This window comes from Azospirillum rugosum, assembly GCF_017876155.1.
Classification (GTDB): domain Bacteria; phylum Pseudomonadota; class Alphaproteobacteria; order Azospirillales; family Azospirillaceae; genus Azospirillum; species Azospirillum rugosum.
The window spans coordinates 57,672-173,014 of sequence record NZ_JAGINP010000015.1; the positions used below are offsets into that span (position 1 = coordinate 57,672).

Annotated in this window: 96 protein-coding genes and 1 tRNA gene (2 of these 97 cut by a window edge); 49 read left to right on the top strand and 48 right to left on the bottom strand. The window is 67.8% G+C overall.

Features of this window, described 5'->3' with window-relative positions; all coding sequences use genetic code 11:
- The 5 genes from J2851_RS20155 to J2851_RS20175 all read right to left on the bottom strand — a co-directional run.
- Positions 1 to 495 carry the 5' end (the start) of an SGNH/GDSL hydrolase family protein gene (locus J2851_RS20155; protein WP_209768422.1) on the bottom strand. Its footprint begins 765 nt before the window's first position, so only the first 495 of its 1,260 coding nucleotides appear in the window; it begins with the start codon at positions 493 to 495; the stop codon falls past the left edge of the window.
- Positions 496 to 511: 16 nt separating this feature from the next.
- Entirely contained in the window at positions 512 to 1,168 is a 657-nt protein-coding gene (locus J2851_RS20160; RefSeq protein ID WP_209768425.1) for a class I SAM-dependent methyltransferase, read from the bottom strand.
- Positions 1,161 to 2,051, bottom strand: coding sequence for an NAD-dependent epimerase/dehydratase family protein (locus J2851_RS20165; protein ID WP_209768428.1), 891 nt, complete (start codon positions 2,049 to 2,051; stop codon positions 1,161 to 1,163). The genes J2851_RS20160 and J2851_RS20165 overlap by 8 nt, the downstream gene beginning before the upstream one ends.
- On the bottom strand, positions 2,044 to 3,339 hold the full coding sequence (locus J2851_RS20170) for a nucleotide sugar dehydrogenase (RefSeq protein ID WP_209768431.1): 1,296 nt from the start codon (positions 3,337 to 3,339) through the stop codon (positions 2,044 to 2,046). Before J2851_RS20170 ends, J2851_RS20165 begins: the two co-directional genes overlap by 8 nt.
- A 184-nt stretch (positions 3,340 to 3,523) precedes the next feature.
- The gene (locus J2851_RS20175) at positions 3,524 to 4,726 is read right to left on the bottom strand and encodes a class I SAM-dependent methyltransferase (RefSeq protein ID WP_209768435.1); all 1,203 of its coding nucleotides are present in this window, start codon (positions 4,724 to 4,726) and stop codon (positions 3,524 to 3,526) included.
- A gap of 217 nt (positions 4,727 to 4,943) precedes the next feature.
- Between J2851_RS20175 and J2851_RS20180 the strand changes: the two genes are divergently transcribed.
- Genes J2851_RS20180 through J2851_RS20195 form a run of 4 tightly spaced genes read left to right on the top strand, consistent with a single transcriptional unit; the run spans position 4,944 to position 9,222 of the window.
- A complete protein-coding gene (locus J2851_RS20180; protein WP_209768436.1) occupies positions 4,944 to 5,120 on the top strand; it encodes a hypothetical protein in 177 nt (58 codons plus the stop codon).
- 17 nt (positions 5,121 to 5,137) lie between these two features.
- The gene (locus J2851_RS20185; RefSeq protein ID WP_209768438.1) at positions 5,138 to 6,973 is read left to right on the top strand and encodes a carbamoyltransferase family protein; all 1,836 of its coding nucleotides are present in this window, start codon (positions 5,138 to 5,140) and stop codon (positions 6,971 to 6,973) included.
- Positions 6,974 to 7,033: 60 nt separating this feature from the next.
- On the top strand, positions 7,034 to 8,116 hold the full coding sequence (locus tag J2851_RS20190) for an NAD-dependent epimerase/dehydratase family protein (protein WP_209768440.1): 1,083 nt from the start codon (positions 7,034 to 7,036) through the stop codon (positions 8,114 to 8,116).
- A gap of 11 nt (positions 8,117 to 8,127) precedes the next feature.
- Positions 8,128 to 9,222: an NAD-dependent epimerase/dehydratase family protein gene (locus J2851_RS20195; RefSeq protein WP_209768442.1), complete on the top strand. Its 1,095-nt coding sequence runs from the start codon at positions 8,128 to 8,130 to the stop codon at positions 9,220 to 9,222.
- A gap of 4 nt (positions 9,223 to 9,226) precedes the next feature.
- Here J2851_RS20195 and J2851_RS20200 read toward each other — a convergent pair whose 3' ends face one another.
- The 11 genes from J2851_RS20200 to J2851_RS20250 all read right to left on the bottom strand — a co-directional run bounded on the left by J2851_RS20200 (position 9,227) and on the right by J2851_RS20250 (position 21,486).
- On the bottom strand, positions 9,227 to 10,075 hold the full coding sequence (locus tag J2851_RS20200) for a hypothetical protein (protein ID WP_209768444.1): 849 nt from the start codon (positions 10,073 to 10,075) through the stop codon (positions 9,227 to 9,229).
- A gap of 49 nt (positions 10,076 to 10,124) precedes the next feature.
- Positions 10,125 to 11,246 (bottom strand): radical SAM protein, encoded by a 1,122-nt coding sequence (locus tag J2851_RS20205; protein ID WP_209768446.1) that lies wholly within the window; start codon positions 11,244 to 11,246, stop codon positions 10,125 to 10,127.
- Positions 11,243 to 12,178 (bottom strand): Gfo/Idh/MocA family protein, encoded by a 936-nt coding sequence (locus tag J2851_RS20210; RefSeq protein ID WP_209768448.1) that lies wholly within the window; start codon positions 12,176 to 12,178, stop codon positions 11,243 to 11,245. The genes J2851_RS20205 and J2851_RS20210 overlap by 4 nt, the downstream gene beginning before the upstream one ends.
- Positions 12,179 to 12,199: 21 nt before the next feature.
- Positions 12,200 to 13,744 (bottom strand): PfkB family carbohydrate kinase, encoded by a 1,545-nt coding sequence (locus tag J2851_RS20215; protein WP_209768450.1) that lies wholly within the window; start codon positions 13,742 to 13,744, stop codon positions 12,200 to 12,202.
- A complete protein-coding gene (locus J2851_RS20220; RefSeq protein ID WP_209768452.1) occupies positions 13,737 to 14,753 on the bottom strand; it encodes a GDP-mannose 4,6-dehydratase in 1,017 nt (338 codons plus the stop codon). The genes J2851_RS20215 and J2851_RS20220 overlap by 8 nt, the downstream gene beginning before the upstream one ends.
- On the bottom strand, positions 14,750 to 15,751 hold the full coding sequence (locus J2851_RS20225; RefSeq protein ID WP_209768454.1) for an NAD-dependent epimerase/dehydratase family protein: 1,002 nt from the start codon (positions 15,749 to 15,751) through the stop codon (positions 14,750 to 14,752). Before J2851_RS20225 ends, J2851_RS20220 begins: the two co-directional genes overlap by 4 nt.
- A 95-nt stretch (positions 15,752 to 15,846) precedes the next feature.
- Complete coding sequence (locus tag J2851_RS20230) at positions 15,847 to 16,569, bottom strand: transaldolase (RefSeq protein WP_209768455.1); 723 nt, start codon at positions 16,567 to 16,569, stop codon at positions 15,847 to 15,849.
- A 167-nt stretch (positions 16,570 to 16,736) separates the two neighbouring features.
- Entirely contained in the window at positions 16,737 to 17,888 is a 1,152-nt protein-coding gene (locus J2851_RS20235; protein ID WP_209768457.1) for an FAD-dependent oxidoreductase, read from the bottom strand.
- Between the two features lie 157 nt (positions 17,889 to 18,045).
- Positions 18,046 to 19,440, bottom strand: a complete 1,395-nt coding sequence (locus J2851_RS20240; protein WP_209768459.1) for a fasciclin domain-containing protein — start codon at positions 19,438 to 19,440, stop codon at positions 18,046 to 18,048.
- Between the two features lie 15 nt (positions 19,441 to 19,455).
- Positions 19,456 to 20,265, bottom strand: a complete 810-nt coding sequence (locus J2851_RS20245) for a tetratricopeptide repeat protein (RefSeq protein ID WP_209768460.1) — start codon at positions 20,263 to 20,265, stop codon at positions 19,456 to 19,458.
- A gap of 93 nt (positions 20,266 to 20,358) precedes the next feature.
- The gene (locus J2851_RS20250; RefSeq protein ID WP_209768461.1) at positions 20,359 to 21,486 is read right to left on the bottom strand and encodes an SGNH/GDSL hydrolase family protein; all 1,128 of its coding nucleotides are present in this window, start codon (positions 21,484 to 21,486) and stop codon (positions 20,359 to 20,361) included.
- Between the two features lie 211 nt (positions 21,487 to 21,697).
- Between J2851_RS20250 and J2851_RS20255 the strand changes: the two genes are divergently transcribed.
- The 7 genes from J2851_RS20255 (at position 21,698) to J2851_RS20285 (ending at position 29,448) form a co-directional block, all read left to right on the top strand.
- Positions 21,698 to 22,597, top strand: coding sequence for an NAD-dependent epimerase/dehydratase family protein (locus J2851_RS20255; protein ID WP_209768462.1), 900 nt, complete (start codon positions 21,698 to 21,700; stop codon positions 22,595 to 22,597).
- Complete coding sequence (locus J2851_RS20260; RefSeq protein ID WP_209768463.1) at positions 22,588 to 23,202, top strand: D-glycero-alpha-D-manno-heptose-1,7-bisphosphate 7-phosphatase; 615 nt, start codon at positions 22,588 to 22,590, stop codon at positions 23,200 to 23,202. Before J2851_RS20255 ends, J2851_RS20260 begins: the two co-directional genes overlap by 10 nt.
- Positions 23,203 to 23,333: 131 nt before the next feature.
- Entirely contained in the window at positions 23,334 to 25,097 is a 1,764-nt protein-coding gene (locus tag J2851_RS20265; protein WP_209768464.1) for a B12-binding domain-containing radical SAM protein, read from the top strand.
- 101 nt (positions 25,098 to 25,198) lie between these two features.
- Positions 25,199 to 26,989 carry a carbamoyltransferase family protein gene (locus J2851_RS20270; RefSeq protein WP_209768465.1) on the top strand — a complete coding sequence of 597 codons (1,791 nt, stop codon included), beginning with the start codon at positions 25,199 to 25,201 and terminating at the stop codon, positions 26,987 to 26,989.
- On the top strand, positions 26,986 to 28,362 hold the full coding sequence (locus J2851_RS20275) for an SGNH/GDSL hydrolase family protein (protein WP_209768466.1): 1,377 nt from the start codon (positions 26,986 to 26,988) through the stop codon (positions 28,360 to 28,362). The genes J2851_RS20270 and J2851_RS20275 overlap by 4 nt, the downstream gene beginning before the upstream one ends.
- Positions 28,359 to 28,589: a hypothetical protein gene (locus tag J2851_RS20280; RefSeq protein WP_209768467.1), complete on the top strand. Its 231-nt coding sequence runs from the start codon at positions 28,359 to 28,361 to the stop codon at positions 28,587 to 28,589. The genes J2851_RS20275 and J2851_RS20280 overlap by 4 nt, the downstream gene beginning before the upstream one ends.
- Positions 28,590 to 28,605: 16 nt before the next feature.
- Complete coding sequence (locus tag J2851_RS20285) at positions 28,606 to 29,448, top strand: class I SAM-dependent methyltransferase (protein ID WP_209768468.1); 843 nt, start codon at positions 28,606 to 28,608, stop codon at positions 29,446 to 29,448.
- An 81-nt stretch (positions 29,449 to 29,529) separates the two neighbouring features.
- Here J2851_RS20285 and J2851_RS20290 read toward each other — a convergent pair whose 3' ends face one another.
- The 7 genes from J2851_RS20290 to J2851_RS20320 all read right to left on the bottom strand — a co-directional run bounded on the left by J2851_RS20290 (position 29,530) and on the right by J2851_RS20320 (position 37,259).
- The gene (locus J2851_RS20290; protein ID WP_209768469.1) at positions 29,530 to 29,964 is read right to left on the bottom strand and encodes a hypothetical protein; all 435 of its coding nucleotides are present in this window, start codon (positions 29,962 to 29,964) and stop codon (positions 29,530 to 29,532) included.
- Between the two features lie 27 nt (positions 29,965 to 29,991).
- The gene (locus tag J2851_RS20295) at positions 29,992 to 31,962 is read right to left on the bottom strand and encodes a tetratricopeptide repeat protein (protein ID WP_209768470.1); all 1,971 of its coding nucleotides are present in this window, start codon (positions 31,960 to 31,962) and stop codon (positions 29,992 to 29,994) included.
- A 329-nt stretch (positions 31,963 to 32,291) separates the two neighbouring features.
- Complete coding sequence (locus J2851_RS20300; RefSeq protein WP_209768471.1) at positions 32,292 to 32,705, bottom strand: hypothetical protein; 414 nt, start codon at positions 32,703 to 32,705, stop codon at positions 32,292 to 32,294.
- Positions 32,706 to 32,717: 12 nt separating this feature from the next.
- On the bottom strand, positions 32,718 to 33,914 hold the full coding sequence (locus J2851_RS20305; protein WP_209768472.1) for a glycosyltransferase family protein: 1,197 nt from the start codon (positions 33,912 to 33,914) through the stop codon (positions 32,718 to 32,720).
- Between the two features lie 28 nt (positions 33,915 to 33,942).
- The gene (locus J2851_RS20310) at positions 33,943 to 35,157 is read right to left on the bottom strand and encodes a tetratricopeptide repeat protein (protein ID WP_209768474.1); all 1,215 of its coding nucleotides are present in this window, start codon (positions 35,155 to 35,157) and stop codon (positions 33,943 to 33,945) included.
- A gap of 53 nt (positions 35,158 to 35,210) precedes the next feature.
- Positions 35,211 to 36,245, bottom strand: a complete 1,035-nt coding sequence (locus J2851_RS20315) for an alpha-ketoacid dehydrogenase subunit beta (protein ID WP_209768476.1) — start codon at positions 36,243 to 36,245, stop codon at positions 35,211 to 35,213.
- A gap of 36 nt (positions 36,246 to 36,281) precedes the next feature.
- On the bottom strand, positions 36,282 to 37,259 hold the full coding sequence (locus J2851_RS20320; protein ID WP_209768478.1) for a thiamine pyrophosphate-dependent dehydrogenase E1 component subunit alpha: 978 nt from the start codon (positions 37,257 to 37,259) through the stop codon (positions 36,282 to 36,284).
- Between the two features lie 308 nt (positions 37,260 to 37,567).
- Here J2851_RS20320 and J2851_RS20325 point away from each other — a divergent pair, with 308 nt between their 5' ends.
- From J2851_RS20325 to J2851_RS20340, 4 genes are all read left to right on the top strand, one after another.
- Positions 37,568 to 38,935, top strand: coding sequence for a fasciclin domain-containing protein (locus J2851_RS20325; protein ID WP_209768479.1), 1,368 nt, complete (start codon positions 37,568 to 37,570; stop codon positions 38,933 to 38,935).
- Positions 38,936 to 38,954: 19 nt separating this feature from the next.
- Entirely contained in the window at positions 38,955 to 39,980 is a 1,026-nt protein-coding gene (locus J2851_RS20330) for a hypothetical protein (protein WP_209768480.1), read from the top strand.
- A 124-nt stretch (positions 39,981 to 40,104) separates the two neighbouring features.
- Entirely contained in the window at positions 40,105 to 41,781 is a 1,677-nt protein-coding gene (locus J2851_RS20335; protein ID WP_209768481.1) for an SGNH/GDSL hydrolase family protein, read from the top strand.
- Complete coding sequence (locus J2851_RS20340; RefSeq protein ID WP_209768482.1) at positions 41,778 to 43,463, top strand: hypothetical protein; 1,686 nt, start codon at positions 41,778 to 41,780, stop codon at positions 43,461 to 43,463. The genes J2851_RS20335 and J2851_RS20340 overlap by 4 nt, the downstream gene beginning before the upstream one ends.
- Positions 43,464 to 43,524: 61 nt before the next feature.
- Here the strand turns inward: J2851_RS20340 and J2851_RS20345 are convergent, their stop codons facing one another.
- Positions 43,525 to 45,927 (bottom strand): glycosyltransferase family 4 protein, encoded by a 2,403-nt coding sequence (locus J2851_RS20345; RefSeq protein WP_209768483.1) that lies wholly within the window; start codon positions 45,925 to 45,927, stop codon positions 43,525 to 43,527.
- 291 nt (positions 45,928 to 46,218) lie between these two features.
- Between J2851_RS20345 and J2851_RS36360 the strand changes: the two genes are divergently transcribed.
- A complete protein-coding gene (locus J2851_RS36360) occupies positions 46,219 to 49,536 on the top strand; it encodes a carbohydrate-binding domain-containing protein (RefSeq protein ID WP_281416062.1) in 3,318 nt (1,105 codons plus the stop codon).
- A gap of 96 nt (positions 49,537 to 49,632) precedes the next feature.
- Here the strand turns inward: J2851_RS36360 and J2851_RS20355 are convergent, their stop codons facing one another.
- The 3 genes from J2851_RS20355 to J2851_RS20365 all read right to left on the bottom strand — a co-directional run bounded on the left by J2851_RS20355 (position 49,633) and on the right by J2851_RS20365 (position 52,208).
- Positions 49,633 to 49,989, bottom strand: a complete 357-nt coding sequence (locus J2851_RS20355) for a hypothetical protein (RefSeq protein ID WP_209768484.1) — start codon at positions 49,987 to 49,989, stop codon at positions 49,633 to 49,635.
- Positions 49,990 to 50,253: 264 nt separating this feature from the next.
- Positions 50,254 to 51,489 carry a glycosyltransferase family 4 protein gene (locus J2851_RS20360; RefSeq protein WP_209768485.1) on the bottom strand — a complete coding sequence of 412 codons (1,236 nt, stop codon included), beginning with the start codon at positions 51,487 to 51,489 and terminating at the stop codon, positions 50,254 to 50,256.
- Positions 51,490 to 51,515: 26 nt separating this feature from the next.
- Positions 51,516 to 52,208: a TVP38/TMEM64 family protein gene (locus J2851_RS20365; protein WP_209768486.1), complete on the bottom strand. Its 693-nt coding sequence runs from the start codon at positions 52,206 to 52,208 to the stop codon at positions 51,516 to 51,518.
- A 1,077-nt stretch (positions 52,209 to 53,285) separates the two neighbouring features.
- Here J2851_RS20365 and J2851_RS20370 point away from each other — a divergent pair.
- The 7 genes from J2851_RS20370 to pgmG all read left to right on the top strand — a co-directional run bounded on the left by J2851_RS20370 (position 53,286) and on the right by pgmG (position 59,896).
- Positions 53,286 to 53,360 (top strand) — tRNA-Gly (locus J2851_RS20370).
- Positions 53,361 to 53,488: 128 nt separating this feature from the next.
- Complete coding sequence (locus J2851_RS20375) at positions 53,489 to 54,619, top strand: NAD(P)/FAD-dependent oxidoreductase (protein WP_209768488.1); 1,131 nt, start codon at positions 53,489 to 53,491, stop codon at positions 54,617 to 54,619.
- A gap of 100 nt (positions 54,620 to 54,719) precedes the next feature.
- On the top strand, positions 54,720 to 55,769 hold the full coding sequence (pseB, locus tag J2851_RS20380; RefSeq protein ID WP_209768583.1) for a UDP-N-acetylglucosamine 4,6-dehydratase (inverting): 1,050 nt from the start codon (positions 54,720 to 54,722) through the stop codon (positions 55,767 to 55,769).
- 10 nt (positions 55,770 to 55,779) lie between these two features.
- Positions 55,780 to 57,000: a UDP-4-amino-4,6-dideoxy-N-acetyl-beta-L-altrosamine transaminase gene (gene pseC, locus J2851_RS20385; protein WP_209768490.1), complete on the top strand. Its 1,221-nt coding sequence runs from the start codon at positions 55,780 to 55,782 to the stop codon at positions 56,998 to 57,000.
- A 119-nt stretch (positions 57,001 to 57,119) separates the two neighbouring features.
- Positions 57,120 to 57,416, top strand: coding sequence for a hypothetical protein (locus J2851_RS20390; RefSeq protein ID WP_209768491.1), 297 nt, complete (start codon positions 57,120 to 57,122; stop codon positions 57,414 to 57,416).
- A gap of 101 nt (positions 57,417 to 57,517) precedes the next feature.
- Positions 57,518 to 58,387, top strand: a complete 870-nt coding sequence (gene galU, locus J2851_RS20395) for a UTP--glucose-1-phosphate uridylyltransferase GalU (protein ID WP_209768492.1) — start codon at positions 57,518 to 57,520, stop codon at positions 58,385 to 58,387.
- 105 nt (positions 58,388 to 58,492) lie between these two features.
- Positions 58,493 to 59,896 carry a phosphoglucomutase/phosphomannomutase PgmG gene (pgmG, locus tag J2851_RS20400; protein ID WP_209768493.1) on the top strand — a complete coding sequence of 468 codons (1,404 nt, stop codon included), beginning with the start codon at positions 58,493 to 58,495 and terminating at the stop codon, positions 59,894 to 59,896.
- A gap of 146 nt (positions 59,897 to 60,042) precedes the next feature.
- Here pgmG and J2851_RS20405 read toward each other — a convergent pair whose 3' ends face one another.
- From J2851_RS20405 to J2851_RS20415, 3 genes are all read right to left on the bottom strand, one after another.
- The gene (locus J2851_RS20405) at positions 60,043 to 60,921 is read right to left on the bottom strand and encodes a ParB/RepB/Spo0J family partition protein (protein ID WP_209768494.1); all 879 of its coding nucleotides are present in this window, start codon (positions 60,919 to 60,921) and stop codon (positions 60,043 to 60,045) included.
- Complete coding sequence (locus J2851_RS20410) at positions 60,911 to 61,903, bottom strand: AAA family ATPase (RefSeq protein ID WP_209768495.1); 993 nt, start codon at positions 61,901 to 61,903, stop codon at positions 60,911 to 60,913. Before J2851_RS20410 ends, J2851_RS20405 begins: the two co-directional genes overlap by 11 nt.
- Before the next feature lie 232 nt (positions 61,904 to 62,135).
- On the bottom strand, positions 62,136 to 64,460 hold the full coding sequence (locus J2851_RS20415; RefSeq protein ID WP_246500802.1) for a DUF4347 domain-containing protein: 2,325 nt from the start codon (positions 64,458 to 64,460) through the stop codon (positions 62,136 to 62,138).
- A gap of 679 nt (positions 64,461 to 65,139) precedes the next feature.
- Between J2851_RS20415 and J2851_RS20420 the strand changes: the two genes are divergently transcribed.
- The 3 genes from J2851_RS20420 to J2851_RS20430 all read left to right on the top strand — a co-directional run bounded on the left by J2851_RS20420 (position 65,140) and on the right by J2851_RS20430 (position 69,152).
- Complete coding sequence (locus J2851_RS20420; protein ID WP_209768499.1) at positions 65,140 to 66,219, top strand: hypothetical protein; 1,080 nt, start codon at positions 65,140 to 65,142, stop codon at positions 66,217 to 66,219.
- 659 nt (positions 66,220 to 66,878) lie between these two features.
- Positions 66,879 to 67,823, top strand: coding sequence for a recombinase family protein (locus tag J2851_RS20425; protein WP_209768501.1), 945 nt, complete (start codon positions 66,879 to 66,881; stop codon positions 67,821 to 67,823).
- 642 nt (positions 67,824 to 68,465) lie between these two features.
- Positions 68,466 to 69,152: a carbonic anhydrase gene (locus J2851_RS20430; RefSeq protein WP_246500803.1), complete on the top strand. Its 687-nt coding sequence runs from the start codon at positions 68,466 to 68,468 to the stop codon at positions 69,150 to 69,152.
- Positions 69,153 to 69,221: 69 nt separating this feature from the next.
- On the opposite strand, the gene J2851_RS20435 is transcribed toward J2851_RS20430, so the two are convergent.
- Positions 69,222 to 71,429 (bottom strand): amylo-alpha-1,6-glucosidase, encoded by a 2,208-nt coding sequence (locus J2851_RS20435; RefSeq protein WP_209768503.1) that lies wholly within the window; start codon positions 71,427 to 71,429, stop codon positions 69,222 to 69,224.
- Between the two features lie 57 nt (positions 71,430 to 71,486).
- Positions 71,487 to 72,581 (bottom strand): glycosyltransferase family 4 protein, encoded by a 1,095-nt coding sequence (locus tag J2851_RS20440; RefSeq protein WP_209768504.1) that lies wholly within the window; start codon positions 72,579 to 72,581, stop codon positions 71,487 to 71,489.
- Positions 72,582 to 73,075: 494 nt separating this feature from the next.
- On the opposite strand from J2851_RS20440, the gene J2851_RS20445 reads away from it, so the two are divergent.
- The 4 genes from J2851_RS20445 to J2851_RS20460 all read left to right on the top strand — a co-directional run bounded on the left by J2851_RS20445 (position 73,076) and on the right by J2851_RS20460 (position 76,277).
- Positions 73,076 to 73,579, top strand: coding sequence for a hypothetical protein (locus tag J2851_RS20445; protein ID WP_209768505.1), 504 nt, complete (start codon positions 73,076 to 73,078; stop codon positions 73,577 to 73,579).
- 101 nt (positions 73,580 to 73,680) lie between these two features.
- Complete coding sequence (locus tag J2851_RS20450) at positions 73,681 to 73,929, top strand: DUF2934 domain-containing protein (protein ID WP_209768506.1); 249 nt, start codon at positions 73,681 to 73,683, stop codon at positions 73,927 to 73,929.
- A gap of 334 nt (positions 73,930 to 74,263) precedes the next feature.
- Positions 74,264 to 75,964 carry an ATP-binding response regulator gene (locus J2851_RS20455; RefSeq protein WP_246500804.1) on the top strand — a complete coding sequence of 567 codons (1,701 nt, stop codon included), beginning with the start codon at positions 74,264 to 74,266 and terminating at the stop codon, positions 75,962 to 75,964.
- A gap of 88 nt (positions 75,965 to 76,052) precedes the next feature.
- Positions 76,053 to 76,277, top strand: coding sequence for a hypothetical protein (locus tag J2851_RS20460; RefSeq protein WP_209768509.1), 225 nt, complete (start codon positions 76,053 to 76,055; stop codon positions 76,275 to 76,277).
- A 65-nt stretch (positions 76,278 to 76,342) separates the two neighbouring features.
- On the opposite strand, the gene groL is transcribed toward J2851_RS20460, so the two are convergent.
- The 12 genes from groL to J2851_RS20520 all read right to left on the bottom strand — a co-directional run bounded on the left by groL (position 76,343) and on the right by J2851_RS20520 (position 88,615).
- Positions 76,343 to 77,977 (bottom strand): chaperonin GroEL, encoded by a 1,635-nt coding sequence (gene groL, locus J2851_RS20465; RefSeq protein WP_209768510.1) that lies wholly within the window; start codon positions 77,975 to 77,977, stop codon positions 76,343 to 76,345.
- A gap of 39 nt (positions 77,978 to 78,016) precedes the next feature.
- Positions 78,017 to 78,307, bottom strand: a complete 291-nt coding sequence (gene groES / locus J2851_RS20470) for a co-chaperone GroES (protein ID WP_209768512.1) — start codon at positions 78,305 to 78,307, stop codon at positions 78,017 to 78,019.
- Between the two features lie 25 nt (positions 78,308 to 78,332).
- Entirely contained in the window at positions 78,333 to 79,406 is a 1,074-nt protein-coding gene (locus tag J2851_RS20475; protein ID WP_209768514.1) for a Do family serine endopeptidase, read from the bottom strand.
- 86 nt (positions 79,407 to 79,492) lie between these two features.
- Positions 79,493 to 79,867, bottom strand: coding sequence for an SPW repeat protein (locus J2851_RS20480; RefSeq protein WP_209768515.1), 375 nt, complete (start codon positions 79,865 to 79,867; stop codon positions 79,493 to 79,495).
- A 55-nt stretch (positions 79,868 to 79,922) separates the two neighbouring features.
- A complete protein-coding gene (ftsH, locus tag J2851_RS20485) occupies positions 79,923 to 81,785 on the bottom strand; it encodes an ATP-dependent zinc metalloprotease FtsH (RefSeq protein WP_209768517.1) in 1,863 nt (620 codons plus the stop codon).
- A 22-nt stretch (positions 81,786 to 81,807) separates the two neighbouring features.
- Positions 81,808 to 82,164, bottom strand: a complete 357-nt coding sequence (locus J2851_RS20490; protein ID WP_209768518.1) for a hypothetical protein — start codon at positions 82,162 to 82,164, stop codon at positions 81,808 to 81,810.
- 12 nt (positions 82,165 to 82,176) lie between these two features.
- Positions 82,177 to 82,977 carry an NADH dehydrogenase ubiquinone Fe-S protein 4 gene (locus tag J2851_RS20495; protein ID WP_209768519.1) on the bottom strand — a complete coding sequence of 267 codons (801 nt, stop codon included), beginning with the start codon at positions 82,975 to 82,977 and terminating at the stop codon, positions 82,177 to 82,179.
- A gap of 80 nt (positions 82,978 to 83,057) precedes the next feature.
- Complete coding sequence (locus tag J2851_RS20500; RefSeq protein WP_209768520.1) at positions 83,058 to 83,576, bottom strand: Hsp20/alpha crystallin family protein; 519 nt, start codon at positions 83,574 to 83,576, stop codon at positions 83,058 to 83,060.
- A gap of 104 nt (positions 83,577 to 83,680) precedes the next feature.
- Positions 83,681 to 84,145, bottom strand: coding sequence for an Hsp20 family protein (locus J2851_RS20505; protein ID WP_425514313.1), 465 nt, complete (start codon positions 84,143 to 84,145; stop codon positions 83,681 to 83,683).
- 440 nt (positions 84,146 to 84,585) lie between these two features.
- Positions 84,586 to 86,043 carry a TniQ family protein gene (locus tag J2851_RS20510; protein WP_209768522.1) on the bottom strand — a complete coding sequence of 486 codons (1,458 nt, stop codon included), beginning with the start codon at positions 86,041 to 86,043 and terminating at the stop codon, positions 84,586 to 84,588.
- Entirely contained in the window at positions 86,040 to 86,945 is a 906-nt protein-coding gene (locus J2851_RS20515; RefSeq protein WP_209768523.1) for a TniB family NTP-binding protein, read from the bottom strand. The genes J2851_RS20510 and J2851_RS20515 overlap by 4 nt, the downstream gene beginning before the upstream one ends.
- Positions 86,942 to 88,615, bottom strand: coding sequence for a Mu transposase C-terminal domain-containing protein (locus tag J2851_RS20520; protein WP_209768525.1), 1,674 nt, complete (start codon positions 88,613 to 88,615; stop codon positions 86,942 to 86,944). Before J2851_RS20520 ends, J2851_RS20515 begins: the two co-directional genes overlap by 4 nt.
- A 601-nt stretch (positions 88,616 to 89,216) precedes the next feature.
- On the opposite strand from J2851_RS20520, the gene J2851_RS20525 reads away from it, so the two are divergent.
- The 7 genes from J2851_RS20525 to J2851_RS20555 all read left to right on the top strand — a co-directional run bounded on the left by J2851_RS20525 (position 89,217) and on the right by J2851_RS20555 (position 95,965).
- The gene (locus tag J2851_RS20525; RefSeq protein WP_209768526.1) at positions 89,217 to 90,116 is read left to right on the top strand and encodes a recombinase family protein; all 900 of its coding nucleotides are present in this window, start codon (positions 89,217 to 89,219) and stop codon (positions 90,114 to 90,116) included.
- Positions 90,117 to 90,431: 315 nt separating this feature from the next.
- On the top strand, positions 90,432 to 90,905 hold the full coding sequence (locus J2851_RS20530; protein ID WP_209768527.1) for a curli assembly protein CsgF: 474 nt from the start codon (positions 90,432 to 90,434) through the stop codon (positions 90,903 to 90,905).
- A 207-nt stretch (positions 90,906 to 91,112) separates the two neighbouring features.
- Positions 91,113 to 92,264 (top strand): CsgG/HfaB family protein, encoded by a 1,152-nt coding sequence (locus tag J2851_RS20535; RefSeq protein WP_209768528.1) that lies wholly within the window; start codon positions 91,113 to 91,115, stop codon positions 92,262 to 92,264.
- A gap of 154 nt (positions 92,265 to 92,418) precedes the next feature.
- Positions 92,419 to 93,756 (top strand): hypothetical protein, encoded by a 1,338-nt coding sequence (locus J2851_RS20540; RefSeq protein WP_209768529.1) that lies wholly within the window; start codon positions 92,419 to 92,421, stop codon positions 93,754 to 93,756.
- Positions 93,757 to 93,847: 91 nt separating this feature from the next.
- Positions 93,848 to 94,783, top strand: a complete 936-nt coding sequence (locus J2851_RS20545) for a hypothetical protein (RefSeq protein ID WP_209768530.1) — start codon at positions 93,848 to 93,850, stop codon at positions 94,781 to 94,783.
- A 129-nt stretch (positions 94,784 to 94,912) separates the two neighbouring features.
- Positions 94,913 to 95,470 (top strand): hypothetical protein, encoded by a 558-nt coding sequence (locus J2851_RS20550; protein WP_209768531.1) that lies wholly within the window; start codon positions 94,913 to 94,915, stop codon positions 95,468 to 95,470.
- 195 nt (positions 95,471 to 95,665) lie between these two features.
- Positions 95,666 to 95,965, top strand: a complete 300-nt coding sequence (locus J2851_RS20555; protein WP_209768532.1) for a hypothetical protein — start codon at positions 95,666 to 95,668, stop codon at positions 95,963 to 95,965.
- A 16-nt stretch (positions 95,966 to 95,981) separates the two neighbouring features.
- Here J2851_RS20555 and J2851_RS20560 read toward each other — a convergent pair whose 3' ends face one another.
- Positions 95,982 to 96,377, bottom strand: coding sequence for a hypothetical protein (locus J2851_RS20560; RefSeq protein WP_209768533.1), 396 nt, complete (start codon positions 96,375 to 96,377; stop codon positions 95,982 to 95,984).
- Positions 96,378 to 96,615: 238 nt separating this feature from the next.
- Between J2851_RS20560 and J2851_RS20565 the strand changes: the two genes are divergently transcribed.
- The 6 genes from J2851_RS20565 (at position 96,616) to J2851_RS20590 (ending at position 103,030) form a co-directional block, all read left to right on the top strand.
- Positions 96,616 to 97,053 (top strand): hypothetical protein, encoded by a 438-nt coding sequence (locus tag J2851_RS20565; RefSeq protein ID WP_209768534.1) that lies wholly within the window; start codon positions 96,616 to 96,618, stop codon positions 97,051 to 97,053.
- 63 nt (positions 97,054 to 97,116) lie between these two features.
- Positions 97,117 to 99,750, top strand: a complete 2,634-nt coding sequence (locus J2851_RS20570) for a glycosyltransferase family protein (RefSeq protein ID WP_209768535.1) — start codon at positions 97,117 to 97,119, stop codon at positions 99,748 to 99,750.
- The gene (locus tag J2851_RS20575) at positions 99,747 to 101,447 is read left to right on the top strand and encodes a class I SAM-dependent methyltransferase (protein ID WP_209768536.1); all 1,701 of its coding nucleotides are present in this window, start codon (positions 99,747 to 99,749) and stop codon (positions 101,445 to 101,447) included. The genes J2851_RS20570 and J2851_RS20575 overlap by 4 nt, the downstream gene beginning before the upstream one ends.
- Positions 101,448 to 101,577: 130 nt before the next feature.
- Complete coding sequence (locus tag J2851_RS20580) at positions 101,578 to 101,940, top strand: hypothetical protein (RefSeq protein WP_209768537.1); 363 nt, start codon at positions 101,578 to 101,580, stop codon at positions 101,938 to 101,940.
- A gap of 231 nt (positions 101,941 to 102,171) precedes the next feature.
- The gene (locus J2851_RS20585) at positions 102,172 to 102,576 is read left to right on the top strand and encodes a hypothetical protein (RefSeq protein ID WP_209768538.1); all 405 of its coding nucleotides are present in this window, start codon (positions 102,172 to 102,174) and stop codon (positions 102,574 to 102,576) included.
- An 85-nt stretch (positions 102,577 to 102,661) separates the two neighbouring features.
- On the top strand, positions 102,662 to 103,030 hold the full coding sequence (locus tag J2851_RS20590) for a hypothetical protein (protein WP_209768539.1): 369 nt from the start codon (positions 102,662 to 102,664) through the stop codon (positions 103,028 to 103,030).
- Positions 103,031 to 103,284: 254 nt separating this feature from the next.
- On the opposite strand, the gene J2851_RS20595 is transcribed toward J2851_RS20590, so the two are convergent.
- Positions 103,285 to 103,647, bottom strand: a complete 363-nt coding sequence (locus J2851_RS20595) for a hypothetical protein (protein ID WP_209768540.1) — start codon at positions 103,645 to 103,647, stop codon at positions 103,285 to 103,287.
- Positions 103,648 to 104,357: 710 nt separating this feature from the next.
- Here J2851_RS20595 and J2851_RS20600 point away from each other — a divergent pair.
- Positions 104,358 to 106,907, top strand: a complete 2,550-nt coding sequence (locus J2851_RS20600) for a hypothetical protein (protein ID WP_209768541.1) — start codon at positions 104,358 to 104,360, stop codon at positions 106,905 to 106,907.
- A 9-nt stretch (positions 106,908 to 106,916) separates the two neighbouring features.
- Here the strand turns inward: J2851_RS20600 and J2851_RS20605 are convergent, their stop codons facing one another.
- A complete protein-coding gene (locus J2851_RS20605; RefSeq protein WP_209768542.1) occupies positions 106,917 to 108,800 on the bottom strand; it encodes a DUF7657 domain-containing protein in 1,884 nt (627 codons plus the stop codon).
- A 301-nt stretch (positions 108,801 to 109,101) separates the two neighbouring features.
- Between J2851_RS20605 and J2851_RS20610 the strand changes: the two genes are divergently transcribed.
- The 5 genes from J2851_RS20610 to J2851_RS20630 are packed head-to-tail and all read left to right on the top strand — an operon-like array spanning position 109,102 to position 114,842.
- On the top strand, positions 109,102 to 110,043 hold the full coding sequence (locus J2851_RS20610; RefSeq protein WP_246500813.1) for a glycosyltransferase family 2 protein: 942 nt from the start codon (positions 109,102 to 109,104) through the stop codon (positions 110,041 to 110,043).
- Positions 110,040 to 110,984, top strand: a complete 945-nt coding sequence (locus J2851_RS36365) for a WxcM-like domain-containing protein (RefSeq protein WP_209768545.1) — start codon at positions 110,040 to 110,042, stop codon at positions 110,982 to 110,984. The genes J2851_RS20610 and J2851_RS36365 overlap by 4 nt, the downstream gene beginning before the upstream one ends.
- Positions 110,985 to 111,037: 53 nt before the next feature.
- Positions 111,038 to 112,183: a DegT/DnrJ/EryC1/StrS family aminotransferase gene (locus J2851_RS20620; protein WP_209768547.1), complete on the top strand. Its 1,146-nt coding sequence runs from the start codon at positions 111,038 to 111,040 to the stop codon at positions 112,181 to 112,183.
- A gap of 54 nt (positions 112,184 to 112,237) precedes the next feature.
- Positions 112,238 to 114,460, top strand: a complete 2,223-nt coding sequence (locus tag J2851_RS20625) for a glycosyltransferase family protein (RefSeq protein ID WP_209768549.1) — start codon at positions 112,238 to 112,240, stop codon at positions 114,458 to 114,460.
- A 49-nt stretch (positions 114,461 to 114,509) separates the two neighbouring features.
- Positions 114,510 to 114,842 (top strand): DMT family transporter, encoded by a 333-nt coding sequence (locus J2851_RS20630; RefSeq protein WP_209768551.1) that lies wholly within the window; start codon positions 114,510 to 114,512, stop codon positions 114,840 to 114,842.
- Between the two features lie 10 nt (positions 114,843 to 114,852).
- Here J2851_RS20630 and J2851_RS20635 read toward each other — a convergent pair whose 3' ends face one another.
- On the bottom strand, positions 114,853 to 115,343 hold the 3' end of the coding sequence (locus J2851_RS20635; RefSeq protein WP_209768554.1) for a hypothetical protein. It continues 994 nt past the right edge of the window; the window shows 491 of its 1,485 coding nt (coding positions 995-1,485); its start codon lies off the right edge, out of view; it ends in the stop codon at positions 114,853 to 114,855.

The window sequence follows — 115,343 nt, forward strand, 5'->3', positions numbered from 1 at the left end:
CCCGAAATTGTACACGCGCACCGGACGGTCTTGCTTGCCGTCCAGCGCATCCTGCAAGTAGCCGGGTATGCTCGTCCAATCCGGACCCTGGTTGAACGCCGTCGATCCGCCGAAAAAGAAGATGTTGAGGCATTGCTCGTCGGGCGGCCACTCCCCCTGGCTCGGGAGCTTGCGGTAGCCGTCAGGGGACATGTTGTAGTATTTCCCCGAATAAGCCGCGAGCTTGTGGCCCGTGAAGGCCTCGTGGCGGATCGTGGTGGCCCCGAAATGAAGGGTTTCCGCCACGAAGTCAGACCATTCCTCCTCGCGCAGCCCGTACCACTCCGCCCGGTAGGCGGCGAGTTCCCCGTCGTAGCGGGAAAAGAGGTCGATCTGCAGGCGCTCGTTTTCCGTCAGAAGCAGGGTCGGCCGGATGCGGAACACAAGCCATGCCAGGCCATTCAGCCCGAGAAAAACCCCGATAAGAACAAATAGGAAGACAACAACGCTGTACATGGCGGCGACCCGTCATCTATTCCATGATGGTCCAGTAATAATCTCCGGTGTACCCGGCCTCGGCAAAGATGGAACGCCACCCGTCGGGATAGTCGTGGGTCCGGGCCGTCAGGACCCAGTCGAGGAAAACCGCCCGCTGCATTTCGTTGAAGTACGAATCGACCTGCACATAAGCGCGCCCCGGGGCCACTCGCTCGATTTCACGCAAGGCTTCGACACAGTCCGTGCGGTCCAGGTTGTGAAGGGTGTTGATGGAAATCACCGCGGCGAAACAACCGTCGGGGAACGGAAGCCGGAGGGCGTCGCCGCGGCACAGCCGTCCCGCTGCCGCCGCTTCGGCGTGCGTCAGGGCGTATTCGGAAATGTCCAGGCCGAACACCTCCAGCCCCGGGCAGACGGTCATCAAGTCCCTGACCAGGAAGCCCTTGGCGCAACCGATGTCGAGCACCCGGTCGCCGGCCTTGAGGCCGAAATGCTCGACCATGTCCTCGGCTATGGGAATCCAGCGCCCGTCGTAACGGTACCCACCATACCCCTGCTCGCGCGGGCCATCGAAATAGGCCTGCCCGAACCGGCAGGCGATGCGAATGTTCTCTTCGGTCTGGCCGGCGTGCCGAGCCGCAAGGTTCCTCTTCGCTTTCGGATAGCGGCGCAGCAGGTCGACCTCAGCCATGACCACGCCCCACCATTTCACCGTGGACGCGGGCGATGCCCGAGGCGATGTCCATGCAGTGGAAATCCGGGAAAGCCTTGATGGCGTCGGTCACGTCGAAATGGCGGTGGGTGATCGGGTTGGCCCGTGGCGTCGGGACGATGTCCACCGGCCGCTCGAAGCCGGACACGACCAGTTCCGCCACCTCGCGGAAGGACACCGAACGGCCGGTGGCGATGTTGAGCAGGCCGGAACTGCGCCGGGCGAGCACGCGCCAGGTCAGTTCGGCCACATCATCGACATGGACATGGTCGCGCCGCTCCTCGCCTCCGCCGAACAGGGTGATGGGTTCACCCTTGGCGGCCTGCCGGCGGAAGCGATTGGGTCCATAGCCGTTGTGCGTGTCGTCGATGCCATAGAGGAGGCTCGGCCGCAGCAGCGCCAGAGGGGCTTTCACGCCGGTGCGGAGGATCAGCTCGCGCGCCAGATGCATCATGCCGTGAAAGCTCGACGGTTCGCAGCAGGACCGTTCGGTGACGGGGTTGGCATCGTCGCGGTAGACCGCGTCCGAGCTGATGTAGACGAGGTGGGCCGGCACGACCTTGCCCACAGCCGCTCCCACCGCCTCGGCCATGCGGAGGTTGGCGAGCATGGTGCCCGCGTCGCGGCCGCGGTCGGGTGTCAGCGCGCTGACGAACACCACGGAGTCCTGCGGCCGCAGCAGCGCCGCAAGACGGTCGGCCGCGTCCGGCGCCAGGAGGCTGAGATCGGCGGAGGACAAGCCGACCGCCTCGCTCCCCCCTTCGGTCGCGCGCCGCAGGATGGCGCGGCCGACGAAGCCGGACGCCCCGAGCACGACGACGCGTTCAGGCCGGCTGTCGGCGGAAAGATGGTGCTCAAGCATCGGCTTCGGCTCCGAGCATGGAAAGGGGCGCTCCCAGGCGTATGTGGATCAGGCCGGCGTCGCGGCACGCCGCGGGATCCAGCACGCCATAGGGATCGACCACCGTCCGGCCGGCCAGACGGCCGGCGATGAGGGTTGGGTCGAGGTCGCGGAATTGGCGCCATGGGGTCATTATGACCAGGGCGTCGGCACCGTCGCAGGCATCGAGCGGATCGGCCGCCCCCACGGCCCGGGGCGCGTTCGCCGCCGAGGCCGGAACCACCGGATCATAGAGGCGCAGGTCCGTCCCGTGCAGATGCGCGATGAGGGCCAGCGACGGCGAGTTCTTGATCGACGCCGTGTCTTCCTTGTACGCCAAGCCAAGCACCGCAATCACGGGGTTGCGGCGACGCGACAGAACCTCGGCGTGCAGGACGCGCAGGGCCCAGTCGCGGCGGTGACGGCTGTTGTCGAGAAAGGCCCGGATGACACCGGCATCGGTGCCCTCACGCTCCGCCAGCCCGATCACCGTGGCCAGATCCCGCTCCAGGTTGCCCCCGGCGATGCCGAGCCCCGGCGCCAGGTAGGAATACGGGCCGATCCGCCGGTCCAAGCGCAACGCCGGCACGATCTCCTGCCACACGGCACCGACCCGTTCGCACAGTTCGGCCAGGGTGTTGGCGACGCTGACCGAGGCGACCAGGCAGACGTTGATCGAGATCTTGGCCAGCTCGGCGCTTTCGAAGCGCATCGGCAGGATTGGGCAGCCGAACGCCTCCAGAAAGCTGCGGTAGGCCGGCGCCAGCGGCTGTGCGGCGTCGGCGCAGCCGACGATGAAGCGTTCGGGCTGGGTGGCCCGTTCCACGGCGCGTCCGAAGATCAGGGTCTCGACCTGATAGTAAAGGCTCCGCCCGGATCGCTGACGGCTCCGGGTGAAGCCGGGGGGCACCTGGCTGAGGATGACCAGGGACGCGTCCGCCGCCAGGGCCGGCTCGACCCGGTCGAGCAACGCCCGAATCGGACCAAGATCGCTGGCGCCGCTGTCATCGGTCGGGACGTCCGGAGCGATGTAGACGACTCCGCACCCGGCCAACGCACCCGCGTCGGCGGTGAAGCGCAGACGCTCGCGGTTTTCGGCGAGCAGTTCGGGCAGGCCCGGCTCCACGACCGGCAGGTCGCCCCGCTCCAGGGTGGCGATGCGCTCGGGATCCGGATCGAAACACACCACGTCGAAGCCTTTCGACGCTGCGGCAATGCCCGACACCAAGCCGAGGTGGGTCATGCCGAGATAGGCGATGGTCGGTTTCATGGCATTCGCGCCCGATTCCCTGGGATAAAGGCCTTGGCCGAATGGCCGCCGGCCGACTGTGGCAAGCCCCGCTTACCGTTCTCTTAACTTGTCCCTTCGGGAATCTCCACATGCGACATCCGGGCGCGAGCGCGACGCTCCGCCCCGTCATGGCGATCCACCGTCAAGGAACAGTCCCCGCGTCTCAAACCCGTTCGGCGGCGTACAGCCAGTCCAGGCCGATGTCGTTGTCGGGCACCGGAACGGTGCGTGTCGACAGGATCGTCCCCGCAAAACCACGGGAGCGCAGTCCGCGGGCGATCACCTCGTCGTGCAGATAGGCGGTGATGACCACCGCCTCCACGCCATCGAGCGCTTCGGCGGACGGCAGGGCGATGGGAATGCGGTGAAAGGGGTCGAACAGGGCGAAGCCGGCAAGGCCCGGCGTGTCGTCGAGGGCGACGCAGAAGCGACGGCACCCGGCGACGGCGTTGACGAAGGCCTGCGCCTGCGCGGTCGCGCCATAGACGGCAACGGCGCCGCCGATGGCGGCGAGCCGGTTGCGGGCCGCCGCGATCCGGTCCTGAAAGCGTTGGCCGAGTTCCGGCCCGGCTATTCCCGCTTCCGGCCGGCCCACCGGGGACTCCCGCGGTTCGTCCGTGGTGAACAGAACGCCGAAGTCGTGCCCGTCCTTGATCCACTGATGCTTCACCGGGCGCAGGCCGGCACGCGCCGCCAGATGGCAGAAGCCTTCGAGCGAGAAGTACTGCACATGCTGAAGATGGATGTCCATGAACGCGGCGGTCCGCTCGACCCAGGCGCCGTTGGGCACTTCGAGATAAGCCGAGCCGCCGTCGCGCAGGGTGGCCCGGATGGCGCGCATCAAGGCATAGGGAGAGGACACATGCTCCAGCACCTGCCGGCAGATCACGAAATCCGCCGTTCCGGGGCGGCCTTCGGGCGGCAGGGGGGCCTGCACCAGCGTGATGTTCGCTTCGGGCAGCATGTCCGGCCGAAGCGAGCGGTTGGGCTCGTACACCGTCACCATGCGCGACCGCGGCGCCAGGATGCGGGCGAGATGGCCGGCTCCACAGCCGACCTCGACGACGTCGCCGCCCGCCTCCTCCAATCCCAACCAGCCGATGAGATCCTGCAGGCGGCCGATCATCGAAGGGTGCACGGGGACGTTGGTGAGCGGTCCGTCCCCATACAATGCGTCGGCCAGGGCATCGTCGAACCCGGCGTTGAACAGGTGGCCGCACGCCGTGCAGGCGACAAGGCTGAGGTCGATGAAGCGGTCGCCGGATCGGCCCGTCGATGAGTCGGGCTGGACCTCGGGCTGGACGTCGGCCGGTTCCAGCCGCCTGACGGTGCGGAGAGGGACCTGGGCGCGATGGACGGGGTGCATCCGCGAGGATGTGCAGACGGGGCATTGCTCAAGCATGGGGGTATGATACGGCCTTTCGCCTCAACGCACCATCCACTCGGCAGCCGGGCCACTCGGAAATCGCCCACCCGGCAAACGGGAATTCACATCTCATTAAGAATGAAGAAAAGATAATGGAGAAAATATTTTAGCTACCGCATCAACGCCTCTTGTACGGACAGGACGATTGAAGAGTCTCTTGAACCGCCTGTGGACGGGTGTTCTGTTCGTCACCGTGGTGCTGACGGCCGCCCTGATTGCCAGGCTCCTGGGGTGGGATCCGTTGCGTCTGAAGCGCGCACCGGCGGCCGCAACCTACTGGATCGACCGATCTTCCTCCCGCACGGCCGCCGACACGATGGCACGGCTTCATTGAACGACCGGACCGGCTCCATGCGCATTCTCGGCATCTCGGCCTATTATCACGACAGCGCCGCCGCTCTGGTCGATGACGGCCGCATCGTCGCCGCGGCGCAGGAAGAACGGTTCTCGCGCATCAAGCACGACCAGCGCTTTCCCCGCCAAGCCATCGATTATTGCCTGGCGGAGGCGGGAATCGGGCTTGCGCAGGTCGATCGCGTGGTCTTTTACGACAAGCCGCTGCTGAAGTTCGGGCGGCTCGCCGCCACCTACCTCGGCGTCGCGCCGCGGGGCCTGCGCTCCTTCAGCGAGGCCGCTCCGGCGTGGCTCGGCGACAAGCTGTTCCAGCGCCGAACCGTGTGCCGGGAATTGGCGCGTCTGGCCCCGGGGCGGGACTGGAAGCGCGACCTGCTGTTCACCGAGCACCATCTTAGCCACGCGGCATCGGCCTTTTTCCCGTCTCCCTTCGCGGAGGCGGCGATCCTGACCCTGGACGGGGTCGGGGAATGGACGACGACGTCGCTTGGCATCGGGCGCGGCAACGACATCACCCTGCTGAAGGAAATCCGCTTTCCCCATTCCCTGGGCCTGCTTTATTCGGCCTTCACCTATTATCTCGGCTTCAAGGTGAACTCGGGCGAATACAAGGTCATGGGGCTGGCCCCCTATGGCGAGCCGCGCTACGCATCGGCAATTCTCGACCATCTGATCGACGTCAAGCCGGACGGCTCCTTCTGGCTGGATCAAAGCTACTTTGACTACTGTGCCGGCCTGCGGATGACGAACGATCGGTTCGACACGCTGTTCGGAGGGCCGCGGCGACGGCCTGAGGAGCCTCTGACGCAACGCCACATGGATCTCGCCGCATCCGTCCAGGCGGTCACCGAGGAAGTCGTGCTGCGCCTGACCCGCACAGCGGCGGCGGAGACCGGGATGGAGAATCTCTGCCTCGCCGGCGGCGTCGCCCTCAACTGCGTGGCGAACGGCAAGGTGCTGCGCGACGGACGCTTCAAGCGCCTGTGGATCCAGCCGGCCGCCGGTGATGCCGGCGGGGCGCTCGGCGCGGCGTTGGCCGCCAGCCACATGCTCCACGGCCTGCCGCGCCGTCCGGAGGAAGACGGCGATGCCATGTCCGGGGCTTACCTTGGGCCGGCCTTCTCCGACGAGGATGCGATGACCCGCCTGTCGGCGGTCGGGGCCCGATTCGTGCGGCTGGACGACGAAGCCCTGCTCGCCCGCGCCGTGGACGACCTGACCGCCGGCAAGGCCCTCGGCTGGTTCCAGGGGCGCATGGAGTTCGGTCCGCGTGCGCTCGGCGCCCGCTCGATCATCGGTGACCCCCGCTCCCCGACGATGCAGAAGCTGCTCAACCTCAAGGTAAAGTACCGGGAGAGCTTCCGGCCCTTCGCCCCCTCGGTGCTGCGCGAGGATACGGCGGCGTGGTTCGAGCTGGATGTGGACAGCCCCTATATGCTGCTGGTCGCCAACGTCCGGCCGGAGCATCGGCGGGCCATGACCGCCGACGAGCAGGCCCTGTTCGGCATCGACAAGCTGAACGTGGTGCGTTCCGACATCCCGGCGGTGACCCACGTTGATTATTCGGCGCGCGTGCAGACCGTCCACGCCGGCACCAACCCGCGCTATCATGAGCTCCTGCGCCGCTTCAAGGAGCGGACGGGCTGCCCCGTGCTGGTCAACACAAGCTTCAACGTGCGTGGCGAGCCGATCGTCTGCACGCCGGAGGATGCCTTCCGGTGCTTCATGGGCACCGACATCGAGGCGCTCGTTCTCGGCAATCTCTATCTTGCCAAGGGCGACCAGGACTCCTCGCTGAAGCACAGCACGAAGGACCAGTTCGAGCTGGATTGATCCGGCTTGGAAAGGCCTTTCGCACCGCTGTACGGACCTCTCCTGACATGGCTCCCCGACATGGCTGAAATCCCTCATTCCACCATCCTGGTCGCCGGCGGCGCCGGGTTCGTCGGATCCAGCCTGTGCCTTCGGCTGAAGCGCGACCGGCCGCACAGCCGCGTGATCGCGTTTGACAACCTGCGCCGGCGCGGTGGGGAACTGGCACTGGACCGCCTCAGGGCGGGAGGCGTGACCTTCCGGCACGGCGACGTGCGCAATCCCGAGGATCTGGCGGAGGTCGGCCCTTTCGACCTGCTGATCGACTGCTCGGCCGAGCCGTCGGTGCACGCCGGCTACGGCGGCAGCCCGGCCTATGTCATCAACACCAACCTGATGGGCACGGTCCATTGCCTGGAAGCGGCGCGCCGGCACGGGGCCGACGTGGTCTTCCTGTCGACCAGCCGCATCTATCCCATCGCCGGCCTCCGCGCCCTGCCGTTGCAGCGTCGCGGCGACCGCTTGGCCGTATCAACCGGCGAGGCCGGTTCGGGCTGGTCGGCCCAGGGCATCACCACCGATTTTCCTCTGACCGGCAACCGGTCCATCTACGGCGCGACCAAGCTCGCTTCCGAACTTCTCATCGAAGAGTACCGGGCCATGTACGGCCTGCGCACCGTGGTGAACCGCTGCGGCGTGCTGACCGGTCCCTGGCAGATGGGCCGGGTCGACCAGGGGTTCGTGGTCTTGTGGGCGGCACGCCACCTCTACGGTGGTGGCCTCGGCTACAGCGGGTTCGGCGGCGAAGGCATCCAGGTGCGCGACATCCTGCATGTCGCCGACCTCTATGACCTCCTGACACGGCAACTGGCCGAGTTGGATCGCCACAGCGGCTGCGTCTACAACGTCGGCGGCGGCCTGGAGACCAGCGTCTCGCTGGCCGAGCTGACCGAGCATTGCGCACGTCGGACCGGACGGCGTCTTGTGATGGAACGCGACCCCGAAACACGGCCCGCCGACATTCCCTGGTACGTCACCGACAACACCGCCGTCAGCGCGGCCACCGGGTGGCGGCCGCAGCGTTCGGTGGACGTCATTCTCGACGAAGTCTTCGACTGGCTCGGCACTGAACGTGCCACGCTGGAATCCATCCTGGCAGGGTAAGGAGTGTCCCCATGTCCGTCGTCATCGTGACCGGATCGGCCGGCCTGATCGGCGCCGAAGCCGTCGGTTTCTTCGCGGAGAAGGGGTTCGATGTGGTCGGCGTCGACAACGACATGCGCCGTCATTTCTTCGGCGACGATGCCTCGACGGCGTGGAGCCGCGAGCGGCTGGAGCGGCGCTGGAAGAACTCCTACCGCCACGTCGCGGCCGACATCCGCGACCGGGACGCCATGGACGGCCTGTTCGCCCGCTACGGAAAGGCCGTGGCACTGGTCATCCACACCGCCGCCCAGCCATCCCACGACTGGGCGGTGCGCGACCCCTTCACCGACTTCGCCGTCAACGCCAACGGCACCCTGAACCTGCTGGAAGCGACGCGGGCCCATGCGCCCGATGCCCCCTTCATCTTCACTTCGACCAACAAGGTCTACGGGGATGCCCCGAACCGGCTGCCGCTGGTCGAGACCGGCACGCGCTGGGAACTGGCGCCCGACCATCCCTTCCATGCGCACGGCATCGACGAGACGATGAGCGTGGACCGGACGCTCCATTCCCTGTTCGGCGTTTCGAAGCTGTCGGCCGACGCGATGGTGCAGGAATACGGGCGCTACTTCGGCCTGCGCACCGCCTGTTTCCGCGGCGGCTGCCTGACCGGGCCCGGCCATTCCGGCGCCCAGCTCCACGGCTTTCTCGCCTATCTCATGAAATGCGCCGTCACCGGCACGCCCTACACCGTGTTCGGCTACAAGGGCAAGCAGGTGCGCGACAACATCCATTCCTTCGACCTGGTCAACGCCTTCTGGCATTTCTTCCAGGCGCCGCGGGCGGGTGAAGTCTACAACATGGGCGGTGGCCGGGCCGCCAACTGTTCGATGCTGGAAGCCATTGCGCTCGCCGGGCGGCTCACCGGACGGGAGATGTCCTGGACCTACAGCGAGACCAACCGCGTCGGCGATCACATCTGGTGGATCAGCGACACCCGCCGCTTCCAGGCCCATTACCCGGACTGGTCGCTGACCTACGGCATCGACCGCATCCTGACCGAAATGCACGGGGAAATGGCCGAACGGTGGGGCCGCGGCGTTTGCGATGCGGGTTCCGCCTGACGGATCAGCAGGCCCCGTCGCCCGGAAGGTTGTCGATCAGAAGGCGGGTCGATTCCGGATCGAAAATCTCGCCCAACAGATCCTTCCGTGCGCCCAGGAAGCACTGATAGCCGCGCCGCTCGTAATCCTCGTCCAGATATTGCCCATGCCATGCGTTGGGAGCGTTGACAAAGGCGACCAGCGTGTTGGGGGCGAAGGGAATGCGCTTGGCTTCGACACAGGAAATCCCAAGCGCCGAGGCGTATTGGGCTCTGTAGGGAGTGGGCAGCTCGGATGGCATCTTCGGACGGCCGGCACCCTGTTGGGCATAAAGACGGGTGCCGAGATGCTGGTGGTCGGCGTCGGAAGGCATGTAGATCAGTATGGTGATCAGCCCCAGAAGATTGTCGATGTGCGGGGCAAGATGGTGCGGGCTCCGGCGCGCCACCAGTTCGTCCTCCACCACCTCGAAGTCGGACATGGAGAAGACGTGCTCGCTCTTCGGCTCGCGGCTGTATTGGCGGGCACTGTCCGTGACCGCGTCACCCAGGCGAAGGAACACCCAGGGGTAAAGGTACGACTGCACGAAGTCCCGGAAGAAACCCCAGAATTCCCGCTGCCCGTCCGGCAAGCGGGCAATCTGGCCGGTCGCGTCGGCCGCCAGGGGCACAAATGGCTTGAAATACATGCCAAGGCATTTGTCGCTGCCTATCGGCGCAAAATGTTCGCTTGGCCAGTTTTCAATCAGCAAATTGTAATAATCATACGGGAAGACATTATGAAGATACAGATGCGGCGCGGGAAACGGGGTGCAAAACGTCTGGCTGAATCGCTCGTCGGCATGCGCGCGTAACTTCCGAAGATCGTAGACCATGGAACACCTCCGTTTCCCAAGTCGAAGGACCGTGCCGACGATGTCCGCATCAGGGGTCCTTCTGGTAGCACCCCTGACAGGCTTGCGGAATGTTGCCGTCGAGATGGGCGGCGCGGAACCGGCGGTAACTTTCGCCGGTCCAGGTTCCCGTGAAGTCGTCCGCATCTCCCAGATCGAGCACTTCGGGCGTGGCGATGGTGCAGCACGGGACGACGCGCTGGTCCGAGGAGACATAGGCGCGCTCGAACGGCCAGGGGCACAGGGTCTCGCGGGACCGCGTGCTGTACTTGCTGGTGACGGTCCAGAACGACACGGTGATGCCGAGCGCCCGCCCCCGTTCCAGCAGCCGGAAGCAGGTCTGGGTGTCCACACGCCCATCGACCCCGATCTCGGCGTTGCGCCGGCCCCACTCGGCCTGTCCCCAGTCGGTCAGCGTCAAGGACAGGGCCAAATCCTTGAACCCCATCGTCGCCGCCAAATCGACGAAGGCGTCGAGCTGGTGGACGTTGCCCGCCTGCACGACCACCCACATCTTGGTCCGCGACACCCCGATCTGGTCGCAGTACGCGTTGATCAGGCGGCAATTCTCCACGACGCGTTCGAACACCGAGCCGCGGCGTATCCCTTCGAAAACCTCCTTGGTGGCCCCGTCGATGGAGATCTGCACCTCGTTCGGGTCGGCGTCGATCAGCCGGCGGTAATTGTCGTGCAGGTGCAGCAGCGAGGCGTTGGTCGTCGTCCGCACCCATATGTGCGAGCGCCGCGCGTGGCGGATCATCTCGAAATAGTCGTCGCGCTGCAGCAGCGGCTCGCCCATGCCCTGAAGCTTGATTTCGACCAGCCCGTACTGCTCGTCGACAAGTCGCTTGAAGGCGTCGAGCGGGAGGTCGGCGGCGCGCCGGCCCTTCGGCCAGTCGCTGACCTGGCACATCACGCAGCGGAAGTTGCAGCGGCTGACGTTCTCGATGTCCAGCTTGATCGGCAGGTAGTCGAGGTCGACCTCGCCGCGGCGAGCGCGCTGGTATTTCTCATAATTTTCCCGGCGACGCGGATCGTGGGCCAAAGCCAGCTCCAGCTCGCGCCGGTATGCGGCCAGCCCCATCGAGGGCTGGGGCGTGGGAAGGCTGCCCGGACCATTGCCGGCTGTCGGTTGAAGCGGGGTGCCGGTCACGGTGGGAAAGCCTCCAGAGCGTCGCGGCCCAGGCGGCCGAGGACGCTGTTGAGCCAGATGTCCGTCTCGATGTTGTGGCGACCTTCGGCGCACAGTTCCTTGAAATGCTCGTACTCGATCGCCCAGGTCGGATCGGGCTGCACCAGCGTGACCGTCTCCTCGGGCGGACGGCCGCTGGGCAGAACGCGCCGGCGCATCGTGAAGGAGCTGGGCCCCCACTTGCACAGCGATTCGATGTGGGCGCTGCCTTTCTCGGCGAAGACGTCGGCGACGAAATGGTTGCGCCAGCTCACCAGCGACATTTCGACCTGAATGGGCAAATCGCCATTGCGGGCCAGGACGATGTGGTCGAAGGAGCGGTTCTCGAAACGGTCGGCGGCGATGACCCGAAACCCGTCCTCGCCGGCGGCCCCGATGCGCTCGCCGAACCAGAACAGCAGGGTGTCGAGCAGATGCGAGCCCAGATCGGGCAGAACCCCGGCACCTTCGTCCCGCCACACGGAATTGTACACGTCGCGCACCGTCCCGTTCCCATAGAACAGGCGCACGTGGAAAATCCGGCCGAGAACACCGGAGTCGAGCACCTCCTTCATGCGCACGAAATGCGGCTCGAAGCGGTGGTTGTACGCCGTGTAGCAGCTGGTCCGGCGCGCCACCGCCAGGTCCGCCAAGGCCTGCAGTTCACCCTCGTCGGCGGTCAGCGGCTTTTCGACAAGGACGTGCTTGCCATGCTCCAGCAGGTACCGGAGGATCTCCATCTTGGGAGCATCGGGCGTGCACACCAGAGCCGCATCGTAGGACTCCGGCGGCACCTCCTCGACCCTGCGGAAGTCGGCCGGGGCCACCGGATCGACGGTGGCCACCACGTCCGTACCGGCAACGGCCCGGCGCTTGCGCCCCTGGATGCCGAGGCCGACGACAATCGTGCGCATTTTCGCCCTCCCTCCTCAGGTTCAGGAATAGGCCGCCTGCCGTTCGAGCTTGGCAAGCTTCTCCATCACCTGTTCCGGTCCGACCGGGATGTTGCCGTCATGCTCGCACTCCACCGCTGCCGCCAGGGCGCCCAACACCGTGGCGACGACCTCGTTGCGGGTGGTGATCATGGCCAGGGTGGCATAGGCGAGCAGGGCATCGCCGGCGCCGACGGCATCGACGACGGTGTCGGCATGGGAATCGACGGCAAAGAAGGAACGGACGTCATCCACCTGCGGCCGGGTGCGGTAGGTGATGACCCCACGGTCGCCGAGCTTGAGCATCAGCGTCCGGCTCTCCGACCGCTGGAACAGCTCGTAGGCAAGCAGGCGGACGGTCAGATCCTGGTCGCCCAGGGCGAAGCGGGCTTCACGCTCGTTCGGCGTGATCAGGTCGAAACCCTTGAAATCAAGGATGTTGCCCCAACGGCTGGCGACCTGGCTGTCGGCGACGCGATAGACGCCCGCCGGCAGCCCCTTGATCAGGCTGGGAATGGTGTGCCGGTTGAAGATGCCGTGGCGGAAATCGCTGAAGACCACCGCGTCGACCGGCGTTTCGGCCATCTGCGCCAGAAGCTGGTTCAGGATTTTTTCGGAGATGGCCCGGTTGTCCAGCGTGTCGACCTTGAGAAGGCGATAGCCGCCGGCAATGAAGGCGTTCTTGTTCGTGGTCGGCCGCGTGGGGTCGATGATCGCCTTGCAGCGCACACCGGCCTTGGCGAGATCGTCCAGGACGAAGTCCTTGAGGGAATCGTCACCCAGCACGGTGGAGAAGGTGACGTCGGCGCCGGCCGCGCGCAGGTGCTTGGCCACCACGGCGGCGCCGCCGGTGAAGTCGATCCGACGTTCGTGCCGCACGCTGAAGGTCGGCGTCTTGGTGTTGCCGCCGATGAGCGTCGTGTGCGTGTGCGAATCCACGATGGTGTCGCCGACCACATGCACCCGGACGCCGGACAGCGCGTCCAGGGCCCGCCGCAGGTCGTCGAACCCCAGCCCCTCCGCCTCCATGACGCTGATGAGCTTGTCCACGGCGATGCTGGGAGGCGCCATCTCGATGAGCGCCGACGAGGAATAGACGATGTCGCCGGGCGTGAAGATCAACTCCCCGCCATAGCTCTCCAGAACCTTCAACTCCTCGCGGGTCCGCGGATGCAGACCGCCGTCGACGTATTCGTAGCCCTTCGCGAAATAGTCCGGCTGGATGCGCTCCAGGTTGCGCAGGGGAGTCGGGTCGCGGTCGATGATCACGTAGTCGACCGGCTCAAGGGCGGCCAGGTTCATCGCGCGCAGCTCTTCCGGAACGTAGGGCCGGAAATTGGCTTTGGCGATGTGGTCGTCGCAGGTCAGGCTGGCGATCAGGATGTCGCCCTTGCCCCGCGCATACATCAGGTGCCGAACATGGCCGGGATGCACCACGTCGAAGGTGCCGTGGCACATGATCACCTTCTTCTCGCGGGGACGGGCGCCGATGATGGCGCACAGTTCCTCGACCGTCTTGATCTTGCGGCGGTAGGTCGCTTCAGGCATCGGAATCCCTCCGGGGTTCGTCCGACAGCATCGCGAACCAGGTTCTGGTGGCGTCGGCGATGCTTTCCGGAGTCCACAGCGGCGCGGTGCGCCAGTCATCGATCGATGCGACGATCGTCGCCACGCCCTCCTCGAACGGCACCTTGGGCTGCCAACCGAGTTCCGTGGTGATCCGGGTGGTGTCGGCCCAGGTGCAGTCGGGTTCTCCCGGCCGCTTGGGGATGTAGGTCACCTCGCCGCCGAGCAGTTCGACGAGCCGGTTGACCGATTGCGGCCGGCCGGCGCCCACATTGTAGATCCGGCCCTCGCGCTCCGTCTCGGCGGCGGCGAGGAACGCCGCCGCAACGTCGCTGGCGTAGATGAAGTCGCGGGTCTGGCGGCCGTCGCCGACGACCGTGTACGGCTTGCCCGCCAGCTTCTGCCGCAGGAACACGCCGAACACCGCGCCGTATGCCCCGGTCGTGCGCGACCGCGTGCCGTAGGCGTTGAAGATCCGGATGCTGTTGACCGGCAGACGGTACACCTTGTGCCAATGGAACGCCGCCTGCTCGCCCTGGAATTTGCTCAGGGCGTATGGATACTGGGGCGCGATCGGATGGTCTTCGCGGGTCGGGGTTTCGGCAAGCCCGTAGCAGGACGACGAAGCCGCGTAGACGAACTTCCCGACTCCGGCGGCACGCGCGCACTCCAGCATGTGCACCGTGCCCATGACGTTGGTGGACATATACTCCACCGGCCGGTCGATCGAGGGAACGATGTCGCCGATCCCCGCGAAGTGGAAGACGTAGCGGCTTCCCCGGAACAGGGCATCGTCCGGCTGGAAGGACCGGATATCGCGCCGCTCCAGAACGACGTCCGGATTGCTGGCGTGGTGGGCGAGATTGCGCTCATGGCCGCCGACAAGATTGTCGATCACCCGAACGCCGAAGCCGCGCTGCACCAGCAGGTCGACCATGTGGCTGCCGATGAAGCCGGCGCCGCCGGTGACGATGGCGATCGGTTTCGTCATGCGACTTGCTGAGCCTTCATCGTGCGGACGTTGAAATAGCGGTCGTCGGTCAGGCTGTCGGGCAGCTTGCCGGCCTTGAACGCCTGGCAAAGGTCGCGCACCGCGTCCTCGACGGTGTGGCGCGGACGGTAGCCCAGAACCCGTGTGATCTTATCGGAGTTGATGTGGTAGGAGCGCAGGTCGTCGCTCGGAGTCGTCACGATGGTGATCGGCGCACGGTCCGGGAACTCCGTCTCGACCACCTGCTTGGCGATTTCGGCGATTTCACGGATTTTCAGGTTCTGGTAACCGCAGTTGAAGATCTCGCCGGCGATCTTTTCGTCGGGCGCCTCCAACAGGGTTTCGTAGGCCGTGACCATGTCCTGGATGTGCAGGTTGGGGCGCATCTGCTCGCCGCCGAACACCGTGATCTTGCCGTTGTTGACCGCGTGGTTGGTCAAGATATTCACCGAAAGGTCCAGCCGGGTGCGCGGGCTGTATCCGCACACCGTGGCGGGCCGGATGGTCACGCAGGTGAAGCCGGGAGCCTGATGCCGGAACAGCAACGGCTCGCACATGCCCTTGTATTTGTTGTAGTCGGTCAGCGGGACGAGGGGATGCTCCTCGGTGACGTTGGGCTGCTCGCTGACGCCGTAGACCGAACTGGACGAACAATAGACGAAGCGCCGCACGCCCGCGGCCTTGGCCGCGACGACCATGGGTTCGAAGCAATCGAAATTGATCGACTTGCTGAGCGCAGGATCGAGATCGAAGCTGGGGTCGTTGGCGATGCAGGCCAAATGCAGGACGGCGTCGATGCCCGTCATGCACCCGGCCAGCTTTGCGGTGTCCCGCACATCGCCTTCGACGATTCGAAGGTTGGGGTGTGCCGGCAGGATGCCTTGCCCAAAGTAGAAGATGTCGTAGACGAGGACGTTGTAGCCCGCCGCCAGCAGACGCGGCACCAGCACATTGCCGACATAACCGGCACCGCCGGTGATCAGGACGTTCTTGAGCATGATTTCCCCCTCATACAACCCCTACGGCGTCATCCTCTGCCGTACCCGTTGCCGAATTGTAAATGCTTGCAGGTCAGCGCCGACATGCGGGACGGTCATGCGACCGTAAGAACGTCCTGTTCGACGAGGTTGTATCCCGCCTTGCGGGCATCCTCGTAAAACATCCGCACCGTCTCCAGCGAGAATTGCGTCAGGTCCTTCCCGAACAGGGACATCTTGGCCAGGATGTCGGGAGTCGCGGTGATGATGTGGCAACCGCAGTCCTGCGCCTGAAGGACGTTGAGCACCTCGCGCGGGCTCGCCCACAGCAGCTTGGCATTGGGCAGGGGCTTCAGGATTTCGGCGGCCCGGGTCATCACCGGAACCGGGTCGCATCCAGTGTCGGCGATGCGCCCGGCGAAGACGGACACGATGGTCGAAGCCTGCGGGTTCACCGCGGCCGCCACGGCCTCCACCTGATCAAGCGTAAGAATCGCCGTCACATTGAGCGAGAACCCTTCGGCCGAAAGACGCGCGATCAAGGGAATGGCCGATTCGCCGCGCGTGTTGGTGATGGGGATTTTGACATAGGTGTTGCCGCCCCAGCTCCGGATGATGCGCGCCTCGCGCTCCATGGTGGGGAAGTCATCGGAAAACACTTCGAAGGAAATCGGCAAATCGGGAATTGCTGCGATGGCGGCGCGCGCGAACGCGGCGTAATCGGTGATGCCGGCCTTGCGCATGAGCGTCGGATTGGTTGTGAAGCCCTGCACGTTGCCAGAGGCGTAGGCCCGCTTCATGGCCTCAAGCTCCGCGCCGTCCTGGTATAATTCAATCATGCAAAGCCTCTCCCCATCCAACCATGCAAAACGAAGCCGGAGCATTTCTTGAAACCGAGGCGCCAAGCTAGCGCCGCCATCATTAAGCGTTGCTTAATCAGGCGCTCCTTGCAACCGGGGCCCTCGGCCGCCAGACAGAGGGGAAGCGGCACGAGGCCGCTTCCGCATCAGCGCCACTTTTCCATGGGAACGGGGTAGTCGCGACCGCCTTCCTTGACCTGCTGGGCCATCTGCATGGCCTGCTCGATGCAATCGTCGATGTCCAGGCCATAGCGGTAGCTGCCGGCGCGCCCGATGGAATAGACCCCCTCCGGCATCAGCTCGTAATACTTCCGCGCCCTCTCGATTTCGGACATGTACGGCAACGGATAGTGACGACCGTTGAAGGATGGGATTTCCATGCCGATCAGCGTGGTCGGCGACTGGTGTCGCGTGAACTTCTTGTATTCGACGAGGCGCGTGAATTTCTCGTCATTCGCGTAGTAGAGGAAATAGACGTCGTCGGGGAACACGTGTTCGGTCGGAAGAACGATCTTATGAAGATCGCGCCCGATGAAACCCAGTTCCCCATAACACTGCTCAAACAAAAGATCCGGGGAGATCGTGCTGACGATAAGGTCGAAGTGCAGCTTCTCGCCCTTCAGGACCACAGACTTGTTGGGAATGTCGTAGGAATCGATCTTGGTGTCGAGCAGGACGGTGGCGCCGGCCGTGGCGATGTCGAAATAGGCGTTGTAGCCGTCCGGCGCGTGGGGATAGGCGGAAATCGCCGTGTCCCAGGCAGCCCGCGGCCCCTCCTTGATCGCCACGCCCTTCGGCGACCAGTTGAAGGTGTCGATCAGCCGGTTGTCGTCGACCAGCCACATCTTCTTGTTATAGTTCTCGATGTATTTCTCGTAGAGGGTGCGGCCCACGGAGCCGATCCAGTATTCCTCCAGATTCTTGGCGTTGGCCACGCCTTTGACCTGCGCCAGTTCCTGATGGATGAAGTCGCGATCGGGCATGCGCTCGATGTCGTCCATGTGGATCGGGAAACTGTAGAACGCATTGTCCCGCTCCACATAGGTCAGGAACTCGTGCTCGTTGCACCGCCGCAGGGGCACCAGGGCGTCCAGGTAGCGGAACACGGCCTCGTTCTGGGTGAGGAAGTGACGCGGCCCGAATGTGTAGGGGTGGCCGCCGAACCAGAAGGTGCGGACACCGGCTCCGAGATAGGGGCCGGCCTCGACCAGGGTGACCGACCATCCGCCCGCCGCCATCAGTTGGTGCGTGGCGGCACAACCGGCGAAGCCGCCGCCGATCACTAGAGCTTTCTTCATGGCAAATTCCGTTCAAGACATGAAAGGCTTTGTTCCATTCCGCTCCCGTCCGCCCGCCTGGGCGATGCGGACGGTTGCGATGCGGACGGTCGCCTGGAAACCGCATCCGCCGGGCTTCACTGTTGGAAATGATGGAAGGAACCATTTCCCGACCCCATCAGAAGGGCCGCAGCAATCCCTCCATAGGGTAAAGCAGGGTGCCGTCCACGTCGATCGGAGCGCCGAGGATGCCGCCTTCGGCCACCTGAAGCCGTCCGTCCGTCCGGCGCTCGACCGCCAGCGGCACGCCGTCCAGCGTGGCGAGACGGGTCGGCGCGGCGTCCGCGAGATCATGGCGGCCGGCCACGACATGGGCGCGCAGCCAGGAACCGAGCCGGGCTTCGCCTCCCGAGCGCAGCGCCGACCGCAAATCCTCCCCAACGATCGCGGCCAAGGCAGCGTCGGTGGGCACCAGAACGGTGCAGGCGCCGCGGGGACGGCGCAGGATGTCCGAAGGGGCGAGGGTGTGGAGGGCCAGGGCCAGCACTTGCTTCGCCCTGCGGCAGCCGAGCGTCTCCAGCGCCGACCAGACCCGGTGCAGCATCCAAGTGCGCGTCACCGCGTCGAAGGTTGCCGCCGCGGCGCGACGGGCCTCCCGCCAATCCTCGGAGCCGGCCTCCGCGCCGGGCAAGGCCAGACGGGTGGTGACCCGTTGCAACCAGGGAGCCGCAGCAAACAGGTTGTGCGGATGCGCCGCCCACTTGGCGAGTTCCAACACCGTCGTCGGCTCCTCGATCACGAAAGCCGCGAAGTCCTTGGCCAGCGGTGCAAGGCTGAGAAAAGCGATGTCGGCGGCGTCGCGGACGACGTGGACATCCTCCAGCGTCGCGGCGTCCGCCAGAAGAAACTTATCGGTCAGCGCGCAACGCCGGGGATCGTAAGCCAGAACCTCGCGCGCGGATTGCCGGACCAGCAGCCCCTGGCCGGCCACCGCCCAAAGATGCTCGATCGCCGGACGGCCGTGCGGCGCCCCCGCCGCGGCGGCCCCGGACAGGGGGTGCCAATGGCGAAACGCCAGGGCCATGAGTTCCGCCGAATCCAGAACGGCCCCGCCGCCACGCTCCTCCAGTTCGGCAACACAGGTTTCGCTGATCACCCGGAGGCTGGGCGGGCTGAGCACCGCCCGCTTGCCCGTGCCGAAGATGGCGCAGAGGTTGGTGATGGCGCCGTCCGCCCAGATCACGTCGGGGGGAATGTTCGCGGCCACGGCATGGCGGGCCGCGGCATCCGCGCTGCTTCGTTCCCACCACGCAAGATGGTCGGCCGATGCAGGCGCATCGTTGTCGGCGGCGATGACGATGTCCACCGGCAGCAGCGCCTTGAGCCGCCCGATCCAGGGCAGGGCATCGATCACGCCGACGTCCGAAGGCCGGGTGAAGATCCGGATCCGGATGTCATGGGCAGCGCAGGCCGCCGGCAGGTTCCCAGGCGACATCAGGGTCGGCAGCATCGCACGGTTCATCATGCCGATGTGCCAAGCGCCCCAGACAGAGATCACGAAATCGAAGCGCATCGCGAAGCACCGGCGTCAAGAGGCGGAAGCGGCTGGGGCGAACATGGAGCGGAAGGCCCCGGCGACATCCAGATCGGTCTGGCTCGGCGTGTCCACGATGAACTCCGGCGCGTAGTAATGCACGGGTTCAGCGGCACGGTCAAACTGCTCCAGCGCCTCCTCGACGGTGCCGTGCGCCCATAGGAACCGGGCGACGCGCGCGTGCAGTTCGCCGAAATGCGTGCCTTCGGCCAGGGCCGCGCGGTAGTGGTCGAGCGCGGCACCGGTCTGCCCGGCCGCCTCCCGAATGAAGGCGAGGCGGAGGTGGGCGTGCGGATGGAAGCGGGCGTTGAACTTGGCGGCTTGCTCGTAATGATCGGCGGCCGCGCCATCGCCGCGCGCGTCCAGCAGACGCGCGAGGTTGAAATGCGCTTGGCCCAGCCCGGGGGCCAGGTTGAGCGCCGAGCGGTAATAGGCCTCGGCCCGCGCGGCCGGAGTCTCGGCGGGTCCTTGGAGATCGAAGAACGGCTCGATGGCGAGGGCCCGCGGGTCAAGGCCGACCATGCGCCCGAAGTCCCGCGACGCCGTCTGGAGAATGGCCATCCGATGGTAGTCGACCCCCTGCGCCAGCAGGAAATGGGCGGCGGTGCGTCGGAAGAAGCGATTGAAGACGATGATCCGATTGAGAAAGTACTGCCCGTTCAAGGCCCCCAGGACATCGCCGGTCTCCTGGTGGACGGTCTCGGCAAAGGCCATGGCGAAACGGCGGTACGCCTCGACGAAGCCTGCAGGATCGTCCGGAACCGACGAGACGCTGTCTGTCACCGACGGCTGGTCTACTGGCATTGGAACTCCGATCGGAAAAGCTGTTCGGTCCTGCGTTCCGAAACGCCGGTTGCGTTCTTAGCACAGGCCCCCATCCGCAGAAACCCGGAACTCTTACGCCGGGATCGGGGATGCATCGCTACCCATCGCCCGGGCTGGCGCCGCGTCCTGGCGCCGCAAATGATCGGCGATCATATCGGCAACCACCCGGTTCCCTTCGATGGACATGTGACCGAACTCGCCGTCATGGAACTGGAAGAGCTTGATGAAGGGAACCATGCCCTGCTTGTAGGTCCCGTGCACCAGGGGCCAAGTATCGACGAACTCGATGCCATCGGCGCGCAGCGCGTCGAGAAAGCGCGTCACCCAGCTGTAAGGCTTCTCATGCCGGCCCACGATGTGGAAGGCGCCGTACTGCATGACGAAGACCGTCCGGAAGCCGTGGCGTTCTCCCAGCCGGCGCAACCGGCGCAGCAGAAGCCGGGTCACCTCCACCGGATCGCTGTCGGTGCGCCGGGTCTCCTTGGCGGGGCCGCTCCATCCGGCGACGCCCAGCCGCTGCATCAGCCGGACGACCAGGTAGGAATGGCCGAGCACCGCCCGCAGCGCGCCCAGTTCGCCGGCCTCCGCCGATGTCGGCGGCACCGGGTTGTTGTGATGGACCAGCCGCCCCTCTTCCACCAGGAAATACGGCTTCGGCACGCCGGCGTAGGTGGCTGCCCCGGTGTCCCGGACCGATTCCACGGAACAGGAAACGATGACGGTTTTCGGCTTGAAGACAGGAACAAGCGCTTCCGCCCGGAGCACCGCCTGATCGGCGGCCCAGCCGCCGCAGGCCGCGTTGATCACCGGCTCGCCCAACGCCTGTTCCAGTTGCGCCGGCCAGCTTTCATGGTCCAGGACGTCGGACCCGAAGGTGAAGGAATCGCCGACCGCCAGAATTCCGCCTTCGACGACGCCCAGACGGTCGGGAGACGAGGCGCGGATGCCATGGGCACCGATGAGATTGGGCATCGTCGCCCGCTCGGCCGCGGTGGGCTCGGCCAGGGACCAGCCGAGCAGCGGGTCGTAACGCAGGAGGGTGCTGCTCTCCATCAGCGTGCGGTGGTCGCGGATGAAGTTCCTGAGCAGGCCCAACGGCACGCCGCAGGCCAGCCGGACCGCAGCCTCGCACGCCAGCACGAAGGCCAGGAGGATGAGCCCAAGAAGAGTGGTGCTTGTCGGATCCCAGTCGAACGTCATGGCGGCATCCCGGCGGTCGCACGATCGCCTGCCATCGGCATGAGAGCATCACCGCCGGAATCGGCAGACGTGCCACTCTGGCGCGGTCCGGTGAACGGCTGGTTAAAATTGCAAGCGTCCGTTGAGCGCCGGCATTCCCGGATGATATGATGACGTATATCCATCGCGATGCATGGAATTTCTGGGGAATTTCTCGGAGGGAATGGTGCGTGTGCTGGTGACGGGAGCCGGCGGCGTCTGCGGCAGCCGCGTGGTCGCCAAGTTGCTGGAACTCGGCCACGACGTGACCGCCGTGGCCGGGCGGAGCGGACTTGGCCGGCTCCCGGCCGGAGGGGAACGGTTGACCACGCTTGTCGGAGACCTGTGCGCCGACGACCTTCCGCTGCCGACGGAAGCCCAGGCCGTCGTTCATGCGGCGGCGCAGCTTCCCGACCCCGGCGTCGACGTGTCCGGCCTTGTCCGCAGCAACGTCCTGGCGACGCAGCGGCTCGTCGAGCGGGCGGTTTCCATGGGCGCGCACACCTTCATCTATTTTTCGAGTCTCTCGGTCTACGGGCGGATCACCGGGCCGCAGGTCGACGAGACGACGCCGATCCTCGATCCGGAGCCTTACGGTTTGACCAAGCTGCTGGGCGAGCGTCTGGTGGCCGACCGGGCCGACCGCCTCCGCTCGATGGCGTTGCGCCTGCCCGGCGTGATCGGTCCCGGTTCGCGGCGGAACTGGCTGAGCCGGGTGATGGAGACCGCCCGGAGGGGGGACGAGATCACCCTTTTCCAGCCCGAGGCGCCGTTCAACAACGCGGCTCATGTGGACGATGTCGCCCGTTTCGTCGGCACCCTGCTGGACGGCGACTGGACGGGCGCGGATGCCGTCACGCTGGCCGCCGCGGGGATGACCTCCATCGAGGGGGCCGCCCGCGCCGTGGTCGAGGGACTGGGCAGCCGCTCCCCCATCGCGGTGCGCGCCCATGCGGGGTCGAGCTTCACCGTGTCGAGCGCCCGGGCCACGCAGCGCTACGGCTACGCGCCCATGCCCATCGAGGCGATGCTTGCCCGCTTTGCCCGTGAGAATGCCGCCGGAAGCACCCAGGGAGCCGGCAGATGCGGCTGACGGAGACCGGCGCGCCCGGCGGCGGCGCCCTGCGCCCGGCCGTTTTCCTCGATCGCGACGGAACGATCAACGCGAACGTCTTCTATGACTGTTCCGGAAAATGGGAGGCACCACGCACCGTCGACCGGTTCACCCTGCTCCCGGGTGCGCTGGACGCCCTGGCCGCGCTCCAGGCGGCCGGCTTCGGACTCGTGCTCGTCTCCAACCAGCCGAACCATGCCCTCGGCAAAGCGTCCCCGGAGGACATGGCCGCCATCCACCGCCGCCTGGTCGCCGAGCTCGCCAGGGCCGGCATCCGGCTGACCGATGCCTTCTACTGCTACCACCACCCGAACGGACGGACGCCCGGGCTGTCCGGCCCCTGCGTCTGCCGCAAGCCAAGCCCCTACTACCTGCTCCGCGCCCGTGACCGCCACGGCATCGACATGGGACGGTCCTGGATGGTGGGGGACCGCGCCAGCGACATCCAGTGTGGCCGCGCCGCCGGCGTGCGCACCATCCTCGTCACGTCCCCCGGCCATGCGCCGCCGGGGGCGGACGAGCCCGCTCCCGACCATTGCGCCGCCAGTCTGAACGCCGCCGCCGCGATCATTCTGGCCGCGTGAGGGCGGAACAACCCAGACGATTGCGACTCACACGATCGCTCCAGGATGCCGACGGGATTTCCTCCCGGATCGTGTATGATCGGCGCCGGAGCCAAGCCGACGACTGTGGGCCGGAAGGAAACGAGGCAGTAATGAAGGTTTTGTTCAGCAACCCGCCGTGGTGGGTCAAGCGCTTCTCCTTCGCCGGGGAAGAGGCCCCCGCATCGGCATGGCTCAGCGGGGTGCGCGCGGGTTCCCGCTGGCCGCACACCAATCCCGCCCATTCTTCCCCCGGCAACTTCGTCTTCGGCGAGTACCTGCCTTATCCCTTTTTCATGGGCTATGCCGCCAGCTACACGGCCCGGGCGACGGGGGCCAAGGTGGTGTTCCGGGATTCCATCGCCCTGCGGGAATCCTACGCCGCCTACTTCGCCCACCTCGCCGAGGAACGCTACGACTACATCGTCCTGGAGACGGCCACCCCCTGCTGGGAGCAGGACCAGGAGATCGTCCGGCAGATCAAGGCGCGCGCTCCCGAGACCCGCATCGTGCTGACCGGCGCCCTGTCGGTCAAAGGCGAGACGCTGCTGGAGGAACATCCGGTCCACGCCGTGATCCAGGGCGAATACGAAAAAGGGGTCCTGCGGGTGCTGAACGGCGCCTCCGGCGTCATCCCGTATGACCTGCTGACCGTCGAGGAGATGAACGCCGCGCCCTACCCCTATTGGGACGAGGTCATCGCCCATCGCTACTGGGATCCCAACCCGGTCGGGCAAAAGGCGCCACAGCTTCAGGTTTGGGCCAGCCGCGGCTGCCCCTACAAGTGCATCTTTTGCGTGTGGCCGGCGACGATGACCGGCAACGATCCCGACGGCACCGGAAAACGGACCGTGCGCTTCTACAGCCCGGATTACATCGAGGGGATGCTGCGCGACCTCGTCGGGCGATACGGCTACAAATCGATCTATTTCGACGACGACACCTTCAATCTCAGCGACCGGCATGTGCTCGGCATCTGCGAGGTGATGGGTCGCCTGAACCTGCCGTGGTCGGCCATGTGCCGGGCCGACACGGTGTCCATGGACACGTGGCGGGCCATGCGCGAGTCCGGCTGCTTCGGCGTCAAGCTCGGCTTCGAGAGCGGCAACCAATGGGTCAACGACAACATCGTCAACAAGCGCCTGGATCTGGAACGGGCCCACACGGTGGTGCATGAGCTCAAGCGCCTGGGGATGACGGTGCACGGCACCTTCACCTATGGGCTGCCGGGCGAAACGCCCGCGCAGATGATGGACACCAAGCGCTACATCGCCCGGCTGCCGCTCGACACCTACCAGGAGACCGGCTGCGGCGAGATCGATGGAACGCCCCTGGCAACGCTGCGCGAGAAGGGCCAACTCGACCGCTACCAGGGAGCGGCCCTCGACGACCGCTACCTGTTCGTTCCCGACGGCGGCGAGAAGATGCGCCGCTTGGCCGAGTCCTCCGAGCTTGCCATCGGCATGGACCAGCCCAAGGACACCTCCGAGGTCCTGCAACGGCAATGGAGCCGGCTGGGCCGGGCCATTGCCGGCGCGGCGGCGGCGGGTCCGGTCGGCGCGTGGGGGATTGGCACCGACTTTCAGGAAGCGCTGCGCCGCACCCCCGAACTGTCCGCTCTGGTCGCCGCCGGCCGCGTCCGGCTCTACGATGGCGCACGCGCCGGGGAAACGCTTGGCGGCATGACCATCCACAGCCCGTCCGCCCTGCCCGCGTCCCATGAAGCGGTTTTCCTCACCGCGCGCATGCTGGCTTCACGGAACAGCATGCAGCAGGAAGCAAGGCGCCTGGGCGTGGCTGCGGAGCGCCTGCGCGACGTCTATGACGAGGACGCCTGCGATGAGGATGGCGGGCCCTCCCCGCTTCCACAGGATTAAGGGTTTTTTAAATTGATTGGGAGGAGCATTCCACCACTCCCATCCTTTTTCCCCGGCCCGGCATGGCCGACCGCCTGTGGAGATCTCCACAAGACGGCCGCATGGCAACCCGCCGCACCGATGATGGCTTCATGAACATACTTGGCCTGTCCTTCGATTATCATGATGCCGCCGCGGCGTTGCTGTCCAATGGTCGAATCATCGCCGCGGTTCACGAGGAACGTTTTTCCCGCAAGAAGAACGACTCCGGCTTTCCCGGCCAGGCCGTCGCCTGCTGCCTGGAAAAGGCCGGACTGACGGCGGCGGATCTCGACTGGGTCGTGCATTACGAACGGCCCGCCCTGAAATTCGACCGCGTCCTGCGAACGGCCATGACGCAGCCCCGGCACGCCTTCGGCCGGCTTCGGGAAACTGCGGTCGACTGGCTGCGCGACGGCAAGTTCGAGGTGCGCGAGCGGATCTGCCGGTCGCTCGGCGTGGCCCGGGAGCGCGTCGTCTTCGCCGAGCATCACCGTGCCCATGCCGCCGCGGCCTTCTTCTGTTCGCCCTTCGAGGAGGCGGCCGTCGTCACCATCGACGGAGTCGGCGAATTCGCCACGGCCAGCATCGCCCACGGCCGGGGCCGGGACATCCGGCCGCTGATGTCGGTCCGCTACCCCCACTCGCTCGGTCTCTTCTACAGCGCCTTCACCGCCTATCTCGGGTTCGAGGTCAACGAGGGCGAGTACAAGGTGATGGGGATGGCAAGCTACGGCACGCCGCGCCTGGGGCGCGAAATGCTGGAGCTGTTCGACCTGCGCCCCGACGGCGGATTCCGGCTGCGCCAGGAGCTGTTCGACTTTCGCTGGCCGGAGGACATGCCCTTCACGCAACGTCTGATCGACTGGTTGGGACCGCCGCGGTCGCCGGAAAGCCCGTTCCGGCCCATCGGGGACGATGCCGATCCGGACGTCCGCCGCTCCCGGCATTACGCCGACGTGGCGGCCAGCGTGCAGTTCTGCACCGAGGAGGTGATCCTCCATATGGTGCGGCATGCCATGGAGCGTTGCGGCTGCCGGCAGGTCTGCCTCGCCGGCGGCGTGGCGCTCAACTCCGTGGCCAACGGGCGCATCCAGCGGGAATTGGGGTGCGACCTGTTCGTTCAGCCCGCCGCGGGGGATGCGGGATCGGCGCTCGGGGCGGCGCTGCTGCAATGGCACGCCACGCCGGGCCATCCGCGCACGCCCCCCCTGACCACCGCCCACCTCGGCGCCGAATTCGGCGAGGCTGACATCCTGGCGGCGATCGAAGAGGCCTTTCTCATCCCGGCCCGCATCTTCGACACGACGGAGGAGCTTTACGACGGCGTGGCGGAGCGCCTGGCCGAGGGGTCGGTCATCGGCTGGTTCCAGGGCCGGGCGGAATGGGGGCCCAGGGCGCTTGGCGCGCGGAGCATCCTCGCCGATCCCCGGCGGATCGACATGAAGACGATCGTCAACGAGAAGATCAAGTTCCGCGAGCCGTTCCGGCCCTTCGCCCCGTCGGTTCTGGCCGAGCGGGCGACGGAATATTTCGAGCTGGACCCCGGCGGCGGCCCGTCCTCCCCGGAGCGTTTCATGCTGTCGGTGTGCCGGGTGCGGCCGGACAAAGCCGCGGAGGTGCCGGCGATCACCCATGTCGACGGAACGGCGCGCGTGCATCTGGTCGAACGCGCGGCCAACCCCGCCTATTACGACCTCATCGCCGCCTTCGCCGCGCGGACCGGCACGCCGATGCTTCTCAACACCTCGTTCAACCTGCGCGGCGAACCGATCGTCAACGCCCCGGCCAACGCGATCCGCACTTTCCAGTGGAGCGGCATGGACGCCCTGGTGATGGGGCGGTGCCTGCTGGAAAAAGGAGAAGCCCTTTGAAGATCCTGATTCTTCCCGATCGGCAGTCCCTCGACCGCCCAGGGGCGGCGCGCATGGTCCAGGCGGTGCGCTCGCGGTTCGGGCAGGATGCGGAGCTGGTGTTCGGGACGACGCCGGAACAGGCCGCAGCCTTCCCCGACCTGCCGGCCACGCGTCTGCCGCGCGACACCGCGATCGGCGACTCCTCCTTCACGCACTGGGTGCTGGCGCTGAGCATCCTGCCGGTCTTCGAAGGCTGGGAGTCGGTCGATCTGCCGGGAGACGCCGCCACCCGCGAGGGCAAGGCCCTGTTCATGATGGAGCCCGACGGCTTCCTGCACCCCCTGTACTTCGATGCCTCCGGCCGGCCGTCCACCCCGATAACCGCGGCGGAAAACCCGCACATCGAACAGAACATCTTCATCAGGATGGCTCCGCGCACGGAACGCGGCTCAAGCTACTTCTTTCCGTACGCCACCTACTTCAGCCTGATGCCGTCCGCCTTCGGGCCGGTGAACGAATTCGGGCTGCGCCTGAACGTCGATCTCCGCAGCCTGGAAACGCGCGATCCGGACCACCGGGTCGTCGTCGTCCTGGGCGGCTCCTCGGCTTGGAGCCCGTGCTGCCTTCACGAGGAGATGTTCCCCTCCCTCCTGGAAGAGCGGCTGAACGCGCACAGCCGGGACCGCGGGCTCGGCACCCGCTTCACCGTGCTCAACATGGCGCTGCCAGGCAACACGGTGCTCAACCAGATCATCACCTACGTTCTGTTCTGCCACCGCCTGAACCCGGACATCGTCCTGACCTACGACGGGTTCAACGACTTGGCCAACGGGATCCAGACCGACCCGCATCTCCTCAACCAGCACGACATCACGTACCTTCCCGAATGGGAAAGCTGGGCCAAGGCCCTGATGGGCGCCAAGCACGTGTCGCCCCTGCAGCCCACGACGGCCGACGAACCGATCCGCGTGCTCAACGGACCGGAAGCGACGGTCCGCGCCTTTCTTGCCCGCAAGCGCCAGCTCATGCGGATGGTGCGCGATGCCGGGGCCGCCTTCGTCTGGGGCATCCAGCCGTCCTGGTTCGGCAAGGAGCCGTCCCCCCAGGAACACGCCATGTTCGAGCGAATCCGCAAGCTCTGGCCGCGGGCGCTGCCGCTGTATGCGGCCATGCCCAGGCTTTACGAACTCGTGCGCAAGCACCAGAATGTCCCGGATGACGGCAATCTCGTGGACGTGCACGCGCATTTCGGCGGCTATGGCGCCGACGCGACACTGTTCGTCGACCATGCCCACCTCACCCCCGCCGGCGACCGCATCGTTGCCGACCTCTTCTTCACCTGCATCGCCGAACGAATCCTGCCGAACCTCGGTCCACGGAGGGCCTCGTGACGACAGCCCCCACGACGGCCGGCAAGGAAGCCTCCGACCAGGACAAGCTGCGCGCCGAGCGCCGGCGCATCCTTGGCATCGCCTGGCGCATCCTGGTCGAGGAACGGCGGCCCCTCGTCGCGCTCTACCTTGTGCTCGACCTGCGCCAGCTGGCGCCGCTGGCCGTGGCGGCCCGCACCGAGCCGCCCAAGCGCGAGCGCTCCCCTTTCATCTACGACATGCGCTGACCGGAGCGGGGGCGCGATGACGCAACAGACCTGGGCCAATCCGGACGTCTTCGACTTCTACCGGGCCATGCCGTTCAACATGACCGCGGGGCCGGAGGCGATGGCCGACGAGCTGCGGCACCGCAACCCGGTCGAGGAATACCCCCCGCTCGGCAAGCTTCTCTTTCCTGGCCGGACCGTCCTGGAAGTCGGCTGCGGCACGGGATGGATGAGCAACGGCATCGCCGCCCACTGCCGCTGCGCCGTAACCGGCATCGACTTCAATCCGGTCGCCATCGACTTCGCGCGCCGTCTGGCCCAGGATCTGGGAACGTCCGCCCGCTTCGAAGCCGCGGACCTCTTCACCTATCGCCCGGCAGCGCCCGCCGACGTCGTGATCTCGCTCGGCGTGCTGCACCATACGGACAACTGCCACGAGGCTCTGCGACGGGTCTGCCGGGAGATGGTCCGTCCGGGCGGATTTCTGCTGGTCGGCCTTTATCATGCCGGGGGAAGAAGGCCATTCCTGGAACACTTCGCCGGCCTGCGCGCCGCCGGAGCCTCGGACGATGAGCTGTACGGCGAGTTCCGCACGCTTTTCGGGGCACAGAGGATCGACGAGGCTCACCTGCGCTCCTGGTTCCGCGACCAGGTCTGCCACCCCCACGAGACGCAGCACACGCTGGCCGACATCCTCCCGGTGCTGGAAGACAGCGGCATGACGCTCGCCGCGACCTCAGTCAACGACTACCGCCCGATCCGCGTGCTGGCCGATGTGATGGCGGCGGAAGCCACCCTGGAGGCGACCGCGCGTGAGCGCCTGGCACAACGCGCCTACTTCCCCGGCTTCTTCACGGTGCTGGCGCGCCGACGGTCCTGACCCCAATTCCGTCCGATCACGCCCATGGGCCTCCTCCACGAGGTCCGGCCGGCGCGGCGGTCGGGTCGGTCGCCGACCGCATCACCCCAGGGCGCGGACGATGCCGTAGGCGACCGCGCCCTGGAGCAGAACGGCTGTGGCCAGAAGGGCCATGCGCAGCCGCCGTATCCGCCGAGGCCCTTGCGTCCGGGCGCGCTCTTCGGCGGCCAGCACCCCTTCGATCCAGGGATAGGCGTTGATGACACGGGGAAACCGCGAGCGGTCCAGTGACCCGGCGATCTCCCGCCAGTGCTGGCTGGCGATGACCACCACCGCGCCTTCGGCGAGGGGCGTGGCGACCTGAGCGGGGTTGAGAATGGGCAGGCCGCCCACGGTGCCGGTCTTGTGACTGTCGAGGAAGGCCGCCACCCGTGCCCCGCTCCGGCCATCGAGAGCGTGCTTCAGGATGTGCCCGCCACGCCCGGCGCCGTAGATGTAAAGCGGAACGCCGACGGGCAGAGCGGTGGGCGTGTCCATGGTCTCCATCGCGGACCCCCGGTGTTTTCAGACGGCCGCGAGCGCCGCTCCGGCGACGCGCGGGCGAGAGACGGCGAGATCGGCCAAGGCGGCGGCGTAGTCGTCGAACCATGCGGCCCCGACCGGTGTGCGCAAACAGGCTGCGCAGAAGGTCCGGTGGGTGTCGAGAATTCGCACCATCCAGTCCTGCAGGGCGGCAATCCGGGCCTGCGCCCCGAGGCCGAGGGCGTCGTTGATGACCAGGCTGCCGGCCAGTGCCTCCACCGCTTCGGCGAAGCGAACGCCGTCGTAGAGCATCGACAGGCGACTGTGGCCCCCGAAACGGAAGCTTTCGCGCAGGTACCAGAAAATCGTCGTCTTGATCCGCGTGTGCACGATCGGCCCCTTGCCGAGCGTCGCGGCCAGGCTGTCCTCGATCGCGGCCAGCACCCGTTCCAGGCGGCTGCCGTCATCGCCGAACGCGCGCGGATCGGTTCGTTCCGGCACACGCCCGTGCGGGGCCAGGGCGCGCAGGTAATCTCCAGGAAACGGCAGGGACAGGTGTTCGTGCAGCCCGTCCAGAAGGCCCCGGCTGTCTCCCTGGACGATGTAGGGCAGAACGATGCGGAAAAGATAGATCTCGGGAATCCGTCCGACCTCGCGTGGCGTGTCGGGAACCCTGGCCTCCAGGTCGGCCGGGGAGGGAAACAGGGGATGCTCGAGCGCGCGGGCCAGGGTGCGGGCCAGCTCGATGCCTTCCCGATCCGCCTGCCCCTCGTCCACCCGGACACCATCCCGCAGCCGCGCACGCGCCATGGCGGCGATGTCGGCCGGAGGCGTGGGATGGCCGCCCAGGTTGAAATAGTCGATCAGCGGCCGGTCGTCGCCGAACGCATATTCCGGATTGAAGATCCGGTTGCGGATCCCGGCCGCGTCCGGGCCAGCCGGCAGATGGTCCCGCAGGGCACACCCCACCGCGGCAGCCAGACGCTGGTGGCCCGCCGCCGCCAGGTGGCAATGATCGATGAAGTCGTCATCCGTGGCGATGTCGGCAACGTCGATCAGGCCGATGCCGCGCCTTGCGGCGACATCGCTCACCGCTTCCCGGTAGGCGGCCTTGACCCGGTACATGGCGATGTCCAGTTCGGCCGAACGTTCAAGCGCCTCCTCGGCCTCGGCGGTGCGCCCGGCTTCCCGCAGCAGACGGGCGAGGTTGTACTGGACGATCTCAGGCCGGCATCGAGGTTCGGCGAGCAATTCGCGCAGCCGTTCGATTCCTTCCGTCGTGCGTCCGAGCCGGTGCAGCAGCAGGGCAATGTTGTGCCGCGCCACGAAGGCCAGTTCCGGATTGCGCGCGCTGGACGACGCAAGCAGCCGGTCGTAGATGACGAGCGCGTCTTCCAGGCGCCCTTCCTCTTCCTCCCGCATGGCGGCGACGAGGAGCGCCGGGGTGTCGGCGAGCTGTGCGGAGAAGGGCTCCCGAAACCCCAGAGTCCGGTAGAAGAGAAAGTTCCCCTTGCCCAACCCGGCCGGAAAGTCCTTGTGGGCGAGCGGGTTGATCATCATGACCCCGCTTCCCCGACGCTGCGCGTCCGCAGCGATCCGCTCGATGTTGTAGGCGAAATCCCTGGGGTTTTCCGGCTGCTCGCGCGACAGGTCGAAATCCCGGACGAAGGCCATCTGGCGCAGGCGGTTGCGCATCGCCGGCCGGCGGCGCCGCGCCTTCAGCGTATCGAGGGCGAAGCTTTTCCAGGGGGTGAAGCGCCCCTTGGGCAGTTCGGTCCCGCAGGCATCGCAATTGCCGAGGGACAGAATGACCAGGTCCGGCTGGCCGACCTCCTGCAGGAAGCGAAAATAGTACCGGCAGGCATCGGCGGCCGTGAAGCCGGCGATCGACGCGTTCCAAAAGATCGTTTCCGGCGGATAAGCGGGCACCGAGGCGACCAGAAAGGGCCACGCATGCCGTTCCAGGCCGATGGTGGTGCTTGTCGAATCGCCAAGGATCAGGACGGAAGGCACGGACTTACCACAGCGGATAGATGTCGTTTGGATTGCTGTTCTTAAGCCGTCGCGCCCGCCGCACGAAGTAGAACAGAGCCACGACCACCAAAGCCAGGACTGATGCAACGATCATGAGTGTCAAGGCAATACTCCCGCAGAGCTTTTGATTTGCGGCCTCTCCCGGCCTTCAGATAAAAATCCATGCTTTCGACCTCAGCCGAAGACAAAGTACCGGCATCTGCCCAAGGGCGTCAACGGTCATTGCTTGTTGTTTCGACTTGAATCAGGATTTTGATCTTGTATATATCCTTGCTGCAGGCTCACAAAGGAAATAAAGCCTGACTCCATCAATTTCGGCATGGCGTGTCCGGATCGCGGGCCGGCACCACCATCAAACGCCCGTCCTCCACCATGCCGAGAAGGCGATCCCGATGCGCCCCGAGATTCACCGCGAACGCCGCGGCGTTGAGGGCGCCGGTTATGCCGTGCGCACTCAGAAGCCGCGCGATATCCCAGACATAGGACGAGGTGACCACGACCTGATCGCCGGGCCGGCACCCGCACGCCGCGTAGTCCGCCAGCCGGTGAACCGGCAATCCGTCGACGTCCCCCGAAAGGCGGCTGTCGATGAAGGCCGAGGCCGGCCGCCCGACAATCTCGAGATAGCGCCGGAAGGCCTGACCGGCGCTGCCGCATCCGAACAGCACGACCCGGCAGCCGATCGGGATATCGTCAATGTGGCGGAAGGGCTTCAGAACCATGGAACAAGCGTCCTACAGGTCGTTCAGATCGCGCATGATCTGCTCGGCCCGATGCCGGCAGGTGTGCCGCGCCAGGATTTTGCGCTGCCCGGCCCGCCGCATCCGTTCGAGCGCCTGGCGGTCCCTCAGCATGCGCCGGGCGTCCTCGACGAAGGATTCCGGCGTGTAATCGACGAAGTCCACGCCGGCCTCGAACTCTTCATAGAAGAAACGCCGGGCTTCCGGATGATGGACCCGGTTGATCATGGCCGCCCCGCCGCACCCCAGGCAATCGATGACGCGGAAGTGCAGCGGCCAGATGCCGCTGTGCACGTTGAGGGCCGAGCCGCGATAGACGGCCGCCAGTTCCCGGGGCGTGTTGAGGAAGCCGTGGTAATACGGGGCAAGGCGCCGCCATTGGCTCCATCCCCCACTGCCGTACAGGCGCACGTCGGGGGAAACGGCCAGCATGCGCTCGGCAATCTGGATGCGCTCCTTGATCCGGATGAGGAACTCGTCGAACAGGTAACGCCGGTCGGCCGGAACGTCGGCAATGGCAAAATCGACACCGAAACGGCGGAAATAACTGCTGAGAAACGCGTGGAAGCTGGCCAGGCTGAAGTGTCCGGCCTCGAAGTCCGAAACCAAAAAGGCATCGATCAGTTCCGACAGACGTCCGCATTCGACGCCGCCGACCATCAGGGTGGCGGCCATGGCGGCATCGGGAGGCGGCGCGTACATATGGCCGATGAAGCTGAGCGCGCACAGCGGATCGCTGCCTGGCCCATCGCCGTCCGAGGCAGCGCCGCCCGGCATGGCGGCGCGGTCGCCGGTGGCCGTGTTGAAGCCGGGCCAGAGATGGCGCCATGCCGGCGACCGGCTGAGATCGACGCCGAACATGTCCGGCGGAACCATCAGGTACGTCAGCCCGCTGCCGCCCAGATCCGCCAGCAAGTCGTGGCCGCCGTATTGGAAATCCTGCAACCAGCACAGATGCAGGAAATCCTCGTCGCAGTCCTTGATGTGATCGCGGCTGCGGTTGATCTCCAGCACCGCGTCGGGACGGTAATTGGCAAGGAACGACGGCAGGACATTGCCGGGCAGCGGCGGCCAGCCGGCATGGACGTCCACCCCCAACTCCTCGAAGCCTGCCTTCAGGCCCATCACCGTGTTGACGAAGAGCGGCGACGGTTCGGCGAAGATGGCGATGCGGCGAAGCTTGGCGTGCATGACGGTGGATCCCCCGAGCGCTTGCCGGTCAGCCCGGCAGCGCCAGCCCGATCCGCTGGTAGGCCGCCTGGAACAGGGGTTTGGCCCACGGGCGCAGGGTCGCGTGATACCACAGCCAATCGACCTGCAAATCCACCGCCTTGCGGTGGGCGGCATCGGCGTCGTCCCGGCGGCCCGCCGCCTCCAGGGTCAAACCATAGGACGTGTGGTACCACGCGCCTTCCGCATCGAGCGCCAGAGCCTGGCGATGCGCCTCCAGTGCCTCCGCGATCCGTCCCCGGGAATGGTGAAGAAGGGCCAAACAACTCCACGCCCACGCGGAATCGGCCGTCGTGCCCGTGATCTTCTGGTAGATTTGCAGCGCCCGCTCGACCTCGCCCTGAGCCTCCCAGGCCAGCCCCAGGCCGATGGCGTGACGGACGTCCTTGGGATCGGCCGCCCTGGCCTGTTCCAGACACCCCAGTGCCTGGCCGGGATTCCCGCGGGCGATTTCGCTCATCCCGCGCCGCCAGTTGAGTTCGTGGGCGCTGTAGCCGAGGCGGGCGAGGCGATCGAGCGTCCGCAAGGCGTCGTCAAAGCGGCAGAGGCATTGCTGGACGTCGCTGACCAGCAGGTAATGCTTGGACTGATGAGGCTCCAAGGCGATGGCCCGCTCCATCGGCACCAGCGGCTGGTTCTGGATATGGCTCGGCAGGCGGCACAGGCTCCAGCTCAGATAATGGAACGCATCCGCCTCCAGATAACCGCGACGGATCGCCGTCCGGAAATGGTCCTTTGCCTTCTCCATCGCGGCCGATTGGAAATGGTAGAGGCAGTAGGCGTACTGGTAGTGCGCCTCGGCCAGTTCGGGCGCGCGCGCGACCGCTTCCTCGAACAGAGGCAGCGCGGCCTCGGTGTTCGACCGGTCGAGGTGTTCCAGCCCGATGTGCAGGAAGGCTTCGGCTTCGTACCGCGGATTCAGCGCCAACGCACGCTGGTGCAGGTCTTCGCTCGCCGTTTCATCACCGGCGGCCAGCAGCAGCTTGCGCAAGCGGAACACCGCCTCGGGGGAGGCGGGGTTCAACGCCAGGGCCTTCCGATAGCTCTCGATGGCTTGAGCCGGTTCGCCGGACCGGGCGAGGGCAACGCCCATGGAATAATGATAGTTGGCGAAGGTCTCCGTCCGAATACGCTGGCGCCATGCCTCGATGTCATCGGGGGTGAGCGCCGATCCCTTGTCCTGGACTGCGTACTGGCTCGACATACCCGTTCAGCTTTCCTTGGCTTTCCGGTGGGCATGGCCGCACCGGGGTTCGGTCAATAGGGGCCTTTGAAGTCATCGGCCGGATCGATGCCGCCGAGCGGGCCCGCGGTGCGCCTGAGCATGGACAGCACCGCCGTGGCGATGGTCGAGGCCTTGGGGTAGAAGGCGGCCTCCAACGGCGCCGACACCGGCGCCGGGCAATTGGCCAGGGCAAGACGGCGTACCGGCCCCTTCAGGTCGGCGAAGGCCCGCTCCGCGGCAAGGGCGGCGACTTCGCTCGACACCCCGTACAGCTCCCAACTCGTGTCCGCCACCAGAAGCCGCCCGGTCTTGCGCACCGACGCCAGGATCGTCGCCTCGTCGAGCGGACGGACGCTGCGGATGTCCACCACCTCCACCGACACCCCTTCCTTCTCCAGCTCGGCGGCCGCGCGCAACGCTTCGACGACCATCAGCGAGGCGGCGACCACGGTGACGTCCGTTCCCGCCCGGACCACGTTGGCAACGCCGAGCGGCGTGGGCACCGGCTCTTCCGGAACCGGGCCCGACAGTCCGAACAGGGAACGGTGCTCCAGGATCACCACCGGCCCGTCGTCCTGCAGAGCCGCCAGCGTCAGTCCCTTGGCGTCGGCGGGAAGGGCCGGCAGCACGACCTTCAGGCCGGGGAAATGGGCGAGGGTCGCGTGCAGGCTTTGCGAGTGGGTGGCGCCTTGCCCCCAGCCCTTGCCGACCACCGCGCGCACCACGACCGGCACCCGCCCGGCCCGGCCGCCGTACATGTAGCGCCATTTGGCGGCGAGGTTGATGAGCTGGTCGAACGCAAGGAACATGAAATCGTTGCGCGGATGCACGACGACCGGCCGCTTGCCCATGGCCGCAGCACCGATGGCGATGCCGGTCAGGGCGTTCTCCATGGCCGGCGCGTCGAACACCCGCGACGGCCCGAACCGCCGGAGCGCTTCCACCGTCGTGCCGAAAATACCCGAGGAATAGTCGACGGCGATGCCGGTGACGAAGATCGCCGGGTCCTGTTCCATCGCCTGGACCAGCCCCTCGGACAGGGCCTCCGCGTAAGTCAGATTGCGCATGGTTGATCCTCAGTCTTGGCGGGTCCGGAAGCCAGGTCAATACACGTTGTCGAAGAGGGATTCCGGTTCAGGCCAGGAGCCGGCCTTGGCCCGAGCGACCGCCTCCTCCACCTCGTGATCGACGTCCACCCGCCAAGCCTCGAGTTCGTCCCGGGTCGCCGCCCCTTGCGCCAGCAACGCGTCGCCGGCCCGGCGCAACGGGCATCGCTCCATCCACGCCTCCAGTTCCTCCCGGCTCCGATAGCTGCGGTTCATCTCATGATCGAAGCACGGCCCCACATGCTCGAGCCACCGGTAGGTCATGCATTCCAGAAAGGCCGGCCCCCGGCCCTGCCGCACGCCGTCGAGCAGCCTCGACGCAGCTTGGTGGACGGCGAAGACATCGTTGCCGTCCACCTGCTCGGCCCGCAGCTTGAAGGCGGCGGCCCGCTCGCACAGCTGCGTGCCGGAAGGCTGGCGCACCTGCAGCGGGCTCTCGGTGGAGTAGAGGTTGTTCTCGCACACCAGCAGCACCGGCAGGCCATGCGTCGCCGCGTAGTTCAGGCTCTCGTAGAAAATCCCTTCCTCGCAGGCGGCGTCGCCGAAAAAGGCCACCGCGACGCGCGGCACGCCGTCCATCTTGAAGGCAAGCGCGCTGCCCGTCGCAACGGCGATGGTCTGCCCGAGGATGGCGCTGCTGATCATGAAGCCATGATCCGGCCCCGTCAGATGGACCGAGCCGCCGCGACCGCGGGAACAGCCCTCGTCGCGCCCGTACAGTTCGGCGGCAAGCGCAAAGACGGACCCTCCACGCGCCAGATAGTGGTTGTGGCAACGATGATGGCTGTAGACGACGTCCTGCGCGTCGAGCGCCTCGCACACGCCGGCGGCCACCGCCTCCTGGCCGACGCCGAAATGGGTGGGCGTGCGCATTTCCTGGTCGCGGTAGAGCGCAGCCAGCCGCTCCTCGGTCCGCCGCAGCCGCAGAACGGATTGGTAAAGTCGGCGCCTCGTCTCGATTGTCGGGCTGTGCATACGAATTCTCCGGCCGCCGCGGTTCCTGAAGCAACGCGGCAAGATTTAGTTAAGGGGAGTTAATAACTTCATAATGCGCCGGGCCGGCTGCGATGCGGGGATCCCACACGGGGAACCCACACGGGGATCCGGGCCGCCACGCGACGATTGACGCCCGGCTTTGCAAGATCGTACTCCTTCCTGACGGACGCAGGCCCCGGATTCATGGCCTGAATCCAGGCGGAAGCAACGCAATGCCGGATATGGGTTGTTACCTTGTGACCGCGCTGTGGGGCGATTGGCACACGCGCGTCTTCACTGAAATGAACTTGCGGACGTTGCTGGCCGAACGCAACCTGCCCCTGTTCGCGCGGGAGGTCCGCTGCACGTACCTCGTCTACACCCGCGCAACGGACGCCGGGTGGATCGCTTCCAGTGCGGCTTGGCAAGCGTTGGCGCGGATCATGCCGGTCCACATCGAGGTGCTGCCGGACTCCGCCTTCACCAACCCCATCGACACCCATGTGGCGATCTGGCACGCCGGGGCCGACCGGGCGCGGAACGACGGGGCCTACATGCTCACCATCCCGGCCGACTTCGCCTGGGCCGACGGCGCCTTCGCGACCATCGCCGGGCATCTCGCCGCCGGCAAGCGGGCGATCTACTACATGTGCATCCGCGTCGTCCACGAGACCTTCGCGGAGGATTTCGCCGCGGCCGCACGCCCCGGAGAACTGGCGGTCCGCTTCACGCCGCGCCAACTCATGGCGCTCACCATGCGCCACCTGCATCCGCTGCATGCCGCCTACACGCGGGACTGCGCCCATTTCGCGCATCACATGGAATACAGCATCTGGCCGGTGGAGGGGGAGGGGTTCATCATGCGGCTGCTCGTCGGCAGCGTGCTGTGCTACGACCCGCGGCGCTTCGACCTCGATCCGAAATTTTCCCTGGCGCAGGCCGAATCCGTGGAGGATGTCGCCGTCATCGACGACTCCGACGACATGTACAGCGTGAGCCTCACCCCCCTCCTGAAGGATCGCAACTGGTACTTCACCCGCCGCCGCACCGATCCGGACGAGGTCGGTGGCTGGTGGCTGCAGTATGACGGCGCATTCCAGTGGCCGCTCGCCCAGCGGTGGCTGCGGTTCCACACCGGCGACATGACGCCGGACGCCTGGCGGCGGGTCGGACGCCAGTCGGACTTCTTTGTGGTCCAGGCCCTGCTCGCCCGCGAGATGATCCGCATCGGCCGGGTGATGGCCGGCATCGGCCTGCACAAGGCGGCCGATTGCCTGGCGGTGGCGCTTTACGGCAACCGCCTGCGCCGGCGCTGGACGTGGCGCGGCCCCGTCACGGTGTTCTGCCCGGTGGACGATGCATTCGCCGTCCTGGGCGGGCTGGAGTCCCTGCTCGCCGAGGAGGGGCAGGACGCCCTGTTCGCCCTCGTCAAGGCCCATGTCGCACTGGGCCCCGTCGAGCTGCCGGTCCTGCCCGACGAGGGCGGCGCCTTCGCCGGCCACGGCACGGTGACCAGCCTCGCCGACGACGTGCTGCCGGTCACGGTGGAAGGCGGAACGACCCGGGTTGGCGGCTGCCGCGTGCTCGACCGCCTCCACCTTCCGCACGGCAACACGCTCTACGTGATCGACGGGCTCCTGGGCCGGGCCGCCGCCCCGCCCACGGCCGCGCAATGAACGGACAGGCTTGCCCGCCATGACGCTTCCCCCACCGGACACGATCCCGCCCCCCGCCCCGCCCCCCGCCCCGCCCCCCGCCCTGCCGGACGTCCCGGCCGACCCCGTTGCGGCGCAGCTGCGGGGCCACGCCGACGCGCTGTTCGCGTCGGCGCTGGAGATGGGCAAGCTCCTGCTCGAAACGGCCGTGATGCAGGAGGTGCTCGAACACACGCTCCGGCGGCTCGGCGTACCGGTGGACTCCCAGGCGGTCATGCAGCGGCTGCGCGCCGGCGCAGCGCGTTCGCAAGCCTTGCCGCAGGCCTGCGAACGGCTGGCCGCCGCCGCCTCGGTGCGTCCCGAGGATTTCCGGAGCCACTTCTGGCACGGGTTGAGTTGCCTGAAGCAGGGCGACGAGGCCGGAGCGCTGGAAGGATTCGGCCGTGCCGCCGGCTGGTTCGCCGGTGCCGCGTCCGCCCTGCACTACGCGGCGGAAATCCTGGAACGCCAACGGCAGGACGAGCGGGCGACACGCTGTTATGCCGCCGCGGTCGCTGCGGCGCCCAACCTCAACGCCGCCCGCCGCCGCCTGGCCGAGCGGCTGCGGCCCCGGCACCCCGAAGCGGCGGCGCGGCATTTCCGCCAGATCCTCGGGCAGGCGCCGTGTCCACTCTATGGACGGTCACTGGCCATGGCGCGCACGGAAGCTGCCGAGAAGCGCCGACAGGGTTGGGGACGCGGCGGGGAAGCCGGCCTCCTGGAAGCGACGCTCGACGGTGCGGCGGAGGTCCTGACGGATCCGCCGGATGTCGCCTTCGATCCGGACACGATCCTTGTCCTGATCGACAGCCATCGGGGATTCCATGTGGTCCGCTGGCGGGACCGCTACGCGGCGGTATCCTGGCATCTGCCGGCAGGCTACAAGGCGCTGCTCTGCCCCTGGATCGAAGCCGGCGGGGGCATGGTCGACGGCAACCAGCCCATTCTCGTCGCCGGGTCCCTTGCCGAGCTCGAACGGAAGATGGACGACTGGCACAAGGGCCGGCCTTCGCCCGAGACGTGCTGAGACAGCGACCGGCACAGCGCTCGACGATGCCTGTTCGCCCGTGGTGAAGGCGACTACAATGGCCGATGACACCGTTCGTTTCCCGGTCCCTCCCCCGGCCTTCATCGCTTTGACGGAATCCCAAATGCTCCGATCGGTTGGGCGCGACGGTAGCGCGCTCCTGTCCGCAGCCACAACGGTGGTGGACGTCCACTGGGTGACCGACATCCCGGGCCGGGAACCGGTCCATGTCTATGGGGCCGGCCAGGGCGGAGCCGTCATGCTGCGGGAGCTGGCCGCGGCCGGGATTCCGATCGCCGGGGTCGTCGACACCGAGCGTTCCGGCCGCTTGGGCGAACACCGGCTGCTCTGCCTGGAGGAGTTTCTGGCCGAAGCCGACGATCGGACGAGGGTGGTGGTCGCCAGCCAGTTCCACACCGAGATCGTCGCCCGGCTGAGCGGCCGATTCGGGGGAACGGTGTTCAACGCCCATCCCTTGATCCAGCGGATCGCATCGCAGGAGGAGGCCCTGGCCGATGCCGCCCGCCGGGCGCCCAAGGCGGCGACGCACCGGCCGGCACTGCTGGCCGGCCTTCTCTGCGTGGGGCTGGCGGCCGGAGAAGTGCTGCTGCCGATCGAACAACTCACCTATCTGCTGATGGTGTCGGCCCTGGTCGTCGTCGGGGCGGAGATGCTGGTGCGGCTTCTGTGCGGCACCCCGCAGGGCTTCTTCATCTGGCGGCCCTACCTGTCGGTGCGCTTCCCACCCGACGAGAAGGCGACGCCGGGCGTGCACGGCAGCGGGCGCTTCCTCACCAACCGCTACGGCATGCGATCCGCCGATCCGCCGCGTCGGCCTTCCCGGACGGTCTACGTGCTGGGCGGCAGCACGGTTGCCGACTACTATCTCGACCAGGATCGCGCCTGGGTGCAGCGCCTTGAAGCCAAACTCCGGCAGCGGCTGGACTCGCCGACGGTGTGGACCGGCAATCTTGGCCGTCCCGCCAACTTCACCGACAACCACCTGCTCGTCTTCAAGCACCTGCTGCCGGAACTCCCGAAGCCGGATCTGATCGTCATCCTGGCCGGCGTGAACGATCTGCAATTCGCCCTGGGTTCGAGCTATCCGCGCGACATGAGCGAACGAACCATGCTGGAGTGGACCTTTTCGGAGATGCCGGGAAAGGGGAACCTCGCCGAGCGGCTCGCCCTGACCGCGTTCTGCGTCCGGGTCCAGGGCTGGCTGTCGCGTCGCTTCACCCCCGACGCGGTGGAAGGCGTCTATCCGCCGAATGGCTTCACCATGTGGCGGAACGCCCGGCGCACCGCTCCCCCCGACCGGATGGTCGATCGCCTGCCGGACCTCGCCGGGTCGCTGGCGCGCTACCGCGGCAACCTGCTCCGCCTGATCGACGCGTCCCGGAAGGCCGCCGGCATTCCGATCGTGCTGCTCACACAGCCCGTGCTGTGGAGCGCGGATATGACGCCGGAGGAGGAAGCCCTCCTCTATGCCGGCGGGGTCGGCCCCAACGACGAATGGGTCGACGTGCAGCGCTACTACACCGCCGCCGCACTGACCGACGGCATGGACCAGTTCAACGAGGTCATGCGCGACGTGTGCCGGCAACGGGCCGTCCACTGCGTGGATCTCGCGGCCCTGGTGCCGAAGAGCGGACGCTATTTCTACGACGACATGCATTTTTCCGACGCCGGAGCCGATCTGGTGGCCGACCTCGTCGCCTCCCGGATTGCGCCGTTGCTGGCCGAGCCGATGAAGGGCCCCCCTGCCTCGCATCCCGTTGATGCCGGCGCGACACGATGAAGACGATCAACGACCTGCGGGAACTGCCGAAGGATCGGCCGCTCTACATCTACGGCGCAGGCACCGCCGGTCGCGTGGTGAAGAACGGGATGCGGCGCTTCACGCGCCGATGCCTCGTCGGCTTCGTCGATTCCACGAAGACCGGCACCCTGGACGGGTTTCCTATTCTGCCGGCCGAGCGGTTCTGCGTGGAGCGGCCGGACCGGGCGGTCGTGATCATCGCCAGCCATGCCTGGGAGGACATCGCCGGCCGGCTTGCCGCAGCGGGCATCCCGCACGTCTACAACGCCTATCCCTATGTCGAACGCCGTCTTGCCGCCGCGAACCACCCCTCTTCGTCGCTGCGCCGGACAGCCGCCCGCCTCATCCTGCCGGGGGAGTTGCTGGCGAGCGCCGCCGGCTTCGGCTTGGCGGCGACGGCTTCCGACATCTCCGCCGTTCCGCTGCTCGCCATGGGGGCGGCCGCACTGGCCGATGCCCTGGGGGGCATCTGGCACCTGGCCGAGCGCGGGCAGGACTTTTACAGCGCGCCGAAGAACACGGGAACCGGCGGGGTCGCCGCTCCCTATCAACTGCGCCTCGCCGTCTTCAATCCCTACTTCGGGTACACCCACGCTCCGAACGCCCGCTACCCGTTTACCACCAACAACTTCGGCTTCAAGGTCTGGGCGCCGTTGCTCGACCAAGCTCCCGGCGCCTGGGACTACCCTTATCCCCGGCGTGACGGCGATCTGCTGGTGGGCATATTCGGCGGCTCGGTGGCGCAGGGCTTCGCGGAAGCCGCCGCGCGGCTTCCGGACCTCGTCGAGCGTCTGGCAGCCTTGCCGCCGTTTCGCAAGCGCAAGGTCCGAATCCTCAACTTCGCGCTGTCGGGCTGCAAGCAGCCGCAGCAGTTGGCCATCCTCTCCTATTTCCTTGCCCTCGGGCAGAATTTCGACGTCGTGATCAACATCGATGGCTTCAACGAGGGAGCCTCCGGCTTCACCAATTGGCGCGCCGGTGTCGAACCGAGCTTTCCCGCCGAAAACGCCTGGAGCGAGCTTGGCCGCATCATCGAGGGAGAGGGCAGCCGCCTTTCCTCCCTGGAGGATGTCCGGCGCGCCTATCACAAGCTCTCGGCCAGGCATTCGGCGGAGCGCGCCGCCGCCGCGGGGACAGCCGCGTCCTTCCTGTGCCATCGCCTGCGCCAGCTCCATCACGAGCGGCACGCAAACACCCCGGCCGGCCGGCCGGATGCCGCGCAGACCACGCCCGAAACCTTGTTTCCCTCAGCGCTGAAACGGCCGCTCCCCACGACCGACGCCCTGTTCGACGGGATCGCCGATCAATGGCAGGCCGCGTCGTCCGCCATGAAGGACCTCGTGCACCGGCGAGGAGGGATTTACCTGCACGTCCTTCAGCCGAACCAATGGTACGAGCCCTGCGGCCCGTACGTGCCGCGCGACGCGAACCATGGGTTTGCATGGATCGCCGAAACGGTCAACGGAAGCTATCCACGGTTTCTCGGCCGCATGCCGCGGCTGCGCGCCGACGGCGTCCATGTGCTCGACGCCTCCCGGGTCTTCGACGGACATCTCGCGGAAGCCTACATCGACGATGTCTGCCATTACACGGATTGGGGCTATCAGCGGCTGTTCGCCGCGGTCGGTGCCGAGATGGAGGGCATCGTCACCGAGCCATGAGCCCGGCGGCAAGCCGACGCGGAGCGGCGGCATCGTGATCGCTGCGCAAGAGGACTTGGGATTATGCCAGGAACCCCGCCAGCCTTCCCCACCCGCTTTCCGGCGTGTCGGCGCGCTTGCGTCCGAACCAGACGGCGGGGGCATGCAGGGTCTCGCCGGTGCGGGTGACGAAGTTCGGGTTCTCCGCGCCGGCGGCGCCGGTCGTCACGAAGCGGTCGAGCGTTGCGTCGCTGAGCGACAGGTCGGGCGGTCCCGACAGGTCCAGCCCCGTCGCGGCGAAGGCCTCGCCCAGCGCGTCGGCTTGGGCGGCGGACAGGCCCGGCACACCCGTGCGGTCGTTCAAAAGCACCTCCGCCGAGAAGGCCAGCACGCCGCCCGGCGCCAGCCGCCGGTCGATCCAGGCAAGCGCCTCCGCGGCCTTTCCCTCCGCCGCCAGGCGCGGCAGCGTGTTCTGCGGCAGGATGGCGACGTCCCAGGGCGTGCCGGCGAACAGGTCCGGTCCGGGGTCGCCGTGGTGGATGGCAATCCGGTCGCGGCGGAAGCGGCGCGGCTTGGCGAGCCAGGGGTCGAGGTCGCCGCGCGCCACCCGCTCGGCGTGGCGGGGAGCATCGGCCCCGACGTCCAACACCCCGACCGCGCGGGCCAGTTCGGTCAGCAACAGGTAGAAGCCGTCGATCTCCGCGCTGACCACGAGGGCGCGCGGCTCCCGCTCCAGCAGGCCCAGCCGGTCGAGCCCGTAGAGATACTGCGCGCGCTCCCAGGCGCCGCGGCTGCGCTTGAAGAAATTGTCGATGCTGTTGCGGGCGTCCTCGTCGCGGCGGCGTTCGGCGTCGGCATCGTCGATGTAGGGCACCTGGAAGGTCGCGACGTTGGTCCGCACCCGCACCACCCAGGGGCGCCATGAGGGATCGTCCCAGTCCTCCGCGGCGGCGAGCTTGCTGAGCGCCGGCGGGCCGGCGGGGCGCGGCCGGGCGGGCAGCGCGATCTCCGGGCGCAGCCGGGCGGCGTTGCGATGGCGCGCCGCCACACCCTTCAGCGCGGCGACGCGCTCCGCCGGCACGCCGTCCACGCCGGTCAGGCCCGGCCAGTCGAGTGCCGCCACCAGCGGCTCCGTCCAGCGGCGTGGGTCGCCCGCCGCCGGATCCTCCGCGGCCAGCAGGGCGGCCAAGTCGCGGCGCAGCAAATGGGCTTCCCGCGGGGCGATGGGAAGCGGGCGGCCGAGGCGCGCGGTCAGGAAATCCTCCAGCGTCGTCTCCGCCGGGGCGGCCTTCTCCTCCGGCCGCAGGAGGGCGCGGATCACCGCCGCCAGGCGCGGGGCGACCCCTTGCAGCGAGAAGCGCTCCAGCGCCACCCGGTGAGCCTCCTCGGCGACGCCGCGCCGGAAGGCGTCGTCGCCGATCAGGCGCGCGAGTGCGGCGGAGTAGCCCTCCATCCCCTCGGCCAGCAGGCCGGAGACGCCGTCCTCCAGGCAGTGCGTCACCTCGCCGACCGGCGTGGCGCAGACCGCCACCTTGGCCAGCAGGAACTCGAACATCTTGGTCGGGCTCTTGGCCACGTTGAATTCGTTCTGCGAGTAGGGCAGCACGCCGATGTCCATCTCGCGCAGCACGGCCGGGATCTCGGCCGGCGGAATGAACTCGTGCAGTTCGATGTTCGGCAGGTCCGGATAGCGTTCCCGCACGCGGAGCTTCAGCTCCCCCCAGGCGCGGCCGAAGCCGATGATGTGGAAGCAGGCCCGGTCGCGGACGGCGCGCGGCACCAGCGCGAAGGCGTCCACCGCGAACAGCACGTCCTTCATGGGGATGTCGCCCCAGAAGTCGCCGGAATAGAGGATGTTCACCCGACCGTTCACTTGGCCGCCGAAGCGGCGGCGCGGCGCCTCGCGCCCGTCGGCCGTGAACAGGTCCTGGTCGGCGACGGTGTGGACCAGATGCGTGTTCGGGTTCAGCGGCGCCAGCAGGTCCTGCAGCCGGTGGCTGGCGGCGATGCAGGCGCCCGCCCGGTTGGCGACCGTGGGGAAGAGCTGGTCGGGCCGCAGGCTGGGGAACCAGGGCTCCAGCCGGCGGTAGGGCTGCATGTCAAGCTCGTAGTCGTCGTAGTCCAGCACGATGCGGTTGCCGCCGCGCTCCGCCGCCAATGCCGCCGCCAGCGTGTGGTAGCCGACCTTCTGCACATAGAGCACCGCCCGCGGGTTGCGGGCCAGGATGCGGTGGGCCTCCAGGTTCAGGCGGATCTTCTCTTCCTCGGGAATCGTGGACAGCGCGCCGCCCTGGTCGGGGGCGCCCAGATGGTCGAAGAAGGACAGCACCTCGGCGCGCAGCCCCTGCTGGCGCAGCGCCTTGGCGAAGTTGTAGCAGCGCACCCGCGCCGACGGCTGCCGGAACCCGTCCTGCGCCAGGAAGATGACGTCGGCCGCCTCGAAACGGGCAAGGGCATCCTCATCGAAGGGCAACGGCTGGGTCATGGATCGGGCTCGGCTCAGGGAAGGCAGGAAGGCGGGGTGCCGGAGAGGCGGTGCCATTTACCGCCGGTTTGCAGAACCCGACAAGCCTTCCCGCAACCGGCGCACAGGGCCGCCCTTGCCGCCCGCCGTGACCGCCCGCCGTGACCGCCCGCCGTGACCAATGGCCCCCTGTGGCCATTTTGGGACCCTTGTCACACATCCAATCGATAGTGGTATGCCAATTTTGGGGCACGAGAGGTTGGCCCGCAACCTTTCGGATCGAGCGCTTCGACGCTCCCACGCCCCGGGTTGATGATGGCCGCCTCCACCGACAAGATCCTCACTCTTCCCATCGTCGTGAACGCCTGGGGCGTGTCCGCCGGCCAGGCGCCGCATTTCAAGCTGCTGGTCGACGACATGGTGGTGGGCGAGGCCTGGGTGGCCGCCACCACCAGCGCCGCCTACAGCTTCCAGGTCGCGGTCAACCCCGACGAGGGGCACCGCATCACGGTCTGGTACGACAACGACAACGCGAACCGCGATCTGTTCGTCGGCTCCATCCTGGTCGGCGGGCAGGAGATCAAGGCCACCGACCCGCGCGTCACCTACGACAAGGGCGCCTACGACGGCAAGGACGTGGTCCGGGGGCAGGAGGGGCTGTACTGGGGCGGCGCCCTGTCCTTCGGGCTCGGCGAGGAGGTCTTCGGCGGGCCGATGGTCAAGCCGCCCCCCGCCCCGGAACCGGTCATCACCCGGACGGTGCCGATCACCGTCCGGGCCGCCCTCTCCCCCTCCACCGCCGGCACGGCGGCGCGCTTCAAGGTTCTGGTGGACGGCGTCCTGGTCGGCGAGGGCGAGGCCACGGGGACCACCCCCAAGCCCTTCACCTTTGCGGCGACCCTGGACCCGTCCGTCGCCCACACGGTGCAGGTGCTGCCGGCCGACGGCACGGCGGCGAACGCGCTCGCCGTCACTGGCCTGTCGGTGAACGGCCGCAGCCTCGCCGCCACACCCGCCGCGGACGGCTCCATCACCCGGACGGTGGCGGCCCCGGTCTTCCAGGGCACGGCCTCCCAAGCGGAGGCACCTCCGGAGGCGCCCTCAGGGAACGCCTACTATGTCGCGAAGAACGGCAAGGACAGCTGGTCGGGCCGGCTGGCCGAGCCGAACGCCGACGGCACCGACGGGCCCTTCGCCAGCCTGGAGCGGGCGCAGGCGGCCATGCGCGGCAGCACCGTCAAGACCACCTATGTCCGCGAAGGCACCTACCAGCTGTCGCAGACGCTGGAGCTGACCAGCGCGGACAGCGGCGTGCGCATCCTGGGCTATCCCGGGGAGCAGGTGGTGATCAGCGGCGGCCGGACGGTCGGCGGCTTCATCAGCGAGGGCAACGGCGTCTGGTCCGCCGCCCTGGCCGCCGCACCCGGCTTCGACGTCACGGTCGACGGGGTGCGCTACACGCTGGCCTCCAAGGCGGCCTACGACCCCGGCGACCCGACGACCGGCTGGTACGTCGCCGATGCGGCGACAGCCGGGGCCAGCGGCCGGTCGCTGCGCTACCACGCCGGCGACGTCACGGCCGCCGACCTCGTCCCCGGCCTGCGCATCCAGGTCTTCGACACGGAGCGGCTGCAGGACGCCATCCTGACGGTGGCGGGCATCGACACCACGACGCGGACGATCACCTTCACGTCGGACGCGCCCTTCAGCTTGCGCGACGGCTCCACCTTCCGGCTGCTCGGCAACGCCGCCCATGTGGACCAAGCCGGCGAGTTCGCCTACCGGGCCGCGGACGGGCGGCTGGTCATCGATGTGGGGGCCGGGGCCAACTTCGATGGGACGGGCGTCTCGGTGGCGCGGCTCGGGACGCTGCTGCGCCTGAACGGGGCGGCCGGCGTCACCGTCCAGGGGCTGACCTTTACCGACACGACGACCGACGGCTACGCGCTCGACGTGGTCGGCGGCGGCGTGAACCGGATCGTCGGCAACAGCTTCGTGAACGTCGGCACCGGCATCCACGTCACGCAAGCCTCCGACCGCAACCTGATCAGCGGCAACTACCTGGACCATCTGGGCATCAGCGGCGTCCTGCTGGACGGCCAGTCCGACGGCAACACGGTGACCGGCAACCGCATCCAGCACATCGGCGAGGTCCGCTCCTACGCCGGCGGCATCATGGGTGCCGGCATCAACGACACGGTCATTTCCTACAACGACATCGACCACAGCTCCCGCTACGGCATTTCCATCAAGAACTGGAACGCCGCCACCGTCAGCCTGAACAATTCCATCCTCTACAACCGCGTCCGCAACACCGGCGAGAAGACGGCCGATTCCGGCGCCATCGAGCTGCTCGGCCGGTCGGGCCTGATCACCAACACGCTGATCAAGGGCAACCGGATCGAGCACGCCGGCGGCATCGCCACCACCAGCACCGGCGCTTGGCTGCGCGACTACAAGGGCTTCGGCGTCTATCTGGACGACATGACCAGCGGCGTGACCGTGCAGGACAACTTCCTGAAGGACACGTCCTGGGCCAGCGTGATGATCCACGGCGGCCACGACAACACGGTGACCAACAACATCGGCGTGCTGGGATCGAACAGCGAGAGCTTCCTGCGCATCGAGTGGGTGACCTCGGGCAGCAGCCCGGTCATTCCCGCCAACAACACCATCACCCGCAACATCATCGAAGGCGTCGTCCCGCTGGGCAGCTACGTCACGCTGCTGTCCGCCGGCGCCAACGCCATCGACTACAATTTCGTGCACCGCGTCACGGCCTACGGCGCCCACGACCTGACCGGCGACCCGCTGTTCGCCGATCCCTACGACAACGACTACAGCCTGCTCGCCCCGTCGCCGGCGCTCACCGCCGGCATCCACGACCTGGCCTGGATGCTGATGGGGATGCCCCCGGGCAGCACGCCGGTGCCCGACCCGTCCGGCGGCGGGAGCGCGTTGCCGCCCGCGGTTCCCGAGGCCACCGTGCCTCCGGCGCCGATCCCTGTGCCGGAGTCCCCCCCTACTCCATCGGCGCCCGTCCCGGATCCGGCGCCGGTGTCCGCCCCGCCGCTCACGGCGCCGGCGCGCCCGTCCGTCCAGCTCAGCCGGATCGAGAACGGCGTCGCGGGGGAGGCGACGGCCTACGCCTACGACGGGCCGATCGCGTCGCTGACGTGGAGCTTCCTGGGCAACGACCGCAACGAGGTCGTCCGGGGGTCGGGGGACAGCGACTTCCTGAACCTGCTCGGCGGCGACGACGCAGCGGACGGTGCGGCGGGCGACGACGTGCTGGACGGCGGCGCGGGATCGAACTTCCTGACCGGCGGGGCAGGCAAGGACACCTTCTTCGTCGACGCGCGCGGCGGGCAGACGACTTGGTCCACCGTCACCGACCTGGAGACGGGGGAATGGGCGACGCTGTGGGGCTACCGGCCGGGCACGTCCCGGCTGACCTGGGAGGAGATGGGGGGAACCGCCGGCTTCAAGGGGGCCACGGTGCATGTGGACATCGACGGCAACGGCAGCGTCGACGCCAGCATGACCTTCACCGGCAAGGCCGTGGGCGCCATGACCGTCACCGCCGGCACCAGCGGCGCCGACAGCTACCTCGCCTTCATCTCGCTGTAAGGCCTTAGGACCGCGACCGCGGTCCCGGACGCCCATGCGTCCGAAGCCCGGCCGGCAAGTGAGGCCATTTGAATCTGAAGCGGATGGAAATCCGCTTCAGGTGTTTTTGGGAGTCGGCTTCTTGGCCGGCTGGGGGACGACGCTGTTCCGGACCGGGGCGGCGGCCTTGGCGGGCTGCGTGGGGGGCTTCGCGGCGACGGCGAGGGGCTGGGTTTCCACCGCGGGCGGCTGGATCGCGGGGGTTTGGGCGAGCCGCGCCTGCGTGCCGGCCTTGGACGGGAAGGCGAGCGGCAGGAACATGGCGGTGAAGGTGAGCACGGCGACGAGCGTCTTCGCCGCCTCCCACACGAAGACCGGGCCGCCGGAGCGGGCGCGGGCGGGCTCCGCCGGGGCGGCCAGGGTTGGGCCAGACAGAGACGGGCCAGCCAGGGACGGGGCTTCGGTCAGGGACATGGCGGTCGCTCGCGTGTGAAGGGGCGCCGGAGTGGCGGAACCCATCAGGCAAGGCCTATGCCAGAAGGCCGGAAGCGGTCCATTCGTTCAAAAATCGGCTCAAAATCAATACACCTTTAACGATTCGCCGCTCCCCGAAATTCCCGCTCCGGGTTTCAATCCAAGCTTGAACTGGGCAAATTCGTCCCGGTGCCCGGCGGTTTCTGCCGCCTTGCCGGGGAAATTCTGCCGTACGGAGTGTGGGCTTTCCCGGCGGGCGCCGCGTCAGCGCCCGGCCATCTCCCCAGCCATCTCGTGGATCAGCGCAATCTGCCGGTCCAGGCAGCGGGCGAGGTCGAAGCGCTCCACCGCCGTCTCGCGCGCCGCGCGGCCGAGAGGAGCGAAGGCGCCGGGATCGGCCAGCACGGCGATCGCCTGGTCGGCGATGGCCCGGGGCGAGAAGAAGTCGACCAGCAGCCCGTTCTCCCCGTGCTGCAGGACCTCGCGGACCGGCGGGGTGTCGGATCCGATCATCACGCAGCCGAGCGCCATCGCCTCCGTCATCGACCAGGACAGGACGAAGGGATAGGTGAGGTAGACGTGCGCCCGCGACACCTTCAGCGCGGCCAGATAGCGGTCGTAGGGCAGATGCCCCAGGAAATGGACGCGCGCCGGGTCGACCGGCACCTCGGCCAGCATGGCCTCGCGCCAGGTCTTGCCCTGGGTTTCCCCTGGGGGCGGCGGCGCGCCGTAGCTGACCTCGTCGCCGCCGACGATCAGCACATGGCACCTGGGCCGGGCCTCCAGGATCGCGGGCAGCGCCCGCATGAAGCTGGGGAAGCCGCGGTAGGGCTCCAGGTTGCGCACGGCGTAGGTCAGCACCTCGTCGTCGCGCGTCAGGACCGTGCCGTCCGGCAGCTCGAACCGGGCGGCGGGGTCGGCCCGCAGGGCCCCGGTGTCGATGCCGTCGTGGATGACGGCGATCTTGGACCGGAACGCCTCCGGATGGCTGTCGCGCTGCCAGACGGTCGGCGAGATGCCGCGGTCGCAGGCCTCCAGCGCCAGCAGCAGCGGCGTGCTGCGCATGCGCAGCCGCAGCACCGTGTCGATGTTGACCGGGGCGGCCGGGTCGAAGCCCACGTCCAGCCCCTGCGCGCGGTAGAAGAACTCGCAGTAGTTCAGGTAGGGAACGGCGGGGAAGGCGTCCTTGACGAACAGCGTCTCGCCCCAGCCCGGATGCCCGACGATGATGTCCGGCACGAAGCCCTCCCCGCGCAGCCCCATCAGCAGACGGGCCACGCCCTGCCCGTGCAGGACGGCGCTCTCGGTCGAGACCAGGTAGGGGTGGGCGTCCTTCCGCACCGCCCGGCTGGGCTGGTAGGTCAGGCGGCGGACGTTCGTGATCTCCCGGTCCGTCCGCTTGGTGATGAAGACGACCCGGTTCGCCGGGTCCGCGGCGAGCCGTGCGGCCAGATGCTTGTACTGGCCGGGCATGTTCTGGTGGATGAAGACGATGTTCATGCGTGTTCCGGGTGGATGTGCCGGCCTCAGGAACGCCCGAGGCCGCATTTGCCCCACAGCTTCGGCCCGACCTTCGGCAGGGCGGTCGCCAGCACCAGCAAGGTGGCGCCGACCACGGTCGGCACGATCCAGTCGGGCTTGCCGGCGATCGCGTGGTCGCCGGCGGCGCCGAACTGGACGAAGGCGATGGTCATCGGCAGCTGGCCCACCAGCGAGCCGAAGGCGTAGGCGCCGAGCCGGACGCGCGTCAGGCCGAGCGCGTAGTTGACCCCCGAGTGCGGCAGCACCGGGATCAGCCGCAGCGTGGCGACCGCCTTCCACCCGCCCTGCTCGATCCGCCGCAGGGTGTCGCCCCAGCGCGCCATCATGTCGGCGGGAACGAAGCCGTCGCTGATGTAGCGGGCGATCAGGAAGCCGGTCGAGGCGCCGATCACGCTGCCGGCCGCGGCCAGGACGCCGCCCCACCAAGTCCCGAACACGAGCCCGGCCACCATGGCCATGACGGAGCGCGGGAAGAACAGCAGGCTGGCCAGGATGTGGACCAGCAGGAACAGGACGGGCGCGGCGGGATGGTGGCGGAGCATGTCCTGCAGCGCCTCGATCCCGAAGGTGCCGTGCCACGTCCACCAGGCGGCCCCGCCGCCGAGCAGCAGCACCACGAGCAGAATGCGCCCCAGGGTGCGGAGGGAGGACAGGGAAGGCAGGCGGCGCTCGCCCATGGGTTCGGTCCCGGATGGCATCATATGGAATCAAATCTCCATAACATGGGAGCCTTCGCGCCGCGAGTGACGATGTCGCGAGGGCTCCAGGCCCCTGGAGCAAGGCAGGTCTTCGGCCGCCGATCCGAGCTGGCCCACAGAACCTGGCCCGCGGAATCCGGGCAAAGAGAATCCGGGCAAAGAAAAAGGCCGCAGCCAGTGCGGCGCGGCCTTCAAGTCTAGGGAGGAAACGCCCAAAGGGCATCCGAAGGACAATTTATGCTGCGTTGCAGCAAAGGTCAAGCCCCCCTCCGCGCCATTTTGGTTGGGTCCAGCGGGACGGCCCTAACCGCAGCCCCCGACGGCAAGCGCGGTGGCAAGCGCGCGGTGGCCGGAAAAAAGAAAAGGCTGCAGCCAGGACGGCGCAGCCTAGTTTTGGGAGGGAGGAAACCAAGAAAACTTGGTGAGGTCCGTTATGGGCTCATTTGCTTAACATCATGTAAACAAGCCCAACGCCCAAAAGACATACCCAATTTTTGAAGTGCTTCGACGGGACAAGAGGCCTGGAATACTCAAGCTCAAGGTTGGGTTCGGGAAACGGCGGCAAACGAAGTCTGGAGGTGCAGCGCACCCAGGAGGGAGGCGCGCCCCACCCTCTTTCACCGCCGTGCCGCCCGCCCCGACCTGACCGCCCGACGACCACGCCCTCCGCGTCCTGAAGACGGCGGCGCCCATGAATCGAAATGCCCGTGACTGGTATTACCAATCACGGGCAAAAAAATGCCGCGTCCAGACCCGAGGTCGACGCGGCAGCCTAATGCTCTTGGAGCATTATGATGTTGTTGGTTTCCTCCCCAGACCTCAAGGCCTTTGTTTTGTGAGAGGAAAGTTCCACAGACGGCCAACCGAAGTCAATTGTATTGAGCGGGTTATAACTTTAAGCCTATCGACCTCTTCCGATGCGCCAAGGTTGGCGCATTCCCGCTCTTCGGGCACACCGTTCCGGCCGAACGCAAAAAACTTGAGCGTGGGGGCAAACAGGGGCTTGCATTGCACCGCCCGCCTGGGGTATCTCCCTGCCTCCTTCGTTGGAGCGGCGCGGGCGTAGCTCAGGGGTAGAGCACAACCTTGCCAAGGTTGGGGTCGAGGGTTCGAATCCCTTCGCCCGCTCCAGTCTCACGAAGCGCAAACTCCCCCATCACATTCGGTCGTCAGCCCATTCCCTTGTGCGGTGGGCGTCCTTGCGGCTTTTATTGGCTCTGCGCCAAGGCCGAAGACAAGCGACGTTGGGAGGGGACAGCATGGAGCGGGTGGACTGCGTGGTGGTCGGGGCCGGGGTGGTCGGGCTGGCGATCGCCCGGCGGCTGGCCCGCGCCGGCCGCGAGGTGGTGATCCTGGAAGCGGCGGACGCCATCGGCACCGGCACCAGTTCGCGCAATTCCGAAGTCATCCACGCCGGCATCTACTACCCCACGGGCAGCCTGCGCGCGCGGCTGTGCGTCGCCGGGCGGGACGCGCTGTACGCCTATTGCCGGGAGCATGGGGTCGCGCACAGCCGCATCGGCAAGCTGATCGTCGCCACGGAGGAGGCGCAGCTGCCCCGGCTGGACGCCATCCGGGCCCAGGCGGCCGCCAACGGGGTCGACGACCTGCGCGCCATCCCCGCCGCCGAGGCCATGGCGATGGAGCCCGCGCTGCGCTGCGTCGGCGCGCTGCTGTCGCCGTCGACCGGAATCATCGACAGCCACGGGCTGATGCTGGCCCTGCAGGGCGACGCGGAGGAGGCCGGCGCCATGCTGGCCCTGCTGAGCCCGCTGGAGCGCACCCGCCGGACCAGCAACAGCTCCATGGGCGGCTTCGAGCTGGAGGTCGGCGGGGCGGAGCCGATGCGGATCGCCTGCGCCACCCTGGTCAACGCCGCCGGCTTGGGTGCCTGGGCCGTGGCGCGCGGGCTGGAGGGCTTCCCAGCCGACCTGATCCCGCCGCGGGTGCTGGCCAAGGGCAACTACTACGCGCTGGGCCAGGGCCGCTCGCCCTTCTCCCGGCTGGTCTACCCGGTCCCGGTGGAGGGGGGCCTGGGCGTCCACCTGACGCTCGACCTCGCCGGGCAGGCCCGCTTCGGGCCGGACGTCGAATGGCTGGCGCCGGAATCCTACGACCGAATTGACTACGCGGTCGATCCCCGGCGGGCCGACGCCTTCTACGGCGAGGTGCGGCGCTATTGGCCGGCCCTGCCCGACGGCGCGCTGGTCCCCGCCTACGCCGGCGTCCGGCCCAAGCTGAGCGGGCCGGGCCAGCCGCAGGCCGACTTCCTGATCCAGGGGCCGGAGGCGCACGGCCTGCCCGGCCTTGTCAACCTGTTCGGGATGGAATCGCCGGGCCTGACCTCCTGCCTCGCCATCGCCGACGCGGTGGCAGCGCATCTGTCCTGACCCCGCATACCGTTTCCAAAATCTTAACCGACTGATAGGGGTATCGGGCTAAGGTCCATCGGATTGGCCTTGAAAAACGACAGGTGCGACCGCCGTGACCATGCCGCGCGACCGTATGAGTGAAACGCCGACCGGGGTCCCGCAAGCCGGCTTCGACCTGCTGGACGGCCGTTCCATCCTGGTCACCGGCGGCACCGGCTCCTTCGGGCGCCGCTTCGTGGAGACGGTGCTGCGCCGCGCCAAGCCGCGCCGGGTCATCGTCTTCTCCCGCGACGAGTTCAAGCAGTACGAGATGCAGCAGCAGCTCGGCCCCGATTGGGCCTCGACGCTGCGCTTCTTCATCGGCGACGTGCGCGACCGCGAACGGCTGGAGCTGGCCATGCGCGAGGTGGACGTGTGCGTCCACGCCGCCGCCCTGAAGCATGTGCCGGCCGCCGAATACAACCCCATGGAATGCATCCACACCAACGTCTATGGGGCGGAGAACGTGGTGCGCGCCGCGCTGAACACGGGCGTGCAGCGCGTCGTCGCGCTGTCCACCGACAAGGCGGCCAACCCGGTCAACCTGTACGGCGCCAGCAAGCTGGCGTCGGACAAGATCTTCATCGCCGCCAACAACCTGTCGGGCTCGCTCGGCACGCGCTTCTCGGTGGTGCGCTACGGCAACGTGGTGGGCTCGCGCGGGTCGGTGATCCCGCTGTACCGCAAGATGGTCGCGGAAGGGGCGGCCTTCCTGCCGGTCACCGACGAGCGGATGACCCGCTTCTGGATCACGCTGCAGCACGGCGTGGACTTCGTCGCGTCCTGCGTGGCGATGATGCAGGGCGGCGAGATCTTCGTGCCCAAGATCCCCAGCATGCGCGTCGTCGACGTGGCGCGCGCCCTGGCGCCCGGCCTGCCGCACAAGCTGATCGGCATCCGGCCGGGGGAGAAGCTGCACGAGGTGATGATCACCGAGGACGACTCCCGCCAGACCTTCGAGCTGCCCGACCGCTACGTGATCGAGCCGACCTTCGCCTTCTGGACGCATGAGCCCTACCAGCGCCTGGGCGCCCGGCCGGTGGCCGACGGGTTCCGCTACGCCAGCGACATCAACGACGACTGGCTGGACAGCGAGGGGCTGGTCCGCCTGATCGCCGAGGCCCCGTGAAGGCGCACCGATGAGCGCGCTTCCCTTCCTACCTTACGGCCGGCAGGACGTCGACCAAGCCGACATCGACGCGGTGACCGCGGTGCTGCGCGGCGACTGGCTGACCCAGGGCCCGACGGTCGAGGCCTTCGAGCAGGCCCTGGCCGAACGCACTCAGGCGGTCCACGCCGTCGCCTGCGCCAACGGCACCGCCGCCCTGCACCTGGCCTGCCTGGCGCTCGGCCTCGGTCCGGGCGACGCGGTGGTGGTGCCGAGCGTCACCTTCCTGGCCACCGCCAACGCCGCGCGCTACGTCGGGGCGGAGGTCGCCTTCGCCGACGTCGACCCCGCCACCGGCCTGATGGGGCCGGAGCAGGCGGAAGCTGCGATCGCGCGCGCCGAGGCCGCCGGCTGGCGGGTGCGCGCCCTGGCGCCGGTGCATTTCGCCGGGCAGACCGCCGACCGGGCGGCGCTGGGCGCGCTCGCCGCGGCCCGCGGCCTCGCCGTCATCGAGGACGCCTGCCACGCCATCGGCAGCGAGGACGTTGTGACGGATGGCCGAATTGTGCCGGTCGGATCCGGATCCGGCGCCTTCGGCGCGATGACCGCCTTCTCCTTCCACCCTGTGAAGACCATCGCGGCCGGCGAGGGCGGGGCGGTGACCACCGACGACCCGGATCTGGCCGCCCGCCTGCGCCGCTTCCGCAACCACGGGATGGAGCGCGACCCGGCCCAATTCGAAGACCAGGAGGCCGCCTTCGACGAGACCGGGACCGCCAACCCCTGGTACTACGAGATGGCCGAGCCGGGCTTCAATTACCGGCTGACCGACATCCACTCGGCCCTGGCGCTCAGCCAACTGGCGCGGCTGGACGCCTTCGTGGCGCGCCGCCGGCACCTGATGGACCTGTACGCGGCGCGGCTGGCCCCGCTCTCGCCCCTGGTCCGGCCCGCCGCCCGCGTGCCCTGGTGCCGGCCGGCCTGGCACCTGTGCGCGGTCCGCATCGACTTCGCCGCCGCCGGCCGCCCGCGGGCGCGGGTCATGGCGGATCTCAGGGCGCGCGGCATCGGCACGCAGGTCCATTACATCCCGGTGCACCGCCAGCCCTACTGGCGGCGGCGCTACGGCGCGCTGCCCCTGCCCGGCGCCGAGGAGCATTACGCGCAGACCCTGTCGCTGCCGCTGTTCCCGGCGATGGCCGACGCCGACGTGGAGCGCGTGGTGGCCGCCCTGGCCGAGGCGCTGGGTTAGGCGCTGGGCCTGCCCCGCCCGCTGTAGGCGCGGATGACGCGCGCGCGTTACGGGATAGGTTTCCTCCCTGGCGAAAATGCGCTATTCCAGCGGCATCTGGAACGCTTCGGAGCAGAGTCATGGCCGAGGGTACTGTGGACTATTACGCAATGGTCGAAGAGGCCTGGCAGCTGAGCGACGCGGCCCGCGACTACGTCAAGAACGCCGGCCGCGACGTGGACAACGCCGAGCTTTGGGACAAGCTGTTCGCCTCGTCCCCGCTGATCGACCTGGAGCGCACCCGCGCCGAAGGCGGGCAGCCGCTCCAGAAGATCTTCTTCAAGAATCCCTACGGCCTGCAGTACCGCGCCGACCACAAGGACTGGATCCCCTTCCGCCACGGCGCCCTGGATCCGGCCTACCTCCAGGCGATCTGACGCACGCGGCCAGCCGGCGGGATGGGGCCGGCGTGATGGCGCCCCGGAGCAGGCCGGGGCGCCCTTTCAACCAAGAAACCGGTTCATAAGAAAGCCTTCCGATGAAGAAGCCCGTGCGCAAGGTGGTGTTTCCCGTTGCCGGTCTCGGCACGCGCTTCCTGCCGGCGACCAAGGCGATCCCGAAGGAGATGCTGCCGCTGGTCGACCGTCCGCTCCTGCAGCACGCCGTGGAAGAGGCGCGGGCCGCCGGCATCGAGGACTTCGTCTTCGTCACCGGCCGCAGCAAGCGCGCCATCGAGGATCACTTCGACGCCGACGCCGAACTGAACCGCACGCTGGAGGAGCGCGGCAAGGCCGACGCCCTGGAGGTGGTGCGCGACAGCGAGATCGCCCCCGGGCGCTGCTTCTACACCCGCCAGCAGGTGCCGCTCGGCCTCGGCCACGCGGTGTGGTGCGCGCGCGCGGTGATCGGCAACGACCCCTTCGCCATCGTGCTGCCCGACGACTTCGTGCAGGCCGACACGCCCTGCCTGAAGCAGATGGTCGAGGCCTACGACGAGGTCGGCGGCAACGTCGTCGCCGTCGTCGACGTGCCGCGCGAGCGGACCAGCAGCTACGGCATCCTGGACGTGGAGAAGGACGACGGCCGCCTGGCGACGGTGCGTGGGCTGGTGGAGAAGCCCAAGCCGGAGGAGGCGCCCTCGACGCTGTCGATCATCGGCCGCTACATCCTGCAGCCGGAGGTGTTCGACCACCTGGAAAAGCAGCAGCGCGGCGCCGGCAACGAGATCCAGCTGACCGACGCGATGGCCAAGCTGATCGGCAACCAGCCCTTCCACGGTCTGCGCTTCGAGGGCACCCGCTTCGACTGCGGCGACAAGGTCGGCTTCATCGAGGCCACGCTGGCCCACGCGCTGAAGCGGCCGGACATGGCCGACAAGGTCCGCGAGATGCTTCGGAAGTATTCCTGACGCACCTCGACCGGGGTACGACCCGCACGCCCGCCGTTCCCGTTGACCCCGGGGCGGCGGGCGTTGAAGTTTCAGGGGCGTTCCAAACCAAAGGACAAGACATCCATGAGCGATGCGCACATCTTCCACCCGACCGTCCTGCGGGAATATGACATCCGCGGCATCGTCGGCGAGACGCTCACCCCCGCCGATGCCCGCGCCGTCGGCCGTGCCTTCGGCACCATGGTCGCCCGAGGCGGCGGGAAGACCGTGTGCGTGGGCTATGACGGCCGCCTGTCCTCGCCGGATCTGGAGGCGGCCCTGGTCGACGGGCTGGTCGCCTGCGGGCTGCATGTCCTGCGCATCGGGCTGGGGCCCACGCCGATGCTGTACTTCGCCACCCGCGACCGCGAGGCGGCGGCCGGCGTCATGATCACCGGCTCGCACAACCCGCCGGAATACAACGGCATCAAGATGATGCTGGGCAAGGGCCCGGTCTACGGCCAGCAGATCCTCGACCTCGGCACCATCGCGGCCAAGGCCGACTACGCGTCGGGTCCGGGCTCGTCCGAGCGGATCGACGTTCAGGACGCCTATGTGGAGCGCCTGCTGAAGGACTATGACGGGGTGCGCGACCTGAAGGTCGCCTGGGACGCCGGCAACGGCGCTACGGGCGAGATCCTGCGCCGCCTGACCGCGAAACTGCCGGGCACGCACATCCGCCTGTTCGACGAGATCGACGGCACCTTCCCCAACCACCATCCCGACCCGACGGTCGAGCGGAATCTGGTGGACCTGAAGAAGGCGGTGGCGGAGCACGGCTGCGACATCGGCATCGGCTTCGACGGCGACGGCGACCGCATCGGCGCAATCGACCACCAGGGCCGCGTGGTGTGGGGCGACCAGCTGGTGGCGATCTACGCCGGCGACGTGCTGAAGAGCCACCCCGGCGCCACCATCATCGCCGACGTGAAGGCCAGCCAGACGCTGTTCGACGAGATCGCGCGGCAGGGCGGCAAGCCGCTGATGTGGAAGACCGGCCACTCGCTGCTGAAAGCCAAGATGGCCGAGGTGGGCTCCCCGCTCGCCGGCGAGATGTCCGGGCACATCTTCTTTGCCGACAAGTGGTACGGCTTCGACGACGCGCTGTACTGCGCGGTGCGCCTGATCGGGCTGGTCAGCAAGCTGGGCGTGACGCTGGCGAGCCTGCGCGACCGCCTGCCGCCGGTGGTCAACACGCCGGAAACCCGCTTCCAGGTGAGCGAGGAGCGCAAGTTCCAGGTCGTGCAGGAGGTGAAGGAGCGCCTGAGCGCCGCGGGCGCCACCGTCAACGCCATCGACGGCGTGCGCGTGAACACGCCGGACGGCTGGTGGCTGTTGCGCGCCTCCAACACCCAGGACGTGCTGGTCGCCCGCGCGGAGTCCGGCACGCCCGAGGGGCTGGAGCGGCTGAAGGCCATGGTCGTCGAGCAGTTGGAAAAGTCCGGCCTGCCCGCCCCCTCCTTCGAGGACGGTGGCAGCGTGCACTGATACCGGCAGCACAAACGAAAAAGCCCTCTCCCACGGCCGGTGGGAGAGGGCTTTTTGTTGGCCTCGGGCTGGTGAGAATTCTCACCGTTCCTCACTGCCCATCCAAACGGTGAGAATTCTCACCGTCCACCGTCCACCGTCCACCGTCAGGCCGGCTCCTCGTCGAGGATCGCGTCGATGGCAGAGCGCAGGTCGCGCAGCACCTCGCGGTCCACATCCTCCAGGCGCTTGGGCTTTTCCTGGAAGGCGTGCAGAGCCTCCCGCGTGCGCAGGATGTTGCGCGACACCCGCAGGCTGAAGGCGCTCAGCACCGCCTCGGGCTCGTCCCTCGGGGCCGTGGCGCGGGCCGAACCGGACGCCGGGGCAGGGGCTCCGGCCGCGGGCCGGTCGGAGGACAGCGCCTCCCACAGGCGCATCTGCTCCTCGGGCTCATCAAGGGCGGCGATCTGGTAGAGCTTGTAGCGCGCGACCTTCTTGGGCGTGCCCTCATAACACTCCCGCACCGCGGCCGAGACCTTGGTCAGCGCGATCGTCTTGGTGATCTCCGCCCGGTCGCGCCCCATGATCTGGGCGAGGTCGGCGTGGGAGTAGTTGTGCTTCTCGACCAGCGCCACGAAGGCGTCGGCCTCTTCAAACGGCGTCAGGTCGGCGCGCAGCACGTTCTCGACAACGGCGACCTCGGCCGTGTCCACCCCGTCGGGCACCAGGATGCAGGGCACCGTCTGCTGGCCGAGCGCGCGGACCGCGCGCAGGCGCCGCTCCCCGAACACCAGCTGGAAGCGGCTCGGCCCCAGCTCCCGCACGCCGATCGGCTGTTGCAGGCCGTATTTGCGGATGGACTCCGTCAGCGCCTCCAGCTCCGCCGGGTCGAAGCGGCGGCGCGGCTGGTCGGGGTTGGCCTCGATCCAGTCCACGTCCGGATAGACCATGCGCACGCCCTGCTCCGGCTCCGCGAAGACGGCGAGCGCGCCGCGGCTCATGGCGTTCAGCCGGGCGAGGTTCCCGGTCCCGAGCTTACGCGACATGGGCCACCTCCACGCGCTTGCGGCGTTCCGCGGCGATGGCGTCGGCGAGCGCGCGGTAGGACGCCGCCCCCGGCGCGTCCGGCACCGCCTCCAGCGCTGCCCGGCCGGCAAGCGCCGCGTCGCCGTAGATCGTCGCCCGCGGCACCGGCGGGAAGATGCGCAGCGTGCTGCCGAGCGCCGAATGCAGCTGCTCCAGCGTCACCTGGTGCTGGTTCAGGCGGGCGTTGTGCATGGTCGGCAGGATGCCCAGCACGGCGAGGCTGGGGTGGCAGCGCCGCTTCAGCTTGTTGATCGTCTTCAGCAAGTGGTTCACGCCGATGGAGGACAGGTATTCGGTCTGGCAGGGGATGACGATGACGTCCGACGCCACCAGCCCGTTGGCGGTGCACTGGCCGAGGTTCGGCGGGCAGTCGACGAAGATGAAGTCGTAGGCCTGCCGCGCCTCCTGCAACCGCTCGCGCAGCGCCATCGGGCCGCTGGGGTCGGCGGTCAGCTCCACCTCGACGGAGGCCAGCTCGATGCTGGACGGGGCGATCTCCAGGCCGATGTCGCCGACCGGGACGGTGATGTCCTCGATGGCGACCTCCTCGCGCAGCACGTGGGCGAGCGACTTGCGGCGCCCCTCCTCATACTCGATCAGGTCGATGCCGAGATGGGCGGTGGCGTTCGCCTGCGGGTCGGCGTCGATGATCAGCACGCGGTAGCCTTCGCGGGCCAGGATGCTGGCGGTGTTGACCGTGCAGGTGGTCTTGCCCACGCCGCCCTTCTGGTTGGCGAGGCAGACGACAAGCGCCGGGCCGTGCCGGCCGTCCACGACCGCCGTCTCCTTCAGCAGGAAGCGCACGACCGCGTCGGGGATCTTCTCGCTGTTGCTTTCCCAACGGGAAATCTTGGACCGGTCGTAGCGCCGCTCCAGCCGCTCGTTCAGCCAGGCCGCGAAATCCGGCTGTGAGAGTTTGCGCTCCTCACGCAGGAGCCTCATGTCTTCGCCACGCACGATCAACCTCCACAGCGAATGCGCTTGCCGTGTTCAACCGATACGATGGACGCCCGACTCGGTCAAGGTTGACGGTCCTGCATGGTGCATCAACACCGATCATCAACAGCGGGGTGATGCAAAAAGGCCTCCGGCATCCTGCAAAAAGGCCTCCGGCCCGGGGCATGGCGTCCCCGGACCGGAGGTTTGGCAGGCTTGATGGAGGCTGTTCAGAGGCTCAGAGGTTGATGAAGGCGATGTAGTTGTTGCCGTCCGAGTTGCCGGTGGTGAAGGTCATGGCGCCCACGCTCTTGCCGGTGAAGGTCATGCTGGCGTCGATGCTGCCGTTGCCGTCGATGTCGACGTGGGCCGTGGCGCCCTTGTAGCCGTCGGCGCCGCCCATCTCTTCCCAGGTCAGCTTGGACGTGCCGGGGTTGTAGCCCCACAGGGTCGCCCATTCGCCCTTGTCCAGGTCGGTGACGGTGGACCAGGTGGTCAGCCCGCCGCGCGCATCGACGAAGAAGGTGTCGCTGCCCGCACCGCCGGTCAGGAAGTTGGAGCCCGCACCGCCGTCCAGCACGTCGTCGCCCGACTGGCCGTTGGCCGCGTCGTCGCCGCCGAGCATGTTGATGAAGTCGTTGTCGGCCGACCCGCTCAGGGCCTCGCCGCGGTCGTCGCCCATGAAGCTCCACTTCAGGGACGAGACCGGCCCGCTGTAGGCACTGGCCTTCACCGTCTCGGCGACGCCGCCCACCGTGCGCTGCATGTCGGTGGACGGGGTGGTGGTCGGCGGGGTGGTGGTGGGAGGCGTGGTGGTGGGCGGAGTGGTGTCCGGCGGCGTGGTCGTCGGCGGAGTCGTGGTCGGAGGCGTGGTGTCCGGCGGCGTGGTGGTCGGGGCGGTCACCAGCGTGACGGTGTCGCCGCTCACCTGGAACTGGCCCGCCGTGAAGCTGCCGGCGAAGCGCAGCGTGACGTCGCCGCCGGCCGTCGCGTCCGTGCCGATGTGCAGCAGGGTGACGCCGTTCACCGTCTCCGCCTGGGCCTGCCCGGCGGTCAGGGTCGACCCGTTGCCGGAGCCGACGGTGCCGCTCATCGTGGCGCCGACGATCTTGAAGGCGTCGCCGACGCGGGCGCCGGAAACACCCTCGGTGAAGCCGTTCGCCTGTGCCCCGGTCATGGTGACGGTGTGGAAGGGCGTGCCGACCAGATCCAGCCGCTCGACGCTGGTCAGCCTCATGCCGGAGATGTCGATCGCCGGCGTGGCGACGGTGTTGAGCTTGGGCTGCGGGTTGTTCGTGTCGTAGATTACCGATTCCGGATCCGTGACGGTGACCGAGCTGATGCGCAGCGTGTCGGTGCCCGTCCCGCCGTCGAAGGTGACGGTGCCCGCGTCGCTCTGGCCGGCGATGATGTAGGTGTCGTTGCCGGCCCCGCCGGAGATGCTGTCGGCCTCGTCGTAGGCGGTGCCGGACGCGCGGTCGGTGTGCTCACCGGAATAGAAGGTGTCGTCGCCGTCGCCGCCGATCATCGTGTCGGCGTCCCAGTCGCCGATCAGCGTGTCGTTGCCGGCACCGCCCTCCATGGAGTCCGCGCCGCCGCCACCGGCCATCAGGTCGTCGCCGGCATCGCCGAACAGCGTGTCCAGGTCCGCACGGCCGAAGACGTGGTCGTTGCCGGCCCCGCCGTAAATGGTGTCGTTGCCGTCACCGCTCTCCAGCGTATCGTTGCCGGTCCCGCCGTATTCCAGGTCGTCGCCGCCGTGGCCCCAGAACCAGACGGCGTCGTTGCCGGCGACCATCGTGTCGTTGAAGGCGCCGCCGATCCAATGCTCGACGTTGGTGAAGGTGTCGCCGGCCGCCTCGCCGGTGCTGGTGGCCGGGTTCAGCAGGTCGAGCCGGATCGCGGTCGTGGCGTCCTCGTAGGTGACGGAGTCGAAGTCGTCGCCGCCGTCCATCTGGTCGGCGCCGAGGCCGCCGTTCAGCGTGTCGTTGCCACCGCCGCCGATCAGCGTGTCGTTGCCGGCCCCGCCGACCAGCGAGTCCGCGTCGGCCGCGCTGGTCAGGGTGTCATTGCCGGGCGTGCCCGGCACGACCGCCAGGACGTGCGCCCAGGTCTCCGCCCCGACGAAGGGGGAGGCCGCCAGGACCGGCGCCGTCCGCACGTCGAGCTGCCAGGAACCGCCCTGCTCGGCAGGACCGACCGGCCGCGACGAGGCGGCGACGGTGGCGCCGGTGGCCGCCGCGAGGCGGTTCAGGAACGCCCGGCCGGTCTCGCCGTCGGCGACGCGGCAGGCGTGGATGTGGATCTCGGTGCCCTGCGCGTCCGGCCAGGACCGGTCGAGGAGCGAACCGGCGTCCAGCGGCGTGGCGCCCAACCGGATCCGTCCGGGTTCGCCATGGGCCACCAGATGCACGGCCGTCGGCCGGTCGGCCAGCACCGCGGCCAGGACGGCGTGGGCGTCCTCGGTGGCGGAGACCAGCAGGGTACGAAGCTCCGGACGCCCGTGGCCGAGCAGTTGGTCGAGATCCTCAAGCCCGGCATCCGCGATGATGACTTCGGTCAAGGGAAACACTCCTTGGGTTGTTTTATGCCTTGGGTCGTTTTGCATCTGAGATGTGCAAGTGATCGAGATGTCTTGCGGTCGTTGGCGGCACCCGGTCGCATCGTTCGCGGCCATGAGGAAGCCTGCGACCCCCGTTACATGATATTTCTAGGCACTCGCCCGCAATTGCCTAAGAAGAAATAACCCGGCATGCGGCAGATGACTTTCGCATCAGGTAAAGAGAGCTTATAAAAGGTGATTTCTTCAGGCTTATACTTTTGTCTTCATTTACGTCTTTGGGATAGTTGCCATGACCGACAAGGGCAGGCGGTATCCCTACTCCGAATTTTCGAAGGTGGTATGGTAGCGTATGGCTGAGATCCGGACGGGGTGCCGACCCGTTCGTGGTACACCGCGCTCCGTTCGAAAGCGCGTTCCGGAGGCACTGCGAAGGCCGCAGCCCCAAGGATGCCCCGCTTTCATCCCATCCGTCGTCACAACCGGTGGCAAAAGGGGGGCGGATGCACTTTTCGGTGTTTTCAACGCGAAAGCCGCGCTTAGGGTTCCCGACGGCTTGAACAAAGCCGCCGACGAGAGCCGCAAGTCATCATGCGTGATGACTCCGGAAACGAGCGATGTCACCGGCAAGTCTGGTGATACTCGTACCCAGGTAATCGGCTGAAATGTTTGGAGACATCTCATGGCTATCAACTTCGCAACTGAGACGCTGAAGACCATCATTTCGAAGGGCGCGATTTTCGCAGCCTCCGACGTGACGACGTCCGACAGCGCAGTCGCCAAGTTCAAGGCCCAGGATACGCAGACCCCGACGAAGACCCAGACCACCGACGGCCAAGACACCCATCCCCAGGGCACCGGCGGATCCCACGCCACGTCCGGCTCCACGACCGCCCCCGCCTTCCCCTCGCTGCCGAACGGCACCCTTTCCGACAGCGCCCTCACTGAGCTGAAGGCCGCCTACACCGAGGTGAAGACGGCGCTCGACGATGCCGGCACCGACCTGACGCCGCACGGTACGGTGGGGCACGGCACGGTGGGGCACGGCACGGTGGGGCACGGCGCAGGAACGGGCCAGGGCGGCAGCCCGCTGGTCAAGGCCCTGACCGAAGCCACCGGCGAGGCCGCCGGCGCCGTCCGCGAGGTGCTGCAGCAGGTTCACGCCGTGCTGCGCCAGGAGCACACGGCGCAATCCGGCAATCAGGCCGGCGATCACACCAACGGCGGCCAGACCAACAGCACGCAGACCAACAGCACGGGCACCTTCTGGCACGATCGCTTGGCCCAGCAGGACCACACCGCGACCGACACGACCGCCGCGACGAAGATCACGGCGGGGACCGGAACCGAAACCGGCACCACCACGCAGACGGCCGCGGGCACCGACGCGAAGGCGTCCGTGGGCTCGGCGACGGACACCACCGCCACCGATGCCAAGGCCGACACGGCCAAGGATGAGGCCGGCACGAACAACACCGGCAAAGACACGGATGCCGGCCACAAGATGGCGGACGGCCATCTGTGGCACGACCGACTGGCCCAGCAGGACGGCGCGACGACCAGCGACGGCACGGCCGCCGAATGGCATCGCCTCGTCACCCACGACGACCATCAGCCGGGTGCGGACCAGGGCGCGACGGCTCCGGCCCTGACCACGGAGCTGACCTCCGCGGTCGACCACTTCGTGCAGACCCTGGACGACCTCCACATTGGCCAGGCTCACGGCCACGCGGCGGACCAGGCGGCGCAAACGGCCGCGTAACGCCACCCGCGACGGACCGGGAAAGGGGCTGGCCTCCCATGGAGGCCGGCCTTTTTTCATGCCCGCACCGACCGGAACCGCCCCTTGGCCCCGGTCTTTGCCAAAAATGATACCAAAGCCGGCATTCGCTGCCGGAACCGGGCGTCTGTTGATGACGCTTCCGGCCTGTCCTTGCCGGGCGGATCCCGGCTTCGCGCGGCTTCCGCCCTGGAGCGGCTGTGAAGTTGCCCTCATCCCTTGACTGGCCATGTTTCGCCGTCGTTCGGCGGCCGCTTTTGAGGAATATCAAAGGCTTGGCCGGGGCGTTGGTCAGCAAATCCCTTTTCTGATGTCAGGCAAACGGTTGACTGGCGGACGCCCCGTCCACCGTGCAGGAATCCTGGTTTTCTGCGCCTTTCGGGGGTGCGGGATGGCGCTACACTCCTCTTCCATCTCAGTGTCGACGGCCGGGCATCGCGGGGCTCGGGCGCCCGGTGGCATCCGTCCGGCCCGCGCCGTTTTCGCGCGCCGATGTTTTCCGTTGGTTCGTAACCGCCCGGTTGTGCCTCTGCGCAAGGCTTGAAAATGACCGGGGGTGGCGGTACGGCTTTCGCGGTGGTCCGGCTTCATGAGCGAACTCAGGGCCGACCACGCCCCGTGGACAGGAAAAGGCAGGGCCCATGGCGCTCATCGGCTACGCGCGCGTCTCCACCGAGGACCAGTCGACCGAAGCGCAGATCCTCGACCTCAAGAAGTTCGGCTGCAGCGCGATCTTCCGCGAGAACGCCTCGGGCGCCGACCGCGAGCGCCCGCAGCTCAAGGCCGTGCTGACCCGGGTCAAAAAGGGCGACACGCTGGTGGTGGTGCGCATCGACCGCCTGGCCCGCTCGCTCGCCCACCTGCTCGAGGTCATCGACACGCTGGAGCGCAAGGGCGTCGCCTTCAAGTCGCTCGGCGACCCAATCGACACCGGCAGCCCGCAGGGCAAGTTCTCCCTGCAGATCCTCGGCGCGGTGGCGGAGTTCGAACGCTCGCTGATCCGCGAGCGGACACGGGCCGGCGTGCGGACGGCCAAGGCGATCGGCAAGCAGCCGGGCAACCCCGGCCTGGTCGCCAAAGACCCGCTCGCCCGCCGGCGGGTCGCCCGGGCGCGGGACGATCGCCTGAGCGAGCGGGTGGCCGCTGCCGCCAGTGAGTTCCTGCCCGTCGTGCGCCGCCTGCGGCCGGCCCAGCCCTGGGACCGCGTCGTCGACGTCCTCAACAGCGCGGTGAAGAAGCGCCCGGGCGACAACCCGGCGCCGTGGACGCGCGACGCGCTGATCCGCGCGGTGCGTCGTCTGGTCGCCGACGGCTTGGCCGATCCCGCCCTGCTGAAGGCGGCGCCGCGCCGCTCCCAAAAGGCGGTGGCGCAGGACAAGCGCCTGGTGGAGCTGGTGGCGACCATCCACAACGCCGCCGACGGCGACAAGCCGACGCTCGCCCGCATCGGCCGGCAGCTGGAGCGCCAGGGCGTGCTCACCAAGACCGGAGCCCGGACCTGGGCGCCGTCGAGCGTCAAGGCGCTGCTCGACCGCGCCCGCGAGCAAGGTCTGCTCGACCAGGAGGGCAGCCCCGCGGTGGAGTAGCGCCGTCACGCCGGTCACCGTGATCCGGCTCCTCGCGTGGTGAGACTTCGGCGCACGGCATCGGCTTCGGGGTCGAGCACGGGGAGCGGGTCACGTCCATCCAGTCGGTCAGAACCGATCAGGCCCGTTCCAGCGCAAGCGCCGCGGTCCGCATTCGGCGGAGCTTGAACCGGGGTGTCCATCCCACTAACGCCGGGGCATGCAGGTCATGACCTGAGAATCAGCGCCGGCTCAGGACCTCTTGTTACCGTCTGACTACCCCCGGAACTGCTCACCCGAGGTTAAATGGATCAAGAGCTTGCGACGGATGACCCCTTGCTGGCAGAGGGTCATGGGACTGCGCTGATTCACACCCAAGTCGGGCCATGCAGGCTGGCCGCACAGCGGTCGGCAGGTTCGGGCGCACACCGCAGGAGCACCACGTCGGCCAGCAACAGGGGCTTTCTTCCGCACAACGGCGGAGCATGGTTTCGTGTCCGCCGCATGCCCGTCGTTTTTGGGAATCGTGGTACCACCGACGTCGGCGACCAACATCCCGAATACTCTCCAAACGCCGTCTTGAACACCGGCGCGCGTTGGAGCAAATCGGTGCTCGGCACATCGGCTTAACCACAGCGGCCCAACGTCGCGCAGGCCGCTGACATGCAGGGCCAACGTCGAATGCTCAGAGCCGCGCACGACCCAACCATTCGCCAGCTTCTGGCCGGCATCAAGGGATTCCGCGCCCGCTACTACGAACGCCGGCCCGACAGTATGCGCCAATTGGTGGAGGAGGGGCAGAAGCCCCAGGTGCTGATGATCGGCTGTTCCGACAGCCGCGTTGATCCGGCTCTGCTGACGCAGGCGGAACCTGGCGAGTTGTTCGTGGTGCGCAACGTCGCCAACCTCGTGCCGCCCTACCAGCCCGACGGCGCCTACCATGGCACCTCGGCGGCCATTGAGTACGCTGTCCGCGTCCTGAACGTCGGGCACGTCATCGTGCTGGGCCACGCCTTCTGCGGCGGCATCCAGGGACTGATCCGCCTGCGCGCCGGCAATCCCGACGGCAACGACTTCGTAGCGCCCTGGGTGTCGATTGCCAGCGCGGCACTCGCCCCCTACGTTTCTCCTTCCGACGCAAATGCGGACTTGGAGCGGTTGCTGCAGCGGCCCGCGGTGGTGGAGCGCGCCGCGGTGCAAACGTCGGTCGATAACCTGATGACGTTCCCCTTCGTCCGCGACCGGGTGGAAGCCGGCACTTTGCAACTCCACGGCTGGTGGTTTGACCTCGAGACGGGCGATCTCTGGGCGATTGACCCGCAAACCGCGACCTTCCGGCCGGTCGAATAGGTGTATCCATCATCGGCGCCCCACGTTGCGGCGAGCTTCACCCGGGGGGATCGGGGGAGAGCCATAACCTCAGCTGATGGTGACCACGGACACGTCGCCGGTGCGAACCGGCACGCTGGCCACGACTTGGTTTCCATAGCGCCGGATCAGCAGATCGATGCTGGCGCCGTTCAGTTGCACTTGGCGCAGACAAACCTCGTCGAGAAAGCCGGGAAGGTACGGGCGGTCAAGCCGGACGCGGCCCTGCCAGGGGTCGAAACCAAGCCCCAGCGAGGCCTGGAGCAGCGCCAGAGGCGTTGCCGCCGCCCAAGCCTGCGGGGAGCAGGCCACCGGATAAGCGGTCGGGCCGTTGCCGCGTCGCCGGGGAAAACCGCAGAACAACTCCGGCAATCGCCGCAGATCCATGTACTCCGAGGCGGCGAACAGGCCCTCGAAGAGCCGCGTCACCGCGTCCTTGTGCCCGTAGCGCGACAGGCCCAACGCGATCAGCGCGTTGTCGTGCGGCCAGACCGAGCCGTTGTGGTAGGACATCGGGTTGTAGCGCGCCTCGGTGTTGGCGATGGTTCGCACGCCCCAGCCGGAGAAGGAGGGGGTATCCATCAGGTGTCGTGCGACACGCTCCGCCCGTTCGGGGGCGGCGATCCCGCAGAACAGAGCATGGCCGGCGTTCGACGACCGTACACGGCACGCCCGCTTTTCGCCATCGAGGGCCAGAGCGTAAGTGCCGAGGTCCTCGCACCAGAAGGCGTTCTCGAAACGCTCTCGCAATGTTTCGGCCTCGCGCTCCAGCGTTCCCTGTCGTTCCAGATCGCCAAGGTGGGCGGCGATGGCCGCCGCGGCCCGTTTCGCCGCGTAGACGTAGCCCTGCACCTCACAGAGCGCGATTGGACCGGTAGCAAGGCCGCCGTCGGCGTGGAAGATGGAGTCGTGACTGTCCTTCCAGCCTTGATTGGCCAGCCCTTCCTCCGTTTTGCGGCCGTACTCGACGAAGCCGTCGCCGTCGCGGTCGCCATAGTGGTCGATCCAAGCCAGCGCCGCGGCGATGTTCGGCCACAGCGCGCGGACCGTGGCGAGATCGCCCGTGCGCTCCAGATAAGCGCCGGCCAGCATCACAAAGAGCGGTGTCGAATCGACGCTGCCGTAGTAGCGGCGGAACGGCACCTCGCCCAGTTCGGCCATCTCGCCGGCGCGCACCTCGTGCAAGATCTTGCCGGGCTCGGCGTCGGCGGCGGGGTCCTCCGCCATGGCCTGATGCTCGGCCAGGTACCACAGCACCCCGCGCGCCACCTCCGGGTCCATCCAGAGCATCAGGTAGGCGGTGATGATGGCATCGCGCCCGAACGCGGTGCTGAACCACGGAATGCCGGCGTACGGGTATGGTCCGCCCGCCTTGTCGGTCATCAGCATGTAGAGGTCGGCGACGGAACGGCGCACCGCCTCGTTGAAGATCTCGTTCGAGGTGGCGACCGAGGCCGCGCGCGATGACGACCGCCGCAGCGCCCGGCGCGCGTCACGGATCGCCAGCATGAACGCTTTACGGACAGGTTGTTGTGGAGCCTCCTCCGTACAGGTGACCTCGACGTGCACCGAGCACCGGCGACGCCGCGGCAGGTCCAGGTCGAAGACCGCGGTGTCGGCCGTCAGGCTGGCCGGTGCCGGATCGAAGCGCAGCCGCGTGGCGCGGCGGGCGCCGTCCAGGCCGGTGTAGGCCAGCAGCACCGTGTCCGCCCCGATTTCGGCGACGTGAAGCGCCCCGCGTTGCGGACGCACGGCGCCGCGGACCTCGAACAGGTCGGCGAAGTCGGCGGCAAAGCGGAGTTCCAGGCGCAGGCGCTGCCGCTGGTCCGAGAAGTTGCGGATCGCCAGCCGCTCGTAACAGCAGCGGTCCCAGAGGAACTTGGAGCGCCGGATGTGGATCAGGTCGCGTTCCAGGACCATGCGCTCGCCCTGGAAGAGGTCGGGGTTTGTCAGGTCGCAGGTCAGGACCGCGTTGTCGTCGCGCAGCGTTGAGCTGAGCAGCATCGGCCGGACGCCGCCAAGCGTCAGGTCGAGATGCGATAGGTGACGGGTGTCCCGGTGGAACAGGCCTTCCGGACTGCCCGCGCCGGAGAGGATGTCACCGTTGTGGTCGAAGACGGCGAAGGTGTCGCCGTGCTTGAGCGTTCGCGGCCGGCGCTCCTGCAGCGATGCCGTGGCGGGGATGTAGAATTGGGGCAGGCCCACGCCGACCGGATCGGGCCGCGGCGTGGAGAGGGGAAGAGCGTTACCGTCCTGCATATGCTTTCACCCGGTGAATCGGACGGGCGCGGGTCCTGTCGCCCGCGCCCGCGTGGATCAGGCGGCTTCGCGCAAGGCGACGTTGCGGTTGCCGGTCGGGCGCGGCGGCAGCGGCAGCACGCGGTGGTCACCGAGGCTGCGGTAAATCTCGACATAGTCACGCGCCATGCGCTCGACTGTGAAGCGTTCCTCGAACTGACGGCGGACATCGGCGCGGTCGAGGTCGTCGAGGTGGTCGAGGGCGGCGACCGCCTCGTCCAGGTCATCGACGATAAAACCGCTCACCCCATGGTCGATGACCTCCGGCACCGAGCCGCCGCGGAAGGCGATCACCGGGGTGCCGCAGGCCATGGCCTCGATCATGACCAGACCGAACGGCTCCGGCCAGTCGATCGGGAACAGCAGAGCCCGCGCGTTGCCGAGAAAGCGTGCCTTCTGCGCCTCGTTGATCTCGCCGACGAACTCCACGTTGGGCGTGTTGCGGATCATCGGCTCGACCACTCTCACCCAGTAATCCTGGTCGGCCGTGTCGACCTTAGCCGCGATCTTCAGCGGCACGCCGGTGCGCCGGGCAATCTCGATGGCGCGATCGGGCCGCTTCTCCGGCGAGATGCGGCCGAGGAAGGCGAGATAGCCGCCCTCCGGCGTGGCGGTGAAGGGCAGCAGGTCGGTGGGAAGGCCGTGGTGCACCGTGCCCGCCCAGTTGACCGGCGGCATCGGGCGGCGCTGGGCGTCGGAGATGGACACCAGCGGCAGGTCGGGGAACTTCCGGTACAGCGGCGGCAGGTCGGGCAGGTCGAGGCGGCCGTGCAGCGTCGTCACGGTGCGCTCCGCCATGTCCCGGAACAGGGGGAAATGCAGGTAATCGATGTGGAAGTGAAGGACGTCGAACTCGTCGGCCCGCAGGCGGACCTCGTCCAGCATGATGGTGAGATGGGGCAGCGGGTCGTGGACGTGCTGGTTCAAGCGCAGTGCCGCGTCGGAGCAGGGAACCAGTTTGGCCGATGTGACGGAATCGCCGCTCGCGAAGAGCGTGACCTCGTGCCCCTGCCGGACCAGTTCCTCGGTCAGGTAGGACACGATGCGCTCGGTCCCCCCATAGAAGCGGGGCGGGACGCGTTCGATGAGCGGTGCGATCTGAGCGATCTTCATCAGCAACACTCCTCGTTCAAGCAAGCATCGGCAATGAAGAAAAACCCGGCACCCCCGGGGCGGGCGGCAGCTCCGGGCGAGGCATAGATAGGCGAGCCTCTTGCGGAGACAAGAGGCGGGCGTGCACAGTCCGGAGCTGTCTCCATTACAAAAATATCGGGAACATCTGGCGGCACAACGCAGTTTAACGCTCTATTGGGCCTATGCGCGGTGGTATCTGGGAGCGTGCCAGAAAGGCACCGCACCACTTGACGCCCAATCTCTCTTGACTACATCGACTCATGCCGGACGCTTCATGCCGAGGTCCGGCGACGCATCGGTGCGATCCGCGCCCGATCCCGTCGATGGGCGCGGTGTTCGCCAAGGTCTCGCTCTACGGAGGATGCCATGCGCAGGACACTGTTCCGCTGCTTTGGCGCCGCTTGCCAGCTGCCAGAGCCCGTTTTGACGACGCCTGCCTCGCTTCGGCCCACCGTCCGGAAGGAGGTGCGGCCATGACCCTTCCCATCCATCTTCATCTCGTCAATTTCGCGGTCGCCAACGCGGCGCGGCAGACCAGCCGCGAGGACACCGCCGCCGCGATCCTGTCCGCCCTGCGCGGCATCCGCTCGGCGGTGCGGGACAGGGACGACTTTGCCAGCCTGTGCGCGCTGGACGACGGCATCCGCGACCATGTGCTTGCCCAGCACCTCCGCCAACGCCGGTTCGGCGGAGCCGACCGTCCGGCTCAAGCCCTTCCGCAACCCTCCTTGACCCGCAACCGCCGGGTCGCCACGGCCATTCTGGACGAGGCCGTCTCCTTCATCATGGCGGCGAACGGGCCGGTACCGGCCGGCCTTCTGGCCGGGGAGGTGGTGCATGGCCTGCTCGGTCACCTGACCGCGTGCCTGGGCGGGCCGCCTTGTGCGGAAGACCTGCTCGCCGCCCTGCGCGGCCCGGAGGACGGACGGGTCGAGCCGGGCGAGGCGGAACGGCCGGACATCGCCCGCGTGCACTGAGCCGTCGTGCCGCACAGGGGCGCGAGGGACCGTATTTCCAGTGCGCCCCTGTGTGGTTTCGCACCAAGCGCAACCTTTTTGCATCGCCGATGGAGGAAGCGATGGAGAGGGATCGTGACCGCCTGATCCGGGAACGTGCCTACCTGATTTGGGAGCGCGAAGGGCGTCCGGAGGGCCGGGCGGATGCTCATTGGTTCCAGGCTCTACGGGAACTTCAGGCCGAGGGTCAGCTGTCCAGACGTCCCGTGATGGGGGGCCATGCCGGCGGGTTTGCTCCGGTCAAGGCCCGGTCATCCATGCCGAGCTGGGGGCGCCGCCATTGGTGCCACTTGGCGCAACGCGCGGCCTGATGGAGAGAGCCGTGCGTGACGGGGGCGCTTTGCTTCAATTGGCCACCGTGGGCTGGCTGATCGGTCCGGCGCCCTTCTTCTGGGCGCCGCCGCTGTGGATCGTTGCCTTGATGGCACCATCCTGCCAGCCCAGTCGTCGCACGCAGCACACGCCGAGCGCGCGGCGCCCCACACGCCGCGTGGCCCCGCCCGCTCAGAGGCGGCGCGCGATGTCGGAGCGCTCGGCCATAATGGCTATGCTCACGTCCGAATAGCCGATTGATCGGTTCGGCCTTTGCTTCCTAATGTAGATCGTTCCGGAGAACCGGCGATGCGCGCAACGGATAGAGGCCTCATGCGTGAAAAGCAGAAAAACCTTCGCCGGCGTGCCGAAGAACTGCTCGTAGCGCAACGCTCGCTCGTCGATACGACGGGCAAGAGCGCCGACGAACTGCTCCAGGAATTGCTGATCTATCAAGCGGAATTGGAGATCCAGAACCAGGAGCTGATCGAGGCCGAACAGGAACTGGAGGCCTCGCGGCTGCAGTACCTGGAGCTGTTCCGGTCGCTTCCGCTGGCCTGCTTCACGCTCACCGAGCGCGGCATCATCGGCGAGGCCAATCCGGCGGCGGAACGCCTGTTCGGCCTTCCCGATGACCGACTCCGCGGCTATCCCATCACACTCCTGGTGCACCCCGACGACCATTCCCGTTTCTTCACGGCATTGGGGCGGTTGCGGCGCGGCGACGAGTGGACCGCGCGCGAGTTTGCCTACACCGGAGCCGCGGGGGTGATCGACGGCCGGACCGATTGCCGTCGGGTGCATCTGCCGCGCGCGGAAGCCGGTGACGTGCTCGTCACCATCCTCGACGTGAGCCAACGCAAGAAGCTGGAACGGGAACTGCGGGTTGCGCTGCGCACCAAGGAGCGCTTCCTGGCGGCCACCAGCCATGATCTACGCCAGCCGGTGCAGGCGCTGCTGCTTCTGGTGGATCGGCTCGCCCGCCACGCTTTGGACCCATCCGCGCGCGACGTTGTCGGCCAGATGATGGGCTCCGTTGGTGCGCTGGCCGCCATGCTCGACAGCTTGCTGGACATGTCGCGCCTGGACGCCGGCGTGCTCAAGCCCGCCATGGCACCGGTCCCACTCGCTCCGATGATGCGGCGGCTGCACAACGAATTCGCGCCGCTGGCCGAGCAGAAGGGGCTCCGTCTGACGACGCTGCCGTCCGGCATGATCGGCAGCGCCGATCCCGTCATGCTGGAGCGCATCTGCCGCAACCTCCTGTCGAACGCGATCCGCTACACCCGCCAGGGCCGGATCGTCTTCGGCGCGCGGCGGCAAGAACAAGCCGTGCGACTTGAGGTCTGGGACACGGGCATCGGCATCAAGGCCGGCGACATCGACCGCATGTTCGAGGATTTCGCCCAGGTCGGTGATCACGCCCGCAATCCGCACGAAGGGCTCGGCCTCGGGTTGGCCATCAGCAAGCGCCTGATCGAGGCACTCGGCGGAACGATTTCCGTTCGCTCGCGCGTCGGCAAGGGATCGTGTTTCGCCATTACCTTGCCGATGGCCACATCCGAGGCGCCGCTTCGGACGGACCATGCCGAGAACCCCTGTGTCTCAGAGCGGCCCACCACACTTCCAGGGCGGCACATTCTGCTCGTGGAGGACGAGGCGATCATCCGCGTGGGGCTCGAGAGCTGCCTGTCCGATTGGGGCTATCTGGTCGCCTCCTACGAGTCCGGCGACGAGGCGCTTGCCGCGGTAACGGCCGGGCTCACGCCCGATCTGCTGCTCACCGACTACCGGCTTCCCGGTGGCTTCACCGGCCTTGACCTTATCGACGCCGTGCGGGCACGGGTCGGGTCGGTGATGCCAGGGATCATCCTGAGTGGCGACACCGAGCTGGGCCGCCTTCTCGCCATGACGGCGAGCGGCTGCCACCTTCTGCACAAGCCGTTCATGCCGGACAAGCTGCGTGCCGCCATCGAAGCGGCATTCGCGAGCAAGCCGGTCGGCTCCGTCTCATCACCATGTTCTGCACCGTAATCGCACCAGCCCTTCAGGCCGGCCGGGCCACACCAGCACATGGTCGCGACCGCCTGAGGCCGTAACCGGGCAGACCAGGAAACGCACGATGGCTGTGTGGCAACCGATCCTCAATCCCAGCGGCCTTGCGAGTGGGGGCGCTTGGACGCGGCTTGGAACGTGGCGCGCGGAGGTCTTCCATGCCGCCGAGCCGCCGGAAGATTGGGCCTGGGAGGCGGTGCACGACGGCGACCGCCGCACCATCACGGGATGGGCCGGCACGCGGGAGGCGGCACAGGCCGCCGAGCGGGCCATCCTCTTGCAGGACCAGTAGGGGGCCCCCCACTGCGGAGCGGCTGGCCTCCTGCGACCAGCCGCTCCTCACCGCCGAAGTCAGGGTTAGAACTCCATGTCCCCCATGCCGGCGCCGGGGACGGCCGGGGCCGGCTCCTTCTTGGGCTTCTCCGCGATCATCGCCTCCGTCGTGATCAGCAGGCCGGCCACGGAGGCCGCGTCTTGCAACGCGACGCGCACGACCTTGGTGGGATCGACGATGCCGAAGGCGAACATGTCACCGTACTGGTCACTCTGGGCATCATAACCCCAGTGCGCCTCACCCCGGTCCAGCAGCTTGCCGACCACGATCGAGCCGTCCACCCCGGCGTTGGTCGCGATCTGACGCACCGGCGCCTGGAGGGCGCGACGGACGATGTCGACGCCGATCCGCTGGTCGTCGTTTTCCGGTTTGACCGATTGCAGCGCCTGGGTGGCGTAGAGGAGGGCGGCGCCGCCGCCGGGCAGGATGCCTTCCTCGACCGCCGCCCGGGTGGCGTGCATGGCGTCCTCGACCCGGTCCTTGCGCTCCTTCACCTCGACCTCGGTGGCGCCGCCGACCCGCACGACCGCCACGCCGCCGGCCAGCTTCGCCAGCCGCTCCTGCAGCTTCTCGCGATCGTAGTCGGAGGTGGTCTCCTCGATCTGCGCGCGGATCTGCGCGGTGCGGGCCTGAATGTCCTCCTTGCGCCCGGCGCCGTCGATGATGGTGGTGTTCTCCTTTTCGATGCGGACGCGCTTGGCCCGGCCGAGCATGTCGATGGTGACGCTTTCCAGCTTGATGCCAAGCTCCTCGGAGATGACCTGACCGCCGGTCAGCACGGCGATGTCCTCCAGCATCGCCTTGCGACGATCGCCGAAGCCCGGGGCCTTCACGGCGGCGACCTTCAGACCACCGCGCAGCTTGTTGACGACGAGCGTCGCCAGGGCCTCGCCCTCGACGTCCTCGGCGACGATCAGCAGCGGCTTGCCGGACTGCACGACCTGCTCGAGAACCGGCAGCAGGGCCTGCAAGCCCGACAGCTTTTTCTCGTGCAGCAGGATGTAGGCGTCCTCCAGCTCGGCGATCATCTTGTCGGGGTTGGTGACGAAGTAGGGCGACAGATAGCCGCGGTCGAACTGCATGCCTTCGACGACGTCGAGCTCGGTGCCCAGGCTTTTGGCCTCCTCGACCGTGATGACGCCCTCGTTGCCGACCCGCTGCATCGCCTGGGCCAGCATATCGCCGATCTCGCGGTCGCCGTTGGCCGAGATGGTGCCGACCTGGGCGATCTCCTCGTTGGTCGTGATCATCCGGGCTCGCGCCTTGAGGTCGGCGACCACCGCGTCCACGGCCAGATCAATACCGCGCTTCAGGTCCATCGGGTTCACGCCGGCGGCCACCGCCTTCGCCCCCTCGCGCACCATGGCCTGGGCGAGCACGGTCGCGGTGGTGGTGCCGTCGCCGGCCTCGGTGCTGGTCTTGCTCGCCACCTCGCGCACCATCTGGGCGCCCATGTTCTCGAACTTGTCGGGCAGCTCGATCTCCTTGGCGACGGTGACCCCATCCTTGGTGATGCGGGGGGCGCCGAACGCCTTGTCGATGACGACGTTGCGCCCCTTGGGGCCGAGGGTGACCTTCACCGCGTCGGCCAGAATGTCCACCCCGCGCAGCATCTTCTCGCGCGCCGATGTGGAGAACTTGACCTCTTTGGCAGCCATTGTCCGATCCTCCCTTTCTTCGTGCAGTCGCTTGGACGGTCAGGCGGTGATGACCGCCATGATGTCGGACTCCTTCATGATCACGTAGTCCTCACCTTCGATCTTCACCTCGGTGCCCGCCCATTTGCCGAACAGCACGCGGTCGCCCGGCTTGACGTCGAGCGGCTGCAGGCGGCCTTGCTCGTCGCGGGCACCGGGGCCGACCGCCACCACGTCGCCCTGCATCGGCTTTTCCTTGGCGGTGTCGGGAATGAGGATGCCGCCGGCGGTCCGGGCTTCCTCCTCGACGCGGCGGATCACGACACGATCATGCAGCGGACGGAATCGCATGGTTGATCCTCCCTATGATCATGGTTCACGATCTTGCGGCGGGTTCGACGCGTGTGGTGACGCTGCGCTGGGTTCCATTCCGCTGCAACATCAGCTCCACGCGGTCGCCGACCCGCTTCAGCCCGACGCGGTTGCGCACTTGCGTCGCGCTGCGGACGGGACTGCCGTCGATGGCGACGATGATATCGCCCCGGCGTATTCCGGCGCGGTCCGCCGGCGAACCCTGCTCGACCTGGGCGACCACGGCTCCTTCGACCTCCTTCACCCCCATCGCGGAAGCCACCTCCGGCGTCAGATCCTGGACGGCGACGCCGATGCGGCCGCGCCGGATCTCGCCGTACTGGAGGATCTGGTCCATCACTTGGCGGGCCATGTTGATCGGCACGGCGAAGCCGATGCCGATGTTGCCGCCGCTGGGCGCGAGAATCGCCGTGTTGATGCCGACCAGTCGGCCGCGCAGATCGACCAGCGCCCCGCCGGAGTTGCCGGGGTTGATCGAGGCGTCGGTCTGGATGAAGTCCTCGTAGCCCTCGCTGAGGCCGCTGCGTCCGAGCGCGCTGACGATCCCCGAGGTCACCGTCTGGCCCAGGCCGAAGGGGTTGCCGATGGCGACGACATAGTCCCCGACCTCCAGCCGGTCGCTGTCGCCCAGCGGCACGGCGGTCAGGCCGCTCGCCTCGATCTTCAGGACGGCGATTTCCGTCTGCGGGTCCCGCCCCAGGAGCTTGGCGCGGAACTGGCGCTTGTCCTTGGTCGTCACCTCGATCACCTCGGCGTTCTCGACGACGTGGTTGTTGGTGAGGATGTAGCCGTTGCGCGCGTCCACGATGACCCCGGACCCGGCGGCCCTGGTCTCGCGCTGCAGACGCTCCGGCAGGTCGAAGAAACGGCGGAAAAAGGGATCGCGCAGAAGCGGGTTGTCCATCTCCGTGCGCCCGCGCACCGCAATGTTCACCACGCCGGGTGTGACGGCGCTCAGCATCGGGGCGAGGCTGGGAAGGGAGAGTTCCTGCGCGGACACGCGCGATGACACGGTGGCCGGAGTTGCGCAGGCGAGCAGAACGAACAGGAGGGTGAAGCGGGACAGGGATCGCAGCATGGCGGCACTCCCTTCAACGGCCTTCTTCAACGGCTTTGACGCCGGGCGCGTCCGCATTGTCGGACGCACCCGGCGGGCAGGTGGCGTCACGCGGTCAGCCGCGGCGGATTGCGGTGGAAGTACCAGCCCACGGCCGCCGACAGCACGGCCACCGCCAAGCCCACGACCACATGGCTCCACATGGCCGAGGTATGGCCGGCGAAGCCGAGGACCCAGGGCGCCACGACCGCCCACAGGCCGACCACGAGGTTCACCCATTCCTCCCACTCGGCGAAGGAGAAGATCGCCGCCGCCGCCAGGACGATCATCACCGCTCCGGTGATCCAGGCGTTCCACGCCGCCGTCGTCTGGTCCATGAAGCCGTACAGCCACGGTCCGAGGAACAGAGCGGCGCCGAGCAGCAGGTTCACCATGTCAACGATGCCCTTGTCTTTCCTATCCTTCCACGTCGCGTAGGTCATAGCTTCCCTCCATCGATAATGCCCGGCCCCCTGAAATCCAGAACCGGGGGCCGGATCACGCCCCGACCGCCGAAGGGGTGGACGACCGGGACGGAACGGGTGGGTTGGGGACATCGCCGACCAGCGCCCGCAAGTCGGCTTCGTCCAGCGTTTCCTTCTCCAGCAGCCGCGCGGCCGTGCGTTCCAGGTCGTCGCGGCGGCGCGTCAGGATGTCCACGGCGCGGGCGAAGGCCGCGTCCACGATGCCGCGCACCGCGCGGTCGATGTCGCGCGCCGTCTCGTCGCTGTAGCGACGCTCCACCATGCCGCCGCCGGGAACCGGCCCGAGCAGGGGAGAGGAGCGGTCCGTCTCGTAGGCGACGTGCCCCAAGCCATCCGACATGCCGTACCGCACCACCATGCCGCGCGCGATGTCCGTGACCTTGGCGAGGTCGTCGGCGGCGCCGGTGGAGAGATGGCCGAACACGATGTGCTCCGCCGCCCGGCCGCCGAGCAGCACGGCCATCTTGTTTTCCAGCTCCTCGCGGGTCATCAGGAAGCGGTCCTCGGTCGGCCGCTGGATGGTGTAGCCAAGCGCGCCGACGCCGCGCGGGATGATCGACACCTTGTGCACGGGATCGGTGCCGGCCAGCGACATGGCGACCAGCGCGTGGCCCATTTCATGATACGCCACCACCTTGCGCTCGAACGGGTTGAGCAGGCGGTTGCGGCGCTCCAGCCCGGCGACGATGCGCTCCACCGCGGCGGTGAAGTCGGCCATGGTCACCGTCTCGCCGCCGCGGCGTGTCGCGATGATCGCCGCCTCGTTCACCAGGTTGGCGAGGTCGGCGCCGCTGAAGCCGGGCGTCAGGGCAGCCAGCCGCTCCACGTCCACTTCGGTGGCGACCTTGGTTTTCTTCAGGTGCACGCGCAGGATCGCGACCCGCCCCGCCTTGTCCGGCCGGTCCACCAGGACCTGTCGGTCGAAGCGCCCGGCGCGCAGCAGCGCGGAGTCGAGGATCTCCGGCCGGTTGGTCGCGGCCAGCAGCACGAGGCCGGTGCGCGGGTCGAAGCCGTCCATCTCGACCAGGAGCTGGTTGAGCGTGGTCTCCTTCTCGTCGTGGCCGCCGACATAGGCGCCGCGGGCGCGGCCCAGCGCGTCCAGCTCGTCGATGAAGATGATGGCCGGCGCCTTGGCCCGGGCCTGCTCGAACAGGTCGCGCACGCGCGCGGCGCCCACGCCGACGAACATCTCGACGAACTCCGAGCCGCTGATCGAGAAGAAGGGCACGCCAGCCTCGCCGGCCACCGCGCGAGCGAGCAGCGTCTTGCCGGTGCCGGGTGGCCCAACCAGCAGGACGCCCTTGGGTGTGCGCGCGCCGAGCCGGCCGTAGGTCGCCGGGTTTTTGAGAAAGCTGACGATCTCGCGCAGCTCCTCCTTCGCCTCATCGATGCCGGCCACATCGTCGAAGGTCACCTTGGTGTCGGTCTCGACGTAGATCTTGGCCTTGCTCTTGCCGATCTGCATGAAGCCGCCGCCGAGGCCGGAGTTGGCGAAGCGGCGCATCAGCAACGCCCACAGCCCGAAGAACAGCAGGACCGGGAGCACCCAGGACAGCACCCGGCCGATGAGCGTCTCCTCGGTGGCACCGATCACCGTGACGCCTTCCGCGGCCAGTTCCTGTGCCAGAACCGGCGGCTCCACCTTGCGGGTGATGACGTGGGACTGGCCGTTGGGCAGCGGCTCCTTCAGCCGGCCCTGGATGTGGTTCTCGGTGACCACCACTTCGGCGACCTTGTCCTCGCGCACGAGTTGCTGGAACTGGCTGTAGGGGATGGGGGCGACGGTGCGCGCGGTGTTCCAGGCGTGCTGAAAGGCCAGCACACCGAAGAAGGCGGCGATCACGAACCAGATGTTGAACTGGGTCTTCTTGTCCATGGCGCCTCCAACGTCCGATGTCTCAGCTCACGGCGCCGCCCGCGAGGAGTCGCGCCACCACCAGTCCCGGCCGCAACGAGGGGGCGAGCAAAGCCAGAAGACCAAGAGCGGCCGAAGCCGCCGCTTCGTCCCACAGGGTGAAGTGCGCTGCGAAGACGGGCTCTTCGCGCAGCTCCGCGGCGGTGGCGGCCGCGATGGCCCCCATGAGCAAAAGCACGCCCAGCATGGGCATCAGCTCGGCGGGGTAAAGAGAGGCGACGAACAGGCAAAAGGCCACGGTGAGGCCCCAGCGGATCAGATGCTCCTCATTGCGGCTGAGGGGCTTGTCGTCCTCGGGGCCTTTCCACCCGCGCCAATCCCAGGGGTCGGGCATCCACATGGCCGGCCTCCCTCACGCGACCCTGGCTCCGTCGGGAGCGGACTCTTCGGGAGCCGGGACGACATTGGTGTTGGCGGCAGCCGGAGGCATCGAACCCGCGTCGAGCGCGCGCAGGGCCGCCCGCACCTCCTCCAGGCGCGACGGCTCGCCGTCCAGCCAGGACTCGTCCCGGGTCGCTTCGATGCGCAGCGCGTCCCATTCCCAGGAGGTCAGGATGCAGCGCTTTTCCGTGCGCGTCAGCGCCGGATGGAACACCACATCTTGCGGATCGTGGAACACGCGCGAGGGATCGAGGATGGCCCGCTCCACCTCCGCGGCCGTCCACCGCAGGCCGCCACCGCGGACCGGATCGAGGCAGTCCAGCATCCAGTCGGACCACAGCACGGTCGGGGGGCCTACTTGCTCAACACCCACACGCCGGTCGGGCGGCGCATGATCGACTTCGTAGGGGATGCCATGACGTACCGCGAAGCGTTCCGCCGCCTCCCGGGTGGGGAAGCGCAGTTCGACATGGCGCAGGGGATCGCCGCCGCCGCACCAGCCCATGAGCGGCTCGATGAACTGGGCCGAGCAGGGCTGGAAGCTCAGCACCCAATCATGCGCGCGGGCCTTGCCGGACGTCATCACGGTGCGTCCAGGCTTGCGGATGATGGCCGTCGTATCCGGCGGAAGGGGGGGTGATGGGGACGCCGGAGCACGGTCGTTGGCGGTCAGCGGCCGTGCCCAGGGCATGGCCGGCGCGGGGGCAACGGACCAACCCAGTGGATTCAATGACGGAAGGTTCGACTCACCCTGGTTCTTCTCCAGCCACATGACATCCTCCCTGACCCGGACGATGCCGGCGCGCCGTCCGCCGGACCGGACGGGCGGCGCGCTGATGGACGATTGCCGTCTTACTTCGCGTTCACCGGAATGCGCTTGACCTTGCCCTCCACCTCGGGCGACTTGGGCAGCACGACCGTGAGGACGCCGTTCTTGAACGAGGCGCTGACCTTGCCCTCATCCACGTCCGGGCCCACGGCGATGGATCGCTGGAAGCGGCCGTGATAGCGCTCGCTGTAGCGTGCGCCGTCGCCTTCGTGCTCCACCTTCTTTTCGCCCTTCAGGGTCAGCACGCCGTCCTGGAAGGTGAGGTCGATGTCCTTGTCCTCCAGGCCGGGCAGTTCCGCCGTCACCCGGTACTCCTTGTCGGTCTCGACGACATCGGTGTGCGGCCAGCCGCCAAAGCCGGTGCCGCCAAATCCCGAACCTCCGAATGCGACCGACGGCAGGCGGCCTTCGAGGCCGCGGAACACGTCGTCGAACAGGCGGTTCATTTCGCGCTGCAGGGACAGGAAGGGGTCCATGACCTCGCCACCCCGCACGCTGGGGGTCCGCTCGCGGCCCCAGGGAATGAGATCACGCACGCTCATGTCATCCTCCTTTCTTGATCGTGACCGCTCCTTTCGTTGAGGCATTGGCGCACGACGGCGCCGGCCCGCCGCAACGGGCCGGCGACCGCCTTTTCGTCAGGCGATCACGCGGCCTTCTGGGAGCCGGACGGCTGGGCCTCGATGGTCGTGGGCTGCGAGGCGCCGCCGATCTGGATGGTCCGCGGCTTCATCATCTCCGGCAGCTCACGGGCGAGCTCGACGGACAGCAGCCCGTTCTCCAGATTGGCACCCTTCACCTGGACATAGTCGGCCAGCTCGAACCGGCGCTCGAAAGCACGCATGGCAAGACCGTGGTGCAGGTACTGGACATGGTCACGCCCCGGCTTGCGGCCGGCGACCACCAGCAGGTTGGGCTGCGCGGTGATGGAGATGTCCTCGGGCGCGAAGCCGGCCACCGCCATGGTGATGCGGTAGGCGTCCTCGCCGGTCTTCTCGATGTTGTAGGGCGGGTAGTTGTCCGCCGGCTCGTAGCGCATGGCGTCGTCGAGCAGGTCGGACAGCCGATCGAAACCAACGGTCGATCGGAACAGCGGTGTGAAGTCGATCATGCCCATAGCCACATCCTCCTCAAGAGCAACATGGATACGAGCGCGCCCTGGCAGGGCGCGTTGACGGTGTCAGGTCCCACAGAGAGCCCCTGACGACGTTGGATCTAAGCAAACCTGTTTGCGCGTCAAGAGGAGGATGAAAGCTCACAAAAGTAGGATGTTGGCGGGCGACCTCCGGCCGATGAGTTGCCGGTGCAGGACGAAAGCTGGAAGGCGATACATGCCCCGGTCATCCACACAGAACTTCCAAGAGCCTCCCGGCGGTGGTCATCTATAACGCCTTCTCCATCGGCGGCTACCGAGGCCAGCTCGGCGGGGAGGCGGCTGCTCAGCCGCGACACGGGCCGCCACGCTCTGCCCCGTGCCAAGGCGGCGGGGTAAACCCATGGCCACATGCCTCGACAACGGCTCCGGCGGAGGCGATAATCTCGCCGAGAACCTCATCGCGGTCCCGCCTCAAGGGCCCGGCGTGCGGCGGCCATGAGCCGCCCTGTCCATTCCCGACGAGGTCGTTGTCGCAAGCGGGGCATCTCCACCGCGATGACGGCCTCGGCCAGCGCCAGAAACTCCCGATGAGGGCGCAACATGAGCAAGCTCTCCGGCTTCCCCTCTCGTTGTCTGGCGCTGTCTGGACTGGAGCATCGGCTGCCCGTCGCCATGGCAGTGTGAGGAGGCAGGGTGACATCCGACCGACCCGTGGTTGGCTTTGTATTCGGCGATGTCTGAGCCCGGGCTTGCCACGAGCGCCGGTAGGCCCGGTGTTGAGCGTACTTCTCGCCCACAGCCCGATGAGCGGCACGGAAATTGTCCCGCACCGCCGGCAGCCACCCCTTGGCGTCGCTCAACAGGCCTTGTGCCTCCGAGGGCGAGAGAATGAACAGGAGAGCTTCGGTGGCCGGCGCAGAGCTTAGGTCCCTTGCGCGCGTCCAGAGAACATCATCAATGATGGCGAGGACGGTCCCGAGCAAAAACTGACGCAAGAACGGTGACTCTATCTCATTGAAGCCATTCGGAAGTCCGGCGAGCGAACGACCTAAGAACCGTTGGGTGTCGACGGTCCCCCAGAACTCGACAATCGCCGACCTGCCTCGCCAGCCAGCTCCCCGCGGCGGTGGTCGGCTGAGCCAACCGAGGAGGCCCTCAATCGTCCGGAACATCGGTGGGCCCAACGACGGGTCACCCAGGATCGCCGCAAGCCGCTGAGCGTTTTGCACCCCACCTTCCAGTGCGGCGACTGTCGCCGCATCGTGCTCGGCATCGGGAACGATGTTCGTCAGGGACTTTGCACGACAACGTCCTGCCTCGCGCCCCAAGACTTCCGGTGGCGCACAGTCGAGCGGAAACTTACAGGCTCCGCAGACGATCCGGGTCCGTCCATCCTGGAACAAGAACTCATGCTGTACCGACGCATGGCAGTCCGGGCAGGACCGGACCAACAGTTCACGGTGCACCGGGCAGACGGTTTCGAAGGCCAAGGCCCAGGTGTGACGCAGATAGCAGACACCCGTGGATCGCCAGTCGTTGTTCAGGCATTTCCAACAGTGGGGGACGGGACGGCCATGAATTCCGGTCACCCAACAGGTCCGCAGGTGCGGAAATCGGTGGCCGAGCGTCAGAGCGCTCAAACGGTGTGCGTCGATGCGTCCGACATGCGCCAAAGCGGCGAGCTCAGCGGAAGCCGGTGCCATGTTCAGTTCATCCCACACTGGCGCGGTCGTCACGCCGCACGCGTGGGCTAGACGGCGCCGGAACGCGTCGGCGGGCACGGCGTACAAGGCGGCCAGGCGCCCCAGCCAGGAGCTCAGGAGTTCGTCCTCCAGCGGCTGAACCGTGAGGGGCAGCGGCCCCCACTCCAGCGATGGCGGTCGGACCACGGTGCGCGACGAGGCTCCGGTCACGCCATCGCCTTTCCGCGCGCCGCGGTCATGGACAGCAAAGGCATGATCAATCCGTCCGCCGACAGGCTCGCCTCGTCGATACGCTCGTCGCCGCTGTCGATCGCCTGGATGGTCAAGGTCTCGATCAGCTTGAAGATGCGGTTGGTGTGTCCGGCGGTCATCTCGATGATCAGCCGCCGGGCACGCGGGCCCGACAGGCTGGACGGACGGCGAAGGGGCAAGATGCTCGACAGGCGCAGCAACAGCTGTTCCAATCCCGGACCGCTGGTCCATTTCGGCAAGGCCAGATGCTCGAAGCGTTCGGCGAGCTGATCGTCGAGCCGGATCAGCAGCTCGGCCCGCGCCGTGCCGGCGCAGACGAGCGGGATGTGCAGCTTGTTGGTGAGATAGCGCAGGGCATTCAGCACGACCCGCTGCTGGCGGGGGCCGGCGGCATCCCCGATGTTGTGAATCTCGTCGAACATCAGCAGGCGGCAGCCCATCCGCTGCAGCACCTTGACCGCGGTCGCCAGATCGCGCACCGGATCACCGGCGCCGTAGGCGGCCCCGATCGCCTGGAGAATCTCCGAATACATGTCATCGGCCGAGGGCTCCGGCGGCGTCTCCACGAAGAGGACCGGCTGGCTGGTGATGCCGGTGCCCTCGTTGTAGGCTTCGGGATGGCCGCGGGCGAACTTCTCCAGGATCTTGCTCTTGCCCATGCCGGTGTCGCCCGTGATCAGCAGGCAGGGCATGCGGCTGCGCTTGGGGTAATGCAGCAGCCCGTCGAGACGGGCCAGGGCGAGGTCGCCGATCGGGTAGCTGATCCAGCGGTCGGAGCGCACCCAGTCCTTGCGCTGCTCATCGGGGAGCAGGGCATAGGGGCGATACTCGGGGCTCAGGTGCTCCAGGGCGTCGGTCATGACCACTCCTCGATGTCGCCGGGGTTCAAGGGCACGAGCCGATCCGGCGGGTCCGGCTCGGCGGGTGTGGACGGAACCGGGGGCAGCGCTGCCGGAGCGAACCGCCGGAGGTCCTCGACGGCGGAGATGGTTGTCTGCACGTGCTTACGGGCGGCGGCCGTGCGATGGGCCGAACTCGCCACCAGCGCGCGTTGCTCGCGGACCGTCTGGAAGATGATCGCCTCGTTGCGTTCGCGGTGGCCCTGCTCCCGCTTCTGGCCGAGCGCGGCCTTGTGCTCCCAATAGGTGATCGGTCCATCACTCCAGCCTTGCAGCGCCAAAGGCCAGTAATCACCATCCTCATAGAGCCACGCCGTGGAGATGTCGCGGGGATCGAAGCGCACGACCAGCTTGTCGGGCCGCAGGCCGATCCAGGGGCGCAAGACGTCCCCCCAGTACCGTTCGCCGAACAGGCGGATGCCGGTCGGCTGGAGCGTGCGGCGTTCCAAGGGCAAGAAGTCGCGGATGAAGGTCCCGGCGTTCAGCGTGTGAACGTCGCGCGCGGTGTCCCCGATCTCGTCGCGCCACACCGCCAGCGGTGGCCGTTTCAGGGAGCTGTGCCGATCCTGGTGATAAACACCGGCAATCTGCAGCGCCAACCAGCGCTCCAGTTCGCGCAACGTCATGCAGGCGGTTTTCGCCGGATCATAGGCCGCCCGCTGCTCGATGCTGGAGAAGGTCGTGCCGGGAAGCAGATGCACTTCCCCCATCAAGGTGCCGATCAGCCGTTCGACATGCCCACCGAAGTGTGGCGTGCGGACGGGGCGGTACAAGGGTTCGATGCGATGCTTGCGGCAGCCCCAGATCAGCCCTTCCGCTTTGAACTCCTTGGCGTTGTCGAAATGCAGAGCCCGCATCCGACCTGAAACCAAGGAGTCGGCGGGGAGCTGCCAGGTGTCGAGCCAGGCCTTCTTGGGCAGCACCGCGTGTGCCAGTGCGTAGGCAACGGACGCCAGCGACGGGCTTTGCAGGGTGAGAAAGAAACCGAGCACCACGCGCGTGCGCACGTCGATGGCGACGGTCAGCCAGGGGCGTATCAGCGGGCGCCGGAAGATGTCATCGACAATGATGACGTCGACCAGGGTGTGATCGACTTGAACAATCGCCAGAGGCTCGGCCGCTTCCAGACGGCCAGGTTTGGCGCCATGCCGTTGGCGCGCCACCTGGGCGCCTTCCCGATCGCGGGTGAGACGGTGCTGGTCCAGTCGGGCGACGCGGGTTTGAATGCTGTTGCGGGTCGGTCGGGCGGAAAGTCCCTCGCGGTCGAGCGCTTCATGGATCGCCCGCACGAGTTGGCTGAGCTTGGGCCGCTGCTTCGTCGCGTAGAACTTGTCGATGGTGGCCGTGATGATGGCTTCAACGGCATCGGGCAAGCGGAGCGTTCCGGACGCGCGCCCGGGTTTGCCCGGCAGCATGGCCTCGATGTGGGGGTTCTTGCGATAACGGCGGATCAGGCCATAGAGAACGGTGTGACTGATGCCGAGGGCTTTGGCTTCGGCATCGACCATGGCTCGTGTCCGGCTCGGACAGGCGAGCAGGCGTTCGACCGCATTGAGGCGCTCCCGCGCCTGCTGCCACTGGTCGGCGGACACGGCGAGCAGGGGGATGTCGGTGTTGCTGCCTGAAGGCATTGGAGGAAGCCGGTCCGAGCCAGGAAACCCATTGCCTGACCATGGCCCAGCGCAATAAACCTATTATGAAGCAAAGGTGATGGTTGCGTGAATGGCAATAAGCCGTTTCAGATCAAACTCATAGGCTTGAAAAATGACGGCCTATAATGAACGCCGACTTCGGTGTTGCTGCTGCGCCATGACACGCGAATGAACCGACCGATGCCGGTCAACCCTTTTCCTGACAACAGCCCATCCCAGTCAACCCATTAAGGATCAAAACTGAGCGCGCGATTGCCGTTTTGTACTACTGCGTCAAACGCTTAAGTCAGTCAAGGGATTCACTGAAATTCACAGCGGCCGCCTCTTTGCAGACCGGAGATGTTTGGAAGAGCGTGAATCGGTTTGGAACCGAGCCTTTCCCCCGCCTTCAGCGGCCTCCGTCCGGCGTGATGAACGCCCAGGGCGCAGCAGCTCCCGGTGTTTTGCCCCCGCTTGGCGGGCGGTGACACCGGTGTGCGCCGGCCTGTCCAAACGGACTGTACAGGCGGCCAAACGATCGTTTTCTCAAAACGGATTGAACTGTACAGTGGGACGTTTTCCACTTTTCTGAACGGATCCCATGGCCCTGATCGGCTACGCGCGCGTCTCCACCGAGGACCAGGCCACCTTCAGCCAGCTCGACGAGCTGAGGGCGGCCGGCTGCGCGGTGATCTTCGAGGAGACGGCGTCGGGCGGCAGCCGGGCGCGGCCGGAGTTGGCTAAGGCGATCGCCCAGGTGAAACGCGGCGACATCCTGGTGGTGGCGCGCATCGACCGCCTGGCCCGTTCGCTCTCCCACCTGCTCGACGTGATCGAGAGGCTGGAGGCGGTCGGCGCCCACTTCAAGTCGCTGCGCGACCCGATCGACACCGCCACGCCGCAGGGCAAGTTCGCTCTCCAGGTGCTGGGCGCCGCCGCCGAACTGGAGCGCGCGCTGATCCGTGAACGCACCAAGGCCGGATTGCGGGCGGCCAAGGCGCGCGGACGGGTGGGGGGCAACCCCGCGCTCAAGCGCCGCGATCCCGGGGCCATCGCCCAGCTCTCCGCCATCCGTGACCGGCGGTACATGGCGGATCTCCTGGCCACCATGGACGCCTGGATGCCCAAGGTGCGGGCTCAGCGCCCGGGGAATTCCTGGGCCACGGTGGCCAGGGCGCTCGGCCGGCTCGGCTCGCCCGACCGGCCCTGGACCGCCGACCGGCTGTCGCGGGCGGTCCACCGCCTCGTCGCGGAAGGGCTGGCCGAGCCGGACCTGATCGCGCCGGCCCCGCGCAAGCCGCCCAAGGACGACCTCCTGCTGGTCATCGCCGGCATCAAAGGCGCCAACCCCGACATCAGCCTGCGCGCCATCGCCGCACGTCTGGAAGAGATGCGCATCCGCACGCCGCGCCGCGGCACGACCTGGTCGGCGTCTTCGGTCAAAGCGCTGCTCGATCGCGCCGAGCGGCTTGGCCTCGTGGCGCCGAAGTCCAACCGCTGACCCGCCGGCACCGTGAAAACATGGGGTCGTTTTGTCCGCTCATGACGGGCCGGCGCGAGGCGTGGCTCGGGCGCTCGCCCTCCGAATTTTCCCACCCGGTCACGAATGAACCTGATTTTGATAATAATTGAGTCGAAGGTGGAAACAAATTTTCCCTAAGCCGATACCACTTTGTCGCCATTGCCGGCAGGCCACCCCGATCGATAAGTTTGGATCACAAACAATGGCGATCAAAAGTGGCATCGTCGAATATCACCCACCCGCAAATCGCTTTTCCAACGCCTAAATCTGGTTCATTGACCAAGGAAACAGGCTATGGTTAAAGTCAAAACGACACTCTTCTTGTTTGTGATACTATCAGCCAACACAGCAATTCCAGCGCTTTCGGGACAAATCGTTTATCGGCCGGTCAACCCGTCTTTCGGTGGCGATCCGCTCAACAGCGCTCATTTGCTTGGCATCGCGAACGCCATCGACAAGTACAAAGACCCCAACGCCATTGACCCGTTCAGCCTGCTGAACCAACAAAGCCCGCAGGCCGCGCTGAACGATCAGCTGCAGCAGCAGGTGATGCAGGGCGTCAACGGCAACGCCATCGACACGGTCCTGTCGCAGAATTCCGGCAACTACACGCTTGGAAGTTCCAAGGTTGCCATCAGCCCGAACGCCGACGGGCAGACGCGGCGGATCGTTCTTCAGAACATCGACACCGGCACGCAGACCATCTACGACGTCCCCCTCGCCAGCACAGGCCTGAACACCGCCGGCGCCCCGCCAAACGTGGAGTAGGGGCCCGGCCCGGTTCCACGGCGCCGATCATCGGCAGCCACTCCCGACCGATCGATCGTGATCACGACGCTGGTGGGCGACCGCCTCTCTGCCACCGGAACACGCCTTTTTCGGCCGTGCCGCCGCGCGTTGTGTCGCCAGAGGCCGGAGCCCCGTGACCGCGCGTGGCGCGGCAGAAGCCCCAATCCCCGCTGAGAGATTCCGACCATGCGTGTCCTTCGCAAGCTTCTGCTGGCCGCCGCCGGCACGGCCGCCCTCACGGCCTGCGCCGGCGGCCCCGGCGCCAACCGCCCGGAACTGGCGTTTTCCGAAGTTCCCCAGCAGGAGTACAAGACCCCGTCCTTGGACGAACTTCAGGCCCTGCCGGCCCCGGCGCGCAAAATCGCCGTCGCCGTGTACCGGTTCGAGGACCAGACCGGCCAGAACAAGCCGAACGAAAAGTTCAGCGAGTATTCCCGCGCCGTCACCCAGGGCGGCACGGCGATCCTGATCAACGCTCTGGAACGGGCGGGAAACCGGGCGTGGTTCAAAACGGTTGAGCGGTCGGCGCTCCCCTCCCTCCTTCAGGAGCGGCAGCTGATCCGGGTGACGCGGGACCAGTACGGCGGCAACACTCTGCCCCCGCTGCCCCCGCTGACCTACGCCGGGATCATGCTGGAAGGCGGCATCATCGGCTACGACAGCAACACCCTGACGGGCGGCTTCGGAGCCCGCTTCCTCGGCATCGGCGGCAACGTGGACTACCGCCGCGACACGGTCTCGGTCTTCCTGAGAGCCGTTTCGACGCAGTCCGGCGAAGTCCTGAAGTCGGTCAACGTGTCCAAAACCATCTATTCGGCCGGATTGCAGGGCGGCGCCTTCCGCTACGTCGGATTCAAGGACCTGCTGGAAATCGAAACCGGCCTCACCACCAACGAACCGGTGACGCTGGCGGTCAAGTCGGCGGTCGAGAAGGCCGTGCACAGCCTGATCATCGAGGGCCTGATCGACGGCTACTGGCAGCTCCAGGACATGAGCCTCGCCCAGCCGCTGATCGAGAAATACTGGCAGGAGCGGGACGGCGTCTACAACGTCAAGACCGTCAAGGCCACGGCGGAGGACATCCAGGTCGCGCCACCGCCGCGTCAGGCGCCGCTCACCGGGACCGCGGGCGAGGAGACGCTGGCGCCGTCAGCCCCGCAGCCCCCGGCCCCCGGCCCGACCTACATCGTCCCCGGCGGGCAGAACCCGCTGCCCGGACAGCGGCCGGTCCTGCCACAGACCTTGCCCATGACCCCGTCCGCCGCCCCGGCACCGGACGCCAAGGCGCCGGCATCGCAGGCGGTCCAAGCCCCGGCCGCCGCCAAGTTCGCGTCGTAGGCGGCGACCGCCAAAACACTGAAAGCCGAAACACCGGAACGCTCCGGAGGACCGCAGGCGTCCTCCGGCCAATTTCAAAGTATTCGTTAGGACATTTACTTCCTTGTCCGCTTTGAACCGATCTCCATACTTTGCATGAAAGGCTAAAATCACAATGCGCACCATTCTTTTCGCGTCCGTCGCCCTTATCGCTCTGTGCAACGCGGCTCTGGCCGGGTCGAACAACGACGCCTACATCCTCCAGGTCGGTGCCGACAACACGGCCGAACAGACCCAGGGGGGGCTGATCAGCACCGGCAACAGCGCCTCCGCTTTCCAGGCCGGCAAGGGCAACAGCGCCACCCAGGAGCAGTCGGGCATCACCAACACGGGCTCGTCCTACCAGTTCGGCCGCGACAACTCCGTCCAGCAGAAGCAGTCCGGCCTGCTGAACAACGCCATCGCCGGCCAGGCCGGCAAGGGCAACAGGGCCGAGCAGACCCAGGCGCACCTGTCCAGCGGCAACCTCGCCACCATCGGACAGGTCGGAACGGGCAACACCGCCACGCAGACCCAGGGCATTGAGGCCAAAATCGGCTTCCTCAAGATCCCGGTCCCCAGCGTCGCCTCCACCGCCACCATCGTCCAGGTCGGCAAGGGCAACGGCGCCGAGCAGACCCAGAGCGGCATCGGCAACTCGGCCGTCGGCATGCAGTTCGGCAAGGACAACACGGCCTCGCAGACCCAGGCGGGTTCCGGCAATGATGCGGCGGCCCTCCAGGTCGGCTACAAGAACGACGCCACGCAGACCCAGGCGGAAAAATCCAAGGACAACACGGCCTCGGCCAAGCAGTTCGGCGTGAAGAACACCGCCTCGCAGACCCAGGAGGGCTCGGACAGCGACGCCTCGATCCTCCAGGTCGGCTACAAGAACGGCGCCGCGCAGAAGCAGAAGGAAAACTCCAAGGACAACACGGCGTCGGCCAAGCAGTTCGGCGCGAAGAACACTGCCTCGCAGACCCAGGGCGGCGTGGGCGGCCACGAGGCCAGCATCCTTCAGGTCGGCTATGGGAACGACGCGGCGCAGACCCAGAGCAACGGCAAGGGCGAGAAGGCGAACACGGCGTCGACCAAGCAGTTCGGCAAGGGCAACACGGCCTCGCAGAACCAGAACGGCGGCGATCTGGAAGCGGCGATCCTCCAGGGCGGCTCGTCCAACTGGGCCAAGCAGACCCAGACCGGCACCGGCAACGAGGCGTCGATCCTGCAGGTCGGTCTGAACAACCATGCCGACCAGACCCAGGGCAAGTCGGGCAACTTCGCCTCGGCGAAGCAGTTCGGGGCCGGCAACACGGCGATGCAGAGCCAGTACGGCACGAGCGGCGAGCTGTACGCCTTCCAGGTCGGCAAGGGCAACACCGCCACCCAGACGCAGGATGCCTCGGCGTCCTCCAGCGTCGCCACGGCGGTCCAGTTCGGCCGCGGCAACACCGCCAAGCAGACGCAGCGGTAATCCCATGGAGCCGGGAGGCGGTGCGTCGAACCGCCTCCCGGCCGTCGGTCCGCTTCCCCTCATCCGGATCAAGACGCGAAGGTATCCGCCCATGCGCAGCATTCTTCTCGCGACCGCCACCGTCCTCGCCCTGTCCACCTCGGCCATGGCGGCGTCGGACAACGACGCCTACATCCTCCAGGTCGGCGCTTCGAACGAGGCCGCCCAGACCCAGGCCTACGGCAGCGGCAGCCACGCCGGCGCCCTCCAGTTCGGCCGGGGCAACAAGGCCGACATGACTCAGTCGGGCCAGGGCCGGCACACCGGCCACGTCGTTCAGGCCGGCGAGAAAAACAACGCCACGATGAACCAGTGGGGCGGCGGCGACCACGAGGCCCTGACCCTGCAGTTCGGCGCGGGCAACGCGTCCCGCCTGACGCAGAACAGCGGCGACAAGCACGATGCCCTCATCGTCCAGGGCGGCAAGGACAACCTGTCCGTCGCCAAGCAGGACGGCGGCGCGGGGAATGCCGTTTCGGCCTTCCAGTTCGGCACGCGCAACAACGCCAACCAGGAGCAGAAGGGCAGCCACAACGACGCCCTGATCCTCCAGGTCGGCGAGGACAACACCGTCGGCGCGTTCAAGACGAGCGGGAGCCGGAACTGGTGGGATCTCAAGGAGGGCGCCGGCCAGATTCAGGACGGCAGCAACCTGACCGCGACCGTGATGCAGGTCGGGAAGGGCAACACCGCGTCCCAGTCGCAGACCGGGGCGTGGCACGAGGCGAGCATCGTCCAGGCCGGCCGCGGAAACACCGGCACGCAGACGCAGTCCGGCACCGCGCTGGGCAACGAGGCCTCCATCCTGCAGGTCGGCTTCAAGAACGACGCCACGCAGACCCAGGCAGGGTCGGGCAACACGGCGTCGGCCGTCCAGGCGGGGGCCGGCAACACGGTCACGCAAACGCAGGAAGCGACCGCCGCGTCCAGCGTAGCCACGGCGGTGCAGGTCGGCCGCGGCAACGTCGCGCGCCAGACTCAGCGGTGATGCGGTTGGGTGGAGGGCGCGCAATCCTCCGCCCACGCCCGCCCGACGAGCCGTGCACGCTCAACATTTCCCCAGATCGTTGCGGAACCGGTGGGAGCCGCCCCCTGGGGGTCATAAGGGATGCCCGTCATGCGCCGCATCGTCGCCTCCACCCGCGCCGCCTGCCTTCTGGTCCAGGGGCTGGTCGCCGTCCCGGCCCTGGCCGACGAGGGCTCCATTCTTCGGGCCACCATCGCCAGCGAACTGAGCGCCAAGCCCAATGAGGGAAATGCCGCGGCCCCCCCGCAGGCGGGCATCGCCAACGAGGCCTTGCCCCTCCAGAACGGAAACGGCGTCGGCGTGATTTCGCAGACCGGCCACGGCAACGCCGCGTCCCAGACGCAGATCGGCCGAAACAGAGCCATTTCGGTCCAAGTGGGCCTGGCGAACACCGCCGTGGTTTCGCAGAACGGAACAGGCAATCTCAGCAGAACCGACCAGTACGGCACCGGCAATTACAGCTCGGCCTCGCAGCAGGGGGCCTACAACCTGTCGGTCGTGGAGCAGGGCGGGGGGCAGGCGTCCTGGGTTTTCCAGCAAGGCGCCTTGAACAGGCTGACCCCCGACCAGATCCCGGACACTCCGGCGGTCATTCTGCAAAAAGGCATCGACGCGGATCCCAAGGTTTTCCCGCTGAAGCGCCGCTGAAGCGGGAAGCACAGCGCCGTTGAAGCGGGAAGCACGGCGCCGGACCGGCAAGGTCGATCGCGGTGCCGACCCGGGGGCCGGGGCCCCCGGCCTCTGCGCGCCGTCCGTATCAGTCATGACCTCAGCCAACCGTGCCCGGCCAACCTTGCCCGGCGGGGAGGGGCACCACCAATCCGAACCACGGAACCAACACGCATGCATCCCGAACGGACGTGGCACGTTGATTTCGCAAACGCGACGGCGTCGTCCGACGCCGGCACCGTGTGTTTTGCAAAGTCCGGCGGCGTGTACCGCATCACGCGGACCGCCATAAAAAGCAGGTTCAAAGGTTTGCACGTCCGGCTCTGCCATCAGGCGCTGGGCGCCATCAAGGCGTCGGAACACGAAGAGCGGATGAACGCGACCCACAGAGTGCAGGATCAAGCACCATCAAGCCAACCCAAGGCCGTCGTTTGGGACCTCCAGCCTGAGCGCCCGAAAAGCATCGGCTTATAGCGATGCGCGCGACGTCTCACCGACGATGATGAGCCGCACGGGATTCCCCGATCTGGCGTTCATGAAAGACAAGCCGTGGCGCGCCGGGCGGCGGCCAGAAGGGATTCGGGCGCAGATACAGGTAGCGCTCCAGCCGCTTCCGCCGCTCCTCATAGGATGACGGCCCTGCGGTGTCCAACCCGTAAGAAGGAAAACCGTAGCCGTATCCTCCATCCCCCATCGTTTCCATGGGCGAGGTCTGCGGCAGCGTGGACAGGGAAAGATCCCCGCACGCCTTTTTGTTGCCGAACTCGCACTCCTTCGCCGCGTTCGGCGTGTAGTAGAACTCTGGCGACCATGCCCAGTTGGGCTGCGCGGCCTGCGCGGCCATCGTTGAACCCAGAACCGCCACCACGCTTACGAGCGTCCGCATGGTCACCCTCCAGAGCCGATCCCGACGGGTAAACACCGGCCGCGCGGATTCGGCCAGACCTTGCCCGCCAGACCTTGCCCGCCAGACTTTGCCCGACGTCCCGATCCGCGCGCAGAGCGCCGCACGGTGTCTGGTGACAAAGCAGATCGCCCCCCCGCACACACCTCGACCTGTGGAATAGACCTCTGGTAGTGTCACCATCCCGATATGGGTAAGACACCGGGCATGCGATACCCGGATGTCGTCTCACGCGCACGTCAACAGCAAGCAAAGTCGGTTCCAGATGGCCTTGATCATTTCCAACGCGTTGAGCGCCTCAGGATCGCCTGAAGCGGAAAGCCAGCCTTCGGGTGTTCTCTCGAGCGTTGAGCGGTGGATCGAGGAAGGCAGCCTGGTGGTGGCTTGCCAGCGGCTGTCCGCTTGCCTGGAAGCGGGGCAGCCTGTCCGGGACGAGGATCGGGAAGCCCTCATCCTCCTGCTCAACGCCGTTTCCGTGGCGCTGTCCACGCCGCACCGGCAGACCCTGGACCGGCAGACCCCGGACCGGCAGATCCTCGACCCGGAATGGGCGTTCGACGGGCGGGCCTTCCAGGTCTTTGCCGACATGGTCGACGTCCTGCGGGTTCAGAACCAGCAGATCGTCGAGGTCATGGCCATCGCGCACGAGGTCCGGTGACGGGACGCCCACCGCACCGACGCTTTCGACCACCGGAACCAAACGCTCACCGGAACCAAATCCATGGCGCAGATTCTTGTTTTCGCGATCGACTGGACGCCTGAGGCGGGGGATGTCGGAACCGGCGGCGGGCTGCGGTCCCGGCAGGTCGCCGACATGCTGCGCGACGCGGGGCACCGGGTCGCCGTCGCCGTGCCGGCGGCCAGCAAGACCGTGGCGCTCCTGCGCCGGCAGGATCCGGCCCGCCTCGACGGCGTGCTTCTCTACGACGGCGCCAACCAGCTCGAGATCATCCGGCGGGTCCGTCCCGACGTCATCGTCTGGCAGTGGCCGACCATGCGGGCGGTCCCGATGAGCGGGCTCGGGGACGTGGTGCAGATCTGCGACCTCAACGGCTTGCAGGACCACGAGATCGCCCACGGCATTCCCGGACTCCTGCCCTTGGCCGAGGGGAAGGTGCTGGCCGCCGCCGTCGGGGCGGACCTCGTCCTGACCGGCTCCGAAGAGCAGAACGGCTATTGGATCGCCAAGTTCGGGACGAAGCTCGACGGCGTGCCGACGGCCGTCGTGCCCTACAGCGCTCCGCGCCCGCTCCTGCCTCCGCGGGGGCAAGAAGGAAAGGCGGGGGAGGGGGGGCTGCAAAAGCGCCTCTGCCTGGCCGGAACCGTCTATCCCTGGAATTCCTCGCTCAGCCATCTCGACGGGATCGTCGCCTGGGCGGAACGGCGCGGCGACGTCCGGATCGACGTCGTCGCGACCATCGACCCGGCGAGCCGCGACCATCTCGCCATCCGCGGGCAGCTTGAGCGCCTCCGGCGGTCCCCGTGCGTGTCCCTGTCCTTCGGGCAGAGCGTCGGGGAGCTGTTCCAGTGGCTCGGCGCCGGGGGCTTCGCGCTCGACCTCTACCCGCCCACGATCGAGCGGCGGCTGGCCGTGCCCATCCGCACCGTCAACGCCCTGGCTTGCGGGCTTCCGATCCTGTGCAACCTGCCGACCCAGCTGAACCGCCGGCTGGTCGAGGCCGGATGCGCCCGCATGGTCGCGCTGGAGGATGGCGAGCTGGGGGGCGACCTGGAGGCCGGGCCGGGGCCGGCCCTCGTGGAGGCGCTCGACGCCGCGATGGACCTCGACCCGGTCCGCTACGCCGGCATGCGCGCCGCCGCCAGGGCCCAGGCCGAGGAGGGGCCCTTCCGCTGGGAAGCAGCGGCGGAACGCCTGGCGGAGGGCGTGGACCAGGCGCTGCGGCGGCTTCGCCGGAAGGTCGCCTGGAGGCCGGGCCGGAAGCATGGGACCGCGCCGGCGCTCGGCCATGCCCTCGTCCTGTCCGACGAGCCGGAAAACCTTCAGGAACTGCGGCTGCACGCTCCGTTCGGCGAGTTGTACCGGCAGGGCGAGATCGGCGGCTACACCGTGGTGTCGCGCAACCGCGTGGTCATGAGCACCCTCAACGACCCGGAGGCCACGCCGGTGGACGCGATCTGGCTGCAACGCCGGCCGTCCTCCGCCACCGTCCTGGCCCTGCACGCCATCGACCGTCCCTACCTGCTCGATTTGGACGACCATCTGCTGGTGTCTCCCACCTACCGGGCCGCCTTCCCGCCCGAGCACATGCAGATGGGGAGAATGCTGGTGCGCCAGTGCGCCGTCCTGTCCTGCTCCACGGCGCGCCTGGCCGCCCAGCTCGGCCGCTACGCCGCGGCGGACGTGGTGTCCAAGGCCATCGTCACGCCGAACCTGGCGCAGGGCGCCGCCGCACCGCGGCCATCCGGGCCGCCCACCGCCGTGGTCTGGGTGTCCAGCGACATGCCGGCGCTCAGCGTGTCCACCATTCCGGTCCTGCGGGCCCTGCGCGACTTCTGCCTCGCCTTCGACCTCGACCTCGTGTGCGTGGGGCACACGCCGCCCACCCTGCTGACGGAAAGCGACGTGCGCATCCGCAAGCTGCCCCTGCAGCGCTATGCGGACTACCTGCGGCTGCTGTCCTCGCAGGCCCCGGCCATCCTCTTCTGCCCGCTGGAGACCCACGCCGACCCGGCCACCCAGGACTTCATCGACGGGAAGAGCGACATCAAGATGCTGGAGTGCCTGGCGACCGGGCTGGTCGGCGTCTTCAGCGCCGCGGCCCCCTTCGCCGACAGCACCCTGCGCGCCGGCCCCGTGTGCGACAACACCTACGAGTCCTGGTACGACGGCCTGTGCGAAGCGCGCGAGACGCTCCTGGCCGGCGGCGGCGATCCCGCGATTCCAGACGACCGCCAGATCGGCCGCCGCGGCCTCGCCCCGTGGCTGGAAGCCTTGCGGGCGGCGCGGCTCGACGCGCCGTTCCCCCTGCGGATGCTGAAGGATGCCTACGTCTTCGTCTACAACCACCTGACGCGGCGCATGCTGACCAAGGACGAGTTCGACGAGGCCGCCTACCTGGAATCCAACAAGGACGTCGACCGGGCGGTCCGCAACGGCACCTTCCAGAGCGCGTACGAGCATTACAAGCTCTACGGCTTCTTCGAAAGCCAGATCGGACACCGGGCGCACGGCGTCGGCGGGGAGGAATCCGACAGCATGCAGCTGTTCGCCAACCTGCTCGGCACCTTGAGCGATCTGCGCACCACGACCGACAACAGGGCTCCGCAGATCGAGCATCTGAAGGCGGCGCGCGCCGCCCGTGCGGTGGCCTTCCGCCGGCGGGGTGAGCGGTGATCGCCTGGACCGACCCGCAAACCGATGCGGGCTCCGCTTCGGAACCGACACGGCGGCACGTCTGCCCGGTCTGCGGCACGGACGGCGCCCACGACGTGGTGCTGACAGTGACCGAGGCGCACAGGACCCACATCCTGCTGCGCTGCGGAGCCTGCACGGCGCATGTCTACGAGGACCGCACCCCTCCCTCCTACGCGGACGAGCCCTCGGACGACTACACGGCCTATTACGCGGAACAGGGGGCGGACGTCTGGGGCATGACCCAGACGCTGTCGCGGCTGCGCGCGCACGGCCCGGCGAGCCTGCTGGACGTCGGCTGCGGCTTCGGCTTCACCGTGGACATGGCGGCCCGCTGCCTCGGCTGGCGGGCGGTGGGCGTCGATCCCTGCGGCCTCGCCCAGGACGGGGCCCGGCTGCTCCAGGCGCCGATCGTCAACCGCTACCTGGACCGCGACAGCGACATCGGCGAGCCGTTCGACATCGTGCACTCGTCGGAGGTGATCGAGCACATCGACGCCCCCTACGGCTTCCTCGACGTCATGCGCTGCCATCTGGCGCCCGGCGGCGTCGTGGTGCTGAAGACGCCGAACGCCGCGGTGCTGGCGCCGTCCCTGGCCGGCGGCATGATGCAGGCCATCCTGGCGCCGGGATCCCACCTCATCCTCTACACGGCCCGGTCGATCGAGCATGCCCTGCGCAAGGCCGGCTTCGCCCATGTCCTGGTCGAGGCCAACGGATCGAACCTGACGGCCTTCGCGTCCGATGCGCCGATCACCCTGCTCCCCGACGACGGCGAGCACGCGCGCTGCTACAGCCGCTATCTCGAAGACCACACGCGCGTCTCGCCGAAGGGCGAGCCGGTGTGGAATGGCGCGGCCGCCCGTCTGTTCCGGCACCGCGTCTTCAGCGGCGACCTGATGGGCGCGCTGGAGGTCTACGACGAGCTGGCCAGGGTGTATGAAGACCGCTTCGGCCTCGACCTGCTGCGCCCCCACCGGATTCCCCGGGGCGCCTGCGATCCGGCCATCCGGCCGGGGCGGGCGCGCCGCGCGCCGTACAACATCGCCAACGTCCTCTACACGCGCGCGATGCTGACGCGGCATCTGCCGGCGCAGGATCCGCTGGCGACCCTGACGTTGCTGAGAACCGCGGAGGCCCTGGCGGTGGAGATCGGCGGCGCGTTGCAGGCCGGCGGGCTGTTCGACGGCGACCTGGAGAACACCGCTTTCCTGGCCCGGTGCGACGCGGTCGACGTGCTCTGGCGGATCGACCAGGACGCCGCCGTCGACGCCCTGGCCGCGCTTGGCCGGGTGACGGGAAGCCGCTACGACGCCCACATGGTCGTGCCGCACGCGTTGCGCCTGGCCAAGAGCGCCGAGCTGTTCGTGCGGCTGGTCCATGGCGGCGACTACCGGCTGGCCGTCCGGCTCGCCGACCTGTTCGACGACCTCGATCTGGCGGAACGGACGCTGCCGCAGGACGGAAGCCTGCTTCACCTGGTCTTCTGCCTGGCCGTTCTCGACCTCAACGTCTTCGGGCGGCATGGCCGCGCCCTTGAGCGGCTCCGGCGTTTGCAGCGCCTCGCGGAACGGCTCGAAGCGGTGCCCGAGCATGGGGAGGTGGCCCGCCACATGGCGTCGGTCGCCGCGGAGCACATCACCAGGATTCCCGGGGCCAGGATTCCCGGGGAGTCCTGAAAAGGCGGGCGGGTTGTGGGGCGGTTCACAGCCGGTGTGGCGGGGTTTGGGTAGGGTTTGGGCATCGACGAACGCCGCGGCGGAGAGCCCCGGCCCCCCAAAGCCCCCACCCAGCCCCCAGGAGACCACCATGATCCGCACCTCGCTGCTCGCCGGTTTCGCCACGCTCGCCCTGCTGTCGGCGCCGGCCATGGCGCAGAACATCACCAGCCTGAACAACACGGCGGCCGGGATCGGCAACGTGGCCAAGCAGAACGCCTTCACGATGCAGCGGGGCGGCGGGTTCCTCGGCGGTCCGAACGTGGTGACGATGGGCAACACGGCGGCCGGCGTCGGCAACCTGGCGGTTCAGAACGGCACGGTTCTGCAGAAGACGCCGCGGGTCGGCCCGCTGGGCGCGCCGGTCGGCGGGCCGAACATGTTCGACGCCAACAACCTGGCCGCCGGCGTCGGCAACTTCGCCAAGCAGAACGCCTACGGCATCCAGAAGTAAGACGGCCCCCGGCCCCCTCATCCCCATCCATCGTCCAGACCCCCGGCCGGACCCCTCCGGCCGGGGGTCGCCGCGTGCAGAGAACAGCCGCGCCGTCACGGCGCTTCACCGGTCATCCCTTTATGCCGTCGCCTGTGAGGCGGGCCACAGCGGCCGGGCGCCGGCCCGACTAGCGTGGGGCGCATGAACCAAGCTGGAGCATCGGGCTCCGGCCGCACAAGGAGGTTTCGCATGCTCCACCGTTCCCTGGGCGCCGCCGTCGCCGCGCTTGCCCTGCTGTCGGCCCCGGCCATGGCCCAGAACATCCCCAACGGTCTGGTCGGCACCAACGTGACCAATTCCATGAACATGGCCGCCGGCATCGGCAACACCGCCAAGCAGAAGACCACGAGCCTGCAGGCGTCGCCGTTCGGGTCGCTGGTCAACACCAATGTGGCCAACTCCACCAACGTCGCCGCCGGCATCGGCAACACCGCCAAGCAGAAGACCACCGGCATCCAAAGCAATGGCGTCCATGTCGGGCTGAACTTCACGGGCCGCGGGCCCCTGGTCAGCACCGACGTGAGCACCGCCGCCAACGTCGCCGCCGGCATCGGCAACACCGCCAAGCAGCGGAGCCTCGGCGTCCAGCGCTGACCTCCCGGCAGATGGCCGACCGGTCCCGGGCCAAGGGGCCGGTCGCCGCGCTAGTCTTGTTCCTATCCCGAACCAGGAGGCGTCCATGCCCAGGATTGCCGCTCTCCTTCCCGTCGTCGCCGCTGTGCTGCTGCTGTCGTCCGGCGCCCATGCCGAAAGCCTGAGCTGCCAGACGGTCAACGGCCAGACCATGTGCATGCGCGGCTCAGGGTCGCTGAGCTGCCAGACGGTGAACGGCCAGACCATCTGCCAGCAAGGGTCCGGCTCCCTGACCTGCCAGACCGTCAACAAGCGCACCGTCTGCTCGTCCGACCCCAAGGCCGTTCCGGGACCGGAGGCGATGCCCCAACTTCCGCCCGATCTGAAGGGCAGCCTCGATCAGGACGTCACCGTGGAGCAGGACGGCGGCAAGCTCCGCGTCCGCGCCGGAGGCGTCGACGTGCGCATCGAATAGGTCACGGGCGGGGAATCCGGTTTTCAAGCGCCGGCTTCCACCGACCTGTCCGGGGATGAAGAATGCTCAAGCGTGGCTTCGCCAGGGAAACTGGCGGAGCCATAAGGCTTTTGGGGCATCCTGTCCGGTCGGGCCGCGGCCGTTTTCCGCACAACTTCTCCGCACAAGCTTCCCGCACGCGGCAACCCCCGGCCGGAGGGTGTCCGGCCGGGGGGTCTGGAAGATGGATGGGGATGAGGGGGCCGGGGGCCGTCTTACTTCTGGATGCCGAAGGCGTTCTGCTTGGCGAAGTTGCCGACGCCGGCGGCCAGGTTGTTGGCGTCGAACATGTTCGGCCCGCCGACCGGCGCGCCCAGCGGGCCGACCCGCGGCGTCTTCTGCAGCACCGTGCCGTTCTGCACCGCCAGGTTGCCGACGCCCGCCGCCGTGTTGCCCATCGTCACCACGTTCGGCCCGCCGAGGAACCCGCCGCCCTTCTGCATCGTGAAGGCGTTCTGCTTGGCCACGTTGCCGATCCCGGCCGCCGTGTTGTTCAGGCTGGTGATGTTCTGCGCCATGGCCGGCGCCGACAGCAGGGCGAGCGTGGCGAAACCGGCGAGCAGCGAGGTGCGGATCATGGTGGTCTCCTGGGGCTGGGTGGGGGCTTTGGGGGGCCGGGGCTCTCCGCCGCGGCGTTCGTCGATGACCAAACCCTACCCAAACCCCGCCACACCGGCTGTGAACCGCCCCACACCAGCCCGCGCTTTCCAAACAGCCCGGTCACGAAACCGGCGTCATCCGACCCAACGCCATCAGGACCGATGCGGGATCAGGTCCGCGGGACGGGCCAGGGAAAAGATGCCGTCCACGAACTCGAAGCGGTCGCGGTGGCCGACATAGCCATGTGACCATCAAGTCGAAATGGCAGGGAGCAGGTAGAACCGAGATTGATTGCCCACCCACCAGTCAGCTAGCTTCTTCTCCGAAGACGCTCGACCGGGCACCTGGTATCCACACCGCGATACAGTTTCAATGACAAACGCGTCCGTCATGCCGCTCACCGTTACGGGCCGTCTCGCCATCTCCGCACCGAGCGCCGCCCCTCCAGCCATGCGGTCGACAGGGGTGTAAGCCAAGCCCCGCCGCCACGGTGTGGCCGCCACGCCAGAAATCGACGCAAAAACATCGGATGTCAATATTGCGAATTCCTAAGATATACACCGCTCTGTCGATTGCATTCATTCCGGCAATACTGATAATTCTTGATGTCTTTGGCCCATTTCTGACAAACCCTCTGTACCTGTACAGCGGTCTCGGCATTGGTGTCGGCTCAGCGCTGCTGCCCGGATTGCCCACGATCGACCCGAACGTCGGCACGACGTCGCTTTCGCTGGGCGCGCGAGCCGCGTTCGACGTGCTGTCCGGCCGCCTGCCGCTTTGGAATCACTTCGAGGGGCTGGGGGCGCCGCTGCTGGGTGAAATGCAGTCGGCCGCCCTTTTTCCGCCGACGTGGCTGCTGGCCTTGCCGCACGGGCAGGTGATCGAGCACGCGTTGCTGCAGGCGTTGGCCGGAACCGGCACCTACCTGTTCCTGCGGGCGTTCGGCCTGCGCAGGGGGGCCGCTCTGGCCGCCGCCCTTCTGTTCGAGGTGAACGGCGTTTTCGCGTGGCTGCGCAACGCGGTCTTCAATCCGGTGGCGTTCCTGCCCTGGCTGTTCCTCACCATCGAATCCCTGCGGGCCGCCGCCATCGCCGAGGCCCCCCTGTCCGGGCGCCTGCCGCCGGTCTGCCTGGGCGCCGCCATGGCCGCCATGGCGCTGTATGCCGGCTTTCCGGAACAGGTGTATCTCTACGCGATCCTGCTGATCGGCTGGGTGGTGTTCCGCAGCGCCGGCATGGACGCCCGGCAGATCCGGCGCTTCGTCCTGGACCTGCTGCTGACGGCCCTTCTGGCGGCCGCCCTCAGCGCACCGCTTCTTCTGGCTTTTGCCGAATTCCTGACCGAAGCCGCCTTGTCGGGACACAGCGAGCACGGCTTCTACGGAGTCTGGCTCCCCTCCGCCGCGCTTCTGCACTATGTGATGCCGTACGTCTACGGGCCGATTTTCGACTCTCCGGTCCCCGTCATCAGGTCCGTGTGGTCGGCCATCGGCGGATACATCGGCTTCATGCCGGTGGTCCTGGCTTTCGCCGGGGTGTTCCTGGCCGACCGGCGGCCGGTGAAGGTGCTGCTGGTGGCGTGGATCGTCATCGCCGTCGGGGTAAGCCACGGCTTGCCGGGGGTCTACCAGGCCTTCATGGCCTTGCCCCTGGCGAGGATCGCCGCGTCGTTCCGCTACCTGAATCCGAGTTGGATTTTCTGCTTCGCCGTCCTCGCCGCCTTGTTCCTCGACCGGGTTCCGGATCTGCCGCGGCCGGTCTTGAGGCGGGTCATGGCCGGGGCGGTCGCCGCCGCCCTGCTGTCGGTCGCCCTGGCCGCGGTGCCGGCCTTTCCGGCGATCGGCGATCTCTGGAAGATCGCGACCGACGTGCAGGCGGGTTTCCTCATCGGCGCGTTCGTCGCCGTGGCGCTGCTCTCCGGCGCAACCTTGTGGGCCTCGCGCCGTGCGGAGACGGGACGGGTCGCCATCCTGCTCTCGGCGCTTCTCATAGGGGAGGCGACGGCGTGGTTCCTGGTTCCCTATCTGTCTTACCCGCGCACGGGCACGCTCGACGCTGACGCCGTTGCCTTCCTGAAGGCGAACATCGGCTTCCAACGGGTCGCCGAGACGGCCGGGCACCGCCTGGGGCCGAATTACGGAAGCCTTTTCGGCATCGCGACGCTTCATTACGACGATCTTCCGGCGCCGCAGCGCACGGCCGACCACATCCGGAATCACCTGGACCCTTATGCCAACCCGACGGTCTTCCAGCCCTGGTTCCCCTATCTGGAACCGGAGCAGCGCGCCGACCGGGAGACGCTGTTCCGCGAACGCCTTCCCCGCTACGCCCAGGCCGGCGTGAAGTACGTGCTCGGCGGGCCAGACATCGGCGCCGAAACGGCCGTCCGCCTGGAACCGCAGGGGCACACGCCCCACGCCGTCGCGGCGGGCGAGTGGGTCGAGATGACCGGCCGCCTGCCGTCCGGACGCGCCATGGACGTGTCGGAGGTCTCCCTGCTGGTCGCGACCTACGGCAACACGGCGGACGGTTGGGCGAAGGTGACGCTCTGCGTGCACGGCGACTGCGCCGACGGGGTGTCGGACATCGGCCAGGCGCAGGACAACAGCCCGCTGACCGTCGGGCTGTCCCGCCCGGTGCGCATCGCCGCCGGCCAGGACTACACCGTGCGCTTCGAAAAGCTGGACGGCGAACGGCCCCTGGCGCTGTGGATCCGGCCGAAGGCCGACGCCACGCCCTTTTCGGCCGCCGGGCCGGGCGGCCCCCTCAAGGACGGCTACGCGCCGGAGGTGCGGTTCACCACCCACACCGGCCTGACGCCCGTCCATCGAAGCCCGACCATGGTCGTCTACGAGATTCCGGGGGTACGGGATTACGTCTCGGCCGAAGGCTGCACGCTGACCCCAGTGACGCGGGATCGCGTCGACACCGTTTGCACGCGCCCATCCACGCTGGTCCGCCTGGAGGTGCACATGCACGGCTGGCGGGCGACCGTCAACGGGACGCCCGTGCCGATCGGATTGTCCGACGACACGTTCCAGACCATTGAACTGCCGGCGGGGGCCGCGCGGGTGGACTTCACCTACGCGCCGACGGGAATGAACGCCGCTCTCGCCGCGGCGGCGGCCGCCCTGCTTCTGATCCTCGCCGTCCTGGCCCGCAGCCTCGGCGCCCGTCTTGCCGCAGCGATCCGGGGACGGCCGGAGCGGGCGGCCGCGCCGGGCGGGGCGACGCGGTGAGCGGATGCGCTATTTCGCCGTCCCGGACGCGGCTTCCCCACCCGGATCCCGCGGGGGCGGCGCCAGGAACCGCTCCATCGGCAGCTGGATCACGTCGGCCTGCGGCGAGCCCGGCGCCGGCAGGCCGGGCACGATCTGGACATGGGCGTAGCGGTTGAAGAGCTGGTTGAAGGCGGCGTCGCCCATCTCCGGGAAGTAGGGCCGGAAGAAGCCCAGCGCGGGCGCGATCTGGACATGCTGGAGCGACCGGTAGCCCAACCCCTGCATCAGCGCCCCCGGCAGCATGCCGCCGCGCAGGACCCAGCCCTGGGGGTGGGCGGCGGCGCTCTCGGCGAAGGCCGCGGTCACCGGCGTGGCCGGCCGGTGGAAGATCGGCCAGGCGGACTGGATCGGGTTGAAGCCGCCGAAGCCGACCGCGTTGACGGCCAGGGCGCAGAGGATCAGGGCGAAGCCGCCCTGCGCCGCGGGCAGCATCCCGCGCGCGCCCAGCCAGACCACGACGGCGAGCGGCGGCAGGATGGCGAGGTCGGTGAGGTTGTTCGCCAGCCGGCCCGCGAGGTTGTCCAGGCCGCCGTTCGCCGCCGCCCAGGCCAGCCCCACGGTCAGCGCCGCGACGGCGAAGCGCCCCCAGGACAGCCGCACCGCTGCGGCCCGCAGCAGCACGAGCGCGAGGACGAGCAGAAGCAGGCCCGCGGCGAAGACCATGCGGTTGCCCGGCACCTTGTCCCACAGCAGGACACGCCCCCAGCCGCTCGGGACCGGGGCCAGCATCCAGACCGACATCAGCGCGAAGGCGGCCAGCGGCAGGGCAAGCTGGCGCAGCAGCGCCGTGCGCGCAGGCCCGCCCTGGCGCAGGACCGTCCCGAGCCGGCCATAGTCGAGGAACACCAGCGCCAGCAGCAGAAGGTAACTTCCCCCCGTCGCCACCTCGCAGATGTTCAGGCCGAGCAGATCCCGGTAGTCGTCCGTGCTGACCAGGAACGGAAGGAACTGGGCGAGGTAGAGCGGCAGCGGCACGCCGCCGCCGCCCAGCGAGCGCGAGCCGGGATAGACCGTCGCCGCCATGGCCCGGATCGGCTCATGCAGGTAGAGCCCGGTCAGCCCGATGCCGACCGCGGCCCCGAGCAGGCAGGGCAGAAGCCTGCGCGGGCGCAGGGCGTCGGGCCGGAAGGCGAGCAGCAGCGCCCCGCCGGCGAAGGCCAGCGGAATGACGACGGGGGGATACAGGTGGCTGAGCAGCCAGAAGGCCGTCACATAGGCCATCAGCGCCGCGTGCAGATGCCAGGGCAGCCGGGCGAGGGCGGCCAGAAGCAGCCAGGGGAAGATCGCCAGGAGCGGCCCCGTCGTCGTCCACCAGAACTGGGCGTAGCTGGTGAAGAACAGCGCGCAGGACGCCGCCGCCGACCAGGCCCGGCCGAAGCCGAAGGCGACGAACAGGCGATGGTAGCCGGCCAGGAACAGGACGATGAAGACGGCGTGCGAGAAGGAGAAGGCCCAGGCCGGGTCGACCGCGAAGAAGGGCCAGAACTGCGGCTTGAACGCCAGCCCCCAGTCGAGCAGCGGCAGGGCGTTGAAGTTGCGCAGGTCCTCGGCGTAGGGAGACAGCGCGTTGAAACGTCCGAAGCCGTTGTTGACCGCGATCTGGACGAAGGGCGTCCACACCGCCCATTCGTCGGACCGGATCGGCTTCGGCGTGCCGGCCACCAGCCCCTCGCCCGGCGCCCCGATCCCGCCGAGCGCCACCCCGTAGGACGACGGGGTCCAGCCGAGCGCCGTGTAGACCAGGCCGGCCAGGACGACGGCCAGGACGAAGACGTCCGGCCAGGACCGGCTCCGCTCCCGGCCGGGGAAAGCCACCGCAACCGTTGCAAGAATTCGGGACAGGCGTTCCATGGTCGTATCGGCCGTTTCGATCGGGCTTAAGTCGGTGCGGAGCCTGCTTATCCCAGCGTCACCGTGGCGTCATGGGGAAAAGTTGTTCACTTCCTCATTCGGGCCCTCATTCCCGCGAACTCTCGGTGCGCATCCGGGCGGCGCTTCGGACGGGCGGGGCGGGCGGGCGAAGCCGGCGCCCCGGATGCTGTACTTTCCCCTCTTCCCATGCTACAAGGCCGAAAAGGTCTTGGCCGCAGACGCCGGACGGTCTTGGAACGTATAGTTTAGATCATTCGATGAAAGATCCTTGGGCTGTACCATGTACTCTCTAATAATTCCGGTCTATAAAAACGAAGGATCAATTCCGGAACTTATTATTGCTATCGATGATCTGAATCGGGATCTTGGTCATCAGCTGGAAGCCGTGTTCGTTGTCGACGGCAGCCCGGACAACTCGTACCGTGAGCTGGCGGACCGCCTGGCCAAGGCGACGTTCCGGTCCACCGTCATCTGCCTTTCCCGCAACTTCGGCTCCTTTGCGGCGATCCGGACCGGCCTGGCCGCGGCGACCGGCCCGCTGTTTGCCGTCATGGCCGCCGATCTCCAGGAACCGCCGGAGCTCGTGCGGGACATGTTCATCGCCTTGCGCGACGAGGGGATCGACGTCGCGCTGGGCGTTCGGGCCTCACGCGGGGATCCCGGGCTCAGCAAGCTGTTCTCGTCCCTGTTCTGGACCGTCTATTGCCGCTTCATCCAGCGCGAGATGCCGCAGGGCGGGGTGGACATGTTCGGGTGCAACCAGAAGGTTCGGGACTGCCTGCTGGCGCTGGAGGAGTCCAACAGCACCCTGGTCGGGCTGCTGCTCTGGATCGGCTTCAAGCGCCGGGAGATCCCCTACCATCGCCGCGCACGGGCCGTCGGAAAGAGCGGGTGGACCTTCCGCCGCAAGTTCCGCTACATGACCGACAGCATGTTCGCCTTCTCCAATCTGCCGATCATCACGCTGAACGTCGTCGGGTTCCTCGGCGTCGTGGCCTCGATCCTGATCGGAAGCGTCGTCCTTCTGTTCTGGGCGTTCGGCCTGATCGACGTCTCCGGCTACACGCCGATCATGCTCAGCATCATGTTCTTCGGCGCTTTGAACATCTTCGGCCTCGGCCTGCTCGGTTCGTACATCTGGCGAACCTTCGAGAACACCAAGCGCCGGCCGAACTTCATCGAAATGTCACGCGAGCACTTTCTAGGTGGCCCCCCGCAATGAGCGTCTTCGTCCATCCCCAGGGCTTGTGCGAGTCCGAAACCATCGGTGACGGAACCCGGATCTGGGCGTTTGCCCATGTCCTGCCGGGAGCCCGGATCGGCCGCGACTGCAACATCTGCGACCATGTGTTCATCGAGAACGACGTGGTGGTCGGTGACCGCGTGACGATCAAGTGCGGCGTCCAGCTGTGGGACGGCGTGCGCCTGGAGGACGACGTCTTCGTCGGGCCCAACGTCACCTTCACCAACGACCCGTTTCCGCGCAGCAAGATCTATCCCGAACGCTTCGCGCAGACGGTCGTCGCGCGCGGCGCCTCGATCGGGGCCAACGCCACCATCCTGCCCGGCGTGCGGATCGGCGCCAACGCCATGGTCGGGGCGGGGGCGGTCGTGACGCGGGACGTCCCGGCCAACGCGGTCATCGTCGGCAACCCCGCGACCATCGTGAACTACGCGAACGCGGTCCACGACACCCCCGCCACCTTCAACACGACCCAGCAGGTCGGGGTGCGGGAGTGCTCGGTGCCCGGCGTGACCGTGCACACCTTCCCCCTGGTGGGCGACATGCGCGGCAAGCTGACGGTGGGCGAGTTCACCGACCAGGTGCCGTTCGTTCCCAAGCGCTTCTTCATGGTCTTCGACGTGCCCGGGCGCAACGTCCGCGGCCAGCACGCGCACAAGGTCTGCCACCAGTTCCTGATCTGCACGCACGGGTCCTGCTCGGTCATGGTCGACGACGGCACCCGGCGCGAGGAGATCCGGCTCGACTCCCCCAACCTGGCGGTCTACATGCCGCCGATGATCTGGGGCGTGCAGTACAAATATTCGCCCGACGCCGTCCTGCTGGTGTTCGCGTCCGATCCCTACGATGCGAACGACTATGTCCGGGACTACGACGAGTTCCTGGCCCTCCTCGCCAAGGACCCGCCGGCGCGTCCCTGACGCCCCTTTCACCCGCCCCGCAAGGACTCCTCACAAGAGGGTTATCGCTCCCGATGACGAACACGGTCATTCCCCAGACGGATCCCAAGGCCGCCTATCTGGAGCAGCGCTCCGCCATCGACCAGGCGATCACGCGCGTGCTGGAAAGCGGATGGTACATCCTGGGACGCGAGGTTTCCGCGTTCGAGCAGGAGTTCGCCGCCTTCAACGGGGCCGCGCACGGCATCGGCGTGGCCAACGGCACGGACGCCCTGGTGCTCGGCCTGCGCGCCCTCGGCGTGGGGCCGGGAGACGCAGTGGTGACCGTCTCGCACACCGCCGTCGCCACGGTCGCCGCCGTCGAGCTGACGGGCGCCTTGCCCGTCCTGGTCGACGTCGACGCCTGCCACGGCATGGACCCCGACCAGCTGGAGGAGGTGCTGAACGGGCGCCTGGCCGGCGGTGCCCGCCTGTCCTCGCCCGTCAAGGCGATCGTCCCGGTCCATCTGTACGGCCATCCCGTCGCCCTGGACCGCATCATGGACATCGCGGCGCGCTTCGGCGTGCCGGTGCTGGAGGACTGCTCCCAGGCCCACGGCGCCACGTTCGACGGCCGGATCGTCGGCACCTTCGGCGCCATCGCCGCCTTCAGCCTCTACCCCACCAAGAATCTGGGCGCGCTCGGCGACGGCGGCGTCCTGGTGACGAACGACGCGGCCCTGGCGGAGCGGCTCCGCCACCTGCGGGAATACGGCTGGAAGGAGCGCTACATCAGCCACGACGCCGGGCACAACAGCCGGCTCGACGAACTCCAGGCGGCCATCCTGCGCGTGAAGCTGGAAAGGCTGGGCGCGCACAACGCCCGCCGGCAGGCCATCGCGGAGGCCTACGACCGCGGTCTGGACGGCCTGCCGCTCGACCTTCCGCGCCGGCGCCCGAACACCGTTCCCGTCTTCCACCAGTATGTCGTGACGACGCCGAACCGCGACGCCCTACGCACGGCGCTGCAGGCGCGCGGCGTCATGACCAACATCCATTACCCGGCACCCGTCCATCTCCAGCCCGCCTATCGGGACCGCCTTCCCCTCGGCCCGGGAGGGCTGCCGCAGACGGAGCGCATGGCGGGCCTGGTCCTCAGCCTGCCCATGTACCCCCAGCTCGGCGACGAGGCGGTTGCGTCCGTCGTCGCGGCGCTGCGCGACGTCGCGCCTACCCTGTAATGTGCGATGCGCCGCCGCAAGACGAGTCCATGATCGGCCCGACCGGAGCGTGACGTGAGCCAGACCGCCTTCCTTCGGCCTTCCAGCCCCGGCGCGCGCGCGGATCTTGCGGCCGCCAGGCTGGACAACCCGGCCTGGCACGGCCTCGCCGCGGCCGTGGTGCTGTTCGGGCTGAACGTGGCGCTCTTCCCCGGGCATTGGTCGGGGGTGACGTCGTTCACCTTCGACTTCTTCATGCACTACTACGCCGTCGCAGCCTATTGGATGGCGTCGGTCGGCGCCGGCGAATGGCCGCACTGGGTCCCGTACCAGTCCTACGGCTACCCCTTGGCGATGAACCTCCAGGCGGGGATACACTACCCTCCCTTCTGGTTCTTCCCGGCCAGCGGCATCCCGTACGACCTGCACGCGGCGAACATCGTCCAGCTCCTGCATGTCTATGCCGGCGCGCTGGGGATGTACCGGCTCACGCGGGTCCAGTTCCGGTCGAGCCTCATCGCGTTCCTGGCCGCGGTCTGCTACCACCTCTACGGCGGCTTCTTCACCAACGCCGAGCATCCGGACATCGTCCGGGCGTTCGCGCTGTTCCCCTGGCTGTTCTGGGCCTTCCTGCTGGCGGACCGTCCGGGGGTCCCGCTGCGCCTGAAGGGGTTCGCCTACACGTCGACGCTGCGGTGGCGCAGCCTGCTCATCCCGCCGCTCCTGTACCTGTTCATCGTCGGCAGCTATCCCGGCTGCATGATCGCCGGCCTGCTCTGCCTGTCGGTGTTCGTCCTGGTCCAGGTCGCCACGGCGGTGGCGCGGCGCCAGGGCAGCGGCGTCCTGCTGGATGCGGCCGTGCTCGGCGGGCTGACCCTGATCGGCGTCGCCATGGCCGCGGCCTACCTTCTGCCCGGCTTCCGGCTGAGCGGCGAGCTGGTGCGCTCCGCCGTCACGCAGCAGCTCGCCCGCCAGCATCTGAGCCCGGAGCAGCTCGGCAGCCTCCTCTACTCGTCGGCCGGCCTCGGGCCCGACATGTCGATGCTCGGCATGCAGATTCCGGTGGTCGTCGCGATCTTCCTGCCGTTCCTGCGGCCGTCCGACCTGCTCCGCCATCTTTCCTTCCTGGCGGTCGGCGCGGTGGCGGCGGTGATGTGCCTCAGCACCCTGGCGCCGCTCTCCTCGGCGCTGGTGGCCCTCGTCCCTCCGCTCGGCTATTCCCGCTTTGCGGCCGGCGATTACCGGACCCTGCTCTACATGGCGGTGCTCTTCCTGGCGCTGTCCGGGTTCGACAACCTGCGCCGCTCGCCCGAGCCGCTGTCCCGGCAGCGCCTGATCGTGCTGGCGGGAACGGCCTTCGCCGTCGTGCTGGGCGGCGTCCTGTGCCTGATCCTCGTGGTTCCGGACGCCTGGGCCCCCTTCTTCCGCTCCGCGCTCATGATGCAGGCCGCCGTCCTGGCCGTGACGCTGGCGGTGCTGGCGTGGATGCGGCGATGGCCCCGGCCGCGGCTTGCCCTGTCCCTGATCGTGCCGGTGCTGGCGGCCGTGTCCGCTTGGCCCGTCCTGGACTCCATGTCGTCCTACTGGAAGACCCCGCTTCCGATCGGCATGTACGAGGCGAACGGGATCCGCGACCGCCTGGGGAACGAGCCGGGCAACGCCGGCCTCTTCCGGAAGCCACTGGCTGAGCGGCCGGCCCGCCTGGCGGTGCCGAGGTTGCTGGACCTGTCCTGGCGCGGCTATTTCACCGGCGACTTCATGACGGCGGATCTGACTGGATCGCTGCCCAAGAATTACGCGGTCGTGGAGAGCGATCCGGCGCTGAAGAGCTTCATGATGCAGCCGAGCCGCCTCCTGGCCTTCGATTGCGCCCGCGTGGCCTGCGACCAGCCGGCCGTGGACGGCGTCGACCTGAACGACGCAACCGGTTCCGCCGAGGCGGACGTCTCCCTGCGCACGCTGTCCTTCGCGCGCAACGGCATCGTCCACGACATCGCTCTGCCCCGGCGGATGCTGGTGGTGGAGAACGAGGCCTTCGCACCGGGATGGACGGCCAAGATCAGCGGCGCCGGCAATCGGCTGGAGCCCGTGCGGGTCAATGGCGCGCTGCGCGGCTGGGTCCTGCCGGCCGGGCATTACCAGCTTTCCACCTCCTACCAGACCCCTCTTTTCCGGTGGGGCATGGGGATTTCCCTGGCCATGCTGGCGGCGTGGCTGCTGGCCGTGGGCGTCTACGCCCGCGCGCGCCGGTCCGCGCGGACGGTGCGCGCTCCGGCGGCGCAGACAGCCGCCGCCTGAAGCCAGCCCGCTCCAGCCGCAGACACGACACGACGACACGCAGGCGCACATGTTTCACTACGCAGCACTCGGGATATCGATCCTTCTCGGCGTCGGGGGGCAGATCCTGCTCAAGAAGGGAGCGATGGAGAGCGCGACCTTCGCACGGCAGCTGTTCCACCTCCCGACGCTGATGGGCTTGTCCCTGTACGTCGCCTCGGCGTTGCTTTACCTGATCGCCCTGCGCCGGCTGCCGGTGTCCATCGCCTTTCCAAGCGTGTCCCTGTCGTACGTGGCCGTCGCGGTGCTCGGCAACCTGGCCTTCCAGGAGCCGCTGGGGGCCCAGCAGCTGCTGGGCATCGCCGTGATCGTCAGCGGCGTCGTCCTGCTGTCCTGGAGCTGATACGGCCGGATTACATCCCGTCCCTTCTGGAAATCTCTTTTTCGTATTCCAAGAACACCCTCTCGAACTCTCCGTTGGCCGTGTCGAAGGTCAGGTAGCAGGGGGTGTTCTGGCCGTAATCCTGCAGCCCGATCTGGACCGCCGGGACGCGCCCTTCGAACTGCTCCGCCCAGGCCGAAACGGCCAGGAGCAGCGCAACCACGGCAAGCGAGGCAAGGGCCCGGCGTATGGGAAGGGTCTCCTCGCCGCGCACGATGGCCCAGCCGTACCCCGCCGCCAAACAGGCCAGGATCGCCATCGGGATCGCGGCAAAGCGCGTTTCCACGGCGGTCACGGCGTTGAGGATGCAGGAACCCAGGAAGACGGCCACGACGAAGGTGACCGGCAAGGCCCACGCCCGCGCCTGCGCCGGCCATGCCCTTCGGAGAAGGGAGAGCATGCGCCACAGGCCAAAGACCAGGATGGAGAAGACCGCCGCCCGGTGCAGCCAAGCGTATGAAG

Bases quoted from the DNA above. Each gene is read 5' to 3' on its own strand.
- J2851_RS20530 (WP_209768527.1), top strand. From the start codon at position 90,432: ATGGTTAAAGTCAAAACGACACTCTTCTTGTTTGTGATACTATCAGCC.
- J2851_RS20425 (WP_209768501.1), top strand. From the start codon at position 66,879: ATGGCGCTCATCGGCTACGCGCGCGTCTCCACCGAGGACCAGTCGACC.
- J2851_RS20235 (WP_209768457.1), bottom strand. From the start codon at position 17,888: ATGAAGAAAGCTCTAGTGATCGGCGGCGGCTTCGCCGGTTGTGCCGCC.
- J2851_RS20285 (WP_209768468.1), top strand. From the start codon at position 28,606: ATGACGCAACAGACCTGGGCCAATCCGGACGTCTTCGACTTCTACCGG.
- J2851_RS20630 (WP_209768551.1), top strand. From the start codon at position 114,510: ATGTTTCACTACGCAGCACTCGGGATATCGATCCTTCTCGGCGTCGGG.
- J2851_RS20195 (WP_209768442.1), top strand. From the start codon at position 8,128: ATGTCCGTCGTCATCGTGACCGGATCGGCCGGCCTGATCGGCGCCGAA.
- J2851_RS20595 (WP_209768540.1), bottom strand. From the start codon at position 103,647: ATGATCCGCACCTCGCTGCTCGCCGGTTTCGCCACGCTCGCCCTGCTG.
- J2851_RS20245 (WP_209768460.1), bottom strand. From the start codon at position 20,265: ATGCCAGTAGACCAGCCGTCGGTGACAGACAGCGTCTCGTCGGTTCCG.
- J2851_RS20580 (WP_209768537.1), top strand. From the start codon at position 101,578: ATGATCCGCACCTCGCTGCTCGCCGGTTTCGCCACGCTCGCCCTGCTG.
- J2851_RS20430 (WP_246500803.1), top strand. From the start codon at position 68,466: ATGCAGGGCCAACGTCGAATGCTCAGAGCCGCGCACGACCCAACCATT.
- J2851_RS20260 (WP_209768463.1), top strand. From the start codon at position 22,588: ATGCGGCTGACGGAGACCGGCGCGCCCGGCGGCGGCGCCCTGCGCCCG.
- J2851_RS20560 (WP_209768533.1), bottom strand. From the start codon at position 96,377: ATGCGGACGCTCGTAAGCGTGGTGGCGGTTCTGGGTTCAACGATGGCC.
- J2851_RS20460 (WP_209768509.1), top strand. From the start codon at position 76,053: ATGGCTGTGTGGCAACCGATCCTCAATCCCAGCGGCCTTGCGAGTGGG.
- pgmG (WP_209768493.1), top strand. From the start codon at position 58,493: ATGAGCGATGCGCACATCTTCCACCCGACCGTCCTGCGGGAATATGAC.
- J2851_RS20345 (WP_209768483.1), bottom strand. From the start codon at position 45,927: ATGACCCAGCCGTTGCCCTTCGATGAGGATGCCCTTGCCCGTTTCGAG.
- J2851_RS20310 (WP_209768474.1), bottom strand. From the start codon at position 35,157: ATGTCGAGCCAGTACGCAGTCCAGGACAAGGGATCGGCGCTCACCCCC.
- J2851_RS20240 (WP_209768459.1), bottom strand. From the start codon at position 19,440: ATGCGCTTCGATTTCGTGATCTCTGTCTGGGGCGCTTGGCACATCGGC.
- J2851_RS20440 (WP_209768504.1), bottom strand. From the start codon at position 72,581: ATGAAGATCGCTCAGATCGCACCGCTCATCGAACGCGTCCCGCCCCGC.
- J2851_RS20355 (WP_209768484.1), bottom strand. From the start codon at position 49,989: ATGTCCCTGACCGAAGCCCCGTCCCTGGCTGGCCCGTCTCTGTCTGGC.
- J2851_RS20555 (WP_209768532.1), top strand. From the start codon at position 95,666: ATGCATCCCGAACGGACGTGGCACGTTGATTTCGCAAACGCGACGGCG.
- J2851_RS20290 (WP_209768469.1), bottom strand. From the start codon at position 29,964: ATGGACACGCCCACCGCTCTGCCCGTCGGCGTTCCGCTTTACATCTAC.
- J2851_RS20480 (WP_209768515.1), bottom strand. From the start codon at position 79,867: ATGACCTACGCGACGTGGAAGGATAGGAAAGACAAGGGCATCGTTGAC.
- J2851_RS20420 (WP_209768499.1), top strand. From the start codon at position 65,140: ATGGCTATCAACTTCGCAACTGAGACGCTGAAGACCATCATTTCGAAG.
- groES (WP_209768512.1), bottom strand. From the start codon at position 78,307: ATGCGATTCCGTCCGCTGCATGATCGTGTCGTGATCCGCCGCGTCGAG.
- J2851_RS20265 (WP_209768464.1), top strand. From the start codon at position 23,334: ATGAAGGTTTTGTTCAGCAACCCGCCGTGGTGGGTCAAGCGCTTCTCC.
- J2851_RS20300 (WP_209768471.1), bottom strand. From the start codon at position 32,705: ATGGTTCTGAAGCCCTTCCGCCACATTGACGATATCCCGATCGGCTGC.
- J2851_RS20585 (WP_209768538.1), top strand. From the start codon at position 102,172: ATGCTCCACCGTTCCCTGGGCGCCGCCGTCGCCGCGCTTGCCCTGCTG.
- J2851_RS20525 (WP_209768526.1), top strand. From the start codon at position 89,217: ATGGCCCTGATCGGCTACGCGCGCGTCTCCACCGAGGACCAGGCCACC.
- J2851_RS20185 (WP_209768438.1), top strand. From the start codon at position 5,138: ATGCGCATTCTCGGCATCTCGGCCTATTATCACGACAGCGCCGCCGCT.
- J2851_RS20605 (WP_209768542.1), bottom strand. From the start codon at position 108,800: ATGGAACGCCTGTCCCGAATTCTTGCAACGGTTGCGGTGGCTTTCCCC.
- J2851_RS20165 (WP_209768428.1), bottom strand. From the start codon at position 2,051: ATGCTTGAGCACCATCTTTCCGCCGACAGCCGGCCTGAACGCGTCGTC.
- J2851_RS20610 (WP_246500813.1), top strand. From the start codon at position 109,102: ATGTACTCTCTAATAATTCCGGTCTATAAAAACGAAGGATCAATTCCG.
- J2851_RS20435 (WP_209768503.1), bottom strand. From the start codon at position 71,429: ATGCAGGACGGTAACGCTCTTCCCCTCTCCACGCCGCGGCCCGATCCG.
- J2851_RS20330 (WP_209768480.1), top strand. From the start codon at position 38,955: ATGACGCTTCCCCCACCGGACACGATCCCGCCCCCCGCCCCGCCCCCC.
- J2851_RS20410 (WP_209768495.1), bottom strand. From the start codon at position 61,903: ATGAGGCTCCTGCGTGAGGAGCGCAAACTCTCACAGCCGGATTTCGCG.
- J2851_RS20175 (WP_209768435.1), bottom strand. From the start codon at position 4,726: ATGCACCCCGTCCATCGCGCCCAGGTCCCTCTCCGCACCGTCAGGCGG.
- J2851_RS20505 (WP_425514313.1), bottom strand. From the start codon at position 84,145: ATGATCGACTTCACACCGCTGTTCCGATCGACCGTTGGTTTCGATCGG.
- J2851_RS36360 (WP_281416062.1), top strand. From the start codon at position 46,219: ATGATGGCCGCCTCCACCGACAAGATCCTCACTCTTCCCATCGTCGTG.
- J2851_RS20405 (WP_209768494.1), bottom strand. From the start codon at position 60,921: ATGTCGCGTAAGCTCGGGACCGGGAACCTCGCCCGGCTGAACGCCATG.
- pseB (WP_209768583.1), top strand. From the start codon at position 54,720: ATGCCGCGCGACCGTATGAGTGAAACGCCGACCGGGGTCCCGCAAGCC.
- pseC (WP_209768490.1), top strand. From the start codon at position 55,780: ATGAGCGCGCTTCCCTTCCTACCTTACGGCCGGCAGGACGTCGACCAA.
- J2851_RS20220 (WP_209768452.1), bottom strand. From the start codon at position 14,753: ATGACGAAACCGATCGCCATCGTCACCGGCGGCGCCGGCTTCATCGGC.
- J2851_RS20565 (WP_209768534.1), top strand. From the start codon at position 96,616: ATGTCGTCTCACGCGCACGTCAACAGCAAGCAAAGTCGGTTCCAGATG.
- J2851_RS20520 (WP_209768525.1), bottom strand. From the start codon at position 88,615: ATGCCTTCAGGCAGCAACACCGACATCCCCCTGCTCGCCGTGTCCGCC.
- J2851_RS20190 (WP_209768440.1), top strand. From the start codon at position 7,034: ATGGCTGAAATCCCTCATTCCACCATCCTGGTCGCCGGCGGCGCCGGG.
- J2851_RS20590 (WP_209768539.1), top strand. From the start codon at position 102,662: ATGCCCAGGATTGCCGCTCTCCTTCCCGTCGTCGCCGCTGTGCTGCTG.
- J2851_RS20550 (WP_209768531.1), top strand. From the start codon at position 94,913: ATGCGCCGCATCGTCGCCTCCACCCGCGCCGCCTGCCTTCTGGTCCAG.
- J2851_RS20545 (WP_209768530.1), top strand. From the start codon at position 93,848: ATGCGCAGCATTCTTCTCGCGACCGCCACCGTCCTCGCCCTGTCCACC.
- J2851_RS20170 (WP_209768431.1), bottom strand. From the start codon at position 3,339: ATGAAACCGACCATCGCCTATCTCGGCATGACCCACCTCGGCTTGGTG.
- J2851_RS20495 (WP_209768519.1), bottom strand. From the start codon at position 82,977: ATGTGGCTGGAGAAGAACCAGGGTGAGTCGAACCTTCCGTCATTGAAT.
- J2851_RS20320 (WP_209768478.1), bottom strand. From the start codon at position 37,259: ATGCACAGCCCGACAATCGAGACGAGGCGCCGACTTTACCAATCCGTT.
- J2851_RS20450 (WP_209768506.1), top strand. From the start codon at position 73,681: ATGGAGAGGGATCGTGACCGCCTGATCCGGGAACGTGCCTACCTGATT.
- J2851_RS20335 (WP_209768481.1), top strand. From the start codon at position 40,105: ATGCTCCGATCGGTTGGGCGCGACGGTAGCGCGCTCCTGTCCGCAGCC.
- J2851_RS20515 (WP_209768523.1), bottom strand. From the start codon at position 86,945: ATGACCGACGCCCTGGAGCACCTGAGCCCCGAGTATCGCCCCTATGCC.
- J2851_RS20200 (WP_209768444.1), bottom strand. From the start codon at position 10,075: ATGGTCTACGATCTTCGGAAGTTACGCGCGCATGCCGACGAGCGATTC.
- J2851_RS20445 (WP_209768505.1), top strand. From the start codon at position 73,076: ATGACCCTTCCCATCCATCTTCATCTCGTCAATTTCGCGGTCGCCAAC.
- J2851_RS20215 (WP_209768450.1), bottom strand. From the start codon at position 13,744: ATGCCTGAAGCGACCTACCGCCGCAAGATCAAGACGGTCGAGGAACTG.
- ftsH (WP_209768517.1), bottom strand. From the start codon at position 81,785: ATGGACAAGAAGACCCAGTTCAACATCTGGTTCGTGATCGCCGCCTTC.
- J2851_RS20225 (WP_209768454.1), bottom strand. From the start codon at position 15,751: ATGCTCAAGAACGTCCTGATCACCGGCGGTGCCGGTTATGTCGGCAAT.
- J2851_RS20230 (WP_209768455.1), bottom strand. From the start codon at position 16,569: ATGATTGAATTATACCAGGACGGCGCGGAGCTTGAGGCCATGAAGCGG.
- J2851_RS20490 (WP_209768518.1), bottom strand. From the start codon at position 82,164: ATGTGGATGCCCGACCCCTGGGATTGGCGCGGGTGGAAAGGCCCCGAG.
- J2851_RS20620 (WP_209768547.1), top strand. From the start codon at position 111,038: ATGACGAACACGGTCATTCCCCAGACGGATCCCAAGGCCGCCTATCTG.
- J2851_RS20210 (WP_209768448.1), bottom strand. From the start codon at position 12,178: ATGCGCACGATTGTCGTCGGCCTCGGCATCCAGGGGCGCAAGCGCCGG.
- J2851_RS20360 (WP_209768485.1), bottom strand. From the start codon at position 51,489: ATGAACATCGTCTTCATCCACCAGAACATGCCCGGCCAGTACAAGCAT.
- galU (WP_209768492.1), top strand. From the start codon at position 57,518: ATGAAGAAGCCCGTGCGCAAGGTGGTGTTTCCCGTTGCCGGTCTCGGC.
- J2851_RS20160 (WP_209768425.1), bottom strand. From the start codon at position 1,168: ATGGCTGAGGTCGACCTGCTGCGCCGCTATCCGAAAGCGAAGAGGAAC.
- J2851_RS20500 (WP_209768520.1), bottom strand. From the start codon at position 83,576: ATGAGCGTGCGTGATCTCATTCCCTGGGGCCGCGAGCGGACCCCCAGC.
- J2851_RS20570 (WP_209768535.1), top strand. From the start codon at position 97,117: ATGGCGCAGATTCTTGTTTTCGCGATCGACTGGACGCCTGAGGCGGGG.
- J2851_RS20455 (WP_246500804.1), top strand. From the start codon at position 74,264: ATGCGTGAAAAGCAGAAAAACCTTCGCCGGCGTGCCGAAGAACTGCTC.
- J2851_RS20475 (WP_209768514.1), bottom strand. From the start codon at position 79,406: ATGCTGCGATCCCTGTCCCGCTTCACCCTCCTGTTCGTTCTGCTCGCC.
- J2851_RS36365 (WP_209768545.1), top strand. From the start codon at position 110,040: ATGAGCGTCTTCGTCCATCCCCAGGGCTTGTGCGAGTCCGAAACCATC.
- J2851_RS20390 (WP_209768491.1), top strand. From the start codon at position 57,120: ATGGCCGAGGGTACTGTGGACTATTACGCAATGGTCGAAGAGGCCTGG.
- J2851_RS20375 (WP_209768488.1), top strand. From the start codon at position 53,489: ATGGAGCGGGTGGACTGCGTGGTGGTCGGGGCCGGGGTGGTCGGGCTG.
- J2851_RS20270 (WP_209768465.1), top strand. From the start codon at position 25,199: ATGGCAACCCGCCGCACCGATGATGGCTTCATGAACATACTTGGCCTG.
- J2851_RS20305 (WP_209768472.1), bottom strand. From the start codon at position 33,914: ATGCACGCCAAGCTTCGCCGCATCGCCATCTTCGCCGAACCGTCGCCG.
- J2851_RS20535 (WP_209768528.1), top strand. From the start codon at position 91,113: ATGCGTGTCCTTCGCAAGCTTCTGCTGGCCGCCGCCGGCACGGCCGCC.
- J2851_RS20250 (WP_209768461.1), bottom strand. From the start codon at position 21,486: ATGACGTTCGACTGGGATCCGACAAGCACCACTCTTCTTGGGCTCATC.
- J2851_RS20315 (WP_209768476.1), bottom strand. From the start codon at position 36,245: ATGCGCAATCTGACTTACGCGGAGGCCCTGTCCGAGGGGCTGGTCCAG.
- groL (WP_209768510.1), bottom strand. From the start codon at position 77,977: ATGGCTGCCAAAGAGGTCAAGTTCTCCACATCGGCGCGCGAGAAGATG.
- J2851_RS20365 (WP_209768486.1), bottom strand. From the start codon at position 52,208: ATGGGCGAGCGCCGCCTGCCTTCCCTGTCCTCCCTCCGCACCCTGGGG.
- J2851_RS20540 (WP_209768529.1), top strand. From the start codon at position 92,419: ATGCGCACCATTCTTTTCGCGTCCGTCGCCCTTATCGCTCTGTGCAAC.
- J2851_RS20340 (WP_209768482.1), top strand. From the start codon at position 41,778: ATGAAGACGATCAACGACCTGCGGGAACTGCCGAAGGATCGGCCGCTC.